Here is a 114224-nt window from a genome sequence, read left to right as displayed (position 1 = left end):
GCCGGGGGCGGCGACGCCGATGAAGTCGCCGGGCTGGGAGAAGGCGGCGCGTTCGTTGTTCCGGTCGGAGGCGGCCACGGCGAGGACCCCGGGGAAGGCGGCCGGGTACGTGCGTTCGCGTCCGGCCGGGCCGCCGTTGCCGGCCGAGGCGATGACCACTACGCCGGCGTCCAGGGCCCGGCGGACGGCCCGGGCGAGCTCGGAGTCGGGGGTGAGGCGGGCGTCGGTGTCCTGGGAGATGTTGATGACGTGGGCGCCCCGGGCGACGGCGTGGTCGACGGCCCGGGCGAGGGTGGCCGCGCTGCCGTTGCCCCGGCCGTCGTTCTGCCGGACGGGGATGACGGTGGCCTCGGGGGCGAGGCCGACGAAGCCGGTGCCCTCCTGGGGGCGGGCCGCGATCAGCCCGGCGACCCTGGTGCCGTGGCCGACGGTGTCGCGGGTGCCGTCGCCGCCGGCCGCGTCGATGAGGTCCAGGCCGGCGCCGGTGTCGAGGGCGCCGGCGAGCTGCGGGTTGGCGCGGTCCACGCCGGTGTCGATGACCGCGACGCGCACGCCCTTGCCCTTGGTGTCGGCCCACAGGGCGTCGAGGAGGATCCGCTGGAGGGCCCAGGGGCGGCCGGCGATCTGCTCCTGCACGGGGAAGGAGCACTCGCCGGCCCGGTCGAGCCCGAGCGCGTACGGGGCCCGCGGCGCGGGCGCGCCCGCCGCACCGCACACCGCGAGGAGGCCGAGGGCGGCGGCGAACCGGGCGGCGCGGCCGCGGGAACTCTGCGTCACGGGCGGTGTCCTCACGAACCCTGGGGCCGGCGGGCGGAGTCGGTGTCCAGGCGGGGGCCCTTGGCCAGGAACTCCGACCAGGCGATCGGCACCGGTGCGGGGACCACGTCGGCGTAGCCGAGCCGGGCCTGGGCCCGGCCCGGCTCGGGCCGGGCGCCGCCGGAGCCCGCCGCCCGCGGGTCGGGCGCCCCGGCCCCCGGGCCCTCGCCGTCGGCCCGCACGGCGTAGCGCAGGCCGGTGTCGGTGACCAGGAACAAGGAGCCCCCGGCGGCGCTCTGGCGGCCCTGGACCTGCCGGTAGAGGAGCCCGGATCCGGGCGTGACGTACGCGCCGGTGCCGCTCGCGGTGATGTCGACCGGAAAGCCGGTCCCGGCCCAGGTGCTCAGCGTTCCGCCGCCCCGCGCGTCGCCGGACCGCAGCACGCTGCAGACGGTGTCGCGCCGTTCGCCGCCCCGCGCGGGAGCCGGGTCGGCGGCGACCCGGTTGACCTGGACGCCCCGTCTGCGCGGCCATGCGGCCTGCGCCATGAAGGCGGTGGTGTCCGGGCGCAGGGACTGGAGGTCGACCGGGCGGGCCTCGCCGTGCAGGTCGAGGGCGTCGGTGGCGGGCGCGGAGATCAGCAGCCGGGCGACGAACTCCGAGACGGGCGCGACCCGGCCGGGCAGGACGACGTAGTGCTGGGTGCCGGAGCCGGTCTGGGCGCTCAGCACCGTGCCCACCCTGTCGTCGGCGGCCGCCAGGCCCCGGACGCGGGCGGGCGCGCCGGGGGTGCCGGGCAGCCGCGGGAAGCCGAGGCGGTCGCCGGAGCCAAGGGTGGCCAGCCACCGCTCGGTGACCGGCTGGGGGGTGGCGACGGCGCCGACCAGGGCGGTGGTCAGGGTGCCCGCTTCCGGCCCGCCCTCGGGGAACGCGTACTTGGTGCCCGCCGCGTCGACGAGGTACCGCTCCTTGCCGGGGCCGGTGCTCCGCACGTACAGCACCTGCGTGTCGGTGGTCCTGCGGGCGTCGTCGAGCAGGCGGGCCTCGCGGCCGGCTAGGACGAAGGCGGCGGTCCGCACGCCGGATCCGTCGCCGGCGGGCCGCTGGCAGACGGCCCAGCGCTTGGCCTTTCCCGCGTCCGCCGCGGCGGGCAGCCGGTCGGGGGCGTACGGGATGCCGATGATCGGGCCGCGCGGCGGCCGGCCCGCGTCCAGCAGCTCGTCCTCGACCTGCACGACCTTGAACTTCCCCGGGTCGAGGAGGAGCCGGGCCGACGCCAGGTTCAGCACGGGGTGCAGCCGCGTCCGCTGCCCGTCGCCCGACCCGGTCGTCAGGACCACGTAGCGGGTCGTCGACTGCTTGCCGACGATGACCATCACACCCGGCCGGTCCCAGCCCTTGGGGGCCTGCGGTCTGAACATGCCCCAGGCGCCGAAGCCGGCCAGGAGCAGCGCGCCGACGACCAGGGAGGGCAGGACGGCCTGTAACGGCCTGGGGGCGCCCTCTTCGGTACCGGTGGCCGAGGGCTGGAGGAACGCCGCCACCGTAAGCCGCTTCGCAAACGTGTACGCGTTGAGCTCATCACGCCGTGACGCCATGACCGCCTGTTCCTCGCCGCTCGGCCCGGCCGGCGCTTCCGGTACCCGGGCCCGGATGGTCGGACCGGGCCCCTACTATGCCCTGTGGCGGGCCGTGTTCGGGCCCGGCGAGGGGAGGAGGGGCATGTGGGGGTCAGCGTGACGGAGCCGTCGGCGGCCGTGCCCGGCGGGGTGGTGCCGCGTCCGGTTTCCAGCCCGGGACGTTTCGGACCTTTTCGATTGCAACAACTCGTCCTGCTCCAGCTGGCGGTCGCGGCTCCGCTGGTGGCGTGGGTCGTGGAACCGCTGCTGCTGGTGCCCGCCGGCGCGTCGGCCCTGGTCCTGCTGGCCCTCGCCGTCGTACGCCGGCACCGGCGCTCCCTCCCCGAGTGGCTCGGTGGGGTCCTCGCCCTGCGGGCGCGGCGGCGCCGGGCCGCCGGCTTCACCGTGCCCGCCGGAACCGAACCCGGGCTGGCGCCGCTGGTGGAGGCCGAACCGGCGCTGCGGACCCTGACGTTCGGCGGCAGCGCGCGCGACCGCGGGCCGGTCGGGATGGTCGGGGACGGAACCTTCCTGACGGCGGTCGTCCGGGTGGACGCGGACGCCACCGCGCTGCGGCCCGACCGGGCGGCGTGCCCGCTGCCGCTGTCCGCAGTACGGGACGTCCTCGAAGTGGACGGGATCCGGCTGGAGTCGGCGCAGGTGGTGCAGCACACCCAGCCCGCGCCGGCGCCCCACCTGCCCGCCGGGTCGACGGCGTCCCGCAACTACGCGCCGCTCCAGGCCCGGACGGGAGCCCCCGCGGTGCGCCTGACGTGGATCGCGCTCAAGCTCGATCCCCAGCGGTGCGCGGAGGCGGTCGCCGCGCGCGGGGGCGGCCTGCCGGGGGCCCAGCGCGCCCTGGTCCGGGTCGCCGACCAGCTGGCGAGCCGGCTGGCCGGGGCCGGTTTCCGGGCCACGGTGCTGACGGAGCGGGAGCTGACGGCCGCGCTGGCCACCTCGTCCTGCGCGAACCCGGCGGCGATCACCCGGGCCGGGCGGACGGCGGGCACGGGACGGCGTACGGAGGAGACCCCGCGGACCTGGCGGTGCGACGACCGGCGGCACACCACCTACTGGGTGGGCCGCTGGCCCCGGCTGGGCGGCGCGGGGGCGGGGCCGGCGCAGTTCGTGGCGCTGCTGACCTCGGTGCCCGCGCTGGCGACGAACTTCAGCCTCACGCTGGCCCCGGCCGGGCGGCACGGCGTGACGCTGACCGGGTACGTCCGGGTGACCGGGCGCAGCGACGGCGAACTGGTCCGCGCCCGCCGGGAACTGGAGCGGACCGCGCGCGGCGTGCGGGCCGGGCTGGTACGGCTCGACCGGGAGCAGGTGCCGGGACTGCTGGCCTCGCTGCCGTTGGGCGGAACCCGGTGAGGGGCGGCCCCCGGCGACGGGCGGTGCGGGGCGGCTTCGGGCTGGTGGGTCCGCGCCGGGAGCGGCACGTGGTCCCGGCGGGCGAACTGGACCGGCTGGCGCTGCCCGTCGGGGACGACGGGGTCGTCATCGGCGTGGACGCGGAGGGCCGTCCGGCGGTGCTGGGCGTCAACCGGCCCACCCCGTACGAGGTCACGCTGATCGGCGGTCTGTGGACGGCGCAGGTGCTGGCCCTGCGCACGGCCGCCACGGGCGCCCGGGTCGCGGTGGAGACCGGGCGCGGGCCGGTGTGGTCCGGGCTGGCCCGGGCGGCCGGCGACGGGCCGCAGTGCGTGACCCTGCACGAGGTGGGGCGGGTGCCGCCGCAGGGCGCTTCGGCGGGCAGTCCCGTCCTGGTGGTCCGGGACTGCGGGATGCGGCCGCCGCGCGGGCGGGTGGTCGCGGGGCCGTGGCAGTCGGTACTGACCCTGTTGCCGTACCTGAGCCCGGCGGCGCCCCGGCTGCTGCGGAACTCCGCTCTGGTGGGCGTGCAGCGGGTGTCGCCCGACGAGGCGGAGCGCATCGGCGCGTTGATGCGGCTGCCGGGGGCGGCGGTCGGGTCGCTGCCGACCCTGGGGGACGGTGTGACGCTGTGGTGCACGCTGCGGGACCGGAAGTTCGTACTGACGCAGGGCACGGAGGAGGAGGCGGGCCTGTTCGGCGCGGCCCGGCGCATCGACTGACCGCCGGCCTGGGGGCGGCCCCGGCCGTGGCCGTCCCGGTCGCGGCGTCCCGGTCGCGGCGTCTCGGTGGAGCCTGCGCGGGGCGGGTCAGGGGAGGCCGGGGAGGGGCGGCCCCGCCCGGTGTCCGGGGGTGCGGTGACGGTTGCTCAGGGCCCGGGTGGCCTGTAGGCAGGAGTACGGGCGCGACCTCGCGGGATTTTGCCGCCGGGGCGCGATTAGGCTGAGTGCGGGCGCGGCGTCGGGTAGGGCGCCCGACCGTGTTCGACAGACCAGGAGGACGAAGACCAGTGAGCGGCGATCGGAACGAGAGGCGCGGCGGGACGTGGGACGTCCCGACGGACGATCAGTCCGACGCGGAGCCCGATGTGACGGGCGAGTTCACCATCGACTACACCCCGCCGGCCTGGTACACGCAGGGCGCGCCCGCCCAGGACGTACCCGGCCTCCCGGAGGGCAGCGGCTTCGAACCGCACCGCCCCTCGGACGTGGTGTCGCCCCCGACGATGCGGATCTCACCGGCCGCCGTGCCGCCGCGGGCCGCGGCCCCGGATCCGGCGGAGGAGGTCGCGTTCGACCCGACTCCGATCGAGATCCCCCCGGCCTTCCCGAGCCCGGTGTTCCCGCCGGCCGCGGGGGTCACTCCGGCCACGGCGCCCGCCCCGGCTCCGGCTCCGCCGTTCCCGTCGGCTCAGGCTCCGGCCGAAGCCCCGGCCCCGGGTTCCGGCCCGGCGTTCCCGCCGGCGCCGGCTCCGGCCGACACCCCGGCGTTCCCGCCCGCCCCGGCCGACACTCCGGCTCCGGGCTCGGGCCCGGCGTTCCCGCCCGCTCCGGCCGACACCCCGGCCGCTGCCCAGGACGCGGCTCCGCTGCTCCCGGCGGCTTCGGCCCCGGTCGAGAGCCCGGCTTCGGATGCGGCTCCGGCCCCCGCTCCTGCGTTCCCCTCGGCCCCGGCCGAGGCCCCGGCCGAGGTTCCGGCTGCCGGTCCGACCCCGGCCGTGGGCGTGTCCACGAGCCCGGCTCCGGCAACTCCCCCCGCTTCGGGTCCCGTTCCTGCTCCCGAGGCCTCTCCGGTGGAGGTGCCCGTCGCGGACGCCCCGGCCGCGCCCCACGCGGCTCCCGTACCGGCGACCCCCTCGGCTCCCCCCGTCGACGCCCCGGCCCCCGCCGCAGAGGCGCCCGTCGCCGACGCCGCACCCGCCGCCTACGCGCACCCCGCGCCCGAGGCACCCCCGTCGGACGCGCCCGTCGCCGACGCCCCGCCCGCGCCCTACGCAGCCCCGGCGCACCCCTCGGCCCCGACCGCCGACGCACCCGCGCCGGTTCCGGGTCCCGTGGGTGACGCCGCCGCACCCGGTGCCGCGTGGCCGCCCGCTCCCGCCGAACAGGACCCGTACGCCGCGCCGGTCATCCCGACGGATGCCCAACACCCGCCCGTGGAGCACCCGTTCGGGGGGCCAGGTACCGAACTGCCCCAACTGCCGCCCACGTTCCCCACCTCGGGCACCCCGCAGGGCTACGGGTTCCCGCCCGCCGGGCAGCAGCAGCCTCCGCAGGGGTACGGCTTCCCGCCCGCACCGCCGCAGGCCCAGGCCCAGGCCCAGGCCCAGGCCCAGCCGCAACAGCCTCTGCAGGGCTACGGCTTCCCGCCCGCTCCGCCCCAAGCCCAGGCCCAGCCGCAGCCGCAGCCGCAGCCGCAGGCACAGTGGTCCCCCGCGGCCCAGCCGCAGCAGCCGCAGCAGCCGCAGGGCCCGTACCAGCAGCCCGCCCAGGGCCACGGCGGGGCGCCGCTCGGCTACACCGCCGCCGTGGAGCTGTCCTCGGACCGGCTGCTGCGCGGCAAGCAGAAGCCGAAGGCCACCCGGTCCGGCTTCCGCTTCGGCGGCAAGGCCGCGGAGGCGGACCGCCAGCGCAAGCTGGAGCTGATCCGCACTCCCGTGATGTCCTGCTACCGCATCGCCGTCATCAGCCTCAAGGGCGGCGTCGGCAAGACCACGACGACCACCGCCCTCGGCGCCACCCTCGCGACCGAGCGCCAGGACAAGATCCTGGCGATCGACGCCAACCCGGACGCCGGCACCCTCGGCCGCCGCGTGCGCCGCGAGACCGGTGCGACGATCCGTGACCTCGTGCAGGCGATCCCGTACCTGCACTCGTACATGGACATCCGGCGGTTCACCTCGCAGGCGCCGTCCGGCCTGGAGATCATCGCCAACGACGTGGACCCGGCCGTCTCGACGACGTTCAACGACGAGGACTACCGCCGCGTCATCGAGACCGTCGGCCGCCAGTACCCGATCGTCCTCACCGACTCGGGCACCGGTCTCCTCTACTCCGCCATGCGCGGCGTACTGGACCTCGCCGATCAGCTGATCATCATCTCGACCCCGTCCGTGGACGGCGCGAGCAGCGCCAGCACCACCCTCGACTGGCTCTCCGCGCACGGGTACGCCGATCTCGTCTCGCGCTCCCTCACCGTCATCTCCGGGGTCCGCGAGACCGCGAAGATGATCAAGGTCGAGGACATCGTGCAGCACTTCGAGACCCGCTGCCGCGGCGTCGTCGTGGTGCCGTTCGACGAGCACCTCGCGGCCGGTGCCGAGGTGGACCTCGACCTGATGCGGCCGAAGACCCGGGAGGCGTACTTCACCCTCTCCGCCCTGGTCGCCGAGGACTTCGCGCGAGCGCAGCAGCAGGCCGCGCAGGCCCACTGGGGCGCACCCCAGCAGCACCAGCAGCCCCACGCCCAGCCCCAGCACGCCCAGCCCCAGCAGCACCAGCCTCAGCCGCCGCACCCGCAGGGCCCGTACCAGCAGCCCCAGCCGCCGCAACAGCCGTACGGCCAGCCCTACCCGCAGCCCGGCCAGCCCTGGCAGCAGCCCCAGCCGCCCGCACCGCAGGCGCCTCATGCTCCGCAGGCGCCCCAGCAGCCCGGCCAGCCCCCGCGCGACCCGCGCCTCGGCTGACCGGCCCGGACACACGGAGGGCCCGTACCGTCCCCAGGACGGTACGGGCCCTCCGGCGCGTTCGGGCGCGGCGCGCGTTCAGCGTCCGGCGCGGTCGGCGTCGTAGGAGTCGGTCAGCACCCGGGAGCGCTTCACGTCGTCCGCGATGGCCTCCAGAAGCCCGTCCAGCGACTCGAACTTCGCCATGCCCCGCACGTACGCGAGGAAGTCCACGGCCACGTGCATCCCGTACAGGTCCAGGCCGACGCGGTCGATCGCGTACGCCTCCACGGTCCGCTCGGTGGCGTCGAACTGCACGTTCGTGCCGACCGAGATCGCCGCCGGCATCCGCTCGCCGTCCGCCGTCAGCCAGCCCGCGTACACCCCGTCCGCCGGGATCGCGGTGTGCGGCTGCGTCTCCACGTTCGCCGTCGGGTAGCCGAGTTCGCGCCCGCGCTGCGCGCCGCGCACCACCACGCCCTCGACGCGGTGCGGGCGGCCCAGGATCTCGCCGGCGCCCTCCACGTCCCCCTCGGAGACCAGCCTGCGCGCGAGGGTGGACGAGAACGGCACGCCGCCGCCCGCCTCGCCGCGCACGACCAGGTCCACGACCTCGACCTCGTAGTCGTAGGTCGCGCCCAGCTCGCGCAGGAAGTCGACGTTCCCGGCGGCGCGGTGGCCGAAGCGGAAGTTCGGTCCCTCGATGACGGCCTTCGCGTGCAGCTTGTCGGCGAGCACCTTGACGATGAAGTCGGCCGGGGACAGCTGCGAGAACTCCGCCGTGAAGGGCAGGATCAGCAGCGCGTCGACTCCGAGACCGGCCATCAGTTCGGCACGGCGGTCGTACGACGCCAGGATCGGCGGGTGGCTGCCGGGCCGCACGACCTCGCTGGGGTGCGGGCTGAAGGTGACGACGACCGAGGGGACGCCCAGCTCGCGGGCCCGGGCCACGGCCCGTCCGATGATCAGCTGATGTCCGCGGTGCACACCGTCGTAGGAGCCGATGGTGACGACGCTGCGTCCCCAGTCCTGGGGGATGTCCTCCAAGCCACGCCAGCGCTGCACTGTGACCGCTCCTCGCCCGAACCCGTGTAGTCCCTGTACTGATTGCCGATTGCAGGTCTAAGACTGCCATGCCGGTGGCCGGGGCCCCGCATCGGCGTCGGGGTCGGCCCATTGCCGCCTCACGTGACGTCCGGGGCGGTCCGCCTGAGGGTCTCCACCGTGCGCCGGGCGCCCGGTCCGAGCAGCGCCGCGGCCTCCGCCCCCGCCTGCGCGAGCCAGCGGGCGACGAGCGCCCCGAAGGCCGGGTCGGTCCGGGCCAGCTCCACCGTCCGGTGCTCGAACACCGCGGGGCCGCCGGGAAGGCGCAGCAGCTGCCGGCCGGCGCGCCGGAGCAGCTCGCGGGTGCGCTCCTCGGGCCGGGCCCGGGTCCCGGCGGCCAGGGCGTCCAGGAAGGCGCCGAGGACCGCCGGGTCGGGCTCCTCGCGCAGCAGTACGTCGGCCAGTTCGCCCCGCAGCCCGTACGGGGGTCCCCCGCCCGCCCCGCCGGGCGCGCCCAGTACACCGGCCAGCGCGGCCCGTACGGCCGGCGGGGCGGTCCGCAGCAGGTCCAGTACGAGGGGGCGCAGTACGGGCCCCGCGGCCGGCCCCTGGTCGAGGCGCCGGTCCACGAAGGCGGCGGCGTGCGGGGCGTCCTCGGGGCGGCACGCGAGGTGGTCCCGTACGAGGTCGCCCGCGCGGCGGGCCAGGCCCGGCGTGGTGAGCGCGGCCAGGGCGCGGAGCACCTCGCCGTCCGCCCGGGCCCGGAGGGCGGCGAACACCGAGTCCGGGTCGGGCAGCACCGGAAGAGCGGCGACCAGCGCCGACGCGGGCAGCCGGGAGCCGCGGTCGGGGTCGCGGAAGCAGTCGAGGGCGTCGGGCAGGTAGCGGGCCCGCACCTGGGGGTCGCGGAGCAGGATCCCGAGGGCGCTGCCGTGCAGGGCGGCGTCGGCGGGGCGGTCGAGCAGGGCCCGGGCCGCGCGGCGCAGCAGTTCACGGTCGGCGGGGGCGCGGACGTGGGGGGCCGTGACGAGCCCGTACGCGGCGGCTGCGACCCGTCGCCCGGGCCGTTCGTCGTGCGCCCAGCGGTCGACGGCGCGGGACAGGGCGGAGGGCTCGTCCTCGGCGAGCACGGCGAGCAGCTCGTCGGCGCGGTGGTGAGCGGCGCTCACCAGGGCCTCCGTGAGGTCGTCGGCGGCGAGTCCGCGGTGGGTGTGCAGGAGGGCCTGGGCCGCGGTGGCGACGGTGGCGCCCGGGCGGCCGCGCAGCCGGCGTTCGTCGGTGAACCAGGCGCAGAGGAGGGGCTGGACGAGTCGCGGGGCGCGGACGAGGCGGCGCCCGGCGGCTTCGAGGTAGCGGTGGTCGGCGGGCAGCAGGCGGCGGAGCAGGTCGAGGCGGTCGGACTCGGCGAGCCGGAGCCGGTTCCAGAACCAGCCGCCGAACTCCCCGGGGCCGGCCCGCGCCACGTGCTCGGCGAGGGCGTGCAGGACGGGCAGGTGCGGGGTGGCGTCGGAGGCCCGCAGCAGGGTCTCGCGCAGCAGCCGGGCGGCCCACCAGACCCGGTCGGGGTGGACCGGCGGGGACTCCGGGGGCTCCGGGGATTCCTCGGCGAAGGCGTTGAGAGCGCCGACCAGCCGGGTCAGCCGGCCGCGCACCTCGGGCGGCGGCAGCCGGCGCAGGGCCTCCAGGACGGGCCCGACACGGTGCCGGGGTACGGGCGGGCCCGACGTGGCGGGGCCCGAGTGGACCAGCACGTCGAGCGCGGTCGGCACGTCGAGGTGGCCGGCCTGGAGCCAGTCGGACAGCTCCTCGTGCGCGAAGCGGTAGCCGGGCCCGGCGGGGACGAACAGCCCCTCGGCGAGGACGGCGGAGGCCCAGCCGGTGCGCCGGGGGAAGAGCTCCTCGAAAACGGCCCGGTCCAACTGCCCCTGCCCCGGCCCCAGACACCACCGAGCCGCCTCGTGCACCCGCCCCGCCACCCGGGCCGCCAGCCGCCGCACGCCGGGGAGGTGGAGACCGGGGGCGTTCTCGTACGCGCCGGGGCGGGGGTACCCGGGGTCTACGGAGTCGGGGTTGTCGGGGCGGGGGCCGTGGGGGTGAGGGCCGTGGGGGCTGGGTTCGTGCATGCCGGGTTCGTGGGGGCTGGGTTCGTGGACGCCCCACCCCTCCACGCCGGGTCGGTCCGTACCGGGCCCGTCCACGCCTCGGTCCAGGGCTCCCGGGGCGTACGCGCCGGGCCCGTCCACGCCCGGCTCGTGGTCGGCGGGGCCGCCCGCCGCCGGGGAGCCGGGCATGCCGGGACCGTTCGCGCCGGGGTCCCGGACCGCGCCGGGCCCTTGAGGGGCGATGCCGTCCGGCGCGGGGTCGACGGCCCCGAGGTCCTGGGGGCCGGGGCCCGTCACACCGGGTCCGTGCGGGCCGTGGCCCGCGAGGCCGGGCCGGTACCCGCCGGGGCCGTGAACACCGGGTTCGCACGGGTCCGGCCGGCTCGTACCCGGGGTGTGGAGGCCGGGGTCGGATGATCCCGGGCGCTGAGATCCGGGATCCTGGGCAGCCGGCTCGCCCGGACCGCACGCGTCGGCGCCATGAACTGCGGGGCCGTGGGTACCGGTGCCGTGGTGGCCGGTTCCGTACGGGCCCGGGGTCCGGCCAACCGGGCCGCCCGCTTGGGGCCCGTGCAGGCCCGGGCCCCGCACGGCGGAGTCCTGGAGGCCGCAGTCGTTCCCACCCCGACCTTCACCGCCGAGGCCGTGCACCCCTGAGCCGTCCGATCGGGGCTCGTACGGAACCGGCCCCTCGGGGTCGTTCACGCCCGGTCCTCGGACACCCGGCCCGGTCACCCCGAGGCCGTACGGGCCCGCGCCGCACTCCCCCGGGTCCCGGACACCGGACTCATGGGCAGGCGTCCAGCTCGCAGCCGGACTCCGGACACCACGGCCGTCCGCCGCAGGAAGGTCGGCGCCGCTGGCGTCAGCGTCGTGCGCTTCGGGACCTTGCACGTTCGGAGTACGCGCGCGGGACCCGTACCTGCGCGCGGCCGGGATCCCGGGGCGTTCGTCCCACGGACCGTGTACGCCCTGGCCACGGGCTCCCGGCGCGGGGACGGCGGTGGGCGAGGTGGCCGGCTGCGGACCGGGGTGGGCAGCGGAGGGGCCGGTGGCGCCGGGACGGCTGCTCCCGCGACGGGGCGCGGGCACGGGCACGGGCGGGGCGTCAGCCGGTCCGCCGGGCGGCAGGGTCGCGCCCGTCGTGACGATGCGGACCGCCACCCGCAGGGCCACCAGGTCCAGGTGCGCCCCGAACACCTCGTCCCGGCCCGGGCGGCCTGCGGTGACCCCGGCGGCGCGGATCCCGGCGAGCAGGCCCAGGGTCAGCGGATGCCGCGCGTCCGCCTCCCGGATGCCGTCGGCGGGGATCCCGAGTCGGGCCCGGGCGGTCTCCGCCTCGGCAGGGTCCAGATCGCCGACGGGCAGCGCCGGCGGCAGCCGCCGGACGGGGCGGGCCGGAACGTGCAGCACCTCGGGCGGATACAGGGCGCCGGCCCGCTCCCAGTACTCCGGCCCGGCGGCGACGACGAGCCGGGCGCCGACCGACCGCAGCCACCGGGCGGTGGCTTCGGTCCAGGGCCCGAGGCGGTGTGCGAGCTGCGGCGGCATCTCCTCGGGCGCGTCCAGCACCACGAGCAGCGGCCGCCCGGCCGCCGCCGCGAGCCGGGCCACGCGTTCGACCGTTCCCTCCGGGGCAGCCGCCTCCCCCGGCACGCCGTCCCGTGCCCCCCGCTCGCCAGGCCCACCGAGTGGTCCGGTACCCGACTCGACGCCCGCGCCCACACCGGCACCCCGGCCGACCGCGCTCCCCGCCTCCGGACCCGCGTCCGCCCGGGCCGCCGGGCCGAACCAGGCATCCGGCCCCGGACCGGCCCCGTCCTCTTCCCCGGACGCCGCCCCGGCGAAGCCGCCGACCCCGTCGGCCCCGGCGCGCAGGGCCGTTCCCGCCGCCGTGACGGCGCGGGCCGCCGAGTCCAGGGCGCGGGCGGCCGCGGCGGCCAAGGAGGGGTCCTCGTCGCGCAGGTCCGCGCCGCGGAGCCACAGCGTCGGCGCGGGGCGGGGTCCCCCCGCGCGCTCGGCGGTCAGGGCCGCGAGGGCCGTGGTCCGGCCGGTGCCGGGGTTTCCGACCAGGCCGAGGACGGGACGGTCCCCGGCGGTGAAGGCGGCCAGCCCGGCGGCGAGGGCGGGGCGAGCCACCGGCTCCGGCTCCGGATCGGCCCCGGGCGCGAGCGGCAACGCCGCGCCGACGGTGGCTGCGGTCAGCTCCAGGACGCCCGCGAGGTTGAGGTCGGCACCGTACCCGGGCACGGTCGCGGAGTTGCGTTCCAGCAGGCGGGCGAGCGGCCCCGCGGGAGCGGCCGCCGCGGCCGCCCGGAGCGGCAGGGCGAAGACTCCGGAGCGGTGCTCTGCTTCCAGAGCGGTGCCCAGTACCGCGAGCACCGCCCCGGTGGCGACGTCCAGAACCGGGCCCCCGCCGGCCCCGCCGCCCGGTCCGAGGGCGTCCCGGCCGGCGGTGCCGATCGCCAGCTCCACCGTGACGGGCAGTACGTGGAAACGATCCGCCGCGCCGTAGGTGACCCCCGCCCGCGCCCCGAGCACCCGCGCCTGTCGCCAGCCCCGCGCGGGGAGCCGTACGTACGTCCCCGCGGGAACCTCCTGCCGCATCGCCACCGGCAGTGGCCGCAGCCCCAGCCCGTCGGTCCGCACGAGGGCCAGCGCCACCTCGGGCAGCGGGGTCACGTCCGCCGCCTCCGCGCGCCAGGTCCGCCCCCCGGGCGCGTGCAGCAACAGCCCGGTCAGGCCGTCGACGGCCTCGTGGCTGGTGATCACCGTGCCGCGGTCGTCCGCCACGAACCCGGTACCCCGCGGCAGGCCGGCCGGATCGCAGATCCTGACGAGCCCGTGACACCCGGGGAGCCCGTGCAGTGCATCGGTCCCCTGGAGTTCGGCGACGGCCGTCTCCCCGGCCGCGCCGAACGTCGCCGCCGCCACCGCCGCCGCCGCCGCCGAACCACCCGTGACCTCGTCCGTCATCGCCGCACCACTCCCCCGCCGCGAGCTCCGTGCTCACGACGGTAGGCAAGTGAAGATCAGCACGGAAAGCACGCGGGACGAAAGCGCCCCCTTACGCTCCCTCCATTCACTCCGAGCGCCTGCTCGGACGGGTGAACAAGGGGCTTCGCGTGGATAGACACTTAGCCGAGGGGGGTCGTGGAGCGGTGAGCAGCAGTCCTTGTGCGCTCACCGCTCCACGTCAACGCGCCAACGCACCAACGCGCCAACGCACCAACGCACGAGCACATCGGCGGCGACGCGCCAGCACACCGGCGCGCCGCCGCGTCGCGCTCAGACGAAGACCGCGAGCGACTTCGCCTTGCCGCCCTTGCTCTCGACGAGCCCGAGCAGCTGCCCCTTCGGCCCGTAGACGGCGACCGTCCGGCCGTCCTGGTACTCGTCCGGCATCTCGATCCGCACGCCGTTGGCGAGCAGCGAGGCCCGGCGGGCGTCCAGGTCCCAGCGCGGGAAGGCGGCGGCCGCGGCCTCGCCGATCGGCATGACGGTCAGCTCCTCCTGGAGCTGGTCCAGCGTGCGGGCCTTGTCGAGCTTGTACGGGCCCACCCGCGTGCGCCGCAGCGCCGTCAGGTGTCCGCCCACGCCGAGGTCCGCGCCGAGGTCGCGGGCGAGGGCACGGATGTACGTACCGCTGGAGCAGACGACGGAGACGACGAGGTCGACGACCTTCGTACCGTCCTCGGCCTCCGCCTCGCGCATGTCGTACACCTGGAACGACGAGATGGTCACCGGCCGGGCCGGGATCTCGAAGTCCTCGCCGTCGCGGGCGCGCTTGTAGGACCGCACGCCCTTGATCTTGATGGCGCTGACCTTGGACGGGACCTGCATGATCTCGCCGCTCAGCTTGGCGATGCCCGCGTCCACGGCCTCGCGGGTGACCCCGGAGGCATCGGTGGACGAGGTGATCTCGCCCTCGGCGTCGTCCGTGAGGGTGTACTGCCCGAGACGGATCGTCCCGAGGTACTCCTTCTCGGTCAGCGCGAGGTGGCCGAGGAGTTTCGTCGCCTTCTCGACACCGAGGACGAGGACGCCCGTCGCCATCGGGTCGAGGGTGCCGGCGTGGCCGACGCGCCGGGTCTTGGCGATCCCGCGCATCTTGGCGACCACGTCGTGCGAAGTGAAGCCGGACGGCTTGTCGACGATGACAAGGCCGTCCGGAGTCTTCCCTGCTTCGGTGCTCATTCCGCGGCTGCGTCCTCGTCGTCGTCCTCGTCGCCCGGCTTCTTGTACGGGTCGGCTTCGCCGGCGTACTTCGCGCCGGAGGACACCTCGCGCACCTGGGCGTCGGAGGCGCGCGCCTTGTCGAGGAGGTCCTCGATGGTCTTCGCGTTCTCCGGGAGGGCGTCCGCGACGAAGGTCAGGGTGGGCGTGAACTTGGTTCCCGCCGCCCGGCCGACCGCGGAGCGCAGTACGCCCTTGGCGCTCTCCAGACCGGCAGCCGCGCTGGCCCGGTCCTCGTCGTCACCGTAGACCGTGTAGAAGACCGTGGCCTCCCGCAGATCGCCGGTGACCCGGGTGTCCGTGATGGTCACGTGCGTACCGAGGCGGGGGTCCTTGACGCCGCGCTGCAGCTTCTCGGCCACCACCTCCCGGATGAGGTCCGCCAGCTTCTTCGCCCGCGCATTGTCGGCCACTGGTCCGTCTCCTTCTTTTCTTGCAGACAAGCAATCAGTCTTCATCACCGTGGAAGCGCCGTCGTACCGACAGCAGTTCCACTTCAGGACGCGCCGCGACCAGCCGCTCGCAGCGGTCCAGTACGTCCGACACGAACCCCGCGTCCCCGCTCACCAGCGCGACCCCTATGCGGGCCCTGCGGTGCAGGTCCTGGTCGCCCACCTCGGCCGCGCTCACGGAGAACTTGCGTTGGAGCTCGGCGACGATGGGCCGGACGACGGAGCGTTTCTCCTTCAGCGAGTGGACGTCGCCGAGGAGCAGATCGAAGGACAGAGTCCCCACGTACATGCAGTTCCGGATGTCCCGCCGGTTCGGGTTAGGTGGCCTGCCGGGCCGTCGTCCGGCAGGTTCACCCGGCCGTGGTGCGGCAGGATCACCGGACGTTCGGCAGGGTCACCAGAACCGTACACGCAACGGCCGGGGCCGATCGACGGATATTCCGCCGACCGGCCCCGGTGTTACGACACGGTGCGAACCGCCTCGCGCTTACGCGCGGGGCTTCTCGCGCATCTCGTACGTCGCGATGACGTCGTCGATCTTGATGTCGTTGAAGGAGCCGAGGTTGATACCGCCCTCGAAGCCTTCGCGGATCTCGGTGACGTCGTCCTTGAAGCGGCGCAGACCGGAGATGGTGAGGTTCTCGGCGACGACCTTGCCGTCGCGCAGGAGCCGCGCCTTGGTGTTGCGCTTGACCTCGCCGGACCGGATGAGGACACCGGCGATGTTGCCCAGCTTGGACGAGCGGAAGATCTCGCGGACCTCCGCCGTACCGAGCTCGACCTCTTCGTACTCCGGCTTGAGGAGACCCTTCAGGGCCGCCTCGATCTCCTCGATGGCCTGGTAGATCACCGAGTAGTAGCGGACGTCGACACCCTCGCGGTCCGCCATCTGCGCGGCACGGCCGGCCGCACGGACGTTGTAACCGATGACGATGGCGTCGGAGCCCATCGCCAGCGAGATGTCGGACTCGGTGACCGCACCCACACCGCGGTGCAGGACCCGGATGTCGACCTCTTCACCGACGTCGAGCTGGAGCAGCGAGGACTCGAGGGCCTCGACCGCACCGGACGCGTCGCCCTTGATGATGAGGTTGAGTTCCTGGACCAGACCGGCCTTGAGCACGGAGTCGAGGTCCTCGAGGGACACGCGACGGACGCGCTTGGCGAAGTTGGCGTTGCGCTCACGCGCAGCACGCTTCTCGGCGATCTGACGGGCCGTACGGTCCTCGTCGACGACGAGGAAGTTGTCGCCGGCGCCGGGGACGTTGGTGAGACCCAGGACCAGGACGGGGGTCGACGGACCCGCTTCCTCGACGTTGTTGCCCTTGTCGTCGAGCATGGCGCGCACTCGGCCGTAGGCGTCGCCCACGACCATCGTGTCGCCGACGCGGAGGGTACCGCGCTGGACGAGGACGGTGGCGACGGCACCGCGGCCGCGGTCGAGGTGGGACTCGATCGCAATACCCTGAGCGTCCTGCTCCGGGTTGGCGCGCAGGTCGAGCGAGGCGTCGGCGGTGAGGACGACGGCCTCCAGCAGGGAGTCGATGTGCAGACCCTGCTTGGCGGAGATGTCGACGAACATCGTGTCGCCGCCGTACTCCTCGGCGACCAGACCGAACTCGGTGAGCTGACCGCGCACCTTGACCGGGTCGGCACCCTCGACGTCGATCTTGTTGACCGCGACGACGATCGGGACGCCGGCGGCCTTGGCGTGGTTCAGCGCCTCGATCGTCTGCGGCATGACGCCGTCGTTGGCCGCGACCACGAGGATCGCGATGTCGGTCGACTTGGCACCACGGGCACGCATGGCGGTGAACGCCTCGTGACCCGGGGTGTCGATGAAGGTGATCTTGCGCTCTTCACCGTTGACCTCGGTGCCCACCTGGTAGGCACCGATGTGCTGGGTGATGCCACCGGCTTCGCCCGCGACGACGTTCGTCTTGCGGATGGCGTCGAGCAGTCGGGTCTTACCGTGGTCGACGTGACCCATGACGGTCACGACCGGCGGACGCGGCATGAGGTATTCCTCGCCGCCCTCGTCCTCGCCGAACTCGATGTCGAAGCCCTCGAGGAGCTCGCGGTCCTCTTCCTCCGGGCTGACGATCTGGACGACGTAGTTCATCTCGCCGGCCAGCATTTCGAGCGTCTCGTCGGAGACGGACTGCGTGGCAGTAACCATCTCGCCGAGGTTCATCATCACGGCGACGAGCGACGCCGGGTTGGCGTTGATCTTCTCCGCGAAGTCGGTGAGGGAGGCACCGCGCGACAGGCGCACGGTCTCGCCGCCACCGCGCGGCAGCATCACGCCGCCGACGGACGGGGCCTGCATGGCCTCGTACTCCTGGCGCCTCTGACGCTTGGACTTGCGACCACGACGGGCCGGACCGCCGGGACGGCCGAAGGCACCCTGCGTGCCACCACGGGCACCGGGACCACCGGGACGCCCGCCGAAGCCGGGACGACCGCCGCCACCGGCGCCGGCAGGACCGCCACCGAAGCCACCGCCGGGACGGGGACCGCCGAAGCCGCCACCGCCGCCGGGACGCGAGCCCGGACCGGCCGGACGGCCGGCGAAGCCGCCGCCCGCGGGACGACCGGCGCCACCGGGACGGGCACCGCCCGCACCGGGACCACGGCCACCGGGGCCGCCGCCGGGACGGGGACCGGGACCACCGGCAGCGGGACGCTGCGGCATCATGCCCGGGTTGGGACGGTTACCGCCGGGAGCACCACCGGGACGCGGGGCGCCGCCCTGCGGACGCGGCATGCCGCCCGGGGTCGGACGGGCGCCGCCGGGACCCTGCGGACGCGGGGCGCCGCCGGGGCCGCCCTGCGGGCGGGGAGCACCCTGGCCGCCGCCGGCGCCGGGGGCACCGGGACGGGGAGCGCCGGCCGGACGGGGCGCCTGGGGGCGCGCCATGCCGGTGGAGCCACCAGAGGTGAACGGGTTGTTGCCCGGACGGGGACCGGCCGGACGGGCACCCTGCGGGCGCGGGGCACCCTGGCCGGGGCCGCCGGCGGGACGCTGGCCCTGGGCACCGGGAGCGGAGCCCGCGGGGCGCGGGGCGCCGGGACGGGCGCCGGCCTGGCCACCCTGACCCTGCGCCGGACGCTGCTGCGCCGGACGGGGGCCGGGGGCGGCGGCAGCGGGACGCTCGGTGCGCGCCGGGGCGGCCGGGGCCGCCGGAGGCGCGGAGAACTCGGTCGCCACGGGCGCCGCCGGAGCGGGCTTCGGGGCGGCCGGAGCCTTCGGGCCGGGACGCGGGCCGGGGGCGGCCGGAGTCACCGGGGCGCTCGCGGCCGGAGCCTCGGCTGCGGCCGGCTTGGGGGCCGGTGCGCCGGGCTTCGGTGCGGCGGGACGTGCCGCAGCGGCCGGGGAGGGCGCTGCGGGCTTGGCGGGCGCGGCCTTGCGGGGCGCGCCGGGCTTTGCAGCGGACTTGCCGGCGTTGCCGCCGGGCCCCTGCAGTGCGTCAGTCAACTTGCGTACAACCGGCGCCTCGATCGTCGAGGACGCCGAACGGACGAATTCACCGAGTTCTTGGAGCTTGGCCATGACGACCTTGCTCTCCACCCCGAACTCCTTGGCGAGTTCGTATACCCGGACCTTAGCCACTTCGCTCCTTTTAGGTCCGGGTTACGCCGGACCGTCGCTACTTCATGGGCGTACTCATCGCGTACTCATCGAGTGCTCATCGCAATCTCGACCTACTTCCAACTCGCGAGGTACCTGACCGCACGGGGTATCCGTGCCGTACTACTTCTTACGGTGTCGCCTCGGCCTCGACGGCCACGGCTTCGCGCAGTGCCGCCGTGTCGAGCGTTCCGGCGGACCGGAGGGCCCGGGGGAACGCTCTGCGGCGGACCGCCTTGTCGAGGCAGACCACGTCGGGGTGCAGGTAGGCACCCCGGCCGGGCAGCGTACCGCGAGGATCAGGGACGCATTCGTCTCCGATCGCCACGATGCGCAGCAGATCGCTCTTGGCCGCTCGCTCCCGACACCCCACACAGGTGCGTTCGGGGCATGCGCGGGCTTGCGTCCGGCCAGACACGCCTAAGTCTACCTCCCCGCACCGACCTCACCCCTTCGGGCGAAAAATCGAACGGATGTTGTCGTGATCCACTCGGGACCCGGACTGCTCCGGGTCCCTGTCTACCGGCCGGAAACCTCCGGCCGGTAGTGGTTTATTCCCGGCCGCGGTCCCCGCCGCGGTCTCCACCGCGGCCCGAGTCACGGCCGCCGTCCCGGTCCGGGGCCCCGTCGGGGGTCTCGGTGTCCGGGCGGATGTCGATGCGCCAGCCGGTGAGCCGCGCGGCGAGGCGGGCGTTCTGGCCCTCCTTGCCGATGGCCAGCGACAGCTGGTAGTCGGGCACGGTCACCCGGGCGGAGCGGGAGTCCCAGTCGACGACCTCGACCTCGCTCACCCGAGCGGGTGACAGGGCGTTCGCGACCATCTCCGCCGGGTCGTCCGACCAGTCGACGATGTCGATCTTCTCGCCGTGCAGCTCGGCCATGACGTTGCGCACACGGCTGCCCATCGGGCCGATGCAGGCGCCCTTGGGGTTCAGGCCCGAGCGCGTCGACCGGACGGCGATCTTGGTGCGGTGACCGGCCTCACGGGCGATCGCCGAGATCTCGACGCTGCCGTCGGCGATCTCCGGGACCTCCAGCGAGAAGAGCTTCTTCACCAGGTTGGGGTGGGTGCGCGACAGGGTCACGGACGGACCGCGGACACCCTTCGCCACCCGCACGACGTACGCCTTGAGGCGGAGTCCGTGCGTGTACTCCTCGCCGGGAACCTGCTCCTGCACCGGCAGGATGGCCTCCAGCTTGCCGATGTCGACGAGGACGTTCTTGGGGTCCTTGCCCTGCTGGACGACGCCGGTGATGACGTCGCCCTCGCGGCCGGCGAACTCGCCGAAGGTCAGGTCGTCCTCGGCGTCGCGCAGACGCTGCAGGATCACCTGCTTGGCGGTCGTCGCGGCGATCCGCCCGAAGTCCGACGGCGTGTCGTCGAACTCCTTGGGCTCCTGGCCCTCTTCGAGGTCCCTCGGGTCCTCCGTCGCCCACACGACCACGTGACCGTTGGTGCGGTCGAGCACGACGCGGGCACGCCGGAAGCTGCCCTCGGTGCGGTGGTACGCGATGAGGAGGGCCGACTCGATCGCCTCGACGAGCAGGTCGAAGGAGATCTCCTTCTCCCGGACCAGACCCCGCAGGGCACTCATGTCGATGTCCACGACTACGCCTCCTCTTCCTTCTTGTCCTTGCGGTTGAACTCGATTTCGACACGCGCCTTGGCGATGTCGGCGAACGCGATGCGGCGGGTGGTCGCCTTGCGGCCCTTCACACCCGGAACTTCGAGGTCCATGCCCTCGTCGTCGACACCGAGGATGCGGGCGATCAGTTCCCCGCCGTCGGCGGTCTGGAACTTCACGAGACGGCCGGTCGCCCGAACGTAGTGACGGTGCTCGGTGAGCGGGCGGTCCGCGCCCGGAGAGCTGACTTCGAGGACGTACTCGTCCTCACCCATCGCGTCGGACTCGTCGAGCTTGTCGGAGACCTCACGGCTCAGCTCGGCACAGGCGTCGAGTTCCACACCCTCATCGGAATCCACGATGATCCGCAGCATCCGGCGCTTGCCCGCCTTGGACAGCTCGATCTCCTCGAGGTCCAGGCCCTTGGCGGCGACGAGCGGCTCCAGCAGTCCGCGCAGCCTGTCGCTCTGGGTGGTGCTCATCCGGGTGACTCCTCGGCCGCGTGTGCTGTTGTGGTTTTCCGTCGCGTGTCAGGTCAAAGGGTATCCGGTCGCGGGGGGTGTTGCCGTCCGCGCTGCGGACGGGACCCCCGGGTACCGTGATCACACCCTGTCCCGCCATCACCCCGAGGACGACGCCCGTGCCCTGGACCCTGACCTCCCGGCCCTCGCGTAGGCAGCTGCTGGCCGGTACCGCCGGCGCGGCCGGGGCCGCCCTGCTCACCGGGTGCACCGGCGGGGGCGGCCCGTCGGGCGCCGACACCGGCATTCCGCTCGAACGGCGCATCCGGGAGGGTGCCGTTCGTGACAGCGAGCGGCTGCTGGAACGTTACGACGCCACCACCGCCGCCCATCCGGCCCTGGCCGCCCGCCTCGCGCCGCTGCGCGGGGCCGTCGAGGCGCACACCGCCGCCCTCGCCTTCCCGGGTCCGGCCGCCTCCCGGCCGTCGTCCACCTCCCGGCCGCTGTCCGCCGGCGCCTCCGCCTCGCCCGCCGCGACGGGGTCGCCCTCCGTACGCCCCGATCCGGTCCCGCCGAAGGAGGCGGACGCCCTGACCGAGCTGGCGGACGCCGAGCGGAGCCTGTCCGAGGCCCGCACGGTCGCGCTGGCCGGCGCACCCGGGGAACTGGCCCGGCTACTGGCCTCGGTGGCCGCGTGCGGGGCCGTCCACGCCTACCTGCTGACCTCCACCCCGACCCCGGGAGCCGCGTCGTGAAGCCCGAACCCTCCCCCGCCGGACGCCCGCTGGAGGCGGCCCAGGCCGCGCTGGCCGCCGAGCACTCGGCGGCGTACGCCTACGGGGTGATCGGCGCCCGTGCCGCCGCCCGGGCGGCCGAGGCCCGCGAGGCCTACGGGGGCCACCTCGCGCGCCGCGACGCCCTGACCCGGACCGTGCGGGAGCTGGGCGGCTCGCCCCGGCCCTCGGAGGCGGCGTACGCCCTGCCGTTCGAACTGCGCACCCCGGCGGACGCCGAGCGGCTGGCCGCCGAGATCGAGGACCGGGTGGCGGGCGCGTACTCCGATCTGGTCCGGGCGGCGGACGGCCAGCTGCGCCGCGAGGCCGCCGACGCGCTGAGCGCCGCGGCGGTCCGCGCGGCACGCTGGCGCGGTGTCGGCGTAGCCTTCCCTGGGCTCACGGAAAAGCGCTGAGGAGGCGCGACGGGGCCCGGCACAGCTGAAAGGGACCACGCACGCATGGCTTTCGAACCGCCGCAGCGGCTTGTACGGGCGCTCGGCGAGATGCCCGAGACGGCGCAGAACACGGACTGGCTCGGGCAGTTGCCCCGGCTCGCCGAGGAGGCACTGGCCCGGCGGGACGTGGTGGCCCAGCGGGTGCAGGCCCCCGGCGGCCGCAGCAGCCTGGTGGTCCTCGTCCACTACTCCGACGGCACCCCGGCGGCCCTGAAGCTGGCGCCGCCTGCCGCCCGGCCCGGCCGGGAGCTCGCCGCGCTCGCGCACTGGGGCGGTTTCGGGGCGGTACGGGTCCTCGACTCGCGCCACCACGAGGACGACGGCGGGCTGCTCCTGGAGCGGCTCCACCCCGAGGTGTCGCTGCGTTCGCTGCCGGAGGCGAAGGCCCTGCTGGAAGCCTGCGGCACGCTGCGGCGGCTGTGGGTCGAGCCGCCGTCCGGGCACGCCTTCGAGACGGTGGCCGAGCGCACGGCCCGCCAGAGCGAGGACCTGCGCGCGGCCCCGCCGGAGGTCCGGGCGCTCGCGGACACCGCCGTGGACCTGCGGGGCGAACTGACGGCCCTGCCCGGCGAGGAGCTCCTGCTGCACGGCAACTTCCGGCAGGGCAAGGTGCTGGCCGGGGAGCGGGCGCCGTGGCTGACGGTGGGCCCGGACCCGCTGGTCGGCGAGCGGGCCTACGACCTGGCCCGGCTGGTCCGGGACCGGCTGGAGGACCAGATGGCCTCCTCGACGGGCGCGGCGGGTGCCCGGCGCCGGGTGAACAAGCTCGCGGATTCGCTGGAGGTGGACCGCGACCGGCTGCGGGGCTGGACGGTGTTCCGCGCGGTGGAGTCCGGGAACCGGGCGCTGGCCGCCGGGCGGCGCCGGGACGCGGAGCTGCTGCTGGAGTTCGCGGCCTGGTTGTAGGGCATACCGTAGGTAGGAAGGCATGTCCGGCAGGGGGCCGTCATGGTCGAGGAACTGCTGACAGCGGCGATCGCCGCGGGTGTGGGGGTGGCGGCCTACACGGTCGCCGCCGCCCGTGTGGTGAAGCAGTACGAGCGGGGCGTGGTGTTCCGCTTCGGCCGGCTGCGCCAGGGCGTCCGGGCGCCCGGGTTCACGCTGGTGGTGCCGGTGGTCGACCGGCTCCGCAAGGTGAACATGCAGATCGTGACGATGCCGGTGCCGGCCCAGGAGGGCATCACCCGGGACAACGTCACGGTGCGGGTGGACGCCGTCGTCTACTTCAGGGTCGTGGACCCGGCCGACGCGATCGTCGAGGTGGAGGACTACCGCTTCGCGGTCTCCCAGATGGCGCAGACCTCCCTGCGGTCGATCATCGGCAAATCGGACCTGGACGACCTGCTCTCGAACCGGGAGCAGCTGAACCAGGGTCTGGAGCTGATGATCGACAGTCCGGCGATCGGGTGGGGCGTGCAGATCGACCGGGTGGAGATCAAGGACGTGTCGCTGCCGGAGACGATGAAGCGGTCGATGGCCCGGCAGGCGGAGGCGGACCGCGAGCGGCGGGCCCGGGTGATCAACGCGGACGCGGAGCTCCAGGCGTCGAAGAAGCTGGCGGAGGCGGCCGAGGTGATGTCGGAGCAGCCGGCGGCGCTCCAGCTGCGCCTGCTGCAGACGGTGGTGGCGGTCGCGGCGGAGAAGAACTCGACGCTGGTGCTGCCGTTCCCGGTGGAGCTCCTGCGCTTCCTCGAACGCGCGGCGCCGCCGCCGGCGGCCCCGTCGGCCGCTCCCCCGCAGGTGGCGGCGGATCCCGGAGCCGGCGCACCGCCCGCCGACGCACCACCCACCGACGAACTCGCAGCCGACGAACCCGCAGCCGTTGAGCCCTCTGCCGTTGAGCCTTCTGCCGGTGAGCCCGAAGGCGCCGCGCCCGGGCGCCCCGCGATCGGGGCCCCGGACGCGGACGGGCCTTCGCCTACGGCTGGGTGAGACGGGCCAGGGCCTCTTCCAGGGGGAGTTCCTCACGGGTGCCCGTGGCCCGGTCCTGGAGTTCGACGATGCCCTCGGCGGAGCGGCGGCCCGCCACCAGGATCCGGGGGACGCCGATCAGTTCCGCGTCGGTGAGCTTCACGCCGGGGGACAGCCCGGCCCGGTCGTCGAGCAGGACCCGGCGGCCGGCTCCGGCCAGTGCGGCGGCCGCCTGCTCCGCCAGCGCGAGCGGGACGGCCTTGCCGGCGGCGACCACGTGCACGTCGGCCGGGGCGACGGAGGCGGGCCAGCACAGCCCGCGGTCGTCGGCGGTCTGCTCGGCCAGCGCGGCCACCGCCCGGGAGACGCCGATCCCGTAGGAACCCATCGTCACCCGGACCGGCTTGCCCTCGCGGCCGAGGACGTCCAGCCCGAAGGCGTCCGCGTACTTGCGGCCCAGCTGGAAGATGTGCCCGATCTCGATCGCCCGGCCCAGGCGCAGCCCGGCGCCGCAGGAGGGGCAGGGGTCGCCCGGCTCGACGACGACCACGTCGAGGTACCGGTCCACCTCGAAGTCCCGGCCGCAGACGACGTTCCGGGCGTGGGTGCCGGGCTTGTTGGCGCCGGTCACCCAGGAAGTGCCGGGCGCCACGCGGGGGTCGGCGAGGTAGCGGACCTTCTCCAGGCCCTGCGGGCCCACGTAGCCGCGTACCAGGTCGGGACGGCCGGCGAAGTCCTCGGCCGTAACCAGCTCCACGACGGCCGGGGCCAGGTGTTCGCCGAGCTTGCCGAGGTCGACCTCGCGGTCTCCGGGGACGCCCACGGCCACGATCTCGCCGTCGACCTTCACGAGGAGGTTCTTCAGGGTCGCCGAGGCGGGCACGCCGAGCAGGGCCGCGAGGGATTCGATGGTCGGGGTGTCGGGGGTGTCCAGCTCCTCGACGGGGCCGTGTTCGCCCGCGGCCGGGGTGAGGGCGAAGGTGACGGCCTCGGTGTTGGCCGCGTAGTCGCAGGAGGGGCAGTCCACGAAGGTGTCCTCGCCGGCGTCGGCGGGCGCGAGGAACTCCTCGGACGCGCTGCCGCCCATGGCGCCGGACACGGCCGACACGATGCGGTGGTCGAGGCCGAGGCGCCGGAAGATCCGTACGTACGCCTCGCGGTGGAGCCGGTAGGACTCGGCGAGGCCCTCGTCGGTGACGTCGAAGGAGTAGGAGTCCTTCATCTGGAACTCGCGGCCGCGCAGCACGCCCGAGCGGGGGCGGGCCTCGTCCCGGTACTTCGTCTGGATCTGGTAGAGCATGACCGGGAGGTCCTTGTACGAGGTGCACTGGTCCTTCACCACGAGGGTGAAGATCTCCTCGTGGGTGGGGCCGAGCAGGTAGTCGGCGCCCTTGCGGTCCTTGAGGCGGAACAGCAGGTCGCCGTACTCCGTCCAGCGGCCGCTGACCTCGTAGGGCTCCTTCGGCAGCAGCGCGGGGAGCAGCACCTCCTGGGCGCCGATGGCGTCCATCTCCTCGCGGACGACGCGTGCGACGTTGTCCAGGACCCGCTTGCCGAGCGGGAGCCAGGTCCACACGCCGGCGGAGCTGCGTCGGACGTAGCCGGCCCGTACCAGGAGGCGGTGGCTGAGGGTTTCGGCGTCCGCCGGGTCCTCGCGGAGGGTCTTGGCCATGAGGCGGGACATGCGCTGCACGTGTTGCGTTGACATGACGGGAGGCTACCGGGGCGGGCGGGGGCCCCGGCAAGCCGAATTCAGGGCCGCCCGCCGGGCCGGAGCAGCGGCAGGGTCGCGCCCATGACCGCGTACGGGAGGCTCGCGCTCGGGAACTGGACGCGGCGGGCGAGGTCCCGGTAGCCGAGGGCCGTGTAGAGGCCGCGGGCGGGGCTGTCGGTGTCGATGGCGGAGAGGATCGAGCGGGGCTCGTCGGCGCCGTCGGTGATCAGGGTGATCAGGGTGCGGCCGACGCCGCGGCCCTGGAAGCCGGGGTGGACGTGCAGTTCGGTGATCACGAAGGAGTCGTCGAGCCAGTCGTCGGCGCCGCCGGCCCTCAGGTGCGGTTCGACGATCGTGGACCACCAGTGGCCGCGGTCGTTGGGCATGCCGTAGACGAAGCCGGCGAGGGCGCCGTCGTCGGTGAAGGCGCCGAGTGCGCGGGCGCCGCGGGAGGTCATGTGGCGCTGGACGATGTAGCGCCGGATGCCGACCTCCTCCTCGCTGAGCCCGAAGGCCACGGCCTGCACGCGCAGGGCCTCGTCCACGCGGTCGGCGAGGTCGAGGGGGCCGATGCGGAGTCCGGCGGGCCGTGCGGGGTCGTCGCCCCCGGGGGTAGGCAGCATGCGGCGACCTTACTTCGGGGTAGGGCCGGTGCGGTACGGCCCGTACGGGGAAAGCGGCCACGGCCGGGGCGGTGGCGGCGGGCTCAGAACAGGACGCTCATGAAGGCGCCGGTCTCGCGGAAGCCGACCCGTCGGTAGGCGGCGCGGGCGGCGGTGTTGAAGTCGTTGACGTAGAGGCTGACCACGGGCGCCACGTCGCGCAGCGCGTAGGCGACGACGGCGGCCATCCCGGATTCCGAGTGGCCGCGGCCCCGGAAGCCGGGGTCGACCCAGACGCCCTGGATCTGGCAGGCGCGGGCGGTGGCGGCGCCGATCTCCGCCTTGAAGACGACCTTGCCGTCCTCGATGCGGGCGAAGGAGCGGCCGGCGGTGACGAGCTCGGCGACGCGGGCCTGGTAGAGAAGTCCGCCGTCGCCGGCCAGCGGGGAGATGCCGACCTCCTCGGTGAACATGGCGACGCAGGCGGGCATGATCAGGTCCATCTCGTCCTTGCGGACGCGGCGGACCTGCGGGTCGGGGGCGACCGTGGTGGAGGGCTGTTCCATGACCATGAGGGGCTGCCGGGACCGGACGTCGCGGGCGGGGCCCCAGCTGGGTTCGAGGAGCTGCCACAGCAGCCGGGTGGCCTCGGCGGGGCCGACGATGGAGGAGCAGCGGCGGCCGGTGCGGCGGGCGCGGTCGGCGAAGGCGCGTACGGCGTCGGGTCCGGCGCAGACGGGGACGAGGTTGGCTCCGGCGTAGCACAGGGACCGGAGCTCGCCGTCGGCGTACCAGCCCCACATCTCCCCGCCCAGGCGCCAGGGGTCGAGGCCGGCGACCTGGACCCGGGAGGTGACGAAGGCGTTCTGGACCGGCTCGCGCCCGAGGACTTCGAGCGCGGCGTCGAGATCACTGGGTTCAAGGACCCGGGTGGTGGTCTGCGTCAACACTGGGGCCTCACCATGCAAGTCTGCTGATCTCCGCACTGTACCCGGCGGTGCCCGGGGATGCCGCCTCCCACGGGTCACGAAAAGGCCCCGGCCCCGCCCCCGAACTGCGGGAACGGGGCCGGGGCCGGGGTCGGGCGCAGCGCGGTGCTACACGCCGATGGCGACGGTGGGCTCGCCGGAGGCGACGCCGTCCTTCTCCATCTGCTCGGCGATCTTCAGCGCCTCTTCGATCAGGGTCTCCACGATCTTCGACTCGGGGACGGTCTTGATGACCTCGCCCTTCACGAAGATCTGGCCCTTGCCGTTGCCGGAGGCGACGCCGAGGTCGGCCTCGCGGGCCTCGCCGGGGCCGTTGACGACGCAGCCCATGACGGCGACGCGCAGCGGGACCTCCATGCCCTCCAGGCCCGCCGTGACCTCCTCGGCCAGCTTGTAGACGTCGACCTGGGCGCGGCCGCAGGAGGGGCAGGAGACGATCTCCAGGCGGCGCGGCTTGAGGTTCAGCGATTCCAGGATCTGGTTGCCGACCTTGATCTCCTCGACCGGCGGGGCGGAGAGGGAGACGCGGATGGTGTCGCCGATGCCCTCGGAGAGCAGTGCGCCGAAGGCGACGGCGGACTTGATGGTGCCCTGGAAGGCGGGGCCGGCCTCGGTGACGCCGAGGTGCAGCGGGTAGTCGCAGGCGGCGGCCAGCTGGCGGTAGGCGTTGACCATGACGACCGGGTCGTTGTGCTTGACCGAGATCTTGATGTCGCCGAAGCCGTGCTCCTCGAAGAGGGAGGCCTCCCACAGCGCGGACTCGACCAGCGCCTCGGGGGTGGCCTTCCCGTACTTCTTCAGCAGCCGGGCGTCGAGGGACCCCGCGTTGACGCCGATCCGGATCGGGGTGCCCGCGGCCTTGGCGGCGTGCGCGATCTCCTTGACCTTGTCGTCGAACTGCTTGATGTTGCCCGGGTTCACGCGGACCGCGGCGCAGCCGGCGTCGATCGCGGCGAACACGTACTTGGGCTGGAAGTGGATGTCGGCGATGACCGGGATCTGCGACTTCTTCGCGATGACGGCGAGGGCGTCGGCGTCGTCCTGCGTGGGGCAGGCCACGCGGACGATGTTGCAGCCGGAGGCGGTCAGCTCGGCGATCTGCTGGAGCGTCGCGCCGATGTCGGACGTGCGGGTGGTGGTCATCGACTGCACCGAGATGGGCGCGTCGCCACCGACGGCCACGGAACCGACCTGGATCTTGCGGCTGACGCGTCGGTCGGCAAGCTTCGTCGGCACGGACGGCATTCCGAGAGAGATGGCAGTCATCTGCTGTGCAACCCCAAGGTGTGGATCAAGGTCCCGAGATCGGCGGGCTCCAGCCTTCGAGATTACGCCAATCAGCGCGTGCCCCCCGCATCCGAGGGGGTGCGCCACCCGAACGTAGGGAGCCGGGCACGATGCGTGCCCGGCTCCGTCCCGCGTTTGCTAGGCCGTTCGGCGACTAGGTGATCTTGATCGGGTTCACCACGTCCGCCACCAGCACCAGCAGCGTGAAGCAGACGAACAGCCCGGCCACCACGTACGCGGCGGGCATCAGCCGCGCCACGTCGAACGGGCCGGGGTCGGCGCGCCGCAGGAGCCTGGCCACGTTGCGCCGCAGCGACTCCCACAGGGCGCCCGCGATGTGTCCGCCGTCGAGCGGCAGCAGCGGCAGCATGTTGAACAGGAAGAGCGAGAGGTTGAACATCCCGAGGACGTTCAGCATGATCGACATCCGCTGCTCTCCGGGGATGTCGAGGGTCGCGATCTCACCGCTGATCCGGGCCGCGCCGACGATGCCCATCGGGGAGTCCGGCTCGCGCTCGGCGCCGCCGAAGGCCGCGTCCCACAGGGCGGGGATCTTGGCGGGGAGCTGGAGCAGGCCCTGCACGCTGCCCTCGACGATGCCGCCCATGTGGTCGACGGACTCGCCGAAGGTCAGGGCCGCGATCTCGCTCTTGGGGCTGAAGCCGAGCCAGCCCGCCGTGACGTACTCGCCCTTGACGTACCCGCCGTGGCCGTCGGTCTTGGCGACCTTGTTCTCGATCAGGTCCACCGGCAGGGTCAGCTCGCGTCCGTCCCGTACGACGGTGACGGTGGCGGGGCCGACCGTGTCGCGGATCTGCTTCTGGAGGGCGGACCAGTCGGCGACCGCGCGGCCGTCGAAGGCGACGATGCGGTCGCCGGACCGCAGGTCGGCCTTCTTGGCCGGGGCGACCGGGTCGCTGTCCTTGCAGACCTCCCGGTTCTCGCTCTGCTGGATCACGCAGGGCGAGACGGTGGCGATCTGGGTGGTGGTGCGGTTGATCCCGAAGGTCATCCAGACGCCGAAGAAGATCGCCAGGGCGAGCACCAGGTTCATGAAGGGGCCCGCGAACATCACGATCACGCGCTTCCACGGCTTGCGCGTGTAGAAGAGCCGCGTCTCGTCGCCGGGCTGGAGTTCCTCGTAGGCCGCCGAGCGGGCGTCCTCGATCATCGAGCGGAACGGCGACGTGGAACGGGCGGTGACCTTGCCGTCCTCGCCGGGCGGGAACATCCCGATCATGCGGATGTAGCCGCCCATCGGGATGGCCTTGATCCCGTACTCGGTCTCGCCCTTCTTGCGCGACCAGACGGTCCGGCCGAAGCCGACCATGTACTGGGGCACGCGGATGCCGAAGAGCTTGGCCGTGGAGAGGTGGCCGAGCTCGTGCCAGGCGATGGAGAAGAGCAGGCCGACCACGAACACGACCACACCGATCAAGGTCAGCAGTATCGTCATGCGCTCGCCTCCACGGCGGCGCGAGCCGCCATCTCCCGTGCCCGGGCCCTGGCCCAGGTCTCCGCTTCGAGGACGTCCGCGACGGTCAGCGGGGTTCCCGCTGCCGGCGTCCCGTGTTCGTCCACCACGGCAGTGACCGTATCCATGATTGCTGTGAACGGCAGCCGACCGGCCAGGAAGGCCTCGACGCACTCCTCGTTCGCCGCATTGAACACCGCGGGGGCGGTGCCGCCCAGGGTGCCGACGTGCCGGGCCAGGCCGACGGACGGGAAGGCCTCGGTGTCCAGGGGGAAGAACTCCCAGCTCGACGCCTTGGTCCAGTCGAAGGCCGGGGACGCGTCCGGGACCCGCTGGGGCCAGCCCAGGCCGATCGCGATGGGGCCGCGCATGTCCGGCGGGGTGGCCTGGGCGAGGGTGGAACCGTCCGTGAACTCGACCATCGAGTGGACGTAGGACTGCGGGTGGACCACGACCTCGATGCGGTCGAAGGGGATGTCGTAGAGCAGGTGCGCCTCGATGACCTCCAGCCCCTTGTTCACCAGGGTCGCCGAGTTGACGGTGATCACCGGGCCCATCGCCCAGGTCGGGTGCGCGAGCGCGTCCTGGACGGTGACCCCGGCCAGCTCCGCGCGGGTGCGGCCGCGGAAGGGGCCGCCGGAGGCGGTGACCACGAGCTTGCGGACCTCGGCGCGGGTACCGGCGGCCAGGGCCTGGAACAGCGCCGCGTGCTCGGAGTCCACGGGAATGATCTGGCCCGGCTTCGCGAGGGCCTTGACCAGCGGGCCGCCGACGATCAGCGATTCCTTGTTGGCCAGGGCCAGGGTCCGGCCGGCCCGCAGCGCGGCGAGCGTGGGCGCGAGGCCGATGGAGCCGGTGATGCCGTTGAGGACGGTGTGGCACGGGGAGGCGGCGAGCTCGGTCGCCGCGTCGGGCCCGGCCAGGATCTCGGGCAGCGGCTCGGACGGGCCGTACTGGGCGCCGAGCGCCTCCTTCAGTGCCGGTACGGCGTCCTCGCGGGCGACGCCCACCTTCTCGACGCGCAGCAGCCGGGCCTGCTCGGCGAGCAGCCCGACGCGCCCGCCGGCGGCGGACAGCGCCGTGACCCGGAAGCGGTCGGGATGGCGCAGCGCGAGGTCGATGGCCTGGGTGCCGACGGACCCGGTCGATCCGAGGATGACGATGTCCCGGCGGCCGGCCGCGGCGTCGAAGAGGAGGTGCGGGTCGGCGAGGGGGGCTGGACTGTCGCTCATGCCCCCCATTGTTGCCGCAACTCAGGAGCGCTTGGACACGGAGTCCCCGTCCGTGACCCGGGCGAGGAGTTCGGGCAGCGTGCCGGCGAAGTCGGGGAGGGCGCGGGCCGCCCGCCACCAGGCCCGCGGGTCGTCCCCGAGGGCCTCGTCGAACAGCCGGTCGGCCTCGGCCCGGGCGGCGAGCACCGCGGCGGGCCGGTCGTGCCGGTCCGGATGGCCGATGTCACCGAGCCACTGGTCCTCGTCCAGCGCCCAGCAGGCGGGCACCTTGTGCCGGACCACGTCGGCGCCGGTGAGCAGGCCCCGGTCCAGGCAGTCGCGGACCCAGCGGACGTCCTCGTCGACGGTCTCCATCGGGACGGCCAGGCTCACCAGCGCCAGCTCCCGCTCCCAGCCGCCCGTCGGCTCCGTGGCGGCCGTGTCGGAGGCGAGCCGGCGCACGGCCCGGCCCAGCGCCGGGTCGTGCCGTACGAGGCCCAGCGGGGGCAGGGTGCCCGCCGCGAGCGCCGTCGCCAGCTCGGGCAGGGTGCCCCGGTAGCCGGGGGCCCGGCGCGGCAGCTCGGCCCACAGGCGGGGGTCCTCCCCCAGCGCGGGCCGCAGCACCCGCTGCACCGCCGACTGCATCTCGGCCTGCTCGGGCAGGCTCCAGCGCAGCCCGCGCGAGACGGACAGGTGCCCGAGCAGCAGGGTCCGGGCCGCGGGGGCCACGTGGGCGACGAGCTCGTCGCAGGTCAGCAGGCCCGAGCGGACGGCCCGTACGGCGGGCCGGTACCAGTGGCGCCCGTACGGAGCGCCCGCGCGGGCGTCGAGCAGCGCCAGGCAGTCCGCCCGGGGCAGTCCGCCCACCAGCAGCAGGGCCTCCACGGCGCCCGCCGGCAGCGGCGCGCGGGCGTGCTCGCGCAGCAGCAGCTCCGGGTCGAGGTCGTGCGGCATGCCCAGCAGGGTCAGCGGGATCCGCGGCCGGCGGCCGTGCCGGCGCAGCAGGGCGATCAGCTCGGCGGGGCCGAAGGGCCCCGGGCCGCTCGCGCCGAGCAGTTCCGGGGAGGGCCCGGGCCGGGCGGCGTAGCGGACGGCCGAGGGCAGGCCGGGCAGCGGGCGGCCCACGACGTGCGGGTTGCGGGCGATGTAGTGCCGGTCCTCCTCGGTGCCCCCGCGCAGCAGCAGGGTCACGGCCGAGGCGGGCAGCCACTGGTCGCGGCACAGGTACTTCCGGGTGGTCCCGTCGAGCCGGCCGATCAGCTCGGCGACCACCTGCTGCGGTGCGTGGCGCAGCAGGTGCGCCACGCACCAGGCCAGCCGTCTGCTGACCCGGTCCTCCTCGGCCGTCGGCATCGTCCTCGCCCGTCTCGCGCTCGTACCCGTACCTGAGCCCGGACCCGTGCTCGCACTCGTACATCCGTCCGGACTACTGCCGATGATGGCAGGTCAGCGCAGGGGGCGGTGGACGTTTACGTGCTCCGAGGGGCCGGGGGCGGCCTCCGCGATCCAGGGGCCGTCGCCCGAGGGGTCGAGGACGCCCTCCTCCAGCCAGGTGTAGGCGCCGCCGAGGACCCCTTCGACGACCTTGCGGTCGAGGTCGTCGGTGTTGGACCACAGGCGGCCGAAGAGTTCCTCGACGCGGATCCGGGACTGCCGGCAGAAGGCGTCGGCGAGCTGGTAGGCCTCGCGGCCGTGGTCGCCGGTGGCCCGCAGGTGCTCGGCGCGCACGCAGGCCGCGCTCATCGCGAAGAGTTCGGCGCCGATGTCCACGATCCGGCCGAGGAAGCCCTGCTTGGTCTCCATGCGGCCCTGCCAGCGGGACATCGCGTAGAAGGTCGAGCGGGCGAGTTTGCGCGAGCCGCGTTCGACGTAGCGCAGGTGGGTGGCCAGGTCCGGGTGGCCGGCCGGGTGGAACTCCCGGTACGCGCCGGGGAGCTGGCCGGCTCCGGCGGCCAGCTGGGGCAGCCAGCGGGCGTAGAACCCGGCCGCGCGGGCTCCGGCCTTCGCCTTGTCGCCCAGGGCCTTGTCCGGGTCGATGATGTCGCCGGCGACCGCCAGGTGGGCGTCGACGGCCTCGCGGGCGATGAGCAGGTGCATGATCTCGGTCGAGCCCTCGAAGATCCGGTTGATCCGCAGGTCGCGGAGCATCTGCTCGGCGGGGACGGCCCGCTCCCCGCGCGCGGCCAGCGACTCGGCGGTCTCGAAGCCGCGGCCGCCGCGGATCTGGACGAGTTCGTCGGCCATCAGGCAGGCCATCTCGGAGCCGTAGAGCTTGGCCAGGGCCGCCTCGATGCGGATGTCGTTGCGGTCCTCGTCGGCCATCTGCGAGGCGAGGTCGACGACCGCTTCGAGGGCGAAGGTGGTGGCGGCGATGAAGGAGATCTTGGCGCCGACGGCCTCGTGCCTGGCGACCGGGCGGCCCCACTGCTCGCGGACCCCGGACCATTCCCGGGCGATCTTCAGGCACCACTTGCCGGCGCCGACGCACATGGCGGGCAGGGACAGCCGTCCGGTGTTCAGGGTGGTCAGCGCGATCTTGAGGCCGGCGCCCTCGGCTCCGATGCGCTGGGCGGCGGGCACGCGGACCCGGTGGAAGCGGGTGACGCCGTTCTCCAGGCCGCGCAGGCCCATGAAGGCGTTGCGGTGCTCGACCGTGATGCCCGGCGAGTCGGCCTCGACGACGAAGGCGGTGATCCCGCCGCGGTGGTTCTCGCCCTTCGGCACCCGGGCCATCACGACGAGCAGGTCCGCGACGACCCCGTTGGTGGTCCACAGCTTCACCCCGTCGAGGACGTACGCGTCCTCCCCGTCCGGGACGGCCGTGGTGGCCAGGCGCGCCGGGTCGGAGCCCACGTCCGGCTCGGTCAGGAGGAAGGCGCTGATGGCGGTGGTGGCGCAGCGCGGCAGGTAGGCGTCCTTCTGCTCCTGCGTCCCGAACATCTTCAGCGGCTGGGGCACGCCGATCGACTGGTGGGCGGAGAGCAGGGCCCCGATGGCCGGGCTGACCGAGCCGACCAGGGCGAGCGCCTTGTTGTAGTAGACCTGGGTGAGGCCGAGGCCGCCGTACTTGGGGTCGATCTTCATGCCGAGGGCGCCGAGCTCCTTGAGCCCGCGGACCGTCTCGTCGGGGATCTTCGCCTCCCGCTCGATGCGGGCGCCGTCGATCGAGGTTTCGCAGAACTCCCGCAGCCGGGCCAGGAAGGCCTCCCCGCGCCGGACGTCCTCGTCGGCGGGGAGCGGGTGGGGGTGGATCAGGTCGAGCCGGAAGCGGCCGAGGAAGAGCTCCTTGGCGAAACTGGGCTTGCGCCAGTCCTGCTCCCGCGCCGCTTCCGCGACCTGCCGCGCCTCGCGCTCGGTCACCTTGGGCTGTACGGGCTGTGCGGGCTGTGTTGCGGACATCCGGGTCCTCACCTCGCAGCATCGGGACACTACCGATCGGTGCTACCTGTGAGTCGTACCCGTTTCGGGGACCCGGGAAAAGGCCCGAGCGGGTGGCCCGGAAAAGGGGGACGGCCGGAGCCCCCGCACAGTAGGCTCCGGCCGTCGGTCTGGGACCGTACGAGGTCAGATGTCGAGGCCGGTGAGGACCAGGACGCGCTCGTAGGTGTAGTCGTCCATCGCGTAGCGGACGCCCTCGCGGCCCACGCCGGACTGCTTGACGCCGCCGTACGGCATCTGGTCGGCCCGGTAGGAGGGCGCGTCGCCGATGATGACGCCGCCGACCTCGAGCTCGCGGTGGGCGCGGAAGGCCACCTGGATGTCACGGGTGAAGACGCCGGTCTGGAGACCGAACTTCGAGTCGTTGACGGCGGCGAAGGCCTCGTCGGTGTTCTCGACCTTCTGCAGGGTCAGGACCGGCCCGAAGACCTCTTCGACGGCGAGCGTGACGCCGGCCGGGAGCTCCGCGACGACGGTGGGCTCGTACGAGGCGCCCTCGCGCTTGCCGCCGGTGAGCAGCTTGGCGCCGGCGGACACGGCCTCGTCGACCCAGGACTCGACGCGCTTGGCGGCGTCCTCGGAGACGAGGGGGCCGACGTCGGTGGCGGAGTCGGACGGGTCACCGGTGACCTGGGCCTGGACCTTCGCGACGACCTTCTCGACGAGGCGGTCGTAGACGGAGGCGTCGGCGATCACGCGCTGCACGGAGATGCAGGACTGGCCGGCCTGGTAGTTCGAGAAGGTCGCGATGCGGGTCGCGGCCCATTCGAGGTCGGCGTCGGAGGACCAGTCGGCGAGGACCACGGCCGCGGCGTTGCCGCCGAGCTCCAGGGTGCAGTGCTTGTGGGGCACCGACTGCTGGATGGCGTAGCCGACCTTGTCGGAGCCGGTGAAGGAGATGACGGGGAGGCGCTCGTCCTTGACGAGGGCGGGCATCTTCTCGTTGGCCACGGGCAGCACGGACCAGGAGCCGGCCGGCAGGTCGGTCTCGGCGAGCAGCTCGCCGAGGATCAGACCGGAGAGCGGGGTGGCCGGGGCCGGCTTCAGGATGATCGGCGCGCCGACGGCGATGGCGGGGGCCACCTTGTGGGCGCACAGGTTCAGCGGGAAGTTGAACGGCGCGATGCCGAGGACCGGGCCCTTGACGAAGCGGCGGGTCAGGGCCAGCCGGCCGACGCCGCCGGCGTCGGTGTCCAGGCGCTGGGCGTCTCCGCCGTTGAAGCGGCGGGCCTCTTCGGCGGCGAAGCGGAACACGGACACCGCGCGGCCGACCTCGCCGCGGGCCCACTTGACCGGCTTGCCGTTCTCGGCGGAGATCAGCTGGGCGATCTCCTCGGTGCGCTCGGCCAGGCGCTTGGACACGTGGTCCAGGGCGGCGGCGCGTACGTGGGCGGGGGTCGCGGAGAACTCCGCCGTCACGGCGTACGCGGCGGCCACGGCCTCTTCGACCTGGGCGTCGGTGGGCACGCTGACGGTGCCGACGAGCCGGCCGTCCCACGGGTTGTGGACGTCGAAGCTGTCCTCGCCGGTGGCCTGGCGGCCGGCGAGCCAGAAGGCGTGGGTGGAGGTCATGCGAATCCCGGCCCTTCGGATTGTGCTGGGGGTACCTCCCAGCGGCAGCTGGAGGCGGGTCCTGTCCCCACCACCGTAGGACCCCGGCGCGGTTTCGTTGTTTATCCGGCATGGAGCGGCGGCCTGCCGGGCTTCGCCGGTTTGTCAGTGTCGTGCTGTCAGTGTCGTGCGTGGCGGGCGCCCCGCCGCGGCGGGTCAGGGGGTGGGGGTGGCGGCCTTCAGGGCGAGCCAGAGCTCCATCCGGACGTCCGGGTCGTCCAGGGAACGGCCGAGGATCTCCTCGACCCGCTTCATCCGGTAGCGGAGCGTGTGCCGGTGGACGCCCAGGTCGGCCGCGGCGGCGTCCCACTGGCCGTGGCGGGAGAGCCACGCCTGGAGGGAGGCCACCAGGTCGCCGCGGCCGGTCGCGTCGTGCTCCCGCAGGGCCCTGAGGGTGCCGTCCGCGAAGGCCCGTACGGCGTCGTCCGCGAGCAGCGGCAGGACCGAGCCGGCGGCGAGGTCCTCGTGCTCCACCATCGGCCTGCCGCGGCGGCGGGCCACGGCGAGGGCCTGGTCCGCCTGCTTGAAGGCGGCCTTCACGCCGGTGGCGGCGGCCGGCGCCGACAGGCCCACCACCAGTTCGTCCGGCTCGGGGCCGGTCGCGTCCCGGCCGCGCCGGGCCTCCAGCACCTCCGCGTGCTCCGCGCACGCCTGCACGGCGGACCCCCCGTCGGCGGCCAGCACCACCAGGCGCCCGGCCTCCGGTACGACGAGCAGCGCCTCCCCGGTACGGGCCGCCGCGGACTCCACCGCGTCGGCGAGCCGCGCCAGCCCTTCCGGCTGGGCGGTGCCCGGCAGGGCCGGCTCGGCGACGGCGATCCGGAACGGCGCCTCCAGCAGGGCTCCGTACAGGTCCCCGGCCACCGCCCGGGCGTGCTCGGCCTGTCCCTCCAGCAGCATCCGCAGCACGGCGGCGCCCAGGCGGGACTCGGCGTCGTGCAGGGACCGCGACCGTTCCGTGGTCAGGGTCAGCAGGGCGACGGCCGAGTGCACGGCGTACCGCTCGGCGGTGCCCAGCGGGGCGCCCGTACCGACGGCGAGCGCGCCCCGGGCCCGGCGGCCGGTGCCCAGCGACTGGAGTTCCACCCGGTCCTCGGAGCCGCCCACCACGGCGCTCGCGGGCGCGGGCCGCTCGCGCAGGCGCTCCACGTCGGGGGTGAGCCGGGCGGCGCGGCGCGCGGCCCAGTCGGGGGCGGCGGCGACGACCGCGCCGGAGGTGTCGTACAGCGCGGCCCAGCCGTGCACGTGCGCGGCCAGCTTCGCGAGGAGGTCGGCGGGGCCGTCGGCGGACAGGGCGGCCCGGGTGAGTTCGCGCTGGGCCTCGAAGCCGGCGGTCACGGCCCGGTACTGGTCGGCGGCGAGGGCCGCGGAGACGGCCTTGCTGATGGCGAGGAACGGGGTCCGTCGCGGCACCTCCAGCAGCGGCAGGTCCTCCTCGCGGGCGGCCTCGACGAGCGCGTCGGGGACGGCGTCGTAGTTCACCCCGACGGCGAAGCCGATGCCGACGACGCCCGCGGCCGCGAGGCGGCGTACGTAGCGGCGCATCTCCTCCGGGTCGTCCGCGTCCAGCTTCATGGCGGTGACCAGCAGCAGCTCGCCGCCCTCCATGTAGGGGACGGGGTCCGCGAGCTCGCTGACGTGGGCCCAGCGCACGGGGGTGTCGAGGCGGGTCTCCCCGGCCCGGACGCTGAGTTTGAGCGCCGAGTGCTGGACGAGCGAGGCGAGGGTGAGCGGCATGGGGTACCAGGGGCCTTACGCGGGAGGGGAGAGGAAGGGGAGGGGACCCGCGGGGTGGGGCGGGCGTCGGGGTTTTTGCCGTGTCGTATGAACAACCCCTCTCGATTCTGCCACCCCGTACGGGTCCGCTCAGTCCGTACCGGCCAGCCGCAGGAGCAGCGGCGCGGCCCGCTCCCCGCGTACGGAGGTCAGGGACAGCACCGCGCAGCCGGGCGGTACGGCGTGCGCGAGGTCGGAGGCCGACCAGCGCTCCCGCTCCACCTGGCGGACGGTCACCGCGTCCGTGGTGACGGCCTTGCCGGTGACCAGCTTGCGGAAGGCGTGGACGGCCCGGGTCAGCGGCTGGTCGGCGAAGACGGTCCGGTGCGTCACGTCGCGGGTCTCGACCCACTCGGTGCCCCAGGCCTCGGCGAAGCGCTTGCCGTCCCAGGTGGTGACCCCGGAGAAGGCCATCCGGCAGCCGACCGCGCCGAGCAGCGGGGTGCGCAGGGCCTCCGGTACGTCGTCCAGGGTGCGCAGGGTCAGCAGCACCCCGGCGTTCGCGGAGCGCAGGCGCTGTACGCCGCGGACGGTCTCGGGGGTCAGGGTGTGCGAGGCGTCGTCGAGGGCGAGGAACGCGAACAGCGAGCGGTCGGCGCGGGCCGCGGCGGCGGCGTTGAACTGGGCGAGGAGCAGCCGGGTCAGGATCCGCGAGGCGTCGGCGTGCCCGCGCTCGGGGAGGTCGACCCGGACCCGGATCGGGTGTTCCAGGGCGCGCATGGAGAAGGGCCGGCCCTGGCCGCTGGTGTCGAAGAACCCGGCGAAGGCGGGCCGGTCGAGGAGGGCGACGCGGTCGGCGAGGGCCGGGCCGGGGTCGCCGGGGGCCCCGTGCTGGCGGATCCGGGCGTCGAGTTCGCGGAGCATGGGCTGCTGGCCGGCGCCCTCCAGGGCCTGGCGGAGCGTCGTGAGGGCGGGCGGCAGCTCGTCGAGCAGCTCGCGCAGCTCGGGCACGGCGGGGAAGCGGCCGTACGCCGCCCGGAACGGGCCGAGCAGCTGGGCGAGGGCGGTGGCGGCGCGGCGCACGTCGATGCCGGGGACGTCTCCGACGAAGGCCTCGGCGAGCAGCGTGGCGGCTTCGTCGGGGTCGGCGGCGCCGCCGTACAGGTCGAGGTCGTGCACGGATTCGGGGTCGCCGATCCGGACGACGATGTCGTAGGCGCCGTCGGGGCCGAGCCGTGCCCCGGCGGGGCCGACGGCGACGACGGCGGCCTGCCCGGCCAGGGCCTGGAGCGCGAGGGCCTCGACGACGGGGCGCACGAGGTGCCGGGTCTTGCCGGCCCCGGACGGGCCGACGGCGAGGAGGGACGTGCCGAGTACGCCGGGGTCGACGGCGAGGGGGGTGTCGCGGCGGGCGTAGGGGTTGCGGGGGCCGTCCTCGACGGTGCCGAGGAGCACCTGGCGGGCCAGCAGATCGTGCCGGGCCGTCCGGACGGGCAGGTCCCGCGCCCCGGACGGGTGCACGCAGGCTCCGGCGCCCTTGTCGCGCACGGCCTCCGCGAACGCCTGCCGGCGCGAGGGATCGGCCCGCACGGACTCCCACGCCCGCCGGATCCGCGCATAATCCACATCACTCATCCGCCCGGCGACCACCTCCGTCTCCAACCGGTCGGCAACACCCGCGAGCCCGGCCTCCCGCATCTTCTTCCACCGGGCTGGGTCGTCAGAGGCATCGGGCACGACAGGAAGCGGCTGCGAGGCCCGCCCCCGATTGGCATCCGCCGCAGAAGCGGGCGCAGGCCGACGAAGGCCCAGCCAGACGAAGAACAGAATGACGACCACGTAGACGGCGGTGTTGGCGTTGTCCACCAGGGAGAGCGCGCGTTCCCGGCCGACGCCTTCCACCGGCAGCAGGGAGTTTGCGAGACTCCGCAGCGGCACGGCATCCCGCGATACGAGCGTGACGGCGATCAGGGCCCCGACCGCCGCCGCCACCGCCTGGAACAGTGGGCCACGAGCCACGACGAGGCGCCGCCAGACGATCGGCCAAGCCCCCAGCCTGCCGAATCCGTAGAGCAGGCCGGCGACGACCACAGTTTCGTACACCCGCCTGGCGGCATCACCGGCCGTGCCGAGCATCGGATCCCGTCCCAGGGGCGGCCACCAGTCGTTCGGGGTGACCAACCGGGGAGGGACCCGCCAGAAGGGGATGTAGTTGTTGCTCAGGAGCGACCAGACCAACGCACAGGCGAGCAGCGAGATGGCGGCGCCGCTGAGCAGGGCGCGCGTGGGGGCGTCCGCCGGCGCTTCGTCACCACGGGGCACATGGCCGAACCTCCAGACCCCCGGCTCCGCCCGCGGTCGCGGGGTGCGGAGCCAGTCGGCGAACGGTGAGGCCGCGCCCGGCGTCCGGGTGGGCATCGGAGGTGGGGAGCTCGGCATCGGCGGCACCGCACCCGGACCCCCCGCCGGCCGGGGGACGTCCCCCCGGCGGGTCGCCTGGTCCTCGTACGCGCCCTCGGTGTCCATGAACCCCTGCCCCCTGCCCGTGCCGTGCGCTGCGCTGCGGCGCTCAATCTAGTGCCCGGCCCGGGCCCTGGGCCCGTACCCCGGCATGATCCACGAGTCACGCGCCGGTTCCTTCCTATGGCCGTCGCGGACAAGGACACGCGGGCACCACTCCCGAACGGAGCATGCCTTACCCCCTCCCCCGGGCCTAGCCTGCGGACAAAGACACAAGTGCGTCCGAAAACACCCCCCAGGAGCCCCCTATGACCGCTGTCCCGCAGGAGCGCCGCATCGTCACCGCGATCCCCGGCCCCAAGTCGCAGGAGCTGCAGGCCCGCCGCCTTTCGACGGTGGCCGGCGGCGTGGGCTCCGTGCTGCCCGTGTTCACGGCCCGCGCGGGCGGCGGCATCATCGAGGACGTCGACGGCAACCGTCTGATCGACTTCGGTTCCGGCATCGCCGTGACCTCGGTCGGCGCCTCCGCCGAGGCCGTCGTGCGCCGCGCGTCCGCGCAGCTCGCCGACTTCACCCACACCTGTTTCATGGTCACGCCGTACGAGGGCTACGTCGAGGTCTGCGAGGCCCTGGCCGAGCTGACCCCGGGTGACCACGCGAAGAAGTCGGCCCTGTTCAACTCGGGCGCCGAGGCCGTCGAGAACGCCGTCAAGATCGCCCGTTCGTACACCAAGCGCCAGGCCGTCGTCGTCTTCGACCACGGCTACCACGGCCGTACGAACCTCACGATGGCGCTGACCTCGAAGAACATGCCGTACAAGCAGGGCTTCGGTCCGTTCGCCCCCGAGGTCTACCGCGTCCCGGTCGCCTACGGCTACCGCTGGCCCACCGGCGCCGAGAACTGCGGCCCCGAGGCCGCCGCCCAGGCGATCGACCAGATCAGCAAGCAGATCGGCGCCGACAACGTCGCCGCGATCATCATCGAGCCGGTCCTCGGCGAGGGCGGCTTCATCGAGCCGGCCAAGGGCTTCCTCCCGGCGATCGTGAAGTTCGCCAACGACAACGGCATCGTCTTCGTCGCCGACGAGATCCAGTCCGGCTTCTGCCGCACCGGCCAGTGGTTCGCGTGCGAGGACGAGGGCATCGTCCCCGACCTGATCACCACCGCCAAGGGCATCGCGGGCGGTCTGCCGCTCGCCGCGGTGACGGGCCGCGCCGAGATGATGGACTCCGTGCACGGCGGCGGTCTGGGCGGCACCTACGGCGGCAACCCGGTGGCGTGCGCCGGTGCGCTCGGCTCCATCGAGACCATGAAGGAGCTCGACCTCAACGCCGCGGCGAAGAAGATCGAGTCCGTCATGAAGACCCGCCTGACGGCCATGCAGGAGAAGTACGACATCATCGGCGACATCCGCGGCCGCGGCGCCATGATCGCGATCGAGCTGGTCAAGGACCCCGCGTCCAAGACCCCGAACCCGGAGGCGGCCGGCGCGCTCGCGAAGGCCTGCCACGCCGAGGGCCTGCTCGTCCTCACCTGTGGCACCTACGGCAACGTGCTCCGCTTCCTGCCCCCGATCGTCATCGGCGAGGACCTGCTGAACGAGGGCCTGGACATCCTGGAGACCGCGTTCGCGGGCATCTGATCCGCGGATCCAGGACCGGATCCACGACCGGATCCACGGCCGGATCCACGGGCATCTGATCGAACGTCTAGAACGTCCGATCGCAGCGCCCCCGGCCCTACCCGCGGTAACCGTCGGGCGCTGTGAAGAAGCTGTGCGGGGCCGATGGCGGGAGCGCGTTCCCGCTGTCGGCCCCTCTTCCGTTGGCGTACGGTTTCTGCAGATGAGTGAGACAGACCGTTCCCGGGAAACCGGGGGCGACACCAGTACCGGGCTTCCCCAGCGCCGTACTGGGCATGCGTTCGCGCACACTCCTCACCGATCGGACAGCCGTCCGCCCCAAACCCCCCGGGGCGCGCGGGAACCCGATCCGGGCGGCCGTCCCGGAACCATCCCCCCTGTTCCGGGACGGCCGGCCACTCTCCTCCTCGCGGCCCTGTGCCCCCTCCTCTTCGCCCTGATCACCTGGCAGGTCCTGGTGGAGGGGCCGTTGCTGACCCCCGATCACGCGCTGAGCCGCGTGCTGGTGCGCACGGTCCCCGACGCGGTCACCGAGGGCCTCGCCGATCTCGGCAACGTTCCCGTCGCCCTGCCGGTCCTGCTCGTGGCCATGGCCTACGCCCTGCGCCGCGGGGACCGCCGCGGCCCGCTCGTGGCGGGCCTGGCGATGGCCCTGGTGCCGGCGCTGGTGATCCCCTTCAAGGAGTGGACCGCCCGGCCGGGCCCGCTGGAGCCCTGGGCCGCCGGCTACTACCCCTCGGGCCACACGGCCACCGCCCTGACGGCCTACGTCGGCGCCGCCCTGCTCGTCGCCCCGTACGCCCGCCGCCGCTGGCCCCTGCCCCTCGCGGCCGCCCTGACCGCCCTGACCGTGACGGGGCTGGTCCTGCGCGGCTTTCACTGGCCCCTGGACGTCCTGGCCAGCCTCCTGCTGTGCGCCCCGCTCCTCGTCTGCGTCCGCGTCAGCGTCGGCCGAAGTACGCGTCGAAGGTCCGGCTGAACTCCCAGCCGCCGAAGCGGTCCCAGTTGACGGACCAGGTCATCAGCCCGCGCAGGGCGGGCCAGGTGCCGTGGGTCTGGTAGGTGCCGCAGTTCTGCTTCTTCGTGAGGCAGTCCAGGGCCTTGGTGACCTCGGCCGGGGAGGTGTGGCCGTTGCCGGCGTTGGTGGTCGCGGGGAGGCCGATGGCGACCTGGTCGGGCCGCAGGGGCGGGAAGACGCGGGCGGAGTCGCCGGCCACGGGGAAGCCGGTGAGCAGCATGTCGTTCATGGCGATGTGGAAGTCGGCGCCGCCCATGGAGTGGTACTGGTTGTCGAGGCCCATGATCGGTCCGGAGTTGTAGTCCTGGACGTGGAGCAGGGTCAGGTCGTCGCGCAGGGCGTGGATGACGGGGAGGTAGGCGCCGGCGCGCGGGTCCTGGCCGCCCCAGGGGCCGGACCCGTAGAACTGGTGGCCGAGCTGGACGAAGAAGGTCTCGGGGGCCATGGTCAGGACGAAGCCGGGGCCGTACTTGGCCTTGAGGGTCTTGACGGCGGAGATCAGGTTGACGATCACCGGGGTGGTGGGGGCGCGGAAGTCGGTGTCGCCGGTGGCGAGGGAGAGGGAGTGGCCCTCGAAGTCGATGTCGAGGCCGTCGAGGCCGTACTCGTCGATGATCTTGCCGACGGAGGTGACGAAGGCGTCGCGGGCGGCGGTGGTGGCCAGCTGGACCTGGCCGTTCTGGCCGCCGATCGAGATCAGGACCTTCTTGCCGGCGGCCTGCCTGGCCTTGACGGCGGCCTTGAACTCGGCCGGTGACTCCACGTTGGGGCATTCGGCGACGGGGCACAGCCGGAAGCGGATGTCGCCCGAGGTGACGGAGGTCGGCTCGCCGAAGGCGAGGTTGACGACGTCCCAGGAGGCGGGGACGTCGGCCATCCGTACGTAGCCGGAGCCGTTGGCGAAGCTCGTGTGGAGGTAGCCGACGAGGGCGTGCGGGGGCAGGCCGGGGCCGCCCGGGCCGCCGCCGTCGGCCGGGGTGGTGGCGGAGGCCGGGGCGCTCTTCGGGGATTCGCCGGCCGCGTTGACGGCGCTGACCCGGAAGGTGTGGGTGGTGGACGCGGCGAGGCCGGTGACGGTGGCCGAGGTGCCGGTGGCGCTCTGGGGCGCGGCGCCCTCGCGGTGGATCCGGTAGGAGGTGGCTCCGGGGGCCGCGGCCCAGGTGAGGGCCACCGATCCGGCGGAGGTGGCGGTCGCGGTCAGGCCGGTGGGGGCGGCCGGGACCTGGGGCTGGCCCGGGCCGCCGGGGTCCGGTCCGATCAGGGTGACGCCGTCGGTGTGGTGGGCGCCCTGGCCGTACCAGCCGTGGGTGTAGACCGTCACGGAGGTCGTCGCGGGGCCGGTGCGGAAGCTCGTCGTGAGCTGCTTCCAGGCGCCCGGGCTCTGGGTCCAGACCGAGGTGTCGGTCGTGCCGGTTCCGGTCGCGCCGAGGTAGACGTAGGCGCCCTGGACCCAGGCGGCGAGCGTGTACGCCGAGTCCGGGGCGACGGTGACGGTCTGGGAGCAGCGGGCGTTGTCCTGGCCGGCCGGGGTGGCCCGGAGGGCGGAACCGCCGCTGTGGACGGGGGTGGTGACGGTGGCTCCGCTGCCGCCCGAGCAGGTCCAGCCGTCGAGGCCGGTCTCGAAGCCGCCGTTGCGTACGAGGTCGGCGTCCGCCGCCGCGGCCGGCGGGCCCGCTGCGAGGAAGCCGGCCGCCGCCAGGGCGGCGGCCGTAAGGAGGGACCGGGCTCTGCGCACAACTGCCTCCGGGGCGTGGGGGGATGGAGGGGGTCAGCGGCGCCCAAGATGGTCCAGACCAATGCGCTTGTCAAGGCTTCCGGCCCTCCCGCTCCCCCGGACCGCCGGCGGCGGCGGCCGCCGCCTCGTGCATGGCGAGTTCCAGGACCGCCGGGTCGGTGAGGGTTCCGCTGCCGTCGGGGACCACCAGCCAGCGGACGCCGCCCGTCGCCCGGCCCGGGTACGGGACCACGATCCAGCTGCCGCGCCCGGCACCGCGTACGCCCGTGCCGATCCAGCGCGAGGCCGTGCCCGGGGGTACGAAGAAGCCGACGCGGGAGTCCCCGAAGTCGGCCAGCACCGGGCCGGGCCCGCCGGGCAGCAGGCGCAGTACGTCCAGGGTGGCCTGCCCCAGCTCCCCCGGAAGGATCAGCACGTCCCAGCTCCGGCCGGCCGGGAGGAGGGCGACCCCGAGGGGGTGGCGCTCCCAGTCCCAGCGGCAGGCGTCGGGGTCCGGCGCCACCGATACCAGCCAGTCCACTGCCGTCTTGGTCGCCGCGAGCGTCATCGCCCGGCCTCCGTTCGTCTCGTGCGGTGAGGGGTTCTCACCGGGAGAGAGCGGGGCCGGGCGCGGGTATGACGCGGGTTCCGTTACTCCGTGGTAGTGAAGCGGGTCACACGGTGATCGCGGGTGCGCCCGGCGCACGGGGGTCGGCTGATCGGTTCATCGACCCGGCCGTACGCCGCCGGTCAGCTGTCGAAGCCGAGGCCGAGGCGGTCCATCGTCCGCAGCCACAGGTTGCGGTGCCCGCCCCGGGCGTCCGCGCGGGCCAGCGACCACTTCGTGAGCGCGATCCCGGTCCAGGCGAAGGGCTCGGGCGGGAACGGCATCGGCTTGGACCGCACCATCTCCAGCCGGGTGCGCTCGGTCGGGACCCCGTCGAGCAGGTCGAGCATCACGTCGGCGCCGAAGCGGGTGGCTCCCACCCCGAGCCCGGTGAAGCCTGCCGCGTAGGCGACCTTCCCGGAGTGCGCGGTGCCGAAGAAGGCGGAGAAGCGCGAGCAGGTGTCGATGGCCCCGCCCCAGGCGTGGCTGAATTTCAGCCCCTCCAGCTGCGGGAAGGCGGTGAAGAAGTGTTCCGCGAGCTTGAGGTAGGTCTCGGGGCGGTGGTCGTACTCGGAGTCGAGCTTGCCCCGGTAGGGGTAGATCGCGTCGTAGCCGCCCCACAGGATCCGGTGGTCGGGCGTGATCCGGAAGTAGTGGAACTGGTTGGCGCTGTCGCCCAGGCCCTGCCGGTTCTTCCAGCCGACGGCGGCGAGCTGCTCCTCCGTCAGGGGTTCGGTCATCAGCGCGTAGTCGTACACCGGGACGGTGAACGGGCGGATACGCTTGACCAGCGACGGGAAGATGTTGGTGCCGAGCGCGACCCGGCGCGCGAGGATCACCCCGTACGGGGTCTGCACGGTCATCCCGGCCCCGGCCGGGGCCAGCTTCAGGCCGCGGGTGTTCTCGTAGATCCGCACGCCCAGCTCCAGGCACGCCCGCTTGAGGCCCCAGGCCAGCTTCGCCGGGTTGAGCATGGCGACGCCGTCGCGGTCCCACAGGCCCGCGAGGAAGGTCGGCGAGTTGACCTCGGCCCGCAGGGCGTCGCCTTCCAGCCATTCGGAGCCGTCCCCGAGGCCGAGGCGGCGGGCCTCCTCGTGGAGCTCGCGCAGTTCCTCCACCTGGTGCGGTTCGGTGGCGACGTCGATCTCGCCGGTGCGCTCGAAGTCGCAGTCGATGCCGTACCGGGCGACGGCCTCCTCGATGGCGTCGAGGTTGCGGGCGCCCATCTCCTCCAGCCGGGCGAGGTCCTTCGGCCAGCGGGCCAGCCCGTTGGAGAAGCCGTGGGTGAGGGAGGCGGCACAGAAGCCTCCGTTGCGCCCGGAGGCGGCCCAGCCCGCCTCCTTGCTCTCGATCAGGACGACGTCCCGGCCGGGGTCGCGCTCCTTGGCGAGCAGCGCGGTCCACAGGCCGCTGTAGCCGCCGCCGATGACGAGCAGGTCGCACCGCTCGTCGGAGGTGAGGGCGGGCTGAGGGGCGGGCTTGCCGGGGTCGTCGAGCCAGTACGAGACGGGCTTGGCGTCCGAAAGGGATTTCGCAACACTACGCATGGCGACTGGGGCCATGGCTTCCAACTCCCTACAGGGGTCTACTTCGGTTGTGCCTTCTTGCGGCGGTTGCCGACCATCTGGCCGGCGAGGACCACCAGCACCGCGATGACGAACATCGCCGTGCCGATGACGTTGATCTGCACGGGCGTACCGCGCTGGGCCGATCCCCACACGAACATGGGGAAGGTGACGGTGTTGCCCGAGTTGAAGTTGGTGATGATGAAGTCGTCGAAGGAGAGCGCGAAGGACAGCAGCGCGCCCGCCGCGATACCGGGTGCCGCGATGGGCAGCGTGACCCGCAGGAAGGTCTGCACCGGACCCGCGTAGAGGTCGCGCGCGGCCTCCTCCAGGCGCGGGTCCATCGACAGCACGCGCGCCTTGACGGCGGCGACGACGAAGCTGAGGCAGAACATGACGTGGGCGATCAGGATCGTCCAGAAGCCCAGCTGGATGCCCATGTTCAGGAACAGCGCGAGCAGCGAGGCGGCCATCACGATCTCCGGCATCGCCATCGGCAGGAAGATCAGCGAGTTGACCGCACCGCGCGCCCGGAAGCGGTAGCGCACCAGCGCGAAGGCGATGGCGGTGCCGAGGACGGTCGCGCCGATGGTGGCCCACAGGGCGATCTGGAGGGAGAGCGAGAGGGAGCCGCAGAGGTCGGCGACCCCGCAGGGGTCCTTCCAGGCGTCGAGCGAGAACTCCTGCCAGGAGTAGTTGAAGCGGCCCGTCGGGTTGTTGAAGGAGAAGAGGGTGACGACGAGGTTCGGCAGGATCAGGTAGGCGAGCGTGCACAGGCCCGCGATGACGACGAGATGGCGGCGCAGCCAGGCCAGGGGCTTGTTCATCAGACCAGGTCCTCCGTTCCCGCTCGGCGGATGTAGACGGTGACCATGATCAGCACGATGGCCATGAGGATGAAGGACAGCGCGGCCGCGGTGGGGTAGTCGAGGATCCGCAGGTACTGCGACTGGATGACGTTGCCGATCATCCGGGTGTCGGTGGAACCGAGCAGTTCGGCGTTCACGTAGTCGCCGCTCGCCGGGATGAAGGTCAGCAGGGTCCCCGAGACCACGCCCGGCATCGACAGCGGGAAGGTCACCTTGCGGAACACCGTGGCGGGGCGGGCGTAGAGGTCTCCGGCGGCCTCGTGGAGGCGGGTGTCGATCCGCTCCAGGGAGGTGTAGAGCGGCAGGATCATGAAGGGGAGGAAGTTGTACGTGAGACCGCAGACGACCGCGAGCGGCGTGGCGAGGACCCGGTCCCCCTCCGTCATGCCGAGCCAGCTGGTCACGTCGAGGAAGCCGACGCCGTTCAGGACGGCGACCACCGGTCCGCCGTCGGCCAGGATCGTCTTCCACGCCAGGGTGCGGATCAGGAAGCTGGTGAAGAACGGGGCGATGACCAGCACCAGCAGGAGCCCCCGCCAGCGTCCGGCCTTGAAGGCGATCAGGTAGGCCAGCGGGTACCCGAACAGCAGGCACAGCGCGGTCGCGGTGCCCGCGTAGAGCAGGGAGCGCAGGAACTGCGGGTAGTACTCGGTGAAGGCGTCCCAGTACGTCTGGAAGTGCCAGGTGACCTCGAAGCCCTCTTCGAGCGAGCCGGTCTGCACCGAGGTGGAGGCCTGGTAGACCATCGGCAGGACGAAGAAGACCAGCAGCCACAGGATGCCGGGGAGCAGCAGCCAGTACGGGACGAGCCGCTTGCGCAGCGACGGCTTGTGCACCGGCGGTTCCACCGCGGCCGGGGCGGGCGCCTGGGGCGGCGCGGCGGTGGCGCTCACGCGCTCTCCTCGGCGGTCTCGACGCCGGCGTCGCCCATCGTCCCCGCGAGCATGGACTGGGCGGCGTCCAGTCCGAAGGTGTGCTCCGGGTTCCAGTGGAGGACGACCTCGGCGCCGGGGACCAGGCGGGCGTCGCGCTCGATGTTCTGCGCGTACACCTCCAGTTCCGGGCAGACCGGGCTGTCGATGACGTACTGGGTGGACACGCCGATGAAGGAGGTGTGCGCGATCCGCCCGGCTATCGTGTTGCGGCCCGCGGCGACGGTGTGTGCCTCTTCGGCGTGGACCAGGGAGATCTTCTCCGGGCGCACTCCGACCAGGAGCTTTCCGCCGGTGCGGGGCGCGGTCGAACATCGTGCGGCGGGCAGCCTCAGCCGGGTGCCGGCCGAGCTGACGGTGACGTCCGCGGACCCGGCTTCCAGTACCTCGGCCTCGATGAGGTTGGAGGTGCCGAGGAAGTTGGCGACGAACGTGGTCTTCGGGTTCTCGTAGAGCTCGGCGGGGGCGCCCAGCTGCTCGACGCGGCCGCCGTTCATCACGGCGACGGTGTCGGCCATGGTCATGGCCTCCTCCTGGTCGTGCGTGACGTGGACGAAGGTGATGCCGACCTCGGTCTGGATCCGCTTGAGCTCCAGCTGCATCTGGCGGCGCAGCTTGAGGTCGAGGGCGCCGAGCGGCTCGTCGAGCAGGAGCACCTGCGGGTGGTTGATGAGGGCCCGGCCGACGGCGACGCGCTGCTGCTGGCCGCCGGAGAGCTGGTGCGGCTTGCGCTGGGCGAACTGGCCGAGCTGGACCAGCTCCAGCATGTCGTCGACCTGCTTCTTGACGGACTTGATGCCCCGGCGGCGCAGTCCGAACGCGATGTTCTCGAAGATGTTCAGGTGCGGGAACAGCGCGTAGCTCTGGAAGACGGTGTTGACCGGACGCTTGTACGGCGGCAGGTGCGTGACCTCGCGCTCGCCGAGGCTGACCGTGCCGGTGGAGGGCTCCTCCAGCCCGGCGATCATGCGCAGGGTGGTGGTCTTCCCGCAGCCGGAAGCGCCGAGCAGGGCGAAGAAGGAGCCCTGGGGGATGGTGAGGTCCAGCGGGTGCACTGCGGTGAAGGAGCCGTAGTGCTTGCTGATCCCTGCGAGGCGGACGTCGCCGCTCGCGGTCTTGTCAGTCATGGGCCTGGGCCTTCGGTGGTGGTGTCGTGGAAGGGGGCGGAAGCACGGGTGCGCAGGCGTGTGCCGGGTGGCTCCGTCAGGCGCCGATGAGCTTGGCGAACTTCTCCTCGTACGCCGTCTCTTCCTCGCTGGTCAGGGAGCGGAAGGCGTGGGCCTTGGCGGCCATCGCCTTGTCCGGGACGATCAGCGGGTTGTCCGCGAGCGCGGGATCGATCTTGGCGAGCTCGTCCTTGACGCCCTCGACCGGGCAGACGTAGCTGATGAAGGCGGCCAGCTGGGCGGCGACCGCGGGCTCGTAGTAGTAGTCGACGAGCTTCTCGGCGTTGGCCTTGTGCCGGGCCTTGGCCGGGACCAGCAGGTTGTCGCTGGAGGTGATGTAACCGGGCGCGGGGATGGCGTACTTGATGTCCGGGTTGCCGGCTTGGAGCTGGATGACGTCGCCGGCCCAGGCGAGGCAGGCGGCGAGGTCGCCCTTGTCCAGGTCGGCCGTGTAGTCGTTGCCGGTGAAGCGGCGGATCTGCTTGGTGTCCACGCCCTTCTGGAGCCGGCCTATCGCCCCGTCGAAGTCCGCGGTGGTGAAGTTCGCCGGGTCCTTGCCCTGGTCGAGGAGGGTCATGCCGACGCTGTCGCGCATCTCCGTGAGGAAGCCGACCCGGCCCTTGAGGGTGGGGTCGTCCAGCATCTGCGTGACGGAGTCGACCGCCTTGCCGCCGGTGGCCTTGGAGTTGTAGGCGATGACGGTGTCGATGCCGGTCCACGGGTAGCTGTAGGAGCGGCCCGGGTCCCAGTCGGGGCTGCGGAACTGGGGGATCAGGTTGGCGTAGGCGTGCGGCAGGTTCGAGGGGTCCAGTTTCTGCGCCCAGCCGAGCCGGATGATGCGCGCGGCGAGCCAGTCGGTGACGACGATCAGGTCCCGACCGGTGTCCTGGCCCGCGGCGAGCTGCGGGCGGATCTTGCCGAAGAACTCGACGTTGTCGTTGATGTCCTCGGTGTACTTGACCTTGATCCCGGTGCGCTTGGTGAACTCCTCCAGGGTCGGACGGGTCTTCTCGTCGTCGCTGGTGTCCATGTACTCGGTCCAGTTGGAGAAGTTGACCTCCTTCTCCTGCGCCGAGTGGTCGTCGGAGGCCGCCGCCGCGTCGCCCTCCCGCCTGGCGGGCGGGATCCCGCAGGCGGTGAGGGCGGACAGGCCGCCGAGGGTGAGCGCGCCGACTCCGGACGCGCGCAGCAGGGAGCGGCGGGTGAGGGCGCCGCGCCCGCTGGTCAGACTGCGTCGCATCGCGGCGAGTTGCGCCGCCGAGAGACGGTCGGGCTCGAACTGCTCCATGCGCGTTGCCCTTTCGGGATGGGTGTGCCGCTGGTCAGGCGGTACTCGGCTATCGGTCCCCGAAGATCGTGCGGTGCCAGTCCTTCGCGGCGACCGCGGTGTTGTCGTACATCACGTGCTTGACCTGCGTGTACTCCTCGAAGGAGTACGAGCTCATGTCCTTGCCGAAGCCGCTCGCCTTGTAGCCTCCGTGGGGCATCTCGCTGATGATCGGGATGTGGTCGTTGACCCAGACGCAGCCCGCCTTCATCTCGCGGGTGGCCCGGTTCGCCCGGTACAGGTCGCGGGTCCAGGCGGAGGCGGCGAGCCCGTACGGGGTGTCGTTGGCCAGGTCGAGGCCCTCGTCGTCGGTGTCGAAGGGCAGCACGACCAGGACCGGGCCGAAGATCTCGGACTGGACGACCTCGCTGTCCTGCGCGGCCCCGGTGATCAGCGTCGGCCGGTAGTACGCGCCCGCGGCGAGCTCGCCCCCCGGGATCGCGCCGCCGGTGACGACGGTGGCGTACGCGCGGGCCCGCTCCACGAAGGCGGCGACCCGGTCGCGCTGGGCGTGCGAGACGAGCGGGCCGAGGTCGGTGCCGGGCGCGAAGGGGTCGCCCAGGCGGACGGTCTCCATCAGCTCGGCGACCCGGGCGACGAAGGCGTCGTGGAGGGGGCGCTGGACGTAGGCGCGGGTGGCCGCCGTGCAGTCCTGGCCGGTGTTGATCAGCGAGGCGGCGACCGCGCCGTGGGCGGCGGCCTCCAGGTCGGCGTCGTCGAAGACGAGGAAGGGGGCCTTCCCGCCGAGTTCCAGGTGGAGCCGCTTGACGGTGGCGGTGGCGATCTCCGCGACCCGCTTGCCGACGGCGGTGGAACCGGTGAAGGAGGTCATGACCACGTCGGGGTGGCCGACGAGGTGTTCGCCCGCGTCCCGGCCGGCCCCGGTGACGATGTTGATCACACCGTCGGGCAGGCCGGCCTCCTTGGCCGCCTGGGCGAACATCAGGGAGGTCAGCGGGGTCAGCTCGGCGGGCTTCAGGACGATCGTGTTGCCCGCGGCGACGGCCGGCAGGATCTTCCACGCGGCCATCTGGAGCGGATAGTTCCAGGGGGCGATGGAGCCCACGACGCCGATGGCCTCGCGGCGTACGTACGAGGTGTGGTCGCCCGAGTACTCGCCGGCCGCCTGGCCCTGGAGGTGGCGGGCGGCGCCGGCGAAGAAGGCGGTGTTGTCGATGGTCCCCGGTACGTCGAACTCCGTGGACAGCTTGACCGGCTTCCCGCACTGCAGGGACTCGGCGTGCGCGAAGTCCGCCGCCTGCGCGGCCAGTACGGCGGCCAGCCGGTGCAGCGCGTCCGAGCGCTCGCCCGGGGTGGCGCCGGACCACGCGGGGAAGGCGCGCTTGGCGGCGGCGACGGCCGCGTCCACGTCCGCCGTGCCCGCGAGTTCGTAGGTGAGGACGTCCTCACCGGTGGCGGGATCGACGATGGTGTGCGAACGGCCCGAGGTACCGGACCTGAGCTGCCCGTCGATGTACTGCGCGCCGTCTGCGAAGCGGTCCTTAACCTGGAAGCGGTTACCCATCACGCTCTCACGCTCTCCGTAGCTACAGCTCGAATTGAGTGCCGATCCTGGCAGAGGTGTTCCCCTCCGCCAAGGGATTCCGTTGTTGCCTTTTGATTACGCGACGGAATCGGTCGACCATGTGTCGAGGCACACCCGAAATCCCGTACGAAGTGTCCGTGGTGACTGCAAGACTCGCGTGCATGGAGATGGTCGACAAGTTGATCGAGCAGGTCAGGCGTGGTGAGAGGGTCAAGTACCTGCCCTTCTGGGGGCACCGTCCGCGGGCCGGCGGGCAGCTGGGGCCGAGCTGCCTGAGCCAGTGGTGGCCGTCCGCTTTCACTGTCGGTGAGGTCCGCTACGCCACGGCCGAGCACTGGATGATGGCCGGCAAGGCCCGGCTGTTCGAGGACCCCGAGGCCGAGCGGGCCGTGCTGGGGGCCGCGAGCCCGGCGGAGGCCAAGACGGCCGGGCGGCTGGTGCGCGGCTTCGACGACGCGGTCTGGGCGCGGGAGCGGTTCGCGCTGGTCGTGGAGGGCAGCGTGCACAAGTTCGGCTCGGACCCGGCGCTGCGCTCCTACCTCCTGGGCACCGGGTCGCGCGTGCTGGTCGAGGCGAGCCCCATGGACCGCGTCTGGGGCATCGGGCTGGCCGCCGACGACGAGCGCGCCCTGGATCCCGCCCGCTGGCGCGGGCTGAACCTGCTGGGCTTCGCGCTGATGGAGGCGCGGGAGCGGCTGCGCGAGGAAAGCGCGTGACCCGCCCCGGGCGGATGCGGGTGGCCGCCGTCATCGTCCGGGACGGCTGCGTCCTGATGGTGCGCGAGCGCGGGAAGGGGCCGTCCGGGCTGCACGACGGGCCCGAGTACTGGACCCTGCCGGGCGGCGGTGTGGAGCCCGGGGAGGACCCGGAGGAGGCCGTCCGGCGCGAGGTGGCCGAGGAGACGGGACTGCGCGCCCTGGAGGTCCGGTACGCGTACGAGGCGCCGTACCCCTCGGGGTGGACCTCCTGCTTCCGGGTCGAGGTGGCACCCGGGGAGCCCCGGCTGGGGGTCGACGGGGACCTGGCCTGCGCCTGCCCCCGGATGGTCGGGCTCCGCTGGGTGCCGCTCGCGCGGACCGGGCCGGACGGCCCCTACATGGTGCCGACCCTGCTGTCGGCGGTCCCGGAGTGAGCGTCCGGCGGTAGGAGCGGGCGCCCCGGGGTGCGGGCGGCCGCGCGGCCGGGGCCGGGCTGCGGCCGGGGGCCGCCCTGGTCAGACGCGTTCCCGGACCTCCGAGACCGAGGGGGTGTTCCCGTCGCGGTCGTCTTCGACGTAGTCGGCCGGGCTGAAGGCGACCAGCAGGCCCAGGACGACCCCCAGCACGATGCCCACGGCGCCCAGGATGATGCCGGCCAGGGCCATCCCGCCGCCGCCGGCCTGGCCGCGGTTCGCCTTGCCCCGGCCCACCACGCCGAAGACGACCGCCGCTATGCCGAGGGCTATCGACCCGATCACGGTCACGCAGGCGAGCACGGACAGGATGCCGAGCACCAGCGCGGTCACCGCGAGGCCGCTGCTCACGGGCGGGGCGTAGCCCGGGTACGCGTAACCGGGATAGCCCGGGTACGGCAGCCCGGCGGGCCCGGGAGCGGCGTACCCGGGATACCCGGAAGGCGCCCCCTGGTGCGCCGGACCGCCGGGATCCGGCTGCGCCGGGTACCCGTAGGTATCCGGCTGCGCCGGGTACCCGTAGGCGGGCGTCTGCCCGGTGCCGGGCGGGGAGGCCTGCGGCGCCCCGTACGGCGGGGTCGGGGCGTAGGGCGCGGGCTCCGGCGCGCCGGGCATCCCGGTGAGGGTCGGCTGGTCGTGCACCGGGGGAACGGCCCCCGCGGCCGCACCGCCCGGGGTCCCCCGCGTCTTGCCCAGGTCGACCGCCGGCTGCTCGGGCGGCGCCCACGGGTCCCTCGGCTGCGGGCTGTGGTCGGTCATACGGAGCCCCCCTTCTCGTACAGCCATGCTAGTGCCGTGGCCGGGAAGGTGTGCCGGGTCGCGGCGTCCGGTGCGGTGCATCTCAAGGCGGAGGGCCACGGCTCGTACTGGACGTACCTCCGTGGTCCGACAACGCGGAGAGGTGCCGTGCCGGGCGTCGCGACCCGGTGGACCTTTCCGGTCACGGCACTAGGCCGTCCCTTCCGGATCGTGCCGGGCCGGTGCCGCCCGGCACGATCCGGAAGGGACGACCTGGGCGCTGCCGCTGACAGGCTCCGGGGCTGCCTACGATGAAGCCGACCTGACCGCACCCGCGCGCCCACGGAGGCACACCCATGCCCGACCTGCACCCCTTCATCGCGGGGCTGCCCAAGGCCGAACTGCACGTCCACCACGTCGGTTCGGCCTCCCCGCGCATCGTGGCCGAACTCGCCTCCCGCCACCCCGACTCGAAGGTCCCCACCGACCCCGAGGCGCTGGCCGACTACTTCACCTTCACCGACTTCGCCCACTTCATCGAGGTCTACCTGTCGGTCGTCGACCTCGTGCGCACCCCCGAGGACGTCCGGCTGCTCACCTTCGAGGTGGCCCGCGACATGGCCCGGCAGAACATCCGCTACGCCGAGCTGACCATCACCCCGTACTCCTCGACCCGCCGCGGCATCGACGAGAAGGCCTTCATGGAGGCCATCGAGGACGCCCGCAAGGCCGCCGAGACCGAGCTCGGCGTCATCCTGCGCTGGTGCTTCGACATCCCCGGCGAGGCCGGCCTGGAGGCGGCCGAGGAGACCACCCGCCTCGCCGTCGACCTGCGCCCCGACGGCCTGGTGTCCTTCGGGCTCGGCGGCCCCGAGATCGGCGTACCGCGCCCGCAGTTCAAGCCGTACTTCGACCGGGCCCGCGCCGCCGGCCTGCACAGCGTGCCGCACTCCGGCGAGACCACCGGCCCCGAGAGCGTCTGGGACGCCGTCCGTGAGCTGGGCGCCGAGCGCATCGGCCACGGCACCAGCGCGGCGCAGGACCCGGAGCTGCTGGCGTACCTCGCCGAGCACCGCATCGCCCTGGAGGTCTGCCCGACCTCCAACATCGCCACCCGCGCCGTCGCGAACCTCGACGAGCACCCGGTGAAGCAGATGGTGGCCGCGGGCGTGCTCGTCACCATCAACAGCGACGACCCGCCGATGTTCGGATCCGACCTCAACAACGAGTACGCGGTCGCCGCCCGGCTGCTGGACCTCGACGAACTCGGGCTCGCGCGCCTGGCGAAGAACGCCGTCGAGGCCTCGTTCCTGGACGAGGGCGGCAAGGCGAAGCTGAGCGCGGAGATCGACGCCTACACGGCGGCCTGGCTGTCGCGCTGACCTTCCGTCGAGCGCTCCGGCCCCGAGAATGGGGCCATGAGCACTCTGACTGCCGTCGGCCACCGCGGCGATCCCTACCGGTTCCGTGAGAACACCCTCGCCTCCGTCCGCTCCGCCTTCGCACGGGGAGCGGACGCGGTGGAGGTCGACGTCCGCCTGACCCGCGACGGGGTACCGGTCCTGCTGCACGACGACACGCTCCAGCGGCTGTGGGGGCACGACGTGCGGCTCGACGCCGTGACGGCCCCGCAGCTCAAGGAACTGACGGAGGGCCGGGTCCCGACCCTCCGTCAGGCCCTGATGGAGGCCGGGGCCGGCCGGCTGATGCTCGACCTGCCCGGCGCGTCGTCCGAGGCCGTGCGGACCGTCGTCGGCCTGGTGCGGGAGTGCGGTGCGGGCGAGCGCACCTACTACTGCGCGGGCCCGAACACCATGCTGGCGGTGCGTGCCGCCGATCCGGCCGCGGAGATCGCCCTGACCTGGACGACGCTGTCGCCGCCGCGCCGGGTACTGATCGACGCGGTGCGCCCGCGCTGGCTCAACTACCGCTTCGGGCTGGTCGACCGGCCGCTGACGGACGCCCTGCACCGGGACGGGCTCCTGGTGTCGGCGTGGACCGCCGACACCAAGCGGTCGATGCGGGCGCTCGTGACGGCGGGCGTCGACGCGATCACCACGAACCGGGTGGACGTGCTGACGGCCGTGAGAGCCGGCCTCGGCCGGTGATACGCGCCTGGGGGGAGTGGGTGCGGCGGGCGGATCCGCGCCGGCAGGACCTGGGGCTGATGCTGCTGGTGCAGCTGGCCACCGCCATCCCGTTCGTCGTGCCCCGGGATCCGCGGGAGGATCCCGCGACCTGGACGGCGTACCTGGTCACGGTGCTGGGCAACCTTCCGCTGGTGTGGCGGCGGCGGGCGCCCGTGCTGATGCTGTTCGCGGTCGTGGCGGCCGGGTCGGTCTACCAGCTGGCCCTGGACGGTCCCGGGCAGCCGCTGCCATACACCGGGCTGATCTGCCTGTACACGATCGCGCTGCACTGCCCGGAGCGGGTGCGGCTCGTCATGGGCGGAGTGGCGGTGGTGATCATCGTGATCTCGGTGGCGCTCAACACGCGCACGGCCCGGGAACTGCTGTTCACGCTGTTCGTGTTCGCGGCGGCGTACGCCCTCGGGCGGCTCCAGGCCACCCGCCAGGCCTACACGGCCGCAGTCGAGGACCGGGCGGCCCAGCTGGAACGGGCGAACCGGATCGAGGCGGAGCAGGCGGCGGTGCGTGAACGCGCCCGGATCGCACGGGAGATGCACGACGTCCTCTCGCACGCGGTCAGCATCATGATCGTGCAGGCCGAGGCGGGCCCGGTCGCGGTGCGCAGTGCTCCGGCCCGGGCCGAGGCGGCCTTCGAGGCGATCGCCGAGACGGGCCGGGACGCGATGGCGCAGCTGCGCACGATGCTGGGCGTGCTGCGGACGCAGGAGGCGGCGCCGCGTGCGCCGCAGCCGGGGATCGGGGCGCTGCCCGCCCTGCTGGACCGGGTGCGGGCGAGCGGGCCGAGGGTGTCGTACGCGCGGACGGGCGAGGTGCGCGAGCTGCCCGCCGCGCTGGAGGCGACGGTGCACCGGGTGGTGCAGGAGGCGCTGACGAACGTGGTCAAGCACGCCGGGGCCGGTGCGGTGGACGTACGGCTGGACTACGGGCCGGCGGCGCTGACGGTGACGGTCGCCGACGACGGGCGGGGGCCCGGCGGGGTCCCGTCCGGGGCGCCGGCCGGCGGGCACGGGCTGATCGGCGTCCGCGAGCGGGCGGCCGCCCACGGCGGTACGGCCTGGACGGGACCGGGCTCGGACGGGACCGGGTTCGTGGTGCGGGTGGATCTTGTAACGTCCCCGCTGGAGGTGGGGACGTGACGATCCGTGTGGTGGTGGCCGACGACCAGGAGCTGGTGCGCAGCGGCTTCGCGATGATCCTGGACTTCCAGGAGGACATCGAGGTCGTGGCGGAGGTCGGGGACGGCGCGGCGGCGGTGGAGGCGGTGGCCCGGCTCGCTCCGGACGTGGCGCTGCTGGACATCCGGATGCCGGTGCTGGACGGGATCGAGGCCTGCCGGGCGATCTCGGCGCGCGGTGCGTGCCGGACGGTGATGCTGACGACCTTCGACTCGGACGCGTACGTGTACGAGGCGCTGCACGCGGGGGCCAGCGGTTTCCTGCTGAAGGACGTCCGGCGGGACGACCTGGTGCACGCGGTACGGGTGGTGGCGGCGGGCGAGTCCCTGCTGGCGCCCTCGGTGGCGCGGCGGCTGATCGAGGAGTACACGGCGGCGACGGCCCGGCCGGCGGCGCGGGAGCTGTCCGCGCACCGGCTGGAGGTGCTGACGGCCCGGGAGCGGGAGACGCTGCTGCACCTGGGGCGGGGGCTGTCGAACGCGGAGATCGCGGCGGCGCTGACGGTGAGCGAGCATACCGTGAAGTCGCATGTGGGGAACGTGCTGGCGAAGCTGGGGCTGCGGGACCGGATCCAGGCGGTGATCTGCGCGTACGAGACGGGGCTGATCGCGGCGGGGTCCACCGCTCCCGCGGGGGTGTCCGGGACGCGGGGTTCTCCCTCTGGGGAGTGAGGGGCGGCGTGTCGGCTCCCCCGCGCCGGTGAGTTGTCGTACTGCTGAAGACCCCTCTCGCTGGTGATCCGCAACCACCCCTGTGACCAGCAACATTGAGGTCGTCGGGGCAGCCGGTCCCGGGATCTCACAGGGGGAACCACCATGAACGCAACGACCCGTACGCTGATCGCCGCCGCTCTGGTCCTGGGCGTGGCCTGCGGTCCGGCGGTCGCGGCGCACGCCGCGCCGGATCCGGTTCCCGTGCCCGTTTCGGCGGGGGCCGTTCCGCCCGTCTTCTCGGCTCCGCCGAACGCGGCGGCGCTGGAGAAGGCCGTCGCGGGTCTCGGTGCGGACCACGAGGACGCGACGGCCGCGCTGGTCCGGGTGGGCGGTACGAGTGGCAGCTGGCGGGGCGCGTCCGGCGTCGCCGACGTCCGGACGGGGCGCCCGGCGGTCGAGGAGGGCCGCTTCCGGGCCGGGTCGGTGACGAAGACCTTCACCTCGGCGGTGGTGCTCCAGCTGGCCGCCGAGGGCCGGCTGCGCCTGGACGGGACGGTGCAGGAGTACTTGCCGGGGCTGCTGCCCGCGTCGTTCAAGCCGGTCACCGTGCGGCAGTTGCTGAACTACACCAGCGGAATCCGCCCGGCCGACAGTCCGGCCGACACGTTCGAGGAGGCCTACGCCCACCGGTTCGACCTCGACGACCCGCGCGCCCTGATCGCCAACGCGGTGGCGAAGGGGCCGGAGTTCGACCCGGGAACGAGGCAGCACTACCTGAACATCGACTACACGATCCTGGGTGTGCTGATCGAGAAGGTGACCGGAACGTCGTACGAGAAGGCCCTGACGAAGCGGATCTTCCAGCCGCTCGGCCTGCGCGGCACCTCACTGCCGGGCCCGCGGCAGACGCGCATACCCGGCCCGCACAACCGGGGTTACCAGGCGGTGCCGCTGCCCGACGGCGGCAGGAAGCTGGTCGACGTCACGGAGTGGGGCTCCTCGCGGGAGTGGGCCGCCGGGGACCTCATCTCGACCACAGCGGACCTGGAGCGCTTCACGAAGGCCCTGTTCGGCGGCCGGCTGGTGCCCGGGGCTCAGCTCGAGGAGATGTTCACGGTGCCGGACGTGCCGGACTTCACCACCGGGGCCCCGGCGGAACTGACGGCGGGGATGAAGCGGTTCGCCCTGCCGGGCGGCAAGGAGGCCTGGGGCAAGACGGGCGGGCGGCACGGCTACAACACCGTGATCGGCGGTACCCGCGACCTGTCGCGCACCCTCGTGTACTCGGTGAACTCCACGGACGCCAAGGGCCCGGACATGAACAGGGTGGCCCTCGGCATCGTGAACGCGGCCTTCGCCGGGTAGGGCGGGGCAGCGGCCCGCGCTCAGGCGCCGGCGGGCAGGTGCTCGGCGGGCCGGGCGTCCAGGGGCTGGTCCTCCACGGGCTGGTCGTCCAGGGGCTGGGGCTGGGGCAGGGCCTCCAGGCGCTTGATCATGCGGCGCAGGATCAGCAGGGGTATCACCCCGAAGACGCCGAAGGACATGTCGATGACCGACCACCAGAAGGGGATGCCGCGGATCGGGCCGCAGATCAGGGCCAGCGGGATGATCCCGGCGCAGGCCACCATGCCGGCCTCGACGATCCAGATGTTGCGGACGGGGTCGCGGTGGACGCCGTAGAAGAAGACGGCGATCACCAGGTGGGCGAAGGCCAGCCAGTCGGTGCCGTAGAGGAGGAAGGGGTACTCGGCGTCGGCCCGTGTGAGGCCGTCCCCGACCCGCTGGAGCCAGTCGTTGGAGACGAGGGCGTTCGCCCACTGGAGCTCCGTGACGAGGGGGAAGGCGGTGAGTCCGCTGAGGACCAGGCAGACGAGGAACAGGGCAAGCCAGGCACGGATCCGCCGCTCAAGGGCGCTTCTCTCGCTCATGGAAGACACCCTACTCCCGAAGTTGAACACGTTCAGCCAATTTCATGAACGTGTTCAACTCTTCGGGTCTCGTATGGCGCGGACGCGGCCGGCGGCGGTCAGAGCCCGACGATGGAGTTCCAGCGCCGGGCGAGGGAACGGCGTTCGGCCGAGGAGATGTCCCGGGCCACGGCCAGGCGTTGGCGCATGTCGGCGTCGGGGAAGATCAGCGGGTTCCCGGCCAGTTCGGCGGTCTCCTTGTCCGGGGAGCCGGCCAGCACCTCCCGGGCGGCGGGCACGGGGCAGACGTAGTTGACGGAGGCGGCGAGTTCCGCGGCCACCGCGGGGTCGTAGTAGTGGTCGACGAGGGCCTCCGCATTGGCCTTGTGCCGGGCCAGGTTGGGGATGAGCAGGCTCTCGGCCCAGAGCTCTGCCCCCTCTTCGGGGACCACGAACTCGATGTCGGGGTTGTCGGCCTGGAGCTGGATGGCGTCACCGGAGTAGGCCTGGCACGCGAGGACGTCCCCCTTGCTCAGATCGGAGGTGTAGTCGTTCCCGGTGAACCGGCGGACGTGCTTCTTGCGCACCAGCTCCTCGACCTGGTCGCACATCCGGTGGAAGTCCGCTTCGGTCCACCGGGTGACGTCGACGCCGTTGCCCTGCATCAGCAGGGCGAAGGACTCGTCGAGTCCGGAGAAGAGCGTCACCTTGCCCGCCAGGTCCGGCTGCCACAGGTCCTTGACGGACTTGATCTCGCGGCCCAGCGCCCTGCGGTTGTAGGCGATGCCCGTGATGCCCGACTGCCAGGGGACGGTGTGCAGCCGGCCCTCGTCGAAGGCGGGGGAACGCAGCTGCGGATCCAGGTACTTGGTGACGTTGCCCTGAGCCGCGCGGTCCATTTCCTGGGCCCAGCCCAGGTGGACGAAGCGGGCCGCCATCCAGTCGCTGACGACGACGAGGTCGTGGCCGGTGGCCTGGCGGTTCATCAGAGCCGGGCTGATCTTGCCGAAGAACTCGTCGTTGTCGTTGATCTCCTCGGTGTACCGGACCTCGATGCCGGTCCGCTCGGAGAAGGCGTCGAGCGTCGGGCGGCTCTCCTCGTCCTCCTCGTCGGTGTCGATGTAGAGCGGCCAGTTCGAGAAGGCGACGCTCCGGTCCCGGGCGGAGAGGTCCTCGCCCCGCCGCCGCTCCTGCGGGACGTAGGCGGCGGGAACACCGCAGCCGGCGAGGGCGGCCACCAGGCCCGCGGCACCGAGGCCGCGCAGCGCCGCGCGGCGGGAGAAGGCGAGTTCAGGCATGGGCACAGCCTCGGACACGCCGAAGGGGCGGGCAATAGACAAGGTGTCTACCGCCCGCCCCTTCAGAGTCCTGCGGTGATCAGTGTGATCACCGTGCGGGATCAGCCGTCGAGCGAGGTCATGACGTGCTTGATGCGGGTGTAGTCCTCGAAGCCGTAGGCGGAGAGGTCCTTGCCGTAGCCGGACTTCTTGAAGCCGCCGTGGGGCATCTCGGCGACGAGCGGGATGTGGGTGTTGATCCACACGCAGCCGAAGTCGAGGTTCTTGGACATCCGCATCGCGCGGCCGTGGTCCTTGGTCCACACGGAGGAGGCGAGGGCGAACTCGACGCCGTTCGCGTACTCCAGGGCCTGGGCCTCGTCCGTGAAGGACTGGACGGTGATGACGGGGCCGAAGACCTCGTTCTGGATGATCTCGTCGTCCTGCTTGAGGCCGGAGACGACGGTCGGGGCGTAGAAGTAGCCCTTGTCGCCGACCTGGTGGCCGCCCGCCTCGACCTTGGCGTGGGCCGGGAGGCGCTCGATGAAGCCCGCGACCTGCTTGAGCTGGTTCGGGTTGTTCAGCGGACCGTAGAGCACGTCCTCGTCGTCCGGCTGGCCGGTCTTGGTGTCCGAGGCGGCCTTGGCGAGCGCGGCCACGAACTCGTCGTGGACCGACTCGTGCACGAGCACGCGGGTGGCGGCGGTACAGTCCTGGCCCGCGTTGAAGTAACCCGCGACCGCGATGTCCTCGACGGCCTTGGCGATGTCGGCGTCCGGGAAGACCACGACCGGGGCCTTGCCGCCGAGCTCCAGGTGGACGCGCTTGACGTCCTTGGAGGCGCTCTCGGCGACCTGCATGCCCGCGCGCACCGAGCCGGTGATGGAGGCCATCGCCGGGGTGGAGTGCTCGACCATGGCCTTGCCGGTCTCGCGGTCGCCGCAGATGACGTTGAAGACGCCCTTGGGCAGGACCGAGTCGATGATCTCCGCCATGAGGACGGTGGAGGCCGGGGTGGTGTCCGAGGGCTTGAGCACCACGGTGTTGCCCGCGGCGATCGCCGGGGCGAACTTCCACACGGCCATCATCATCGGGTAGTTCCACGGCGCGACCTGGGCGCAGACGCCGACCGGCTCGCGGCGGATGATCGAGGTCATCCCGTCCATGTACTCGCCGGCCGAACGGCCCTCCAGCAGGCGGGCGGCACCGGCGAAGAAGCGGATCTGGTCCACCATCGGCGGCAGCTCCTCGCTGGCCGTCAGGCCCAGCGGCTTGCCGGTGTTCTCCGACTCGGCGGCGACCAGCTCGTCCGCGCGCGCCTCGAAGGCGTCCGCGATCTTGAGCAGGGCCTTCTGCCGCTCGGACGGGGTGGTGTCGCGCCAGCCCGGGAAGGCGGCCGCGGCGGCGGCCATGGCCGCGTCCACGTCGGCCTGGCCGGACAGGGGGGCCGTCGCGTACGCCTCGCCGGTGGCGGGATTGACCACCTCGGTGGTCCGCCCGTCGGCGGCGTCCTTGAACTCCCCGCCGATGTAGTTGCGCAGACGACGCAGTTCGGTGGTCACTACAGCCACTCTCCTGATCACATGTCCAATGATTGAGACGAATCCCCAGCCTAGCCCCTCGGGTGACGCTTTCGACAGAGCCAGACACAGCCAACTACGAAATCCGTGCAATCAGAGACTCCGCACAACGGATTTCATCGCTTACGGGTTGCGGAACAGACGACTCCTCGTGCACAGTGAGGTCGTGGTCAGTCGAAGCGCAGATTCCAGGAACAGACAACCGTCCCCTTCGGTCGATGCTGTGTCCCTGGCGATCATCGAGCAACTGCAAGAGGACGGCCGCCGTCCCTATGCATCGATCGGCAAGGCCGTCGGCCTGTCCGAAGCGGCCGTACGCCAGCGCGTGCAGAAGCTGCTCGACCAGGGAGTCATGCAGATCGTCGCCGTCACCGACCCGCTCACCGTGGGCCTGCGACGGCAGGCCATGGTCGGCATCAACGTCGAGGGAGACCTCGACCCGGTGGCCGACGCGCTGACCGACATGGCCGAGTGCGAGTACGTGGTGATGACCGCGGGGTCGTTCGACCTGATGGTGGAAATCGTCTGCGAGGACGACGACCACCTACTCGAAACGATCAACAAGAAGATCCGCACGCTCCCCGGCGTGCGATCAACCGAAAGCTTCGTTTACCTGAAGCTGAAGAAGCAGACCTACATGTGGGGAACCCGATAACCGTGAGCCAGGACCTCTCCAAGACCGCGTACGACCACCTGTGGATGCACTTCACCCGCATGTCGTCCTACGAGAACTCCCCCGTCCCCACCATCGTCCGGGGCGAGGGCACCTACATCTGGGACGACAAGGGCAAGCGCTACCTGGACGGCCTCGCCGGCCTGTTCGTGGTCAACGCCGGTCACGGCCGCAAGGAACTGGCCGAGGTCGCCTACAAGCAGGCGCAGGAACTCGCGTTCTTCCCCATCTGGTCGTACGCGCACCCCAAGGCCGTGGAGCTCGCCGAGCGCCTCGCCCACTACGCCCCCGGTGACCTGAACAAGGTCTTCTTCACCACCGGTGGCGGCGAGGCCGTCGAGACCGCCTGGAAGCTCGCCAAGCAGTACTTCAAGCTGCAGGGCAAGCACACCAAGTACAAGGTCATCTCGCGTGCGGTCGCCTACCACGGCACCCCGCAGGGCGCCCTGTCCATCACCGGCCTGCCGGCCCTCAAGGCCCCCTTCGAGCCGCTGGTCCCCGGCGCGCATAAGGTGCCGAACACCAACATCTACCGCGCCCCGATCTTCGGCGACGACCCCGAGGCCTACGGCCGCTGGTGCGCCGACCAGATCGAGCAGGAGATCCTGTTCGAGGGCGCCGACACCGTCGCCGCCGTCTTCCTGGAGCCGGTGCAGAACGCCGGCGGCTGCTTCCCGCCGCCGCCCGGGTACTTCCAGCGGGTCCGCGAGATCTGCGACGAGTACGACGTGCTCCTCGTCTCCGACGAGACGATCTGCGCGTTCGGCCGTCTGGGCACGATGTTCGCCTGTGACAAGTTCGACTACGTGCCGGACATGATCACCTGCGCCAAGGGCATGACCTCGGGCTACTCCCCGATCGGTGCCTGCATCATCTCGGACCGCCTCGCGGAGCCCTTCTACAAGGGCGACAACACCTTCCTGCACGGCTACACCTTCGGCGGACACCCGGTGTCCTCCGCGGTGGCCCTCGCCAACCTCGACATCTTCGACAAGGAAGGCCTGAACCAGCACGTGCTGGACCAGGAGGGCAACTTCTTCAACACCCTGAAGAAGCTGCACGACCTTCCGATCGTCGGCGACGTCCGCGGCAACGGCTTCTTCTACGGCATCGAGCTCGTGAAGGACAAGGTCACCAAGGAGTCCTTCACGGACGAGGAGACGGAGCGCGTGCTCTACGGCTTCCTCTCCAAGGCGCTCTTCGAGAACGGCCTGTACTGCCGCGCCGACGACCGTGGGGACCCGGTCATCCAGCTGGCCCCGCCGCTGATCGCGGACCAGGGCACCTTCGACGAGATCGAAGGCATCCTGCGCTCGGTGCTCACCGAGGCGTGGACCAAGCTCTGACAGGCGCGGACCGGACCCGAATCGTCCGGCCACACGGCCCGGACCCTCCGTTCGAGTGAGAACGGAGGGTCCGGGCCGTGTGCTGTCACCATCCAAGCGGTTCATCTCTTTACATCTCAGTGCGGCGCCAGTGACCGAAAGGGCGCCGCTTCGTTCCCCCGGACGGAGGTGTACGCCATGGTGGCTCCACCGGACACTGCCCCGCCAGACGATGACGTCCTGTGGGCGCGGTCCCTTCACTACTCCCACAGCGGTTCCCCCGGCCTGATCGGGGTCTCCGCCGGCGTGCGGCAGGGCGAGATCCTGGCCGTGACCGGCCCCCGCGGCAGCGGGAAGACCACCCTGCTGCGCTGTCTGGCCGGGCAGCTGGTCCCGGAACAGGGCGAGGTCTGGTTCGACGGCGTCCCCGTCCACACCCTGGGAGCCCTGGCCCGCGAGCGCCTGCGCCGCGACCGGTTCGCCTGGATCGGCCCCGAGCCGCAACTGCTGCCCGAGCTCAAGGTGTGGGAGAACACGGCCCTGCCGCTGCTGCTCGCCGGCGTCGCGCACCGCGCCGCCAAGCACGCCGCCTGCGAGTGGCTGGACCGCCTGGACATCGGCGCCTTCGCCCGCAAACGCCCCGGCGCCCTGACCCGGTCCGAGTCCCAGCGGGTCGCGCTGGCCCGTGCCCTGGTCGGCGAGCCGGCCGTGCTCTTCGCCGACGAGCCGACGGCCCCCCTGCACCGCGCCGAGCGGGCCCTGCTCCTGCGCACGCTCACCACCGCCGCCCGCTCGCACGGGATCACCGTGCTGCTCGCCACCCACGACGAGGAGAGCGCCGCCGCGGCCGACCGCGGCCTGGCCCTCCTCGACGGCCGCCCGGCCACCGCCGAGGACGGCTCCCCCCGGACGACGGAGGACCAGGCCGCGTGCTCGCTCTCCGCCTAGCCCGCGGCTCCCGGCCCCTCGTACAGCTGCGGCGGCTGCTCGTCGCCGCGGCCTCGGCCGGCACCGGATTCCTGCTGCTGTACGTCCTCGCCGGGGCGACCGCCCGACCTGCCGGATCGTTCCCGCGCCTGTTGTGGGCCCTGGTGCCGCTGGCCGCGACCGTCCAGTTCGCCGTGGCCGTGGCCCGGACCGACCCGGCGACCCGGCCCCGCGAGGGGCTGGACGCCGTCGGACTCGGACCCGTACGGCTCGCCCTGGCCGCAGCGGTCTCCACCGCCGTCGCGTGCGCCCTCGGCAGCGCCCTGGCCCTGGCCGCGTTCCTGCACCTGCGGGGCGAGCTGACCGGGCTGCCGTTCGACGGTACGGGCGCCCGGCTGCTGCACGCCGAACAGCCGCTGCCCGTCGCGGCCGCCCTCACCCTGCTGACCCTGGTCCCGCTGACCGCCTCGGCCGCCACGGCCCTCGCCCTGCGCCCCCGCCCCCTGCCGCGCGGGGCCATCGCCCCGGCCCCGGCGCCGTCCCCCCTGACCGGGGTGCCGTGGGGGGTGGCGCTCACCGCGTGCGGACTGACCGTCGAGGCCTACACCGGCCCGGACGGGGCGGCGATGCCGGCCGGCTGGGCCCTCATCGCCGCCGGGCTCGCCCTCGCCGGGCCGGGGCTCGCCTACACCTGCGGAACCCTCGTACAGGCCGCCCGCCCGGGCGCGCTCCGGCTGCTGGCCGGCCGGGCCCTCCAGGAGGAGGCCCCCCGGCTGGGCCGGCCCCTCGGGGTGCTGTGCGCGGTCGGCGCGGCCGCCCTGACGGCCGTCGCCCTGCGCGGCCGGGCCGGACCGATCGACCCGCTGGGCCCGCTCACCGGACCCGCCGCCCTGCTCGTGGCCCTGTGCGCGGCCGCGACCCTTCTCACATCGGCGGTCGAATCGAGGCAGTCCCGGTCCGCCGCCCGGGCCGCCCTCCTCGACCTCGGAACCCCCGGAACGGTGCTGCGTACGGCGGCTACGGTGCGGGCCGGAGCACTGCTCGCGGTGTGCCTTCCGCTGTGCTGGGGTGTGGCGCAGCTGACGTCCCTGGCGTTGACCCGCTGACGGAAACGGCCCTTAGGGTGGGCCGAATGGTCAACGCAGACATCGAGATCGAGACGCTCGCCGAATTCGACCGTGTCGTCGCCCGGGGTTCCCTGAGCGGCTACCGCGTCCAGTCGGTCAACCTGCTGGAGCGGACCTTCGCGCTGCTGTCCGCCGACACCTCCGCCGCGGTGTTCCTGGGCTGCCCGATGGAGCCCGACGCCTCGGTGAAGGTCCGCGCCGACGGCGCGCTCGTCTTCCCTCCGGTGCCGGACCTGCCGTTCAACCCGTACCGGGGCCTGCTCTACACGGCCGAGGAGCTCTTCACCGGCCTGGCCGAGGGCTACGAGGCCACCCCGGACGCCCAGGCCTACTCCTGGTTCCAGGAGACCGGGACCGACGGCGACGTCTTCTCCTCGATGCTCCGCTCGGTGCACGACGACGCGATCTCCGACGCCCTCGACGAGCACCTGGCGGGCGCCCGCGTGGTGGGCGTCATGGGCGGGCACGCCATGGCCCGCGGCGGTGCGGACTACCGCGGGGCGGCCGAGCTCGGCCGCGCCCTGAGCCGCTCCGGGTTCACGGTCGCCACGGGCGGCGGCCCCGGCGCCATGGAGGCCGCCAACCTCGGCGCCTACCTGGCCCCCGCCCCGGACGGGGCCCTCGGCGAAGCGCTGGAGCTGCTCGCCGAGGTCCCCTCCTTCACCCCGTCGGTCTCCGACTGGGCCCGCGCGGCCTTCGCCGTACGGGAGCGCTGGCCCGACGGCGGCGATTCGACGGGGATCCCGACCTGGTTCTACGGTCACGAGCCGCCGAACGCCTTCGCGGGCCACATCGCCAAGTACTTCGCGAACGCCACCCGCGAGGACGGGCTGCTGGCCCGCTCGAACGCGGGCGTCGTGTTCCTGCCCGGCGCGGCCGGAACCGTCCAGGAGGTCTTCGACAACGCGACGCCGAACTACTACGCGTCGCGGGGCGAGCCGACCCCGATGGTCCTGGTGGACCGTGCCCACTGGACCGAACACCTGCCGGTGTGGCCCCTGCTCAGGGCGCTGGCCCGGGACCGCGCGATGGAGTCCCGGATCGCGCTGGTGGACTCCGTGGACGAGGTCCCGGACGTCCTCGCCTCAATGCGCTGACCCCCCGAGGCAACTTCTCATCCGTTTCTCACGTCTGGCAGAGGTAACGCGAAACCTGCCAGACGTGAACGGAGCCCTCTGTGCTCATAGGCCTGCTGACCGCTGTCGCGGCGTCCATCTGCTACGGCACGGGATCCGTCCTGCAAGCCGTGGGCTCGCGGCGGGCGGCCCGGATGTCCCCGGCCGCCGCCGGGGTGACCGCGCACGGCGGACCCAACCTGACCTCCACCGCCAAAGCCGCGATGACGTGGGAGTTCATCGTCGGCACCATCCTCGACTTCGTGGGCTTCGGGCTCGGCGCGCTGGCGGCCCGGATGCTGCCGCTGTTCCTCTCCCAGACCGTGATCAGCGCCAACCTCGTGATCACGGCCGTGCTGAGCGTGAAGATGCTGGGCATCCGCCTCACCCGCAAGGAGTGGACGTCGATCGGCGTCGTCTGCGCGGCGCTGGTGCTGCTCGCCACGGCGGCGGGCCACGAGGGCGGCCACCACGCCCCGATGGCCACCCACTGGTGGCTGCTGGGCATCACCCTGTTCCTGATGGTCGGCGGCACCGTCGCCGTGCGCCTCCTCGGCGGCAACGCGGCGATCCTGGCGGGTCTGCTGTCCGGTCTGGGCTTCGGCGCGCTGGGGGTCGGCGTCCGCATCCTGAACGGGGTCGACCCGTTCGACCTCGGCTCCTTCCTCGGCGACCCCGCCCTGTACGCCATCCTGGCGGCGGGCTTCGGCGGCATGTACCTGCACACCGTCGCCCTGCAGATCGGCTCGGTGAACGGCGCGACCGCCGCCCTCGTCGTCGGCGAGACCGTGCTCCCCGGTGCCATCGGCGTGATCTGGCTCGGCGACGCCTCGCGGCCCGGCCTGGCCTGGCTGGCCGTCCTCGGCTTCGTGCTGGCCGTGGCCGGTGCGGTCGCCGTCGCCTGGTACGGCAAGCACGAGGCCGAGGAGGAAACGGGGGCGGGGGCGACCGAGGCCCCGGTCCCGGTACCCGTCCGGTAGCCCGGTCCCGCGCGGCTCCCCCGCCCGGCTCACCCGCCCGGCGGCCCCCTGGTGGCGGCCCTGCGGTCGCTGCCGCTTGCTGGACGGGGGAGAGAGCGAGAGGTCCATGGAGGAGTCCACGAGCGAGCGGCTGCGCACGCCCCGGGCCGCCGGGACGGCCGGGATCGTCTTCGCCCTGCTGCTCGGTACGGCGATCGTGCTGATGCGGATCGCCGTCCCGGCCGGCAGCGCCGCCGACGCGGTGGTCGACCCCGGTGAGCGGTGGGCGGTACGGCTGGCCCTGGAGATCGTCCCGTTCGCCGGGATCTTCTTCCTGTGGTTCATGGGCGCCCTGCGTGCCCACGCCGGCGAGGCCGAGGACCGGTTCGTGTCCACCGTCTTCCTCGGCAGCGGCTTCGTCTTCGTCGCCACCCTGTTCGTCGCCGCCGGTTCCGCGGGCACCGTGCTCGCGGAGGGCACGGACACCGTCTTCGGCCGCGACTACGCGTACACGATCCTGACGACGTACGCGATGCGCATGGCGGCCGTCTTCGTCTTCGCGACCTCCACCATCGGGCGCCGCCTGGGGATCTTCCCGCGCCCGATCGCCCTGCTGGGGTACGCGACCGGGCTGATCCTGATCGTCATCGGGTCCGGGGTGCCGTGGTCCGAGCTGATCCTCCCGGCCTGGGCCCTGGTCGTGGGCGCCCACATCGTGCGGGCCGCCAGGCGCCCCGGCCGCCCGGCGGGCGGACCCCGGCCCTCCCGTGCATCCTGAGTGAAGGGAGGGGCTCGGGGACGACGGGGATCGCAAGGGCCACGGAAAGGCTGATGCCCCATGAGGCTTGTCGTCGACCTCAACCGCTGCCAGGGATACGCGCAGTGCGCGTTCCTCGCTCCGGACGTGTTCGCCATGCACGGCGACGAATCGCTGCTGTACAACCCCGAGGCGGATCCGGAGCAGCGCGAGAACGTCCTGCGCGCCGTCGCCGCCTGTCCCGTCGGGGCCATCCTCCTCGAACTGGAGGACTCGGACCTGACGGCGCTCACCACCACGGAGGCGCACGGTGCACGCTGACGGCAACCTGGAACGGCTCAAGCGCGACGGCCGGATCGTGGTCGTCGGCGCTTCCCTGGCCGGTCTGCGGGCCGCCGAGACCATGCGGGACAAGGGCTTCACCGGTTCGCTGACCATGATCGGCGACGAGCCGTACGAGCCCTACGACCGGCCCCCGCTGTCGAAACAGGTCCTCCTCGGCAAAGCGGCCGCGGACCACACCGCCCTCCCCCGCCGCCGGGACATCGGCGCCGAGTGGCGCCTCGGGGTCCCGGCCAACGGACTGGACATGGCGGAACGGCGGGTCCGGCTCGCGGACGGCGAAGAGGTGGAGTACGACCGGCTGCTCATCGCGACGGGCGTGCGGGCCAGGCCCTGGCCCAACGCGGAGGAGGGCGCGCTCGACGGCGTCTTCGTGCTCCGCACCCGGGACGACGCCGTCGGCCTGGAACGCGCCCTCGCCGCCGGTCCCCGACGGGTGCTGGTGATCGGCGCCGGGTTCACCGGCTCCGAGATCGCCTCGGCCTGCCGGGAACGCGGGCTGCCCGTCACCGTCGCCGAACGCGGCGCGGCGCCCCTGGTCGGCGCGCTCGGCGGGGTCATCGGCGAGGTCGCCGCCGAGATGCACCGCGAGAACGGCGTCGACCTGCGCACCGGGGTCATGGTGACGGCCCTGGAGGGGGACCCGGCGGGGCGGTTCCGTGCCGCCCACCTGTCGGACGGGACCTCCGTCGAGGCGGACGTCGTGGTCGTCTCCCTCGGCGCCCAGCGCAACACCGAATGGCTGGCCGGGTCCGGGCTGGGCGCGGGACCCCGCGGCATCGCCTGCGACGCGGGCTGCCGGGCCTTCGACGTCCGGGGCATCGTCACGGACGACATCTACGTGGCGGGTGACGTGGCACGCTCCCCGCACGCCCTCTTCGGGTACCAGTTCCTGTCGCTGGAGCACTGGGGCAACGCCGTGGCCCAGGCCGAGACGGCGGCGCACAACATGCTCAGCGAGAGCACGGACCGCCGCCCCCACCTGTGGGTGCCGGCGTTCTGGTCCTCCCAGTTCGGTGTGAACATCAAGTCGGTCGGGGTTCCGCCGATGGGCACCGAGATCATGATCACCCAGGGTTCGCGCGACGAGCGGCACTTCGCCGGCGTCTACGGCTACCAGGGCCGGGTGATCGCGGCGGTGACCTTCGACAACTGCCGCTGGCTGCCCTTCTACCAGCAGATGATCGAGGCGAACACCGCGTTCCCGCCGCCGTTCCCGACCGTGGACCGCAGGCCCGAAGGGCACAAGCCGATGCCCGCGGACTTCCCGGACCCCTCGGTGCCGACGCACGGCCCGACCATCTCCCTCACCGGGTACTCGCCGGCCGACCGGAAGATGACGTTCACCCCGGGGCACCCCTGAACCGCGCGCCCGTCCCCCGCCCCGTCCCGAGGACCCCCGAGGAGCACGAGGACCTGCCATGACACAAGCCATCCTGCGGGAGATCCTGGACCCCGCGAACCGCGCGAACCCGTACCCGCTGTACGAGGAACTCCGCAAGACGCCCGTGTCCCACGACGGGGACGGCCCGTACGTGATCAGCACGTACTACGAGATCCAGAGCCTCCTGCACGACCCGCGCATCAGCTCCGACTCCCGCAACCTGACGTCGACGGCGGACGACCCGCTCGCCGAGGGCGGGGAGGAGGGGACGCCCGCCCTGCCGCCGTCCTTCCTCAAGCTCGACCCACCGGACCACGACCGGCTGCGCCGGATGACGAACCGGCCGTTCGGCCCGCCGCACTCCCCGCACCGCGTGCACGACATGCGCGGCGAGCTCAGCGGCATCGTGTCCGGGCTGTTCGACGACATCGTGGCGGCCGACGGGCTGGACCGGATCGACCTCGTCGACCAGTTCGCCTACCCGTTCCCGGTCACGGTGATCTGCCGCCTGCTCGGGATCCCGCCCGAGGACGAACCGCGCTTCCACGTATGGGCCGACACCCTCGCCGCCAGCCTCGACCCCGACCCGGACGCCGACCCGGCGCAGCACGGCAAGAAGGCCATGGACGCCCGGATGGAACTCGGCATGTACCTGGCCGGGCTGATCGAGGAGCGGCGCAAGAGCCCCGGCGACGACATGCTGTCGCACCTGGCGACCGCGGACGGGCCCGACGGCGCCATGACCACCATGGAGGCGCTCAGCACCTCGGCGCTGCTGCTGATCGCGGGCCACGAGACCACGGTCAACCTGATCACCAACGGGATGCTCACCCTGCTGCGCCACCCGGACGTCCTGGAGCGGCTGCGCCGGGACCCGGAGCTGGCGGTGCCCATCGTCGAGGAGCTGCTGCGGTACGAGCCGCCGGTGCAGCTGCTGCCCCAGCGCACCACGCTCGGCGAGATCGAGGTGGGCGGCGTCACCATCCCGAAGGGCGCCTCGCTCTGGCTGATCCTGGCGTCCGGCAACCGGGACCCCCAGCGCTTCGAGCACCCGGACCGCTTCGACCCCGACCGCGGGGACATCCAGCACCTGGGCCTCGGCAGCGGGATCCACAGCTGCTTCGGGGCTCCGCTGGCCCGGCTGGAGGCCCAGCTCGCGCTGAGCGAGCTGGCCCGCAGGCTGGAGAACCCGAGGCTGCTGGAGGACCCGCCCCCGTACCGCCAGAACGCGGTGCTGCGCGGCCCCCGCCACCTGACGATCGCGTGTGACGGCATCGCCGCCTGAGGCCTGACGCCCCCGTCCGTCGGGCGGGGGCGTCAGGCGGACCCCGGTCCCGTCGGCAGGACGACGACCTCGCCCGGGGCGAAGGCCACCGACACCCGGTCGCCCACGGCCGGCGCCCCGGCCAGTTCGCACTCGGCCTCCAGGACCGGTCCCGCCCCGGGCCGCAGCAGCAGCGCCACGTGCGTGCCGCGGAAGGTGCGGGACAGCACCTCGCAGCGCAGGCCCTCCTCGGCCAGGAGCACTCCGGCGGGCCTGATCAGCAGCTGCCGTTCGCCCTCCGCCGCCCCGGCCGGTACCGGGACCTTCCCCCACGGGGTCGCGGCGGACCCCGCCGACACCGTCGCGGGGACCACGTTCTCGAAGCCGAGGAACCGGGCGACGAACTCCGACGCCGGCCGCTGCCACACCTCCAGCGGGGTGCCCGCCTGCGCGATCCGCCCGTCCCGCATCACCACGACCCGGTCGGCCAGCGCGAAGGCCTCCCCCTGGTCGTGGGTGACGGCCAGCACGGTCGTACCGAGCCGGGAGAAGAGCCCCTGGAGCTCGACGACGAGCCGTTCGCGCAGCCCCCGGTCCAGCTGGCCGAGCGGTTCGTCCAGCATCAGCAGCCGCGGTGAGGGGGCGAGCGCCCGGGCCAGCGCGACCCGCTGCTGCTCGCCGCCCGACAGGGAGGCCACCGCCCGGCCCTGCGCCCCGGGGAGCCCGACCAGCTCCAGGAGCTCCGCGACCTGGGCCCCGTAGGCCGCCTTCGAAGAGCCCCGCATCCGCAGGCCGAAGGCGACGTTCCCGCCGACGTCCCGGTGCGGGAACAGCTGGTGGTCCTGGAACATCAGCCCGACGCCCCGCCGGTGCACGGGCACCGCGGCCTGGTCGGCGCCGCCCAGCAGGACCCGCCCGCCCGAGACCGGCTGGAGTCCGGCCACCACCCGCAGCAGGGTGGACTTGCCGCTGCCGCTCGGTCCCAGCACGCAGACGGTCTCGTGCTCGGCGACCTCCAGGTCGACGGCGTCCACGACCGCGCGCTCGCCGAAGCGGACCGTCACCCCTTCCAGACGGAGCAGGGTCATCAGAACTCTCCCGAGGTCTTGTCGGGTCGCAGCCGCTCCAGCACCAGCAGGGACACCGCGCACACCAGCATCAGAATCGTGCTCAGGGCCATGGCCTGCCCGTAGTTCACCTCGCCGGCCCGGCCCAGCAGCCGGGCGACGGCCACGGGCAGCGTCGGGCTGTCCGCGCGGGCGATGAACACGGTCGCTCCGAACTCGCCGAGCGACACCGCGAAGGCGAACCCCGCCGCGATCAGCAGCGCCCGCCGTACCAGCGGCAGGTCCACCTCGCGCCAGGCCCGCAGCGGGGACGCGCCCAGCACGGCGGCCGCCTCCCGCAGCCGCCCGTCCACCGCCCGCAGGACCGGCAGCATGGTCCGTACGACGAACGGCACCCCGACCAGTGCCTGCGCCAGCGGCACCAGGATCCACGAGGTCCGCAGGTCCAGCGGCGGCTCGTCCATGGTGATCAGGAAGCCGAAGCCCACCGTCACGGCGGACACGCCGAGCGGGAGCATCAGCAGCGCGTCGAAGCCGCGCACGAAGCGGCCCGCGCGCCGGGTCAGCGCGGCGGCGGCCAGACCGCCGACGAACAGGGCGATGGCGGTGGCGGCCAGCGCGTACCGCAGGGAGTTCCAGATCGCCTCCAGCGGCGGCACCAGGAACGTTCCGCCGCCGGCCCCCTCGTCCTGCAAGGCCCGGTAGAAGCCGAACCCGTACCCGCCGGGCGCGTCGAAGGACCGCTCGACCAGCACGCCCAGCGGCAGCACGATCAGCAGCGCCACCGTCAGCAGCACCCCGCCCAGCAGCGCCCGCTGGGCCCAGCCGCGCGGCCGGTGCGCGGTGCGCGCCGGGTCGACCAGCCGCAGCGCGGTCTCCCGCCGGCGCACCGTCCAGGCGTGCAGGGCGAGGATCGCGCCGACCGCGGCGAACTGCACGAGCGTCAGCACGGCGGCCGTCGGCAGGTCCAGCAGCTGCGCGGTCTGCCGGTAGACCTCCACCTCCAGGGTGGAGTACGAGGGACCGCCCAGGATCTGCACGACGCCGAAGGAGGTGAAGGTGAACAGGAACACCATCAGCGAGGCGGCCGCCACGGCGGGCCCGAGCGCGGGCAGCGTCACCCGCCGCCAGGCCCGCAGGCGCCCCGCGCCGAGGACCCGGGCCGCTTCCTCCTGGCGGGGGTCCAGCTGGGCCCACAGCCCGCCGACGGTACGGATGACGACGGCGTAGTTGAAGAAGACGTGCGCCAGCAGGATCGCCCAGACGGTGGTGTCGAGGCGGACGCCCCACAGCTCGTCCAGCAGCCCGCCCCGGCCGACCAGCGCGAGGAAGGCGGTGCCGACCACCACGGTCGGCAGCACGAACGGGACGGTCACCACGGCGCGCAGCAGCTGCTTGCCGGGGAACTCCAAGCGCGCGAAGACATAAGCGCCGGGGAGCGCGATCAGGAGGGTGAGCACGGTGGAGGCGAGCGCCTGCCAGGTGGTGAACCACAGCACGTCGGCGATGTCGGGCTGGGCCAGCACCTCGCCGATCCGTCCGAACTGCCAGCCCTCGTCCGTCTTGAGCCCGCGGCCGACGATCGCCGCCACGGGATAGGCGAAGAACAGCCCGAAGAAGACGAGCGGCACCGCCATCAGGCCCAGCCTGACGGCGGTGGCCCGCCCGCCCTCCTTCGGGGAGCTCTCGCGTGCTACTTCACGACGAGCGAGGACCATGCCTTGACCCACTGCTCACGGTTCTTGGCGATGGCGTCCGGGGTGACGTTCTCCGGCTTCTCGATCACCACACCGTGCTTCGTGAAGATCTCCGGCAGCTGCGCGTCCTTGACCACCGGGTTCACGAACATCTGGAGCGGCATGTCCTCCTGGAACTTCTTGCTCACCAGGAAGTCGAGGAGCGCCTTGCCGCCCTCGGGGTTCTTCGCGCCGTTCAGCAGGCCCGCGAACTCGGTCTGGCGGAAGCAGGTGCCGGTGGAGACGCCCGTGGGGGCCTCCGCCGGCTGCGGCTCGCCGTAGAGGACCTCGACCGGCGGGCTGGAGGCGTACGAGACGACCAGCGGGCGGTCGCCCTTGGCCTTCTTGCCGCCCGCGGAGCCCGAGAAGCGCTCGTTGTAGGCCTGCTCCCAGCCGTCGACGACCTCGACGCCGTTGGCCTTGAGCTTGCTCCAGTAGTCCTTCCAGCCGTCCTCGCCGTACTTGCCGACGGAGGCGAGGAGGAAGCCGAGGCCGGGCGAGGAGGTCGCCGCGTTCTCGGTGACCAGCAGGTTCTTGTATTCCGGCTTGATCAGGTCGTCCAGCGTCTGCGGCGGGGCGATCTTCTTGTCGGCGAAGTACTGCTTGTCGTAGTTGACGCAGATGTCGCCGGAGTCGACCGGCGTGACCCGGTGCTGCTGGTCGAGCATGAACTCGGGCTTGATCCCGTCCATGCCCTTGACCTCGTACGGGGTGAAGATCCCGTTGTCGAGGGCGCGCGAGAGCAGCGTGTTGTCGACCCCGAAGAAGACGTCGCCGCGCGGGGAGCCCTTGGTGAGGATCTCCTGGTTGAGGGCCGCGCCCGCGTCTCCGGCCTTCAGGCGCTTGACGGTGTAGCCGCTCTGCTGCTCGAACTCCTTGAGGACCGAGTCGGTCACGTTGAAGGAGTCGTGCGAGACGAGCGTGACGGTCTTGGACTTCGGGGCGTCGCTCGCGCCCGCCGGGGTGTCCTTGGCGTCGCCGCCGCACGCGCTGAGCGTGGTCACGCCGAGCGCGGCCGCGAGCGCGGCGCCCGCGATCTTCTTGGTGGTGCTCACTTGATTCCTCCTGGGATGACCAGGAGAAGACGCGGCCCTGCCCGGCGCTCTTGCGAGCGGACGCCGGGCAGGGCGCAACAGCATGAGTGGTGACCGAACTTCCTACCCCGAATGACCGGGGCGAGGTTCAGAGGGTCTGCGGATGACGGATACCGCACTCTCAGCGCTGTGGCGCTCCCCTGTCGGAATATGAAATTGGTTCGGCCACAGGGTACCCCGTGGCCGAATCTGATCGATCAGGGCCGAAAACGGCCCTTCCTAGCGCTCCGAGGCGGCCAGCTGGCCGCACGCGCCGTCGATCTCCTGACCGCGGGTGTCGCGCACGGTCACGGGGACGCCGTGGCGGGCGATCGCCTCGACGAAGGCCTTCTCGTCCTCGGGCCGCGAGGCGGTCCACTTCGAGCCGGGCGTCGGGTTCAGCGGGATCAGGTTGACGTGGACCCGCTTGCCCTTGAGCAGCTTGCCGAGCAGGTCACCGCGCCAGGCCTGGTCGTTGATGTCGCGGATCAGGGCGTACTCGATGGAGATGCGCCGGCCGGACTTCTCGGCGTACTCCCAGGCCGCGTCCAGGACCTCGCGGACGTTCCAGCGGGTGTTCACCGGGACCAGGGTGTCGCGCAGCTCGTCGTCGGGGGCGTGCAGCGAGACGGCGAGGCGGCACTTGAAGCCCTCGTCGGCGAAGCGCAGCATGGCCGGGACCAGCCCGACGGTGGAGACGGTGATGCCGCGCTGCGACAGGCCCAGGCCGTCGGGCTCGGGGTCGGTGAGGCGGCGGATGGCGCCGACGACGCGGTTGTAGTTGGCGAGCGGCTCGCCCATGCCCATGAAGACGATGTTCGACAGCCGCGCCGGGCCGCCGGGGACCTCGCCGTCGCGCAGGGCGCGCATGCCGTCGACGATCTGGTGCACGATCTCGGCGGTGGAGAGGTTGCGGTCGAGGCCGGCCTGGCCGGTGGCGCAGAACGGGCAGTTCATGCCGCAGCCGGCCTGCGAGGAGATGCACATGGTGACCCGGTCGGGGTAGCGCATCAGCACGGACTCGACGAGCGTGCCGTCGTGCAGCTTCCACAGGGTCTTGCGGGTGGTGTCGTTGTCGCAGCTGATGTGCCGGATGACGTTCATCAGGTCGGGCAGCAGCTCCTGCTGGAGCTTCTCCCGGGAGGCCGCGGGGATGTCGGTCCACTCGGCCGGGTCGTGCGCGTACCGGGCGAAGTAGTGCTGGGAGAGCTGCTTGGCCCGGAACGGCTTCTCACCGATCGCGGCCACCGCCTCGCGGCGCTCGGCCGGCGTGAGGTCGGCGAGGTGCCGGGGCGGCTTCTTGGCCCCGCGAGGGGCGACGAAGGTGAGCTCTCCCGGAACGGGGCGGGCCATGGCAGGTACTCCTTGTAAGACGAAAGGCGCGCCGCAGAAGCAGCGCGCCCTTCAAGGGTAACCGCCCGGCCCGGCCGGAGCTTTTCCTCCGGCACCGTCCCGGGCCGGCCGCGGACCGGCCGGTGGATCAGCTGGTAGACCGGCCGGTGGATCAGCCGGTGCCGACGAAGGCCGCCAGGAGCAGCCAGACCACCGGGGCGGTCGGCAGGAGCGAGTCGAGCCGGTCCATGATGCCGCCGTGCCCCGGCAGCAGGGTGCCCATGTCCTTGATGCCCAGGTCGCGCTTGATCATCGATTCGCCCAGGTCGCCCAGGGTCGCGCTGACCGCGACGGCCAGGCCGAGGACCAGGCCCTGCCACCAGGAGCCCCCCTCGATCAGGAACTCCATGCACAGCGCGCCGGCGGCCATCGCGAAGGCCACCGCGCCGAACAGTCCCTCCCGGGTCTTTCCGGGGCTGATGCGCGGCGCGAGCTTCGTCTTGCCGAAGCGCCAGCCCACGGCGTAGGCCCCCGTGTCGCTGACCACGGTGAGGACCAGGAAGGTGACGACCCGCTGGGGGCCGTCGTCCGCGGTGAGCAGCATCGCGACGAAGGTGGCCAGGAAGGGCACGTAGAACGCCGCGAAGACGCCTGCCGTGACGTCCTTGAGGTAGTCCTCGGGCGGTTCCGTCATCCGCCACACCAGGACCGCGAGGGCGGTCAGGGCCATCGCGACCCAGGCGCCCTCGGCCCCGCGGACGTAGCCGGCGATGACCATGGCCGCGCCACCGACCGCGAGCGGGACCAGCGGGGCCTTGATGCCCTTCTTCTCCTGCAGCCGGGAGGTGAGCTCCCACAGGCCCACCACGACCGCGACGACGACGACACCGACGAAGACGGCCTTGACGATGAACAGCGAGGCGAAGATCACCGCTCCGAGGCCGACCCCGACCCCTATGGCGGCCCGCAGATCCCGCCCCGCGCGCTTCTTCTGCGGCGGCGGGGAGGCGTCCTGCGGTGCCTGCGAAGGCGGAGGCGGAGGGCTGGGCATGGGCTCCTGCAACGGCGTCTCGGCGCGGAACGGGGGGCCGCCGACGAAGGCGGCCCCCCGATCGCGTGCTTCCCGGTCGTCGAAGGCACGGCCGGCGGCATCGGGCACGATGGGCATGGGCCGAGTCTGCGGGCCCACCAGCGCATCGTATGCGGGACCCGCCGGAACCGGCTCCGCGGCCCAGGGAGAGTCGTTCATCAGACCTCGAGGAGCTCGGCTTCCTTGTGCTTGAGCAGCTCGTCCACCTGCGCGACGTACTTCGCGGTGGTGTCGTCGAGCTCCTTCTCCGCGCGGCGCACCTCGTCCTCGCCGGCCTCCTTGTCCTTGACGAGCTTGTCAAGGGCGTCCTTGGCCTTGCGGCGGACGGAGCGGATGGAGACCTTGGAGTCCTCGGCCTTGTTCTTGGCGACCTTGATGTACTCCTTGCGGCGGTCCTGCGTCAGCTCGGGGAAGGTCACCCGGATGATGCGGCCGTCGTTGCTCGGGTTGACGCCGAGGTCGGAGTCGCGGATGGCCTGCTCGATGTTGCGCAGCGCCGACGCGTCGAACGGCGTCACGATGGCCATGCGCGGCTCGGGCACCGCGAAGGAGGCCAGCTGGTTGATGGGCGTGATGGCACCGTAGTAGTCCGCCACGATCTTGTTGAACATCGCCGGGTGCGCACGGCCCGTGCGAATCGCGGCGAAGTCTTCCTTGGCGACGACGACGGCCTTCTCCATCTTCTCCTCGGCCTCGAGGAGGATTTCTTCGATCACCACGTGCTCCTGCATGTCAGATATGGATGGTTCAGGCGGGCGGGGGCGGGACGGGCCGCCCGGGACCGGGCCGGAAGGGCCCGGTCCGCGGAACGCTCAGGCCCGGGTGCCCTGGTCGCTCACGAGCGTGCCGATCTTCTCACCCTTGACGGCGCGGGCGATATTGCCCTCGGCGAGGAGTTCGAAGACCAGGATCGGGAGCCGGTTGTCGCGGCACAGCGTGATGGCGGTGGCATCGGCGACCTTGAGGTCCCGGGACAGCACCTCGCTGTACTCCAGCGCGTCGAACTTCACCGCGTCCGGGTTGGTCTTCGGGTCGGAGTCGTAGACCCCGTCGACACCGTTCTTGCCCATGAGCAGGGCCTCGGCGTCGATCTCCAGGGCGCGCTGGGCGGCCGTGGTGTCGGTGGAGAAGTACGGCATGCCCATGCCGGCGCCGAAGATGACGACGCGGCCCTTCTCCAGGTGCCGGACGGCACGGAGCGGGATGTACGGCTCCGCGACCTGGCCCATGGTGATGGCGGTCTGGACCCGGCTGTCGATGCCTTCCTTCTCCAGGAAGTCCTGGAGGGCGAGGCAGTTCATGACGGTGCCGAGCATGCCCATGTAGTCGGACCGCGCGCGGTCCATGCCGCGCTGCTGCAGCTCGGCGCCGCGGAAGAAGTTGCCGCCGCCGATGACGATCGCGATCTCCGCGCCGTCACGGACCACGGCCGCGATCTCACGGGCGATGGCGTGCACGACGTCAGGGTCGACACCCAGTCCGCCGCCGCCTGAGAAGGCTTCGCCGGACAGCTTCAGCATGAAGCGGCGACCCTTCTTGCCGTGGTCGCTCTTGTCGTCGGAAGCGGTGTGGGGGTCCACGCCCTGATTCATGGAGATCTCCTCGTGCACATACGAAGAAGGCCATTGCCGGTGGGTCCTCGCGGTTCCCTCTTCGGCAATGGCCTCCTCGTCAGATCTGCGGTCGCCTCGCGCGTGCGCGGACGACTGCTTCAGACCCTACCGGGGTCCGGTGTCCGTCGCGTACGGACGGACTCAGATGCCGACCTTGATGCGGGCGAAGCGCTTCAGGGTGACACCGGCCTCGTCCAGAACCTTCTGGACGGACTTCTTGTTGTCCAGCGCGTACGGCTGGCCCAGCAGCGTGACGTCCTTGAAGAAGCCGTTGACGCGACCCTCGACGATCTTGGCGATCGCGGCCTCGGGCTTGCCCTCGGCGCGGGTGACCTCTTCGGCGACGCGGCGCTCGGACTCGACGACCTCGGCCGGAACGTCCTCGGCGGTCAGGTACTTCGGCGCGAACGCGGCGATGTGCTGGGCGATGCCCTTGGCCAGGTCGGCGTCGGCCTTGTCCAGCTCGACCAGGACACCGATCTGCGGGGGCAGGTCGGGCATGGTGCGGTGCATGTAGGAAGCCACGAAGGCACCCTGGTACTGCGCGAAGCGGTCCAGGACGATCTTCTCGCCGAGGTTGGCGTTGGCCTCGTCCACGAACGCCTGGACGGTCTTGCCGGCCTCGATCTCGGACGCCAGCAGCGCCTCGATGTCCGCCGGGTTGGTGGCGGCGACGTGGGCGGCGAGCTGGTCGGCGACGACCAGGAACTTCTCGCTCTTGGCGACGAAGTCGGTCTCGCACTTGAGCTCGAGCAGCACACCGGAGGTGGCGTCGGCGGCGATCAGGGAGGTGACGGCACCGTTCTCGGCGGAACGGCCCTCGCGCTTGGCGACACCCTTCAGGCCCTTGACGCGCAGGATCTCGTTGGCCTTGGTGACGTCACCGTCGGCCTCGACGAGCGCGTTCTTGCAGTCCAGCATGCCGGCGCCGGTGAGCTCGCGGAGCTTCTTGACGTCAGCGGCGGTGTAGTTCGCCATGAGTCTGTGATTCTCTCTCGAAGTCGTAGATCTACGGGTGAACGGCGGAGGAGTCGCGCTCGTGGCGCGGCTCCCCCGCCGTCATCGTCCGTGCTGCGAGTGCCCGACGGATGAACGCCGGGCTCTCTCAGAGGGTCAGGCCTGCTCGGCGTCGGCGGCCGGGGCCTCGACGACGGGCTCGGCGACGGCCTCGGCGGCCGGAGCCTCGACGGCCGGGGCCTCGACAGCGGCGTCGGCCGCGGGGGCCTCGGCGTCGTCGGCCTTCTTCTCGCCCTCGAGCAGGTCGCGCTCCCACTCGGCGAGCGGCTCGGCGGCGGCCTTCTCGCCCGGCTTCGAGTCACCGGTCGCAGCGCCGGAGCGGGCGATGAGGCCCTCGGCGACGGCGTCGGCGATCACGCGGGTGAGCAGGGTGACGGAGCGGATCGCGTCGTCGTTGCCCGGGATCTTGTAGTCGACCTCGTCGGGGTCGCAGTTGGTGTCGAGGATCGCGACGACCGGGATGTGGAGCTTGCGCGCCTCACCGACGGCGATGTGCTCCTTCTTGGTGTCGACGATCCAGACGGCGCTGGGGACCTTCGACATCTCGCGGATACCACCGAGGGTCTTCTCCAGCTTGATCTTCTCGCGGGAGAGGACCAGGAGCTCCTTCTTGGTGAGACCCGAGGCGGCGACGTCCTCGAAGTCGATCGCCTCAAGCTCCTTCAGACGCTGGAGGCGCTTGTAGACGGTCGAGAAGTTGGTGAGCATGCCACCGAGCCAGCGCTGGTTGACGTACGGCATGCCAACGCGGGTCGCCTGCTCGGCGATGGCCTCCTGGGCCTGCTTCTTCGTACCGACGAACATGATGGAGCCACCGTGCGCGACGGTCTCCTTCACGAACTCGTAGGCGCGGTCGATGTACGACAGCGACTGGAGCAGGTCGATGATGTAGATGCCGTTGCGCTCGGTGAAGATGAAGCGCTTCATCTTCGGGTTCCAGCGACGGGTCTGGTGACCGAAGTGGACGCCGCTTTCCAGCAGCTCCCGCATCGTTACGACGGCCATGGCCATCTCCTTGGTTTCTCGGTTTGGTTCCTGACGCCCCGCCGCGCCCTGCCCCGCAGAGGGACCGAGAGACGCTTTCACCAGGCCGTTCCGGGCTGGTGCTGGGGCGTGCGAAGTCGACCCGGTGACCCGGATCGCCACAAGAAGTGTACGGGACCCACCGGTATGCCGGGTGACGCCGTTGTCCACACCCGCGCGGCCGTCCACAGGCCCGGACCCGCCCGGCCACCCTCCCGGCACGCTGAGCGGTATGACGACGCTGCTGCTCACCGTGCTCCTGGCCCTGGCCCAGACCCTCGTCCCGGGGGTCCGCCCGCTGCCCCCGCCGCTGTCCGTGGCGCGCTGGTGGGACCCGCCGCCAACCCCGTACGCGGCCGGGCACCGGGGCGTCGACCTGTCCGCCCCGGTGGGCGCCGAGCTGCGGGCCGTCGGCCCGGGGCGGGTCCACCACGCCGGGCCGGTGGCCGGCCGCGGGGTGCTCTCGCTCACCCTCCCGGGCGGCCTGCGCACCACGTACGAGCCGGTCCGGCCGCTGGTCGCGGAGGGTGAGACGGTCGAGGCGGGCCAGGTCGTGGCCGTCCTCGCGGCGGGCTCGCACTGCGCGGCCCCCTGCCTGCACTGGGGCCTGCTCGCGGGCAAGGACGTCTATCTCAACCCGCTGACCCTGCTCCCGCGCCCGACACCCCGACTGCTCCCCGGGGCCGCGGGCACCGCGACGGACACGGGAGGCTCGGCGACGGGCACGGATCCGCCGTGATCCCGCCCCGCGTGACCCGGCCCGCCGGGGGCGGCGGGGACAGCGGGCCGGCGGGCCGGCGGGCCGGCGGGCCGGCGGGCCGGCGGGCCGGCGGGCTCCGGCAGTGTCAGCCGCGCACGCCGCGCAGGGCCATCGCCACGGCCGCGTCGGTGACGACGGCCGGGTCCTCGGCGGCGCCGAGCTCGATCCGGCGGACGGCCGCGTCGACGACGCCCTGCAGCAGCATCGCGGCCAGGCGGGGCTCCGCCTGCCCCAGCGCGGCCAGGGCCTCGACGATCATCGCCACCAGGCCGCCGTGCGCGGCGCGGATCTTCTCCCGCGCGCCCGCGTCCAGCTCGCTCGCGGAGATCGCCACCACCGCCCGGTGGCGCCGGTCCCCGACCAGCCCCAGCTGGCTGCGCACGTACGCCTCGATCTTCTCCTCGGGCGCCTCGGCGGCCTCCATGGCCGCCTCGATCTCGGCGGCCCAGACGGGGAAGTCCACGGCGCACAGCTCTTCGACGACGGCCGCGCGCGACCGGAAGTACTCGTACACGGACGACCGGGCGAGCCCGGTGCGCTCCGCGAGGGCGGGGAAGGTCAGCGCCTCCGTCCCGCCCTCGGACAGCAGGGAGCGCGCGGCGTCCAACAGGGCGCCGCGCTGCATCGACCGGTGCTCGGCCACGGAGGCCGCTCGAATCCTGGGCACGTGACCACTGTACGGAGGTTCCGCAAGGTCATCGCGGGCTCAGCGGCTCAGCGGCCGACATCCGCCAGCTTCGCGCGCAGCTGGAGGACCGATTTGGTGTGGATCTGGCTGACCCGGCTCTCGGTGACGCCCAGGACGTTGCCGATCTCGGCGAGCGTGAGCCCCTCGTAGTAGTAGAGGGTCACCACCGTCTTCTCGCGCTCGGGCAGGGTGTTGATGGCCCGCGCGAGCAGTCGGCGCAGTTCCCGGTCCTCGGCGACTTCCACCGGGTTGTCGGCGGCGTGGTCCTCCAGGGTGTCCATCAGCGAGAGCCGGTCGCCGCCTTCACCCCCGACGTGCAGCAGCTCTTCCAGGGCCACCACGTTGGCCAGCGACAACTGGCTGAAGACCGTGTGGAGTTCCTCCACCGCGATCCCCATCTCGCCGGCGACCTCGCCCTCGGTGGGGGTGCGCCGCAGCTGGGCCTCCAGCGTCGCGTAGGCGCGCTCCACCGCGCGGGCCTTCTGCCGCACGGAGCGCGGGATCCAGTCCAGCGCCCGCAGTTCGTCGATCATCGCGCCGCGGATCCGGGTGATCGCGTACGTCTCGAACTTGATGGAGCGCTCGATGTCGAACTTCTCGATCGCGTCGATCAGACCGAAGACCCCGGACGACACGAAGTCGGCCTGCTCCACGTTGGGCGGAAGCCCCACGCTGACGCGGCCGGCCACGTACTTCACCAGCGGCGAGTAGTGCAGGATCAGCTGCTCCCGCAGCCGCTCGTCACCCGAGTCCTTGTATGAGCGCCAGAGGACCTCCAGGGACGAGGGCGCGGTGGACCGCACGCTGCCACGGGCAGCGGGGGGCACCGCGGCGCGGTCGGACCCTGAGGTGTGCTGGGGCATGCTTCGCCTTTGCCGGAGCCGGATTCCTTGGGAGCGTAGCGTGACGGAAGTGTCGCGGTGCGCGAAGAGTACGGGATGGCGCGGGGGCACAGGGGCGCCCGGACTCGCACGGGCGGCCCGGGACCGGCGCCTGGCGCTCGGCCCCGGCGGATGCCACCGGGAAGACAGCGTCTCTCATCGCCGTCACTCTTTCACCGGAACGCCCCAGGTCAGCGAACGCCTCGCCGGGCAGCTCCCGATTGCGCCCCCTCTCCTGGCTGCCGCCTGGTCAACTGCCATGCGTCGCCCTGCCGTTCGACGAACCCCAGGGAGTGAAGTTCGTACAGTCTGCCGATGACTTCATCGGTACCGGTGCCCGCGGCGAGGGAGATCTCGTCGAGTTCCGCGGGCCGGCCGAGGGGAAGGGCTTCGAGCACCCGCGCGCTGTCCCGGTCCAGGAGGTCGCGGGCGAGCACCGGGCCGCGCCGCTCGGGTGCCAGCTCGCCCATGTCGCCGACCAGCTCGACGACCTCGGCGGCGTCCGTCACCAGCACCGCCTCGCCCCGCAGGAGTTCGTGCACGCCGCCCGACAGCCCGCTGGTCGCGGGCCCGGGAACGCCCATCGTGAGGCGGCCGAGCCGCTGGGCCCGCCGGGCGGTGACCAGGGAGCCGCTGCGGTGCGCCGCTTCGACCACGACGGTTCCCCGGGTGAGGGCGGCGATGACCCGGTTGCGCAGTACGAACCGGCTCGGTGTGGGGTGGCTGCCGGGCGGCAGTTCGCCGAGGACCAGCCCCTGGCCCGCGATCCGGCGGAGCAGTCCGGCGTGGCCGCGCGGGTAGGCCACGTCGACCCCGCAGGCCAGTACCGCCGCCGTGGCGCCGCCCGAGGCGAGGGCGCCGCGGTGGGCCGCGGCGTCGATCCCGTACGCCGCTCCGGAGACGACCACCCAGCCGCGCTCGGCGAGCCCGGCGGCCAGGGTCTGCGCCATGTGCGCCCCGTACGGGGTACAGGCGCGCGCCCCGACGACGGCGACCGAACGCAGGGCCCAGGTACGGAGGTTGGGACTGCCCCGCAGCCACAGTCCGACGGGCCGGGTGTCGCCGAGGTCGTCGAGCTGGGTCGGCCACTCCGGGGAACCGGGGCAGACGAACCGGCAGCCCGCCTCCGCGGCCAGCGCGAGGTCCCGCCGGGGGTCGGCGGCCGCGGCCCGTCTGCGATACCCCGAGAGCCGCTCGGGCCCGACCCCGGTCAGGGCCGCGGCCTCCGGCTCCGGGCCGGTCAGCAGGCGCATCAGCCCGACGGCGCCCCGGGCGCGGAGCCAGCGCCCCCCGTGCTCGTCCCCGGGCTCCAGCACCCGGGTCAGCGCGGCCCGCGCCAGCAGCTCCGCACCGCCCCCGGCGGCCCCGGACCGCGACTCCCCCTCAGACCCGGCGGTGCCGGCGGCCCCGGCGGGTGCGGCCATCCGCTCCGCGGCGCCCCCGACGCCCCCGGGCGGCAGCCCGCCCCCGGACCAGCCGGCCCTGCCGGCCGGGGCGTCAACCGCGTCCGCCGGCTCCGGGCCGGCGGCCCCGGCGGACCGGTCGGCGGTCATGACGGCGCCCCCGCGGCCAGCGTCGCCCCGCGGGCGATCCCGGTGCGCAGCTCCAGCGCGACGGCCGCGTCCAGCGCGTCCGGGCGGTCCCGTCCCCGCAGATCGGCCACCGTCCAGGCGACCCGCAGCACCCGGTCCAGTCCCCGGGCGGTGAGCAGCCCGCGCTCCATGTCCCGCTCGGCCTGGGCCAGGGCGCCGGGACCCGCGGGCCAGCGGGTGCGCAGCTCGTGCCCCGGCACCTCGCTGTTGAGCCGCCAGGGCGTGTCGGCGAGCCGGGCGGCGGCGCGGTCGCGGGCTTCCAGGACCCGGGCGGCGACGGTCTCGGTGCTCTCGCCCCGGCCGCCGCGGCCGAGCAGGTCGGAGCGGGTGACCGGCTCCACCCCGACGCGCAGGTCCACCCGGTCGAGCAGGGGCCCGGACAGCCGGGCCTGGTAGCGGCGGACCACCGAGGCGGGACATTCACAGCCCGCTCCGAGCAGGGTGTGCCGGCCACAGGGGCAGGGGTTGGCCGCGAGGACCATCAGGAACCTGGCCGGGAGCCGCACCACTCCGGCGGCCCTGGCGATGACCACGTGGCCCGCCTCCAGGGGCTGGCGCAGCGCGTCCAGGGCCTTGCCGCTGAACTCGGCGGCCTCGTCGAGGAACAGCACGCCCCGGTGGGCCAGGGACACCGCCCCGGGCCGGGGGATCCCGGCCCCACCGCCGACGAGCGACTGCATGGTCGCGGAGTGGTGCGGGGCGCAGTACGGGGCCCTGCCGACGAGGGGTTCGCCGGGCGGCAAGATTCCGGCGACGGAGTGGACGGCGGTCACCTCCAGCGAGTCCTGCCGGGTCAGCGGCGGCAGGATCCAGGGGATTCGCTCGGCCATCATCGTCTTGCCGGCGCCCGGGGGCCCGCTCAGGAACAGGTGGTGGCCTCCGGCGGCCGCCACCTCCAGGGCCCGGCGGGCCGCCTGTTGTCCGGCGACGTCGGCGAGGTCGGGGAAGTCCGGGCCGTCACCCGTGCCGCGGGACAGGCCCGTGCCGAGCCCGGCACCCGGGACGGTGAGGCCCGCGAGCATGGAGTCGGGGCGTCCCGCACGCTCGGGCGGCTCCTCCTCGGGCAGTTCCCCGTCGGTCAGCACCGCGATCAGCTGCCGCAGGCTGCGCACCGCGAGCACCGAGACGTCCGGGACGAGCCCGGCCTCCGCGGCGCACTGCTGCGGCACCACCACCTGCCGGTATCCGGCCTCGGCGGCGGCGAGCACCGCGGGGAGGATCCCCCGGACGGGGCGGACCCGGCCGTCGAGGCCGAGCTCCCCGATGAGGACGAGGTCGGCAATCACGGCGGGGTCGACGACCTCGGCGGCGCCGAGCACGGCCGCGGCGACGGCGAGGTCGAAATGGGCTCCCGATTTCGGCACGGACGCCGGGCTGAGCCCGACCGTGAGCTTCTTCTGCGGCCACTGGGCGCCGGAGTTCACCACCGCGGCCCGGACCCGGTCCCGGCTCTCAACCAGGGTCTTGTCGGGCAGCCCCACGAGCGTGAAGGCCGCGACCCCCGGCTCCAGGTCGGCCTGGACCTCCACGAGCACGCCCTCGACGCCCACCAGGGCCACCGAGCAGGCCCGGGCGAACCCCATCAGGCCACCCCCCGGACGTGCTCCACCACGGGCGCGCCGCGCCGTGGCAGCAGGACCGCGACCAGGTCGATCCGTACTCCGCCGGGCGGCGGGCCCCCGTGATCGGCCAGCCAGCGTTCGGCGAGCCGGCGCAGCCGCGCCGCCTTGGCGGCCCGGACGGCCGCCAAGGGGTGCTCGAAGTCCCCCACGCGACGCGTCTTGACCTCGCACACGACGAGGGCGTCCCCGTCCCGCGCGACGATGTCGATCTCACCGCCCCGGCAGCGCCAGTTCCGCGCGATCACCGTCAACCCCGACCGGGTCAGCCTCCGCGCGGCGAGCTCCTCGCCGTACCGCCCCAATGCCTGCTGTGCCACGCCCTTCGCGTTCATCCGGCACCACCTCCGGCACCGACGATCCCGCGTCCCCGCCCACCCTGTGGATCTTGGTGGACAACCAGGCGGTTGTGGACAACCCGCTCACTCCCCGGAGGGAACCGCCCCTCGAAGGAACCGGCCCCGAGGAAACCGGCCGGCCCCCCTTGAGGCAACCCACCCCGGCACGTCAGCCCCCGCACGCAAGCCCCCACCGGATCAGCCCCACCGGATCGGTCCCGCCGGATCAGCCCCAGCGCATCAGGCCCCCGGCAGTTCGAGGTCGGTCTTGTTGAGCTCCTCGATGTTCACGTCCTTGAAGGTCAGCACCCTGACCTGCTTGACGAAGCGGGCCGGCCGGTACATGTCCCAGACCCAGGCGTCCGCCATCGAGACCTCGAAGAAGACCTCTCCCTGGACCGAGTGCACCTGCATCTCGTAGTCGTTCGTGAGATAGAACCGACGTTCGGTCTCGATCACGTACTTGAACAGCCCGACGACGTCGCGGTACTCCCGATAGAGCTTCAGCTCCATCTCGGTCTCGTACTTCTCGAGGTCCTCGGCGCTCATGGCATGTTCCCCTTCAGCCGTGCGTCCCCCTATTGTGCGCCAGCGCCCCTGGCCCCTAAACGATTTCCGGGGCCAGGACCACCGGAGCGTCCGGGGGACCGTCGTCGAGCAGCGTACGGAGCAGCTCGGCGAGTCTGGTCGGGTACACCGTCTCACGCGCCGCCGACAGTTCCTCGGAGGTCCACCACCGCGCTCCCGTGACGCTGCGGCGCTCCAGCTCGGTGAGCCCGTCCATCGCGGTCTCGGTCCGGTCGGTCCGGGCGAGGAAGTACCACTCGTCCTGCTCCCAGCGCCGCCCGTCGAAGGGGAAGGCGCAGTACCGGTGCCACAGCACCGGCCCGAGGTCCACCCCGGTGATGCCGGTCTCCTCGGCGAGTTCCCGCAGTGCGGCCTGTTCCCGGGTCTCGGTCCCCTCCAGCCCGCCTCCGGGGGTGAACCACCAGCTGTCCGCCGGGTCCCCCGGTTCGAAGCCGTGGAGCAGCAGGATCCGGTCCGCGGGGTCCAGCAGGATCACCCGGGACACCTTCCTGGGCTCCGACCGCGACCCCGATTCCGAGCCCGGATCGGACCCCGCCTCCGACCCCGACTCCGAGCCCGGCCCCGGCCCGGTCTCCGGCCCAGTCTCCGGCCCGGTCTCCGGCCCCGTGCCGGCCCGGTCAGCGGGCACCGGAGCGCTCCCGTCGCCCGCGCCCCAGGAGCCGGGCGAGGGGCCCGTACGCGGCTCCCAGCACCACCAGCACCGCTCCGGCGGCCACCGCCGCCACCTGGAGGCGCAGCGGCCCGGGCTGGGAGATGCCTCCGGGCAGGTCGGCGTAGGTCCGGGCCGGGTCCAGCATCTTCATCGACGGCCACGCCAGCGCGTCGACCCGCGCCGTCACCGCCGACCGGGGCACGGTCCCCTGCCCGGCCTCCGTCAGGTGGGCCCGGGAGTCCAGCGAGGCCCCGCGCCGGTCGCCCAGCAGGAAGAGGTTGCCCTCGGGGACCTTGACCTCGAACGGCGTCCCGGAAGCCGTACCGGCCGCCACGGCCGCCGCGTCGTTCTGCGCGGGGGCGAGGTAGGGCTCGTCCAGCTCCTTGCCGTTCACGGTCAGCCGGCCGCCCTTGCCGCAGCAGGACACGGTGTCGCCGCCGACCGCGACGACCCGCTTCACCATGGGCGAATCGCTCCACACGGCATCAGTGAAGACGACGACGTCCCCGCGCCGCACCTCGGCGCCGTCGATCCGCTGGGCGAGCACCCGGTTGCCGGGATTGACCGTCGGGACCATCGAGTCCGTCGGCACCGTGTACGGCTGGTACACGAGCGCGCCCCAGACGAAGCCGCCGAGGAAGAGCAGGAAGCCGATGGCCACGGCCAGCCCCGACAGAGTGTTGCCGAGGCCGCCGCGGCCGTCCTTGCCACCACGTATACGTGTACCGCTCGCCTGCGTTCCGCCCATTGCAGCGCCCCCACACCTCGGAGATCGTCGACCTGGGCGGCACCCTACCGGGCGGTACGCCCCTTGGTCAGCCTCCGCCTGCGCCACAGGACGAGCGGAACCGCACCCGCGAGCCCGAGGGCGGCCGGGCCGAGCCCGACCGGCGCCAGTCCGGCGGCCCCGAGGCCGAGCGCGGTCGCCGCGGCCTGGTTGCCGATGCCCGGCTGGTCGAAGGTGTCCGGGATCGGCAGGGTGGACCAGCGGGTGAGCGGCCACGCGACGACCACGGCGCGCCCGACGACCTTGTCGACCGGCACGAAGCCCTGCGTGGAGTCCTGCATGTGCCAGCGGGAGTCCCGGGAGTTCTGCCGGTGGTCGCCCATCACCCAGATCTTGCCCTTGGGCACGGTGATCGGGCCGAACGGGGCGTCGTCGCAGGGGGTGTTGCCGGGGAAGATGTACGGCTCGTCGAGCTCCTTGCCGTTGACGACGACCGGTCCGCCCTTCTTGCACGAGACCGTGTCCCCGCCGATGGCGATGGTCCGCTTGATCAGGTCCTTCTCGTCCGCGGACGGCATCAGACCGATCTTGCTGAGGATCTGCTGTGCGAGGTTCGGCTCCGGTGCGGGCTGGTCGGACAGCCAGTCGGCGGGGTCGTGGAAGACGACGACCTCGCCGCGCTCCGGCTCCGATCCGAACCACGGGGTCAGCTTGTCCACGAGGACCCTGTCACCGCGCTGCAGCGTGTTCTGCATCGAGTCGGACGGGATCGAGAACGCCTGGACCAGGAAGGTCTTGATCAGCAGGGCCAGCAGCAGGGCGATACCGATCAGGAGCGGCAGCTCCTTCCAGAAGGAACGCTGCGGGCGCTCTTCGGCCGCGTCCTCCTCGGCCTCGCGCTTGACGGCGTCGTCCGGCCGCTCCTCGCCCTCGTCGCGTCCGGATCGTGCGCCTACCGCCACATCCCCCACATCCACTCCTCAATCGAGAATCGCCGCCCGCTCCAAAGGGGAAAACGGGCCCTCCCCTCCCTTAACGAGCGGGAGTTCCCTAAGGCGCGGGAGACCAAGGACACACTATGCGAACGCCGTGCCCCCACGGCGCCCGCCGGGTCCGCGCCGCCGCCCGCGCCGGGCCTGATCGGGCACGTTGAGAAAGGTCGCGGGCTGCTCCAGCCGGCGCCAGTGGTCGAAGGGCCAGGCGATCACCACGGCCTCCCCCACCACCTCCTCCTCGTCGATCGTCCCCTCGAACGCCTCGTCCAGGTGGAAGCGGGAATCGGCCGAGTTCGCCCGGTGGTCGCCCATCACGAACAGCCGCCCGGCGGGGACCCGCACCTCGAAGCGGATCTCCGAGGGGGCGTTGCCGGGAGACACGTACGGCTCATCGAGCGGCGCGCCGTTGACGGTCACCCGGCCCCGGTCGTCGCAGCACTTCACGGTGTCCCCGCCCACGCCGATGACCCGCTTGATCAGGTCCTGTTCGTCGGCGGAGGGCAACAGGCCGATGAAGGTCAGGGCCTCTTTGATCTGCTTGATCCCGGCCGGGTCCCGGGCCGGCCGGGCCGCCTCGCCCTGGAGCCAGCCCCCCGGGTCCTCGAAGACGACGACGTCGCCGCGCTCGACCTTCGAGCCGAACCACGGGGTCAGCTTGTCCACGAGCACGCGGTCGCCGATCCGGATCGTCTGCTCCATCGAGCCGGACGGGATGAAGAAGGCCTGTACCAGGAAGGTCTTGAGCACCAGGGCAATGCACAGCGCCACCACCACCAGCAGCGGCAGCTCGCCCGCCCGCCGGGTACGCCTGCGCCGACGGACCCGGCGCGCCATCCGGCGCCGCTCCGCCCGGCTCGCGCCCTCCCCCGGCCTGGGCCCGGAATCCGGCTTCCGCCCGGATCCCGCCGCCGCCCCGGCACCCGCGTCCGTACCCGCACCCGTGCCCGCCCGGGCGTCCGGCCGCACACCGGCGTCGGCCTCCATGCCGATGCCGGGCCACGCGCCGAAGTCCGGCTTGCCCTTGCGCGCGGCCCGCCCGGAAGGCGCCGCAGCGGGAGCCTTCGACCCGGATCGGGGCGTACGTCCGCCCTTCGGGCGCCCCCGGCTACCCATGCGGGCCACCGGCCCCGCCGCCGGGCCCCGTCACGGAGCCCCAGCGCGACACCGGCCAGCCGATCCAGTCGGCCCGCCCGATCACCTTCTCCACCGGCACCATCCCCCCGCCCGGCTCCCCCAGGTGGTCGCGCGAGTCCCGGGACTGGGACCGGTGGTCACCCATCACCCACAGGGTGCCCAGCGGCACGACGATCCGGAAGGGGACCTTCGAGGGGGTGTCCCCGGGAAAGAGGTACGGCTCGTCGACCCGGACCCCGTTGACCTGGATCCGGCCGACCGCGTCGCAGCACACCACGTCGTCGCCGCCGACGCCCACGACCCGCTTCACGAAGTCGGTGTCGGGCGGCTCCGCCAGCCCCAGCGCCGATCCCGCGCCCCGCAGCAACTCCCCGACCGGGTTGCCCGCGGCCGGCTCGCGCACGAAGGAGCCGGTCCCGTCGAAGACCACCACGTCCCCCCGCTCCGGCTGGTCGCCGAAACGGTACGCCAGCTTGTTCACCAGGATCCGGTCGCCGACCCGCAGCGTCGGTTCCATCGAGTGGCTCGGGATCCGGAAGGGCTGTACGACGAAGTTCCCGAGCAGCAGCAGGAACACGGCACAGGCCACACCGAGCACCCCGGCCCGCCGCCAGGACGGAAACGCAGAACGCGACCGCTCCGACCCCTGATCGGGGGCGGAGTGGCCGCGTTCTGTGAGCTCTGCTTCGGTGTCCATCGGGAACGAGCCTATCCGGCCGCCCCCTGGATCCGGAGAGGAGATCAGCGGTCGCGCTTCTCCTTGATCTTCGCGGCCTTGCCGCGGAGCTCACGGAGGAAGTACAGCTTGGCGCGACGCACGTCACCGCGGGTGACGAGCTCGATCTTCTCGAAGATCGGGGAGTGGACCGGGAAGGTGCGCTCCACGCCGACGCTGAAGGAGACCTTGCGGACGGTGAAGGTCTCGGAGACGCCAGAGCCCTGGCGACGGATGACAACGCCCTTGAACTGCTGGATACGGGAGCGGTTGCCCTCGATCACGCGGACGTGCACGTTGATCGTGTCACCCGGGCGGAAGGCCGGGACGTCGGTGCGCAGCGAGGCGGCGTTGACGCCATCGAGCAGGTGAGACATGTTGTTCGTCTGCTTTCTTCGCACGACGCCACAGGTCGCCGGTGCGGATTTCCGTAGAGAATTCGGGAGTCGTGTCACGTCGCGGACGACGGTCCCCCTGTGGCAGGGGCGCCCGCGAGCACACAACAGCCGCCTATTCTTCCACGGCGGCGGGCCTGCGCCAAAATCGGCCGTCAGCGGTCGGCTTCCAGCCCAGGATGCTGAGGATCTCCCGGTCCTTCTTGTCGAAGGCGGAGGCCTCGCAGCGTTCGATCAGATCGGGGCGGTTCCGCGCGGTGCGGCGGAAGGCCTCGTCCCGGCGCCAGCGGGCGATCTTTCCGTGGTGGCCGCTCAGCAGCACCTCGGGGATGCCGCGCCCGCGCCACTCCGGGGGCTTCGTGTAGACGGGGCCTTCCAGCAGGTTGGCCATCTCGCCGGGCGCGAAGGAGTCGTCGCGGTGCGATTCGGCGTTGCCCAGCACACCGGGCAGCAGCCGGGCGACGGCCTCGGTGACGACCAGGACGGCGGCCTCGCCGCCGGCCAGCACGTAGTCGCCGATGGAGACCTCGTAGACCGGCATGCGCGTCGCGTACTCGTCCATGACCCGGCGGTCGATGCCCTCGTACCGGGCCGGCGTGAAGATCAGCCAGGGGCGCTCGGACAGTTCGACGGCCAGTTCCTGGGTGAAGGGCCGGCCGCTGGGGGTGGGGACGACGAGGACCGGGCCGTGCGCGCCGGACTCGTACCCGTCGGCCAGCGCCGCGTCGAGGGCCTCGCCCCACGGGTCGGTCTTCATGACCATGCCGGGGCCGCCGCCGTACGGGGTGTCGTCGACGGTGTTGTGCCGGTCGTACGTCCAGTCCCGCAGGTCGTGGACGTGTACGTCGAGCTGTCCGCGGGCGCGCGCCTTGCCCACGAGGGAGACGTTCAGCGGTTCCAGGTACTCGGGGAAGATCGTGACGACGTCCAGCCGCATCAGGCGTCGCCCTCGTCACCCGCGTCGCGCGCGGAGGCGATCTCGGCGCGGTCGTCGATCAGCCCGGGCGGCGGCGTGATGACGCAGCGCTGCTCCTCCAGGTCGATCTCGGCGACGATCTCCTCGACGAAGGGGATCATCACCTCGCTGCCGTCGGGACGCTCGACGATGAAGAGGTCCTGCGAGGGCAGGTGGGAGATCTCCGTGATGCGGCCGATCGCGGTGCCGTCGGCGAGCACGACGTCCAGGTCCATCAGCTGGTGGTCGTAGTACTCGTCGGGCTCCTCCGGGAGCTCCGCCGGGTCCACCTCGGCGATGAGGAGGATGTTGCGCAGCGCCTCGGCGCCGGTGCGGTCCTTGACCCCGGCGAAGCGGAGCATGAGCCGGCCGCTGTGCACGCGGCCCGTCTCGATGGTCAGGGGACCCGCCGAAGCCGGTTCGGTCTTGAGGACGGCGCCCGGTCCGAGCCGCAGCTCGGGCTCGTCGGTCCGTACCTCGACGGTGACCTCACCCTTGATCCCGTGGGCGCGGCCGATCCGCGCGACTACCAGCTCCACTGTGTGTCCCTCTCCATTTCGCGGCCGACCCGCCGCCCTCGCGGAGGCGGCACCTCTCCGTCGCGGTCTCTCAGGTCAATGGTGGCTCCGCCCGGGGGCGGAAACGACTCGGGCCGGGGTGGGCGACGAACGCCCTCCCCGGCCCGTGCCGGTGTTTCAGCTGTTCAGCGGACCTGGTCCACGTCGACGAGGTCGACGCGGATCCCCCGGCCGCCGATGGCACCCACGACGGTACGCAGAGCACGTGCGGTGCGGCCGTTGCGGCCGATCACCTTTCCGAGGTCATCCGGGTGGACCCGGACCTCGAGCACCTGTCCGCGGCGCAGGTTGCGCGAGGCGACCTGCACTTCGTCGGGGTTGTCCACAATGCCCTTCACGAGGTGCTCAAGAGCCTCCTCGAGCATGCTCAGGCCTCGGTCGACTCGGCGGCGGCCTCAGCCTCGTCCGCCTTCTTGTCGGCCTTCTTCGCCTTCTGCGTGATGGCCTCGCCCTTGGTCTCGCCGATGCCCTCGAGGGCCTTGGCGAACTCGTCGAAGGAGCGACGCTTGCTCTCCTTCGTCTCCGGCTGCAGCAGCGGCGCGGGGGCCGGGAGGCCCTTGTGCGCCTGCCAGTCACCGGTCAGCTTCAGGATGGCGAGCACAGCCTCGGTGGGCTGGGCGCCGACCGACAGCCAGTACTGCGCACGCTCGGCGTTGACCTCGATGCGCGACGGGTTGTAGGTCGGGTGGTAGATACCGATCTCTTCGATCGCGCGACCGTCCCGACGGGTACGGGCGTCGGCGACGACGATGCGGTAGTGCGGCTGGCGAATCTTGCCGAGGCGCTTGAGCTTGATCTTGACTGCCACTGGAGTGGTGTCTCCTGAACTTGACGTGGTTGGGCACATGAGATGCCACGTGGGGTTGCGGTACTCGGGTGCCCGATGGACGCGTCAGCCGGAGGAGAGAGGGGTCCTATGCGACTGTCGAGTACAGCTAGCCATTGTGCCATACGCCTGCGGCGCGCTCGGCCGGGAGAGGCGCGCCGGCCTCACCCGGCGCCCGCTCCGGGCAGGCGGACGCCCCGCGTCCCACCGCGTGCGGCCCGGCCGGGGGACGCCCTGCCGCTCCGGGCCTTCAGGAGGCGGCCGCGCTGACGGCCACGTCCGGGATCCGGAAGGGCTTCATGCAGCCGCCGCACACGATCGGCGCCTGGGCCAGTACGGAGGGGACGACGCGCACGTTGCGCCCGCAGTCGCAGACCGCCTTGACCCGGACGCCGCCGCCGGAGGAGCCGTGACGGGCGGCGGGTCCGCGGAAGCTGCGCTTGGTGTCGGCCGCGGTGGCGGCCGTGTGCGCCTTGAGGGCGCGCTGGAGCCGCTCGATGGTGGGGCGGTAGCGCTTCTTCGCCTCGGGGTTGAGGGAGACCAGCGAGAAGCCGCTGCTGGCGTGCGGCTCTTCGGAGTGGTCCAGCCCCATCTCCTCGGCGATCGCGAGGAATCTGCGGTTGTGGTAGCGGCCTGCCCGGGAGGTGTCTCGGACTCCGCGGGCGGCTGCGATGCCGTGGACTGCCTCGTGCAGCAGTCGCTCGAAGGAGAGCTCGGCGCCGCAGGCGGACGAGGACTCTCCGATCAGGGACTCGGGCGCGGCAAGGTCAGGCAGCTCGGGGTGGTACCGCTGAATGTCGGCCCACGCCTGCGCCAGCTCTGCGGCGAGAACAGGTGGTGTCGTGCTCACGTCGTGACAACGAGCCGGGGTGCCCCGGTGTTCCGATTCCGGGCCATTCCAAATTTTTTGCACGTACCAGTCAGTTCAGTCTCATGCGTCCGGAGGAGGACGGGTGCGTAGAACTCAGGAGGAGTCGGTACGTAACGAGGGCTAACGACGGCCACGCCCCCGGCGCGCGGCCGAAGCCGCACGCCGGGGGCGTGATCCTGGAACCCAGTGATCCTGGAACCCAAGGGTCCTTGAACCCAGCGGTCCTGGAACTCAGTAGGAGCGCGCGACGATGGCGAGCGTACCCGGGGCGTCGTCCGTCTCCGGAACCGACCCGTCCGGGGCGATCAGGCAGCGTACGGAGACGGCCTGCTCGGCCAGCTTGGCCTCGCCCTCGGGGCCCAGGTCGGCCCACGGGATGCGCGCCCAGCCGCCGGCGATGGCGGCCTCGGCGGCCTCCTCGATGGTCGCGACGTCCGACGTACGGGCCTCGCGGCGCTCGCGGGACTCGCGCAGCAGCTGGGCCTGGTCCTCGTCGAGGACCTTGGGCAGCAGGTCGGCGAGCGCGTCGATCTGCACCGGGGTCTTCCCGCCCGGGATCCGGCGGGCCAGCATCGCGGTGCCGGCCTCCAGGTCGCGGGGGCCGATCTCGATGCGGACGGGTACGCCCTTGAGCTCCCAGTCCACGGCGCGGCGGCCGAAGGGGGTGTCGACGCGGTCGTCCACGTGCACGCGCAGGCCGGCGGCCTTCAGCTGGGCGCCCAGCTCGCGGACCTTGGTCACGGCCTCGTCGCCCTTGATCGCCATGACGACGACCTGGACGTGCGCGAGGCGCGGCGGGACCCGCAGGCCGTTGTCGTCGCCGTGGGACATGATCAGGCCGCCGACCATGCGGGTCGAGACGCCCCACGAGGTCTGCCAGACGAGCTCCTGCTTGCCTTCCTTCGACAGGTACTGGGTGTTGAAGGCCTTGGCGAAGTTGGTGCCGAGTTCGTGGCTCGTGCCCAGCTGGAGGGCCTTGCCGTCGCCCATCATGCCCTCGAGGGTGAGGGTGTTGATGGCGCCGGCGAAGCGCTCCTTGGCGGTCTTGCGGCCGAGGACGACGTCGATGGCGAGGACGTTCTTCATGAAGTCGCCGTAGACGTCCGTGTGGATGCGCGCCGCGTACTCGCGGGCGTCCTCGTAGGTGGCGTGGGCGGTGTGGCCCTCCTGCCAGAGGAACTCGCTCGTACGGAGGAACACGCGGGGGCGCATCTCCCAGCGGACCACGTTGGCCCACTGGTTGATCAGCAGGGGCAGGTCGCGGTAGCTCTGGACCCACTTGGAGAAGTAGTCGTTGATGATCGTCTCGGAGGTGGGCCGGACGACGACCGGCTCCTCCAGCTCCTTGCCGCCGCCGTGCGTGACGACCGCGAGCTCGGGGGCGAAGCCCTCGACGTGCTCCGCTTCCTTCGTCAGGTAGGACTGCGGGATGAACAGCGGGAAGTACGCGTTCTGGGCGCCCGCGTCCTTGATCCGCGCGTCCATCTCCTGCTGCATCCGCTCCCACAGGCCGTAGCCGTACGGTCGGATGACCATGGTGCCGCGGACCGGACCGTTGTCGGCCAGCTCGGCCTTGTTGATCAGATCCTGGTACCAGCGGGGGAAATCCTCCGCCTGCGGGGTGAGAACGGGTGCCTTTGCCATGGCGCGAATGGTACGGCGCCTCGTGCGCCGAGCGTGAATCGGGTGGCGCGCTCCTCTGGACGCGGGGGCGAATGGGGAGTTCCCTGGCAACGGGGGCAAGGGGGCGACACGGAATCAGGAGCGCTCTTTCGATGACACCGACGCCGACGGCGACGCTCGTCGCCCGGGACTGGGCTGAGATCCAGGAACGGATGCTGGTACCGCTCTACGAGGCGGTCTACGAACGGCTGGAGGTCGGGCCGGGCGACCGGCTGCTGGGCCTCGACTGCGGGGCCGGGCTGGCCCTGCTGCTGGCTTCAGGGCGGGGAGCCGCCGCCACGGGCGTGGAGGCGGATCCGGCGCGCCGGGCGCTGGCCCGCGAACGGCTGCTGGAGGTGGTGGCGGGCCCTCCGGTGCCCGCGGCGCGGCCCTACGACGTCCTGCTGGCCTTCTCGCCGGCTCCGGGCGCGCTGGCCGCGGCCCTGCCCGCCGTGCGGCGGGGCGGGGCCGTGGTGCTGGCCGACTGGGGGCCGGTGGAGCGGTGCACGGTGCCGGCGGTGCTGGGCGGCGGGCCGGTGGCGCGGGACCTGGACGCGATGGTGGCGCGGGCGGGGCTGGTGCCGGACGGTTCGGGGCGGGTGTTCTGCCCCTTCGGGTACGCGGACGTGGACAGCGCCGTGCGCGGCCTGCTGTCGACGGGGCTCTACGACGGCGCGGCCGATCCCGCGCTGGCGGAGAAGGAGCTGTCGGAGGCGCTTCACCCGTACGAGCGGGGCGACGGCGCCGTCTGGCTGCCGAACATCTTCCGCTACGTCGTCGCCCGGGTGGCGTAACGGGACCGGTCCGGCTCCTCGCGGAGGGGCCGGAACCGGTCAGCCCGCGCCGTGGTCCTTGGTGAGGCGCGTGATGCCCGCTGCCGCGTACGCCGCCGCCTCGTCCAGGGTTTCGGCGGCGAGCAGGGCCTCGGCGAGCGCGTCGAGCTGCGGACGGTGCTCGCGCAGCAGGCGGCAGGCCTCCTCGTAGCACTCGTCGACGATCCGGCGCATCTCGTGGTCGACCGTGTCGAGGGTGGCGGGGGCGGCCGCGAGGCCGTACGGGCTCTGGCCGTCGGACGGGATGGCGGTGAGGCGGCCGACGCGCTCGCTCATGCCCCAGCGTCCGGCCATGCCGCGGGCGATGCTCGTGACCTGTTCGAGGTCGCTCTCGGAGCCCGTGGTGATCACCTCGTAGACGACGTGTTCGGCGGCCATGCCGCCGAGGGCTCCGATGATGCGGCCCCGGAGGTACTCCTCGGTGTAGGCGTAGCGGTCGGCGTCCGGGGTGGAGAGGGTGACGCCGAGGGCCCGGCCGCGGGGAACGATGGTGATCTTGCGGACGGGGTCGGCGCCCGGCTGGAGCATGCCCAGGAGGGCGTGTCCGCTCTCGTGGTAGGCCGTGCGGCGGCGCTCCTCCTCCGGCATGACCAGGGACCTCTCGGCGCCGAGCTGGACCTTTTCCAGCGCGTCGGACAGGTCGGCCTGGGTGACCGCCTGCTGTCCGCGCTTGACGGCGAGCAGCGCGCCCTCGTTGGCGAGGTTGGCCAGTTCGGCGCCGGTCATGCCGGGGGTGCTGCGGGCCACCTGGGCGAGGTCCACGTCGCCGGCGAGGGGGATGTCGCGGGTGTGGATGCGCAGGATGGCCTCGCGGCCCCGGCGGTCGGGCGGGGAGACGACCACGGTCCGGTCGAAGCGTCCGGGGCGGGTGAGCGCGGGGTCGAGGACGTCGGCCCGGTTGGTGGCGGCGAGGACGACGACGCCCTCCGAGCCGGAGAACCCGTCCATCTCGGTGAGGATCTGGTTGAGGGTCTGTTCGCGTTCGTCGTGGCCGCCCATGCCGGCGCCGGCGCCCCGGGCGCGGCCGATGGTGTCGATCTCGTCGATGAAGATGATCGCGGGGGCCACCTTGCGGGCCTCGGTGAAGAGTTCGCGGACCCGGGAGGCGCCGACGCCGACGATCATCTCGATGAACTCGGAGGCGGAGGCGGAGAAGAAGGGCACTCCGGCCTCGCCGGCGACGGCCCGGGCCAGCAGGGTCTTGCCGGTGCCGGGAGGGCCGGAGAGCAGGACGCCTCCGGGCATGCGGGCGCCCATCTTCCGGTACCGCTGGGGGTTCTTGAGGAAGTCGACGACGTCGTTGAGCTCGCCCGCGACCTCGTCGATGCCCGCCACGTCCTCGAAGCTGGTGCGGTGGACGCCCTCCAGTTCCACCGGCCTGGGCGGGGCCTTGCGGCCGAGTCCGCCCATGCCGCCGCCCATCGCCGAGCCCATGCGGCGGGCGATGACCACCCACAGCAGGACCAGAAGGAGCATCGGGGCGAGGGAGATCAGGAGGTTGGCGAGGAAGCTGCGCTGGACGACGACCGGGGAGGCGGTCACGGTCACGTTCTGCCGGGTGAGTTCGGCCCACAGGGCGTCGTCGGCGAAGGCGGGGCGCTGGGTGACGAACTTGGTGTAGTCGCCCTTGTCCCCGTCGGGCAGCGGCTTCTTGGCCTTGAGTTCACCCTGGATGGCGTCGCCCTTGGAGTAGATCTTCGAGACGTTGCCGTCGGCGACCTGCTTGCTGAACTCCGTGTAGGAGATGACGGGCTCGTCGCCCTCGTTGAAGAACGACAGGACGACGTTGGTGATCAGGTAGACGATCAGGGCGGCGAGGACGAGCGCCCGCCAGCCCCCGGGCATCTTCTTGCGGGGCGGCGGGGAGGGCGGTGCGCCTTCCGAGCGCCAGGGCGTGTCGGCCCGGTCGCGCGGCGGTACGGGGGTGGGGCTGGGCACGGGGCCTCCTTATGCCGTCCTCCCGGCCGACGATAAGGGACAAACCTGATCATTGCCCCCGCAGGAGTCGGCGCGTGGAACGAGCGCGCGGAAACGTGGAAACCAGGAAGGGCCCCGGCCGCGCGACCTGGTGCGGTCACGTCGGCCGGGGCCCTCCCCCGCTCGCGGCGTACGTCCTACTTCATGAACTTCTTGAACTCGTCCGGCAGGTCGAAGTCCTGGCCGGGCTGGCCGCCGCCGGCCGGGAGGCCGAACGGGTTGCCGCCCGCGGCGGGCTCCGCCGCCTGCGGACCCTGCTCGCGCCGGGCCGCGGCCGCGGCCTCCTCTTCCTTGCGCTTCATCGGGTTGCCGCTCTTGCGCTTGCCCTTGGCCTGCTTGATCTGCTTCTTCTGCCGGCCGGGGCCGCCACCCATGCCCGGCAGGCCCGGCATCCCCGGCATGCCGCCGCCCTGGGCCATGCGGGACATCATCTTGCGGGCCTCGAAGAAGCGCTCCACGAGCGCCTTGACGGCGCTGACCTCGGTGCCGGAGCCCTTGGCGATGCGGGCGCGGCGGGAGCCGTTGATGAGGTGCGGGTCCTGGCGCTCGGCCGGGGTCATCGACTTGATGATCGCGGCCGTGCGGTCGACGTCGCGCTCGTCGATGTTGTTGATCTGGTCCTTGATCTGGCCCATGCCCGGCAGCATGCCGAGGAGCTTGGAGATGGAGCCCATCTTGCGGACCTGCTCCATCTGGGCCAGGAAGTCGTCGAGCGTGAACTCCTTCGGCCCCTTCGCCAGCTTGGCCGCCATCTTCTCGGCCTCGGCCTGGCTGAAGGTCTTCTCGGCCTGCTCGATGAGGGTGAGCATGTCACCCATGTCGAGGATCCGGCCCGCCATGCGGTCCGGGTGGAAGGCGTCGAACTCGTCGAGCTTCTCGCCGTTCGAGGCGAACATGATCTGCTTGCCGGTGACGTGCGCGATGGAGAGCGCGGCACCGCCACGGGCGTCGCCGTCGAGCTTGGAGAGCACCACGCCGTCGAAGCCGACGCCGTCGCGGAAGGCCTCGGCGGTGTTGACCGCGTCCTGGCCGATCATCGCGTCGACGACGAAGAGGATCTCGTCCGGGCTGACGGCGTCGCGGATGTCCGCGGCCTGCTGCATCAGCTCGGCGTCGATGCCCAGGCGGCCGGCGGTGTCGACGATCACGATGTCGAACTGCTTGGTGCGGGCGTACTCGACGGAGTCCTTCGCGACCTGGACCGGGTCGCCGACGCCGTTGCCGGGCTGGGGCGCGTACACCGCGACGCCCGCGCGCTCGGCGACGACGGAGAGCTGGTTGACGGCGTTGGGGCGCTGGAGGTCGCACGCCACCAGGAGCGGGGCGTGGCCCTGCCCCTTCAGCCAGAGGCCGAGCTTTCCGGCGAGGGTGGTCTTACCGGCACCCTGGAGACCCGCGAGCATGATCACGGTGGGCGCGGTCTTGGCGAAGCGCAGCCGGCGGGTCTCGCCGCCGAGGATCGAGACCAGCTCGTCGTTGACGATCTTGAGGACCTGCTGGCCGGGGTTCAGCGCCTTGCTGACCTCCTCGCCACGGGCCCTTTCCTTGACGTTCGCGATGAAGGAGCGGACGACGGGGAGCGCGACGTCGGCCTCGAGGAGGGCGATACGGATTTCCCGCGCCGCAGCGTCGATGTCCTGCTCGGAGAGGCGGCCTTTGCCCCGGAGGGACTTGAAGGTCGCGCTGAGGCGGTCGGAAAGCGTATCGAACACGGTGGTCGCGATTCCTCGGGTCGGGGGCGTGGTGGTCGTCCCCCAGGGTATCGGGCCGCGCCGCCTGCCCGGCCCTGCGGGCGGCATTCCCTTCGCCCGCCCCTCCCCGTCCGCCGTCCCGGGGCGGACGGGCGTACGGGGAGCGGCGGCGGGGACGCCCCCGGGGCGCGTGGTGAAAGTGGCGCCGGGCGCCCGGAGGGCCGGGCGCCACTTTCACCGCACGCCCTACGCCAGGGCGGCCTGCACCGACGCGGCCAGGGCGGCCGCGTCCGGGGCGCCCAGGGGTTTGCCGTCGGCGTCGACGACGTAGACGGTGTCCACGGCGTTGGCGCCCAGGGTGGACACGTGCGCGCTGCGCACCCGGACCCCGGCGCCCTCCAGGGCCCGGCCGATGCGGTGCAGCAGTCCCACCGCGTCGGGGGCGCGCACCTCCAGGACGGTGGCCAGCGAGGAGACGTCCGGGACCACGCCCACCCGGGGCGGCGGCGGTACGACGCCCCGCCTCCTCGGGTAGGCCGCCTCGCGGTCCGCCAGCTTCGCCGGGACGTCCAGGGAGCCGTCGAGCGCCCGGATCAGGTCGGTCCGCAGCCGGGCCGCCTGGGGCAGGGCCCCGTATTCGGCGGCGACCCGCCAGCGCAGTACGAGGACCTCGCCGGGCAGGTCCGGGAGCTCCAGGGAGCGCAGGTCCGCCGCCCGGACGGTCAGCCGGTGCAGGGCCAGCACCCCGGCGGCCGCCGGGAGCACGCCGGGCTGGTCGGGAACGGCGAGGACCAGCTCCACGCCGACCGCCTCGTCCTCCTCCTCGCGGGCGTGCAGGGCCAGCACCGGCTCCCCGGTGCGCAGCGCCTCCACCGCCAGGCGCTCCAGTTCGGTGCCGGGGATCTCCGGCTCCGTGGCGGCGGGCGGCGCGCCCCGCAGGACGGCGGCGACCCGTTCCACGAGGTCGGCGACGAGGGAGCCCCGCCAGGTGCTCCAGGCGGCGGGGCCGGTCGCGAGGGCGTCGGCCTCGGTCAGGGCGTGCAGGATCTCCAGCGTGCCGAGCGAGCCCAGGACGCGCGCGACCGAGCGGACGGTGGCCGGGTCGTCCAGGTCGCGCCGGGTCGCGGTGTCGATGAGCAGCAGGTGGTGGCGTACGAGGACGGCGAGCACGGCGGCGTCCTCGGCGTCGAAGCCGACCCGGACGGCCATGTCCCGGGCGATGGTCTCGCCGGCCACCGAGTGGTCCCCGGGCCAGCCCTTGCCAATGTCGTGCAGCAGGGCCGCCATGAGCAGCAGGTCGGGGCGGCTCACCCGGCGGGTCAGGGCCGAGGCCCGTACCGCCGTCTCGATCAGGTGCCGGTCCACCGTCCAGGTGTGCACCGGGTTGCGCTGCGGCCTGCACCGCACCCGCTCCCAGTCGGGGAGCAGCCGGGTGATCAGCCCCTCGGCCTCCAGCGCCTCCCACACCCCGACCGTCGGCTCGCCCGCGCCCAGCAGGGTCACCAGCTGTTCCCGGGCCTCGGCCGGCCAGGGCACCGGCAGCGGCTTGGCCTGCGCCGCGAGGCGTCGTACGGAGTGCAGGGACACGGGCAGTCCGGCCTGTGCGGCCGCCGCCCCGAACCGCAGGGGCAGTACGGGGTCCCGGTCGGGCCGTGCGGCCAGTGCCAGTACGGCCTCCCCGTCGGACTCCACGACCCCCTCGGCCAGCGGTGCGCGCTCGGCTGCCGGAGCCCCCCGTGTCCCCAGCAGCCCGCGCAGCCTCGGCCGGGCGGCCCGCGCCCGCAGCACCCGGCCGACCTCGCGCCAGGTGACGTCGCCCGCGTACGCGATGACCCGCGCGGCCTCGTACACCTCGCGCAGCAGGGCGTCCGAGTCCATCAGGCCCAGCCGGGCGGCGACCTGGTCCTGCTCCTGGAGGGCGAGCCGGTCGGTCGCCCGGCCCGTCACCAGGTGCAGCGCGTCCCGCGCGTCCAGCAGCCGCCGCCGGGCCTCGGCGAGTCCCTCGCGCGGGGCGTCGGCCAGCCAGGACGCCGCCACGGCCCGCAGCGCGGTGGCGTCGCGCAGTCCCCCGCGGGCCTCCTTCAGGTCGGGTTCCAGCAGGAAGCGCAGCTCCCCCGCCCGGTCGGCCCGGTCGCGGCACAGGGCGTGGAGCTGCGGGAGCCGTTTGGCGGCCTGGTTGCGCCAGTCGGCCAGGACCGAGGTGCGCAGTCCGGCGAGCAGTCCGGCGTCCCCGGCGACGGGCCGGGCGTCGAGCAGCCCGAGGTGCACCTTGAGGTCCTCGGCGGCGGTCTTGCGGGCCTCGGCCGGGGTCCGCACCGAGTGGTCCAGGGCCAGGCCGAGGTCCCACACGGGGTACCAGAGCCGGTCCGCGAGGGCGGCGAGCGCCCGCGGCTGCGCCTTGCCGTCGTGGAGCAGCAGCAGGTCGAGGTCGCTGCGCGGGGACAGTTCCCCCCGCCCGTAGCCGCCGACGGCGACGAGGGCGGCGCCCCGGACGCCCGTCTCCCGTACGGCCGTGGCGAACAGGGCGTTCAGCCAGTCGTCGGTGAGCCCGGACAGGGCGGAACGCCGGGAGGGCCCGGACCGCGACTCCTCCTGGAGGAGTCGCAGCCGGGCCGCGGCGTAGCCGCTGGGTCCCGGGTCGCGGGGATCGTTGTCCGGACCGTTCGTGGTCTCTTCGACGCTCGTCACCCAGGAGCTCCCGTCGGCTAGAGCGCGTCTGCGCCGCGCTCGGAGGTGCGGACCCGGACGACCGAGTCCACGGTGACGCTCCACACCTTGCCGTCGCCGATCTTGCCGGTGCTGGCGACGCGCACGATGAGGTCGATCAGCTCCTCGGCGTCGCCGTCCTCGACGAGGACCTCGATGCGGATCTTCGGTACGAGGTCGACGGTGTACTCGGCGCCCCGGTAGACCTCGGTGTGGCCGCGCTGGCGCCCGTAGCCGCTGGCCTCGGAGACGGTGAGCCCCTGGACCCCGAACGCCTGGAGGGCTTCCTTGATCTCGTCCAGCTTGTACGGCTTGACGATCGCGGTGATCAGCTTCATGCGTCTACCTTCTTGCTCGCGGCGGGGGCGGGTGCCGTGACGGTGCGCGAGGCCGCTCCGCCGCCGGCCCCGCTGAAGTCGTAGGCCGTCTCGGCGTGCTCGACCTGGTCGATGCCGGAGACCTCGACGTCCTCGGTGACGCGCATTCCGATCGTCTTGTCGAGGAGGAGGGCGAGGATCGCCGACGCGACGAGAGAGTAGGCGAGGACGGCGAAGACGCCCACGGCCTGCTTGCCGAGCTGCTCCAGGCCGCCGCCGTAGAAGAGGCCGGCCGCGTCGGACTGCACGCCTCCGGTGGCGAAGAAGCCGACGAGGAGGGAGCCGGCGATGCCGCCGACGAGGTGGACGCCGACCACGTCGAGGGAGTCGTCGTAGCCGAACTTGTACTTGAGGCCGACGGCCATGGCGCACAGGACACCGGCGATGGCACCGACGGCGATCGCGCCGAGGGGGCTGACGGATCCGCCGGCGGGGGTGATGGCGACGAGGCCGGCGACCGCGCCGGAGGCGGCGCCGAGGGTGGTGAAGGAGCCGTGGCGCAGCTTCTCGTAGGCGAGCCAGGCGAGCATGGCGGCGGCGGTGGCGACCTGGGTGTTGACGAACATGACGGCGCCGACGCCGTCGTCGTTGCCGAGCCAGGAGCCGGCGTTGAAGCCGAACCAGCCGAACCACAGCAGGCCCGCGCCGAGCATCACGAGGGGGAGGCTGTGCGGGCGCATCGGGTCCTTCTTGAAGCCGACGCGCTTGCCGATGACCAGGATGACGCCGAGGGCCGCGGCGCCGGCGTTGATGTGGACGGCGGTGCCGCCCGCGAAGTCGATGACGCCGAGCTCGAAGAGCCAGCCGCCCGCGCCCCACACCCAGTGGGCGACGGGGAAGTAGACGACGGTGACCCACAGGGCGGTGAACAGCACCCAGGCGCTGAACTTGACGCGGTCGGCGAGGGCGCCGCTGATGAGGGCCGGGGTGATGACGGCGAACATCAGCTGGAAGACGGCGAAGACGTATACCGGGATGGTGTAGCCGTCCCAGAGCTCGGTGATCCCGATGCCGCTGAGGCCGACGTAGTCGGAGTTCCAGCCGATGAGGGAGCCGGAGTCGGTGCCGAAGGCGAGGCTGAAGCCGTAGAGGACCCACAGGATCGTGACGATCCCGAGGCTGATGAAGCTCATCATCAGCATGTTGAGGCTGCTCTTGACGCGGACCATGCCTCCGTAGAAGAAGGCGAGTCCCGGGGTCATCAGCATGACCAGGGCGGAGCAGATGAGCATGAACCCGGTGTTCGCGGCAGACAGCGTCGGGGCGTCTGCCGCGAGGGTCGTGATGGCTGATGCCATCGGCGTCTCCTCGTCGTCGGTACGTTCGCGTGCGGGCGATCGTGAAAACCTGAGCGGCGTTAAGGGGTCCGGCCGGCTGGGGGACTGGCCGGTTAATGGCCTTGAGATTCGCGCAGGCCGGTTTCCGGCGGCGCCGCTGGGTGTTTCGCCGCGATGACGAAGAGGTCGTGCGTGTTACGCGTCCATGAACGGATCATGCGGAGAGCCCGGCCGCGGCGGTGACCCGGGTGACCTGGCTGGGGGAGCCTGATCGGGCTTCACGGGGTGACTGCCGCGGCCGGGGCCTTGGGGGCGGCCGGGAGGGCCGTCAGACGGCCTCGGCGGCCTCGGGGAGGCGGGATGCGAGGAGGTCGGTCAGCCGGACCACCTCGGCGACGTCTCCGTACTCACGGGCGGCGGTGTCCACGGTCTTGCGCAGCCGCGTGTTCACCCGTTCGGAGCGCACCTTTCGCGCCACGTCGAGGGCCTGGTCGACGAGGACGGTGGCCTGCTCGGGCTCACGCTGGAGCAGGTGGACGGTGGCCATGCCGATGAGGTTCAGGGCGTACGAGCGCTGGTGTTCCTCGTCCTTGGCGAACAGCTCGACGGCGCGTTCCATGACCGGTTCGGCGAGGGAGGCGTAGGTGGGGCTGCGGCCGGCGACGTAGGCCAGGTCGCGGTACGAGTGGGAGTTCTCGCCGTTGAGTTCCGCCTCGGAGAAGAAGCGGATCCAGTCGGGCTCGGGCTCGCCGCCGAAGCCGACGTCGGAGAAGGTGTCCTCGGCCATCCGGACGGCCCGCTTGCAGCGGCTGGGCTGGCCCATGTTGGCGTAGGCGCGGGCCTCCATCGCATACAGCATGGCCTGGGTGCGCGGGCCGGCGCAGTCGCGGCTGCCGTACTGCGCGAGGTGGATGAGTTCCAGGGCGTCCTCGGGGCGGCCCAGGTGGATCATCTGGCGGCTCATGCTGGACAGGATGTACGAGCCGAGCGGCTTGTCCCCGCCCTCCTTGGCGGCGTGCAGCGCGAGGACGAAGTACTTCTGGGCGGTGGGGTGCAGGCCGATGTCGTAGCTCATCCAGCCGGCGAGCTCGGCGAGTTCGGCGGCCACCTTGAAGAGCCGCTTCATGACCGGGGCCGGGTGGTTCTCCTGGAGCAGGTCGGTGACCTCGTGCAGCTGGCCCACGACGGCCTTGCGGCGCAGTCCGCCGCCGCACTGGGCGTCCCACTGGCGGAACATCACGGTGGTGGCTTCGAGGAGGTCGAGTTCCGGTTCCGAGAGCCGGGGCGGCCGGTGGCCGCCGGCCTGGCCCGCCGGCCCGCCCTCGGCGCGCGGTCCGGGGTCGGCGGCCGGGACCGGGACGAGCCAGCGCTGCATGGGCTCGATGAGGGCGGGGCCGGCGGAGAGCGCGAGCGAGGTCCCGAGGAAGCCGCGGCGGGCGAGCATGAGGTCGCTGCGGGAGAACTCGCTGAGCAGCTCGACGGTCTGCGGACCGGCCCAGGGCAGGTCCACGCCGGAGACCGAGGGCGTCTGGTGGGCGGTGCGCAGGCCGAGCTGTTCGATGGCGACGACGGAACCGAAGCGTTCGGAGAACAGCTCCGAGAGGATGCGCGGCACGGGTTCGCGGGGCTGTTCGCCGTCCAGCCAGCGGCGGACCCGGGAGGTGTCGGTGCTGATGTGGTGGGCGCCCATCTGGCGGGCCCGGCGGTTGACCTGGCGGGCCAGTTCGCCCTTGGACCAGCCGCTGCGGACGAACCACGAGGTCAGCTGAACATTGCGGTCAGCGGATTCCTCGATCGTTCCGCTTGCGCCGTTGCCGCTCACTGGAACGCCCCCATCCGCATCGCCTCTTCACACGGAACCCTGGCCGTGGCGGCCGTTGCCGCCGGGGACCTTCACAGGTCCTCCACGGATTGCCTCCGGCATACCCACGGTCGGGTCCGCCTTCGGGGTTCGTGCACCGAAAGTAATCCTACGATCACCCCTGCGGCGAGGTCGATTCCAGAAACGCCACCATTCGCCACCCCTTCGAATGAACTCGCCACCGGCCAGGCGCGATTCACTTGACATGAAGGCGGAACGGAACGGTTGGACGGGAGTGCGCACGGGGCGCGCGCGGCGAGGAGTGCGCCGGGCGGGCCCCGCCGGAGAACGTGCCGCACCCGGCCGCCGACAGGTCCCGCCGACGTCGTAACCACCGGCGCGTCCGACCCGTTGGAGGGGGCATGGGCATGGGCTTCACGATCGGCGGCAGCCGCGGCACCAAGGAGTTCCGTTCCGGCGTCCGGCGCCGGGGCAGGACCTCGGAGTGCACGACGGTGGCGGAGTACACGGGGCTGTGGGGCTGGGATACGGTGCCCGGCGCCCGGGCCGCCGCCCCCGCCCGGGACTGCTCCTGCGGTCATACGAAATGCGGTGCGCCGGGGGCGCATCCGCTGGACTTCGCTCCCACCGTCCCCGCGGGCGCCACCCTCGACGAGGTCACCGAGGTCTGGGGCGAGTACCCGGGCGCGGCGATCCTCCTCCCGGTCGGCCGGACCTTCGACGTCATCGAGGTGTCCGAGGAAGCGGGGCGCCGGGCCCTGGTCCGGATGGAGCGGATGGGGCTGCCGCTCGGCCCGGTGACGGTGACCCCGGACGGCCGGTCCCAGTTCTTCGTCGCCCCGGGCGCGGCCGCCGAGCTGCCGCAGCTGCTGTACCGGATGGGCTGGGACGACGCCGATCTGGACCTGCGCGCCCTGGGCCACGGCGCCTTCCTGACCGCCCCGCCCTCCGACCACGCGGGCCTCGGCCCGGCCGGCTGGCTGCGCCGCCCCGCGCTGGACTGCGCGGGCGGGCCCCCGCAGGCCCGGCTGCTGCTCGGCACCCTGGCCTACATCTGTCACCGCTTCCGGCACTGAGGCCCCGCACGGCGGCGGACGGCCCCGCACGCGCCGGTGCCCCCGGGTCCGTGGGGACCCGGGGGCACCGGTGTGCGGAGCGGAGCGCGGTCGGCGCGTGGGGCGGGCTCAGTCGCCGATCAGGGCGTCCACGAACGCCTCCGGCTCGAAGGGGGCCAGGTCGTCCGGGCCCTCGCCGAGGCCGACGAGCTTGACCGGGACGCCCAGCTCGCGCTGGACGGCGACGACGATGCCGCCCTTGGCGGTGCCGTCGAGCTTGGTGAGCACGATGCCGGTGATGTCGACGACCTCGGCGAAGACGCGGGCCTGCGTCAGACCGTTCTGGCCGGTGGTGGCGTCGAGGACGAGCAGGACCTCGTCCAGCGGGCCGTGCTTCTCCACGACGCGCTTGACCTTGCCGAGCTCGTCCATGAGGCCGGTCTTGGTGTGGAGGCGGCCGGCGGTGTCGATGAGCACCACGTCGGCCCCCTCGGAGATGCCCTCCTTGACCGCGTCGTAGGCGATCGAGGCGGGGTCGCCGCCTTCGGGACCGCGCACGGTGCGCGCCCCGACCCGGTCGCCCCAGGTCTGGAGCTGGTCGGCGGCGGCCGCGCGGAAGGTGTCGGCCGCGCCGAGGACCACGCTGCGGCCGTCGGCCACGAGGACGCGGGCGAGCTTGCCGGTGGTGGTGGTCTTGCCGGTGCCGTTGACGCCGACGACCATCACGACGGCCGGGGTGTCGACGCCGGACTCGGTCTTCACGGCACGGTCGAAGTCGGTGCCGACCAGCGTCAGCAGCTCCTCCTTGAGCAGGGCGCGCAGGTCGGCGGGGGTGCGGGTGCCGAGCACCTTGACCCGCTCGCGGAGCCGGTCCACCAGCTCCTGGGTCGGCGCGACGCCCACGTCGGCGATGAGGAGGGTCTCCTCGATCTCCTCCCAGGTGTCCTCGTCGAGGTGCTCGCGCGAGAGGAGCGTGAGCAGCCCCTTGCCGAGGGAGTTCTGCGAACGGGCGAGCCGCGCGCGCAGCCGGACCAGGCGGCCGGCGGTGGGCTCGGGCACCTCGATCTCGGGCGCGGCCGGGGCCTCGACGACCGGATCCTCGACCGCGACCGGCGATTCGAGGGCGGCCCCGGCGTCGGGGAGGGTGACCTCCTCGATCGTGCGGCGCGGCTCTTCCGCCGTCGGTGCGGCGTCCTCCCCCACCTGCGGTTCGGCGGGCGGGGCAGTGATGGTCGGCGTGCTCGGCGGCGCCGTGGGGGGCAGCTGCTTCTTCTTGCGGCTGCTGACCACGAGCCCGCTGATCGCGCCGACCGCGACCAGGGCGATGACTACAGCAAGGATGAGGATTTCCATAACAGGGCCAGTATGCGCGACCGCGCGCACGGCACTCCGTCGGTGCGGCCCGGGCGTCCCCGCCGGTTCCCCCAGAGCACTAAGCCTCTATTTGTCTTCTTCGCCGCGAATCTACGATGATGGGCGACTCCCCCACCCTGCCCCCACGGAGTAGCGCATGCCTGCCGAGACCGCCGACGGCGCGATAGCCGCCCCGGCCGAGACCGCCGTCGAGACCCGCGGGCTGGAGCCCGTACCCGACGGCGAGCGCACCGGACGCGTCCGCGAGCTCGTTCCCACCTGGGTCGCCGCGAACATCAGCGTGCTGCTGCTCACCATGGGCGCGGGGCTGGTGATCCTCAACGGGCTGAACATCTGGCAGGTGCTCGTCGTGGCGGTCGCCGCGCCCGTGATCTCGTACGGGATCGTGGGCCTGATCTCCATCGCCGGCAAGCGCGGCGGGGCGCCCGGCATGGCCCTGTCCCGGGCCGTCTTCGGGCAGCGCGGCAACCTGTTCCCGGGCGCGCTGATCTGGGTGGCCCGGTGGGGCTGGGAGACCATCAACGCGGTCAGCGGGGCCTACGCCGTCCTGACCGTCCTGGACCTCCTCTTCGGGATCGAGAGCAGCACCCCGCTCATCGTCGTGACCCTGCTGTTCTTCGTGGGCTGCACCTTCGTGGTCTCCGGGCTCGGCATCAACGCGCTGCGCGTCTGCTCCACCTGGTCGACGTACCTCTTCGGCGGCTTCAGCGTGCTCGTGCTGGGCTACCTGCTCTTCAACACCGACTGGTCGGCCGTCTTCGACAAGCCGGCCGGCTCCACGGCGATGATGATCGCGGGCATCGGCACCATCGCCGCGGGCGGCATCTCCTGGGTGCCCTCCGGCCCGGACTTCACCCGGTACCTGCCCCGCACCGCCTCGTCCCGCGGCATGGTCGGCGCGACGATCGGCGGCGCGGGGGTCGTGGTGCTGCCGATGGTGCTGATGGGCGCCGTGATGGCCGTCGGCACCCCCGACCTGGCCACGGCCCAGGATCCGGTCTCCTTCATCGGGGAGCTGCTACCCACCTGGCTCGCGGTGCCGTACCTGCTCATCGCGCTCATCGGCATGCTGCTGATCAACTCGATGTCCATGTACTCGGCCGGCTTCACCGCGCAGACCCTCGGCATCAAGGTCCCGCGGGCCTGGGCGGTCAGCGTCAACGCGATCATCAGCCTGGTCTTCGGCTTCCTGCTCATGGTCGTCGCGACGAGCTTCTTCGGCTCGTTCATCTCCTTCCTGACGCTGCTGGCCGTGGCCTTCTCCGCGTGGATCGGCGTGTTCGGCGTCGACATGCTGCGCCGCAGGACGTACGACGGCCCCGCGCTGCTGGACACCACCCGGACCAGCGCCTACTGGTACCGGGGCGGCTTCGCCTGGCAGGCCATGACGGCCTGGGCGCTCGCCCTGGTGACGGGCCTGCTGTTCACCAAGGTGGACTGGTTCAGCGGGCCGCTCGCCTCCACCTGGATCGGGCAGAACGGCCTGGGCTGGGTGACCGGCATCGTCACCTCCGGCGTGCTGTACGCCGTACTGCCGCGCACGGCGCCGGCGGAGCCCGCCCGCGGGGCCGCCGAGGAGCGCGAGCCCGCCGGGACCCTGTCCAACTGACGCCTCGTCAGCTAACGTCCCCCTTCGCCCGCCCACCCACATCCGGCGAAGGGGGAC

Annotated in this window: 98 protein-coding genes (1 of these 98 running past the window's edge); 30 read left to right on the top strand and 68 right to left on the bottom strand. The window is 72.9% G+C overall.

Going from position 1 to position 114224, the window contains the following annotated elements; translation table 11 throughout:
- A protein-coding gene (mycP, locus tag AC07B0_RS20565) for a type VII secretion-associated serine protease mycosin (RefSeq protein ID WP_478898679.1) crosses the window boundary here: on the bottom strand, window positions 1-777 show its 5' portion. The gene continues 444 nt to the left of window position 1, outside the view; the window shows 777 of its 1221 coding nt (coding positions 1-777); its start codon is at window positions 775-777; the stop codon falls past the left edge of the window.
- A gap of 11 nt (window positions 778-788) precedes the next feature.
- Window positions 789-2354, bottom strand: coding sequence for a type VII secretion protein EccB (eccB, locus tag AC07B0_RS20560; RefSeq protein ID WP_478898678.1), 1566 nt, complete (start codon window positions 2352-2354; stop codon window positions 789-791).
- 219 nt (window positions 2355-2573) lie between these two features.
- Here eccB and eccE point away from each other — a divergent pair, with 219 nt between their 5' ends.
- The 3 genes from eccE to AC07B0_RS20545 all read left to right on the top strand — a co-directional run bounded on the left by eccE (window position 2574) and on the right by AC07B0_RS20545 (window position 7434).
- The gene (eccE, locus tag AC07B0_RS20555) at window positions 2574-3749 is read left to right on the top strand and encodes a type VII secretion protein EccE (RefSeq protein ID WP_478865961.1); all 1176 of its coding nucleotides are present in this window, start codon (window positions 2574-2576) and stop codon (window positions 3747-3749) included.
- Window positions 3746-4471 carry a hypothetical protein gene (locus AC07B0_RS20550; RefSeq protein WP_356879353.1) on the top strand — a complete coding sequence of 242 codons (726 nt, stop codon included), beginning with the start codon at window positions 3746-3748 and terminating at the stop codon, window positions 4469-4471. The genes eccE and AC07B0_RS20550 overlap by 4 nt, the downstream gene beginning before the upstream one ends.
- A 287-nt stretch (window positions 4472-4758) precedes the next feature.
- Complete coding sequence (locus AC07B0_RS20545) at window positions 4759-7434, top strand: SCO5717 family growth-regulating ATPase (RefSeq protein WP_469381134.1); 2676 nt, start codon at window positions 4759-4761, stop codon at window positions 7432-7434.
- 78 nt (window positions 7435-7512) lie between these two features.
- On the opposite strand, the gene AC07B0_RS20540 is transcribed toward AC07B0_RS20545, so the two are convergent.
- From AC07B0_RS20540 to rimP, 9 genes are all read right to left on the bottom strand, one after another.
- Window positions 7513-8478, bottom strand: coding sequence for a bifunctional riboflavin kinase/FAD synthetase (locus AC07B0_RS20540; protein ID WP_469381132.1), 966 nt, complete (start codon window positions 8476-8478; stop codon window positions 7513-7515).
- Window positions 8479-8597: 119 nt separating this feature from the next.
- Entirely contained in the window at window positions 8598-13535 is a 4938-nt protein-coding gene (locus tag AC07B0_RS20535; RefSeq protein ID WP_478898677.1) for a trypsin-like peptidase domain-containing protein, read from the bottom strand.
- A gap of 312 nt (window positions 13536-13847) precedes the next feature.
- Window positions 13848-14756: a tRNA pseudouridine(55) synthase TruB gene (truB, locus tag AC07B0_RS20530; protein WP_356879345.1), complete on the bottom strand. Its 909-nt coding sequence runs from the start codon at window positions 14754-14756 to the stop codon at window positions 13848-13850.
- Entirely contained in the window at window positions 14753-15208 is a 456-nt protein-coding gene (gene rbfA / locus AC07B0_RS20525) for a 30S ribosome-binding factor RbfA (RefSeq protein ID WP_356879343.1), read from the bottom strand. The genes truB and rbfA overlap by 4 nt, the downstream gene beginning before the upstream one ends.
- Window positions 15209-15242: 34 nt before the next feature.
- Complete coding sequence (locus AC07B0_RS20520; protein ID WP_030227569.1) at window positions 15243-15536, bottom strand: DUF503 domain-containing protein; 294 nt, start codon at window positions 15534-15536, stop codon at window positions 15243-15245.
- Window positions 15537-15734: 198 nt separating this feature from the next.
- A complete protein-coding gene (infB, locus tag AC07B0_RS20515; protein WP_356879341.1) occupies window positions 15735-18860 on the bottom strand; it encodes a translation initiation factor IF-2 in 3126 nt (1041 codons plus the stop codon).
- A 148-nt stretch (window positions 18861-19008) separates the two neighbouring features.
- Complete coding sequence (locus AC07B0_RS20510) at window positions 19009-19296, bottom strand: YlxR family protein (protein ID WP_356879339.1); 288 nt, start codon at window positions 19294-19296, stop codon at window positions 19009-19011.
- 133 nt (window positions 19297-19429) lie between these two features.
- Window positions 19430-20485 carry a transcription termination factor NusA gene (nusA, locus tag AC07B0_RS20505; RefSeq protein WP_356879337.1) on the bottom strand — a complete coding sequence of 352 codons (1056 nt, stop codon included), beginning with the start codon at window positions 20483-20485 and terminating at the stop codon, window positions 19430-19432.
- 2 nt (window positions 20486-20487) lie between these two features.
- On the bottom strand, window positions 20488-20985 hold the full coding sequence (rimP, locus tag AC07B0_RS20500) for a ribosome maturation factor RimP (RefSeq protein ID WP_467297865.1): 498 nt from the start codon (window positions 20983-20985) through the stop codon (window positions 20488-20490).
- Window positions 20986-21143: 158 nt separating this feature from the next.
- Here rimP and AC07B0_RS20495 point away from each other — a divergent pair, with 158 nt between their 5' ends.
- From AC07B0_RS20495 to AC07B0_RS20480, 4 genes are read left to right on the top strand one after another with little or no spacing between them, the layout of a single operon-like run.
- Window positions 21144-21719 (top strand): hypothetical protein, encoded by a 576-nt coding sequence (locus AC07B0_RS20495; RefSeq protein WP_478865956.1) that lies wholly within the window; start codon window positions 21144-21146, stop codon window positions 21717-21719.
- Window positions 21716-22153 carry a ferritin-like domain-containing protein gene (locus tag AC07B0_RS20490; RefSeq protein WP_478898676.1) on the top strand — a complete coding sequence of 146 codons (438 nt, stop codon included), beginning with the start codon at window positions 21716-21718 and terminating at the stop codon, window positions 22151-22153. The genes AC07B0_RS20495 and AC07B0_RS20490 overlap by 4 nt, the downstream gene beginning before the upstream one ends.
- Before the next feature lie 45 nt (window positions 22154-22198).
- The gene (locus AC07B0_RS20485; protein ID WP_356879329.1) at window positions 22199-23101 is read left to right on the top strand and encodes an aminoglycoside phosphotransferase family protein; all 903 of its coding nucleotides are present in this window, start codon (window positions 22199-22201) and stop codon (window positions 23099-23101) included.
- 42 nt (window positions 23102-23143) lie between these two features.
- A complete protein-coding gene (locus AC07B0_RS20480; protein ID WP_478898675.1) occupies window positions 23144-24127 on the top strand; it encodes a slipin family protein in 984 nt (327 codons plus the stop codon).
- Here the strand turns inward: AC07B0_RS20480 and AC07B0_RS20475 are convergent.
- From AC07B0_RS20475 to AC07B0_RS20425, 11 genes are all read right to left on the bottom strand, one after another.
- On the bottom strand, window positions 24114-25814 hold the full coding sequence (locus AC07B0_RS20475; RefSeq protein WP_478865954.1) for a proline--tRNA ligase: 1701 nt from the start codon (window positions 25812-25814) through the stop codon (window positions 24114-24116). The genes AC07B0_RS20480 and AC07B0_RS20475 overlap by 14 nt on opposite strands.
- 44 nt (window positions 25815-25858) lie before the next feature.
- Window positions 25859-26443, bottom strand: a complete 585-nt coding sequence (locus AC07B0_RS20470) for a GNAT family N-acetyltransferase (protein ID WP_356879323.1) — start codon at window positions 26441-26443, stop codon at window positions 25859-25861.
- A gap of 83 nt (window positions 26444-26526) precedes the next feature.
- Window positions 26527-27372, bottom strand: coding sequence for a GNAT family N-acetyltransferase (locus tag AC07B0_RS20465; protein ID WP_356879321.1), 846 nt, complete (start codon window positions 27370-27372; stop codon window positions 26527-26529).
- Window positions 27373-27519: 147 nt separating this feature from the next.
- Window positions 27520-28677 (bottom strand): flavodoxin-dependent (E)-4-hydroxy-3-methylbut-2-enyl-diphosphate synthase, encoded by a 1158-nt coding sequence (gene ispG, locus AC07B0_RS20460; protein WP_356879319.1) that lies wholly within the window; start codon window positions 28675-28677, stop codon window positions 27520-27522.
- 175 nt (window positions 28678-28852) lie between these two features.
- Window positions 28853-30154, bottom strand: coding sequence for a M50 family metallopeptidase (locus AC07B0_RS20455; RefSeq protein WP_356879317.1), 1302 nt, complete (start codon window positions 30152-30154; stop codon window positions 28853-28855).
- A complete protein-coding gene (gene dxr, locus AC07B0_RS20450) occupies window positions 30151-31404 on the bottom strand; it encodes a 1-deoxy-D-xylulose-5-phosphate reductoisomerase (RefSeq protein WP_356879315.1) in 1254 nt (417 codons plus the stop codon). The genes AC07B0_RS20455 and dxr overlap by 4 nt, the downstream gene beginning before the upstream one ends.
- Window positions 31405-31425: 21 nt before the next feature.
- Complete coding sequence (locus AC07B0_RS20445) at window positions 31426-32736, bottom strand: hypothetical protein (RefSeq protein WP_478898674.1); 1311 nt, start codon at window positions 32734-32736, stop codon at window positions 31426-31428.
- 93 nt (window positions 32737-32829) lie between these two features.
- Window positions 32830-34782 carry an acyl-CoA dehydrogenase family protein gene (locus tag AC07B0_RS20440; protein ID WP_356879311.1) on the bottom strand — a complete coding sequence of 651 codons (1953 nt, stop codon included), beginning with the start codon at window positions 34780-34782 and terminating at the stop codon, window positions 32830-32832.
- A gap of 165 nt (window positions 34783-34947) precedes the next feature.
- Window positions 34948-36393 carry an aldehyde dehydrogenase family protein gene (locus AC07B0_RS20435; RefSeq protein WP_356879309.1) on the bottom strand — a complete coding sequence of 482 codons (1446 nt, stop codon included), beginning with the start codon at window positions 36391-36393 and terminating at the stop codon, window positions 34948-34950.
- A gap of 195 nt (window positions 36394-36588) precedes the next feature.
- Window positions 36589-38169 (bottom strand): PucR family transcriptional regulator, encoded by a 1581-nt coding sequence (locus tag AC07B0_RS20430; protein WP_356879307.1) that lies wholly within the window; start codon window positions 38167-38169, stop codon window positions 36589-36591.
- Window positions 38170-38298: 129 nt separating this feature from the next.
- Window positions 38299-40674 carry an ATP/GTP-binding protein gene (locus tag AC07B0_RS20425; protein ID WP_478898673.1) on the bottom strand — a complete coding sequence of 792 codons (2376 nt, stop codon included), beginning with the start codon at window positions 40672-40674 and terminating at the stop codon, window positions 38299-38301.
- Between the two features lie 242 nt (window positions 40675-40916).
- On the opposite strand from AC07B0_RS20425, the gene gabT reads away from it, so the two are divergent.
- Together gabT and AC07B0_RS20415 are read left to right on the top strand one after the other, a co-directional pair.
- Complete coding sequence (gene gabT / locus AC07B0_RS20420) at window positions 40917-42251, top strand: 4-aminobutyrate--2-oxoglutarate transaminase (protein WP_356879303.1); 1335 nt, start codon at window positions 40917-40919, stop codon at window positions 42249-42251.
- Between the two features lie 469 nt (window positions 42252-42720).
- Window positions 42721-43230, top strand: a complete 510-nt coding sequence (locus tag AC07B0_RS20415) for a phosphatase PAP2 family protein (protein WP_478898672.1) — start codon at window positions 42721-42723, stop codon at window positions 43228-43230.
- Here AC07B0_RS20415 and AC07B0_RS20410 read toward each other — a convergent pair.
- The 8 genes from AC07B0_RS20410 to AC07B0_RS20375 all read right to left on the bottom strand — a co-directional run bounded on the left by AC07B0_RS20410 (window position 43193) and on the right by AC07B0_RS20375 (window position 52974).
- The gene (locus AC07B0_RS20410; RefSeq protein WP_478898671.1) at window positions 43193-45004 is read right to left on the bottom strand and encodes a chitinase; all 1812 of its coding nucleotides are present in this window, start codon (window positions 45002-45004) and stop codon (window positions 43193-43195) included. The genes AC07B0_RS20415 and AC07B0_RS20410 overlap by 38 nt on opposite strands.
- A 70-nt stretch (window positions 45005-45074) precedes the next feature.
- Complete coding sequence (locus AC07B0_RS20405; RefSeq protein ID WP_356879297.1) at window positions 45075-45551, bottom strand: hypothetical protein; 477 nt, start codon at window positions 45549-45551, stop codon at window positions 45075-45077.
- A 182-nt stretch (window positions 45552-45733) separates the two neighbouring features.
- Window positions 45734-47152: an NAD(P)/FAD-dependent oxidoreductase gene (locus tag AC07B0_RS20400; RefSeq protein WP_467297834.1), complete on the bottom strand. Its 1419-nt coding sequence runs from the start codon at window positions 47150-47152 to the stop codon at window positions 45734-45736.
- A gap of 23 nt (window positions 47153-47175) precedes the next feature.
- Window positions 47176-47982 carry an ABC transporter permease gene (locus AC07B0_RS20395; protein ID WP_356879293.1) on the bottom strand — a complete coding sequence of 269 codons (807 nt, stop codon included), beginning with the start codon at window positions 47980-47982 and terminating at the stop codon, window positions 47176-47178.
- Window positions 47982-48917 carry an ABC transporter permease gene (locus tag AC07B0_RS20390; RefSeq protein ID WP_467297831.1) on the bottom strand — a complete coding sequence of 312 codons (936 nt, stop codon included), beginning with the start codon at window positions 48915-48917 and terminating at the stop codon, window positions 47982-47984. The genes AC07B0_RS20395 and AC07B0_RS20390 overlap by 1 nt, the downstream gene beginning before the upstream one ends.
- A complete protein-coding gene (locus AC07B0_RS20385; protein ID WP_356879289.1) occupies window positions 48914-50083 on the bottom strand; it encodes an ABC transporter ATP-binding protein in 1170 nt (389 codons plus the stop codon). The genes AC07B0_RS20390 and AC07B0_RS20385 overlap by 4 nt, the downstream gene beginning before the upstream one ends.
- A gap of 76 nt (window positions 50084-50159) precedes the next feature.
- The gene (locus AC07B0_RS20380) at window positions 50160-51410 is read right to left on the bottom strand and encodes a polyamine ABC transporter substrate-binding protein (RefSeq protein ID WP_469381113.1); all 1251 of its coding nucleotides are present in this window, start codon (window positions 51408-51410) and stop codon (window positions 50160-50162) included.
- Window positions 51411-51459: 49 nt separating this feature from the next.
- Window positions 51460-52974: a gamma-aminobutyraldehyde dehydrogenase gene (locus tag AC07B0_RS20375; protein ID WP_478865968.1), complete on the bottom strand. Its 1515-nt coding sequence runs from the start codon at window positions 52972-52974 to the stop codon at window positions 51460-51462.
- Between the two features lie 152 nt (window positions 52975-53126).
- Between AC07B0_RS20375 and AC07B0_RS20370 the strand changes: the two genes are divergently transcribed.
- Together AC07B0_RS20370 and AC07B0_RS20365 are read left to right on the top strand one after the other, a co-directional pair.
- Window positions 53127-53711, top strand: a complete 585-nt coding sequence (locus AC07B0_RS20370) for an NADAR family protein (RefSeq protein ID WP_469381112.1) — start codon at window positions 53127-53129, stop codon at window positions 53709-53711.
- On the top strand, window positions 53708-54127 hold the full coding sequence (locus AC07B0_RS20365) for an NUDIX hydrolase (protein ID WP_469381111.1): 420 nt from the start codon (window positions 53708-53710) through the stop codon (window positions 54125-54127). The genes AC07B0_RS20370 and AC07B0_RS20365 overlap by 4 nt, the downstream gene beginning before the upstream one ends.
- Window positions 54128-54208: 81 nt before the next feature.
- Here the strand turns inward: AC07B0_RS20365 and AC07B0_RS20360 are convergent, their stop codons facing one another.
- The gene (locus AC07B0_RS20360) at window positions 54209-54925 is read right to left on the bottom strand and encodes a DUF4190 domain-containing protein (protein ID WP_478898670.1); all 717 of its coding nucleotides are present in this window, start codon (window positions 54923-54925) and stop codon (window positions 54209-54211) included.
- A 335-nt stretch (window positions 54926-55260) separates the two neighbouring features.
- Between AC07B0_RS20360 and AC07B0_RS20355 the strand changes: the two genes are divergently transcribed.
- The 5 genes from AC07B0_RS20355 to AC07B0_RS20335 all read left to right on the top strand — a co-directional run bounded on the left by AC07B0_RS20355 (window position 55261) and on the right by AC07B0_RS20335 (window position 60247).
- A complete protein-coding gene (locus tag AC07B0_RS20355; protein ID WP_356877843.1) occupies window positions 55261-56286 on the top strand; it encodes an adenosine deaminase in 1026 nt (341 codons plus the stop codon).
- Between the two features lie 36 nt (window positions 56287-56322).
- A complete protein-coding gene (locus tag AC07B0_RS20350; protein WP_478898669.1) occupies window positions 56323-57012 on the top strand; it encodes a glycerophosphodiester phosphodiesterase in 690 nt (229 codons plus the stop codon).
- A complete protein-coding gene (locus tag AC07B0_RS20345) occupies window positions 57009-58190 on the top strand; it encodes a sensor histidine kinase (RefSeq protein ID WP_478898668.1) in 1182 nt (393 codons plus the stop codon). Before AC07B0_RS20350 ends, AC07B0_RS20345 begins: the two co-directional genes overlap by 4 nt.
- Window positions 58187-58900 carry a response regulator transcription factor gene (locus AC07B0_RS20340; protein WP_478898667.1) on the top strand — a complete coding sequence of 238 codons (714 nt, stop codon included), beginning with the start codon at window positions 58187-58189 and terminating at the stop codon, window positions 58898-58900. Before AC07B0_RS20345 ends, AC07B0_RS20340 begins: the two co-directional genes overlap by 4 nt.
- Before the next feature lie 144 nt (window positions 58901-59044).
- Window positions 59045-60247, top strand: coding sequence for a serine hydrolase domain-containing protein (locus AC07B0_RS20335; RefSeq protein ID WP_356877846.1), 1203 nt, complete (start codon window positions 59045-59047; stop codon window positions 60245-60247).
- 20 nt (window positions 60248-60267) lie between these two features.
- On the opposite strand, the gene AC07B0_RS20330 is transcribed toward AC07B0_RS20335, so the two are convergent.
- The 3 genes from AC07B0_RS20330 to AC07B0_RS20320 all read right to left on the bottom strand — a co-directional run bounded on the left by AC07B0_RS20330 (window position 60268) and on the right by AC07B0_RS20320 (window position 63628).
- Entirely contained in the window at window positions 60268-60810 is a 543-nt protein-coding gene (locus AC07B0_RS20330) for a hypothetical protein (protein WP_478898666.1), read from the bottom strand.
- Between the two features lie 98 nt (window positions 60811-60908).
- The gene (locus AC07B0_RS20325) at window positions 60909-62087 is read right to left on the bottom strand and encodes a polyamine ABC transporter substrate-binding protein (protein ID WP_478898665.1); all 1179 of its coding nucleotides are present in this window, start codon (window positions 62085-62087) and stop codon (window positions 60909-60911) included.
- Window positions 62088-62188: 101 nt separating this feature from the next.
- Window positions 62189-63628 carry a gamma-aminobutyraldehyde dehydrogenase gene (locus AC07B0_RS20320; protein ID WP_469381103.1) on the bottom strand — a complete coding sequence of 480 codons (1440 nt, stop codon included), beginning with the start codon at window positions 63626-63628 and terminating at the stop codon, window positions 62189-62191.
- Window positions 63629-63797: 169 nt separating this feature from the next.
- On the opposite strand from AC07B0_RS20320, the gene AC07B0_RS20315 reads away from it, so the two are divergent.
- The 10 genes from AC07B0_RS20315 to AC07B0_RS20270 all read left to right on the top strand — a co-directional run bounded on the left by AC07B0_RS20315 (window position 63798) and on the right by AC07B0_RS20270 (window position 73540).
- Window positions 63798-64301, top strand: coding sequence for an Lrp/AsnC family transcriptional regulator (locus tag AC07B0_RS20315; protein WP_281207348.1), 504 nt, complete (start codon window positions 63798-63800; stop codon window positions 64299-64301).
- Window positions 64286-65665: an aspartate aminotransferase family protein gene (locus AC07B0_RS20310; protein ID WP_031144108.1), complete on the top strand. Its 1380-nt coding sequence runs from the start codon at window positions 64286-64288 to the stop codon at window positions 65663-65665. The genes AC07B0_RS20315 and AC07B0_RS20310 overlap by 16 nt, the downstream gene beginning before the upstream one ends.
- 177 nt (window positions 65666-65842) lie before the next feature.
- Complete coding sequence (locus AC07B0_RS20305) at window positions 65843-66592, top strand: ABC transporter ATP-binding protein (protein WP_356877851.1); 750 nt, start codon at window positions 65843-65845, stop codon at window positions 66590-66592.
- Window positions 66574-67677: a hypothetical protein gene (locus tag AC07B0_RS20300; protein ID WP_356877852.1), complete on the top strand. Its 1104-nt coding sequence runs from the start codon at window positions 66574-66576 to the stop codon at window positions 67675-67677. The genes AC07B0_RS20305 and AC07B0_RS20300 overlap by 19 nt, the downstream gene beginning before the upstream one ends.
- 26 nt (window positions 67678-67703) lie before the next feature.
- On the top strand, window positions 67704-68795 hold the full coding sequence (locus tag AC07B0_RS20295) for an LOG family protein (RefSeq protein WP_478898664.1): 1092 nt from the start codon (window positions 67704-67706) through the stop codon (window positions 68793-68795).
- An 80-nt stretch (window positions 68796-68875) separates the two neighbouring features.
- Window positions 68876-69793: a DMT family protein gene (locus AC07B0_RS20290; RefSeq protein ID WP_356877854.1), complete on the top strand. Its 918-nt coding sequence runs from the start codon at window positions 68876-68878 to the stop codon at window positions 69791-69793.
- 106 nt (window positions 69794-69899) lie between these two features.
- Window positions 69900-70550, top strand: a complete 651-nt coding sequence (locus AC07B0_RS20285; protein ID WP_356877855.1) for a hypothetical protein — start codon at window positions 69900-69902, stop codon at window positions 70548-70550.
- Between the two features lie 60 nt (window positions 70551-70610).
- Window positions 70611-70850, top strand: coding sequence for a ferredoxin (locus AC07B0_RS20280; RefSeq protein WP_356877856.1), 240 nt, complete (start codon window positions 70611-70613; stop codon window positions 70848-70850).
- Entirely contained in the window at window positions 70840-72234 is a 1395-nt protein-coding gene (locus AC07B0_RS20275; RefSeq protein ID WP_356877857.1) for an NAD(P)/FAD-dependent oxidoreductase, read from the top strand. The genes AC07B0_RS20280 and AC07B0_RS20275 overlap by 11 nt, the downstream gene beginning before the upstream one ends.
- Window positions 72235-72292: 58 nt before the next feature.
- Complete coding sequence (locus AC07B0_RS20270; RefSeq protein ID WP_478898663.1) at window positions 72293-73540, top strand: cytochrome P450; 1248 nt, start codon at window positions 72293-72295, stop codon at window positions 73538-73540.
- Window positions 73541-73572: 32 nt separating this feature from the next.
- Here the strand turns inward: AC07B0_RS20270 and AC07B0_RS20265 are convergent, their stop codons facing one another.
- The 9 genes from AC07B0_RS20265 to rpsB all read right to left on the bottom strand — a co-directional run bounded on the left by AC07B0_RS20265 (window position 73573) and on the right by rpsB (window position 83452).
- Window positions 73573-74607 (bottom strand): ABC transporter ATP-binding protein, encoded by a 1035-nt coding sequence (locus tag AC07B0_RS20265; RefSeq protein WP_478898662.1) that lies wholly within the window; start codon window positions 74605-74607, stop codon window positions 73573-73575.
- On the bottom strand, window positions 74607-76223 hold the full coding sequence (locus tag AC07B0_RS20260; RefSeq protein WP_356877860.1) for an ABC transporter permease: 1617 nt from the start codon (window positions 76221-76223) through the stop codon (window positions 74607-74609). Before AC07B0_RS20260 ends, AC07B0_RS20265 begins: the two co-directional genes overlap by 1 nt.
- Window positions 76224-76279: 56 nt before the next feature.
- Window positions 76280-77377, bottom strand: coding sequence for a thiamine ABC transporter substrate-binding protein (locus AC07B0_RS20255; protein ID WP_356877861.1), 1098 nt, complete (start codon window positions 77375-77377; stop codon window positions 76280-76282).
- A gap of 258 nt (window positions 77378-77635) precedes the next feature.
- On the bottom strand, window positions 77636-78748 hold the full coding sequence (gene rlmN, locus AC07B0_RS20250) for a dual-specificity RNA methyltransferase RlmN (protein WP_356877862.1): 1113 nt from the start codon (window positions 78746-78748) through the stop codon (window positions 77636-77638).
- 151 nt (window positions 78749-78899) lie between these two features.
- The gene (locus AC07B0_RS20245) at window positions 78900-79976 is read right to left on the bottom strand and encodes a phosphatidate cytidylyltransferase (RefSeq protein WP_356877863.1); all 1077 of its coding nucleotides are present in this window, start codon (window positions 79974-79976) and stop codon (window positions 78900-78902) included.
- Window positions 79976-80533, bottom strand: coding sequence for a ribosome recycling factor (frr, locus tag AC07B0_RS20240; protein WP_243630638.1), 558 nt, complete (start codon window positions 80531-80533; stop codon window positions 79976-79978). The genes AC07B0_RS20245 and frr overlap by 1 nt, the downstream gene beginning before the upstream one ends.
- Before the next feature lie 96 nt (window positions 80534-80629).
- On the bottom strand, window positions 80630-81409 hold the full coding sequence (gene pyrH / locus AC07B0_RS20235; protein WP_281207363.1) for a UMP kinase: 780 nt from the start codon (window positions 81407-81409) through the stop codon (window positions 80630-80632).
- A 162-nt stretch (window positions 81410-81571) separates the two neighbouring features.
- Window positions 81572-82408, bottom strand: a complete 837-nt coding sequence (gene tsf / locus AC07B0_RS20230; RefSeq protein ID WP_356877864.1) for a translation elongation factor Ts — start codon at window positions 82406-82408, stop codon at window positions 81572-81574.
- Between the two features lie 135 nt (window positions 82409-82543).
- A complete protein-coding gene (gene rpsB / locus AC07B0_RS20225) occupies window positions 82544-83452 on the bottom strand; it encodes a 30S ribosomal protein S2 (protein WP_467297791.1) in 909 nt (302 codons plus the stop codon).
- Window positions 83453-83702: 250 nt separating this feature from the next.
- On the opposite strand from rpsB, the gene AC07B0_RS20220 reads away from it, so the two are divergent.
- Window positions 83703-84209: a M23 family metallopeptidase gene (locus tag AC07B0_RS20220; protein WP_478898661.1), complete on the top strand. Its 507-nt coding sequence runs from the start codon at window positions 83703-83705 to the stop codon at window positions 84207-84209.
- A 106-nt stretch (window positions 84210-84315) separates the two neighbouring features.
- On the opposite strand, the gene AC07B0_RS20215 is transcribed toward AC07B0_RS20220, so the two are convergent.
- From AC07B0_RS20215 to proS, 18 genes are all read right to left on the bottom strand, one after another.
- Window positions 84316-84873 carry a TetR/AcrR family transcriptional regulator gene (locus AC07B0_RS20215; protein WP_469381162.1) on the bottom strand — a complete coding sequence of 186 codons (558 nt, stop codon included), beginning with the start codon at window positions 84871-84873 and terminating at the stop codon, window positions 84316-84318.
- Window positions 84874-84944: 71 nt separating this feature from the next.
- On the bottom strand, window positions 84945-85781 hold the full coding sequence (gene whiG / locus AC07B0_RS20210; RefSeq protein WP_356877867.1) for an RNA polymerase sigma factor WhiG: 837 nt from the start codon (window positions 85779-85781) through the stop codon (window positions 84945-84947).
- Window positions 85782-85990: 209 nt separating this feature from the next.
- Entirely contained in the window at window positions 85991-87223 is a 1233-nt protein-coding gene (gene dprA / locus AC07B0_RS20205; RefSeq protein ID WP_478898682.1) for a DNA-processing protein DprA, read from the bottom strand.
- A 125-nt stretch (window positions 87224-87348) separates the two neighbouring features.
- Window positions 87349-88974: a YifB family Mg chelatase-like AAA ATPase gene (locus tag AC07B0_RS20200; protein ID WP_478898660.1), complete on the bottom strand. Its 1626-nt coding sequence runs from the start codon at window positions 88972-88974 to the stop codon at window positions 87349-87351.
- Entirely contained in the window at window positions 88974-89345 is a 372-nt protein-coding gene (locus AC07B0_RS20195; RefSeq protein WP_356877870.1) for a YraN family protein, read from the bottom strand. The genes AC07B0_RS20200 and AC07B0_RS20195 overlap by 1 nt, the downstream gene beginning before the upstream one ends.
- Before the next feature lie 243 nt (window positions 89346-89588).
- Window positions 89589-89897, bottom strand: coding sequence for a DUF2469 domain-containing protein (locus AC07B0_RS20190; RefSeq protein ID WP_281206306.1), 309 nt, complete (start codon window positions 89895-89897; stop codon window positions 89589-89591).
- Window positions 89898-89952: 55 nt separating this feature from the next.
- Complete coding sequence (locus AC07B0_RS20185; RefSeq protein WP_356877871.1) at window positions 89953-90420, bottom strand: NUDIX hydrolase; 468 nt, start codon at window positions 90418-90420, stop codon at window positions 89953-89955.
- Window positions 90421-90553: 133 nt separating this feature from the next.
- Window positions 90554-91336 carry a signal peptidase I gene (gene lepB, locus AC07B0_RS20180; RefSeq protein ID WP_478865938.1) on the bottom strand — a complete coding sequence of 261 codons (783 nt, stop codon included), beginning with the start codon at window positions 91334-91336 and terminating at the stop codon, window positions 90554-90556.
- A 44-nt stretch (window positions 91337-91380) separates the two neighbouring features.
- Window positions 91381-92277, bottom strand: a complete 897-nt coding sequence (lepB, locus tag AC07B0_RS20175) for a signal peptidase I (protein ID WP_356877925.1) — start codon at window positions 92275-92277, stop codon at window positions 91381-91383.
- 114 nt (window positions 92278-92391) lie between these two features.
- Complete coding sequence (gene lepB / locus AC07B0_RS20170) at window positions 92392-93423, bottom strand: signal peptidase I (RefSeq protein ID WP_478898659.1); 1032 nt, start codon at window positions 93421-93423, stop codon at window positions 92392-92394.
- Complete coding sequence (gene lepB / locus AC07B0_RS20165) at window positions 93416-94141, bottom strand: signal peptidase I (RefSeq protein WP_478898658.1); 726 nt, start codon at window positions 94139-94141, stop codon at window positions 93416-93418. Before lepB (AC07B0_RS20165) ends, lepB (AC07B0_RS20170) begins: the two co-directional genes overlap by 8 nt.
- 44 nt (window positions 94142-94185) lie before the next feature.
- Window positions 94186-94536: a 50S ribosomal protein L19 gene (gene rplS / locus AC07B0_RS20160; RefSeq protein ID WP_030227407.1), complete on the bottom strand. Its 351-nt coding sequence runs from the start codon at window positions 94534-94536 to the stop codon at window positions 94186-94188.
- 133 nt (window positions 94537-94669) lie between these two features.
- A complete protein-coding gene (trmD, locus tag AC07B0_RS20155) occupies window positions 94670-95491 on the bottom strand; it encodes a tRNA (guanosine(37)-N1)-methyltransferase TrmD (RefSeq protein ID WP_356877875.1) in 822 nt (273 codons plus the stop codon).
- Window positions 95491-96048, bottom strand: coding sequence for a ribosome maturation factor RimM (gene rimM, locus AC07B0_RS20150; RefSeq protein ID WP_356877876.1), 558 nt, complete (start codon window positions 96046-96048; stop codon window positions 95491-95493). The genes trmD and rimM overlap by 1 nt, the downstream gene beginning before the upstream one ends.
- Before the next feature lie 164 nt (window positions 96049-96212).
- On the bottom strand, window positions 96213-96452 hold the full coding sequence (locus AC07B0_RS20145) for an RNA-binding protein (RefSeq protein WP_030011889.1): 240 nt from the start codon (window positions 96450-96452) through the stop codon (window positions 96213-96215).
- Window positions 96453-96454: 2 nt separating this feature from the next.
- Window positions 96455-96895, bottom strand: a complete 441-nt coding sequence (rpsP, locus tag AC07B0_RS20140) for a 30S ribosomal protein S16 (RefSeq protein ID WP_030162461.1) — start codon at window positions 96893-96895, stop codon at window positions 96455-96457.
- A 268-nt stretch (window positions 96896-97163) separates the two neighbouring features.
- Complete coding sequence (locus AC07B0_RS20135) at window positions 97164-97763, bottom strand: hypothetical protein (protein WP_356877877.1); 600 nt, start codon at window positions 97761-97763, stop codon at window positions 97164-97166.
- A 252-nt stretch (window positions 97764-98015) separates the two neighbouring features.
- A complete protein-coding gene (gene proS, locus AC07B0_RS20130) occupies window positions 98016-99428 on the bottom strand; it encodes a proline--tRNA ligase (protein ID WP_356877878.1) in 1413 nt (470 codons plus the stop codon).
- A gap of 131 nt (window positions 99429-99559) precedes the next feature.
- Between proS and AC07B0_RS20125 the strand changes: the two genes are divergently transcribed.
- Complete coding sequence (locus AC07B0_RS20125) at window positions 99560-100240, top strand: methyltransferase type 11 (protein WP_467297774.1); 681 nt, start codon at window positions 99560-99562, stop codon at window positions 100238-100240.
- Between the two features lie 39 nt (window positions 100241-100279).
- Here the strand turns inward: AC07B0_RS20125 and ftsH are convergent, their stop codons facing one another.
- The 6 genes from ftsH to nsdA all read right to left on the bottom strand — a co-directional run bounded on the left by ftsH (window position 100280) and on the right by nsdA (window position 110129).
- On the bottom strand, window positions 100280-102217 hold the full coding sequence (gene ftsH / locus AC07B0_RS20120; protein WP_478865936.1) for an ATP-dependent zinc metalloprotease FtsH: 1938 nt from the start codon (window positions 102215-102217) through the stop codon (window positions 100280-100282).
- 176 nt (window positions 102218-102393) lie between these two features.
- Window positions 102394-103968 (bottom strand): signal recognition particle protein, encoded by a 1575-nt coding sequence (ffh, locus tag AC07B0_RS20115; protein ID WP_356877881.1) that lies wholly within the window; start codon window positions 103966-103968, stop codon window positions 102394-102396.
- A gap of 225 nt (window positions 103969-104193) precedes the next feature.
- Window positions 104194-106635, bottom strand: coding sequence for a [protein-PII] uridylyltransferase (locus tag AC07B0_RS20110; protein WP_467297772.1), 2442 nt, complete (start codon window positions 106633-106635; stop codon window positions 104194-104196).
- 17 nt (window positions 106636-106652) lie between these two features.
- Entirely contained in the window at window positions 106653-106991 is a 339-nt protein-coding gene (locus AC07B0_RS20105) for a P-II family nitrogen regulator (RefSeq protein ID WP_356877883.1), read from the bottom strand.
- A complete protein-coding gene (locus AC07B0_RS20100; RefSeq protein WP_356877884.1) occupies window positions 106988-108328 on the bottom strand; it encodes an ammonium transporter in 1341 nt (446 codons plus the stop codon). Before AC07B0_RS20100 ends, AC07B0_RS20105 begins: the two co-directional genes overlap by 4 nt.
- A gap of 307 nt (window positions 108329-108635) precedes the next feature.
- Window positions 108636-110129, bottom strand: a complete 1494-nt coding sequence (nsdA, locus tag AC07B0_RS20095; RefSeq protein ID WP_356877885.1) for a transcriptional repressor NsdA — start codon at window positions 110127-110129, stop codon at window positions 108636-108638.
- Window positions 110130-110536: 407 nt separating this feature from the next.
- Between nsdA and AC07B0_RS20090 the strand changes: the two genes are divergently transcribed.
- Window positions 110537-111205 (top strand): bifunctional DNA primase/polymerase, encoded by a 669-nt coding sequence (locus AC07B0_RS20090; protein ID WP_469381073.1) that lies wholly within the window; start codon window positions 110537-110539, stop codon window positions 111203-111205.
- A 108-nt stretch (window positions 111206-111313) separates the two neighbouring features.
- Here AC07B0_RS20090 and ftsY read toward each other — a convergent pair whose 3' ends face one another.
- Window positions 111314-112537, bottom strand: coding sequence for a signal recognition particle-docking protein FtsY (ftsY, locus tag AC07B0_RS20085; protein WP_356877887.1), 1224 nt, complete (start codon window positions 112535-112537; stop codon window positions 111314-111316).
- A 157-nt stretch (window positions 112538-112694) separates the two neighbouring features.
- On the opposite strand from ftsY, the gene AC07B0_RS20080 reads away from it, so the two are divergent.
- Window positions 112695-114167 (top strand): cytosine permease, encoded by a 1473-nt coding sequence (locus AC07B0_RS20080; protein ID WP_469381070.1) that lies wholly within the window; start codon window positions 112695-112697, stop codon window positions 114165-114167.
- Window positions 114168-114224: the final 57 nt, after the last annotated feature.

This window comes from Streptomyces sp. NPDC044704 (assembly GCF_056433525.1).
Note: the sequence above shows the minus strand (reverse complement) of the source record. Positions and strands in the feature narration are given on the sequence as shown.

What these genes read in the sequence shown, in the direction of transcription:
- AC07B0_RS20330 (WP_478898666.1), bottom strand. Translation starts at nt 60,810, where the DNA reads ATGAGCGAGAGAAGCGCCCTTGAGCGGCGGATCCGTGCCTGGCTTGCC.
- AC07B0_RS20455 (WP_356879317.1), bottom strand. Translation starts at nt 30,154, where the DNA reads ATGACGATACTGCTGACCTTGATCGGTGTGGTCGTGTTCGTGGTCGGC.
- AC07B0_RS20080 (WP_469381070.1), top strand. Translation starts at nt 112,695, where the DNA reads ATGCCTGCCGAGACCGCCGACGGCGCGATAGCCGCCCCGGCCGAGACC.
- AC07B0_RS20125 (WP_467297774.1), top strand. Translation starts at nt 99,560, where the DNA reads ATGACACCGACGCCGACGGCGACGCTCGTCGCCCGGGACTGGGCTGAG.
- lepB (WP_478898658.1), bottom strand. Translation starts at nt 94,141, where the DNA reads ATGGACACCGAAGCAGAGCTCACAGAACGCGGCCACTCCGCCCCCGAT.
- AC07B0_RS20190 (WP_281206306.1), bottom strand. Translation starts at nt 89,897, where the DNA reads ATGAGCGCCGAGGACCTCGAGAAGTACGAGACCGAGATGGAGCTGAAG.
- AC07B0_RS20395 (WP_356879293.1), bottom strand. Translation starts at nt 47,982, where the DNA reads ATGAACAAGCCCCTGGCCTGGCTGCGCCGCCATCTCGTCGTCATCGCG.
- dxr (WP_356879315.1), bottom strand. Translation starts at nt 31,404, where the DNA reads ATGAGCGACAGTCCAGCCCCCCTCGCCGACCCGCACCTCCTCTTCGAC.
- lepB (WP_478898659.1), bottom strand. Translation starts at nt 93,423, where the DNA reads ATGGGTAGCCGGGGGCGCCCGAAGGGCGGACGTACGCCCCGATCCGGG.
- AC07B0_RS20405 (WP_356879297.1), bottom strand. Translation starts at nt 45,551, where the DNA reads ATGACGCTCGCGGCGACCAAGACGGCAGTGGACTGGCTGGTATCGGTG.
- AC07B0_RS20435 (WP_356879309.1), bottom strand. Translation starts at nt 36,393, where the DNA reads ATGACCTCCACCCACGCCTTCTGGCTCGCCGGCCGCCAGGCCACCGGC.
- AC07B0_RS20200 (WP_478898660.1), bottom strand. Translation starts at nt 88,974, where the DNA reads ATGGGGTTCGCCCGGGCCTGCTCGGTGGCCCTGGTGGGCGTCGAGGGC.
- AC07B0_RS20430 (WP_356879307.1), bottom strand. Translation starts at nt 38,169, where the DNA reads ATGCCGCTCACCCTCGCCTCGCTCGTCCAGCACTCGGCGCTCAAACTC.
- AC07B0_RS20355 (WP_356877843.1), top strand. Translation starts at nt 55,261, where the DNA reads ATGCCCGACCTGCACCCCTTCATCGCGGGGCTGCCCAAGGCCGAACTG.
- gabT (WP_356879303.1), top strand. Translation starts at nt 40,917, where the DNA reads ATGACCGCTGTCCCGCAGGAGCGCCGCATCGTCACCGCGATCCCCGGC.
- AC07B0_RS20440 (WP_356879311.1), bottom strand. Translation starts at nt 34,782, where the DNA reads ATGTCCGCAACACAGCCCGCACAGCCCGTACAGCCCAAGGTGACCGAG.
- AC07B0_RS20335 (WP_356877846.1), top strand. Translation starts at nt 59,045, where the DNA reads ATGAACGCAACGACCCGTACGCTGATCGCCGCCGCTCTGGTCCTGGGC.
- AC07B0_RS20100 (WP_356877884.1), bottom strand. Translation starts at nt 108,328, where the DNA reads ATGGCATCAGCCATCACGACCCTCGCGGCAGACGCCCCGACGCTGTCT.
- AC07B0_RS20265 (WP_478898662.1), bottom strand. Translation starts at nt 74,607, where the DNA reads ATGACCCTGCTCCGTCTGGAAGGGGTGACGGTCCGCTTCGGCGAGCGC.
- AC07B0_RS20195 (WP_356877870.1), bottom strand. Translation starts at nt 89,345, where the DNA reads ATGAACGCGAAGGGCGTGGCACAGCAGGCATTGGGGCGGTACGGCGAG.
- AC07B0_RS20090 (WP_469381073.1), top strand. Translation starts at nt 110,537, where the DNA reads ATGGGCTTCACGATCGGCGGCAGCCGCGGCACCAAGGAGTTCCGTTCC.
- dprA (WP_478898682.1), bottom strand. Translation starts at nt 87,223, where the DNA reads ATGGCCGCACCCGCCGGGGCCGCCGGCACCGCCGGGTCTGAGGGGGAG.
- AC07B0_RS20145 (WP_030011889.1), bottom strand. Translation starts at nt 96,452, where the DNA reads ATGCTCGAGGAGGCTCTTGAGCACCTCGTGAAGGGCATTGTGGACAAC.
- AC07B0_RS20350 (WP_478898669.1), top strand. Translation starts at nt 56,323, where the DNA reads ATGAGCACTCTGACTGCCGTCGGCCACCGCGGCGATCCCTACCGGTTC.
- AC07B0_RS20385 (WP_356879289.1), bottom strand. Translation starts at nt 50,083, where the DNA reads ATGACTGACAAGACCGCGAGCGGCGACGTCCGCCTCGCAGGGATCAGC.
- AC07B0_RS20535 (WP_478898677.1), bottom strand. Translation starts at nt 13,535, where the DNA reads ATGACGGACGAGGTCACGGGTGGTTCGGCGGCGGCGGCGGCGGTGGCG.
- AC07B0_RS20260 (WP_356877860.1), bottom strand. Translation starts at nt 76,223, where the DNA reads ATGGCGGTGCCGCTCGTCTTCTTCGGGCTGTTCTTCGCCTATCCCGTG.
- eccB (WP_478898678.1), bottom strand. Translation starts at nt 2,354, where the DNA reads ATGGCGTCACGGCGTGATGAGCTCAACGCGTACACGTTTGCGAAGCGG.
- AC07B0_RS20285 (WP_356877855.1), top strand. Translation starts at nt 69,900, where the DNA reads ATGGAGGAGTCCACGAGCGAGCGGCTGCGCACGCCCCGGGCCGCCGGG.
- ispG (WP_356879319.1), bottom strand. Translation starts at nt 28,677, where the DNA reads ATGACTGCCATCTCTCTCGGAATGCCGTCCGTGCCGACGAAGCTTGCC.
- AC07B0_RS20295 (WP_478898664.1), top strand. Translation starts at nt 67,704, where the DNA reads ATGGTCAACGCAGACATCGAGATCGAGACGCTCGCCGAATTCGACCGT.
- AC07B0_RS20375 (WP_478865968.1), bottom strand. Translation starts at nt 52,974, where the DNA reads ATGGGTAACCGCTTCCAGGTTAAGGACCGCTTCGCAGACGGCGCGCAG.
- rimP (WP_467297865.1), bottom strand. Translation starts at nt 20,985, where the DNA reads ATGAGCACCACCCAGAGCGACAGGCTGCGCGGACTGCTGGAGCCGCTC.
- rplS (WP_030227407.1), bottom strand. Translation starts at nt 94,536, where the DNA reads ATGTCTCACCTGCTCGATGGCGTCAACGCCGCCTCGCTGCGCACCGAC.
- rpsB (WP_467297791.1), bottom strand. Translation starts at nt 83,452, where the DNA reads ATGGCCGTCGTAACGATGCGGGAGCTGCTGGAAAGCGGCGTCCACTTC.
- trmD (WP_356877875.1), bottom strand. Translation starts at nt 95,491, where the DNA reads ATGCGGCTGGACGTCGTCACGATCTTCCCCGAGTACCTGGAACCGCTG.
- AC07B0_RS20400 (WP_467297834.1), bottom strand. Translation starts at nt 47,152, where the DNA reads ATGGCCCCAGTCGCCATGCGTAGTGTTGCGAAATCCCTTTCGGACGCC.
- AC07B0_RS20105 (WP_356877883.1), bottom strand. Translation starts at nt 106,991, where the DNA reads ATGAAGCTGATCACCGCGATCGTCAAGCCGTACAAGCTGGACGAGATC.
- rlmN (WP_356877862.1), bottom strand. Translation starts at nt 78,748, where the DNA reads ATGGCCCGCCCCGTTCCGGGAGAGCTCACCTTCGTCGCCCCTCGCGGG.
- AC07B0_RS20445 (WP_478898674.1), bottom strand. Translation starts at nt 32,736, where the DNA reads ATGCCGACGGCCGAGGAGGACCGGGTCAGCAGACGGCTGGCCTGGTGC.
- AC07B0_RS20280 (WP_356877856.1), top strand. Translation starts at nt 70,611, where the DNA reads ATGAGGCTTGTCGTCGACCTCAACCGCTGCCAGGGATACGCGCAGTGC.
- truB (WP_356879345.1), bottom strand. Translation starts at nt 14,756, where the DNA reads ATGAGCACCGAAGCAGGGAAGACTCCGGACGGCCTTGTCATCGTCGAC.
- AC07B0_RS20485 (WP_356879329.1), top strand. Translation starts at nt 22,199, where the DNA reads ATGGCTTTCGAACCGCCGCAGCGGCTTGTACGGGCGCTCGGCGAGATG.
- AC07B0_RS20325 (WP_478898665.1), bottom strand. Translation starts at nt 62,087, where the DNA reads ATGCCTGAACTCGCCTTCTCCCGCCGCGCGGCGCTGCGCGGCCTCGGT.
- proS (WP_356877878.1), bottom strand. Translation starts at nt 99,428, where the DNA reads ATGGCAAAGGCACCCGTTCTCACCCCGCAGGCGGAGGATTTCCCCCGC.
- AC07B0_RS20220 (WP_478898661.1), top strand. Translation starts at nt 83,703, where the DNA reads ATGACGACGCTGCTGCTCACCGTGCTCCTGGCCCTGGCCCAGACCCTC.
- AC07B0_RS20480 (WP_478898675.1), top strand. Translation starts at nt 23,144, where the DNA reads ATGGTCGAGGAACTGCTGACAGCGGCGATCGCCGCGGGTGTGGGGGTG.
- AC07B0_RS20475 (WP_478865954.1), bottom strand. Translation starts at nt 25,814, where the DNA reads ATGTCAACGCAACACGTGCAGCGCATGTCCCGCCTCATGGCCAAGACC.
- AC07B0_RS20245 (WP_356877863.1), bottom strand. Translation starts at nt 79,976, where the DNA reads ATGAACGACTCTCCCTGGGCCGCGGAGCCGGTTCCGGCGGGTCCCGCA.
- AC07B0_RS20425 (WP_478898673.1), bottom strand. Translation starts at nt 40,674, where the DNA reads ATGGACACCGAGGGCGCGTACGAGGACCAGGCGACCCGCCGGGGGGAC.
- AC07B0_RS20470 (WP_356879323.1), bottom strand. Translation starts at nt 26,443, where the DNA reads ATGCTGCCTACCCCCGGGGGCGACGACCCCGCACGGCCCGCCGGACTC.
- pyrH (WP_281207363.1), bottom strand. Translation starts at nt 81,409, where the DNA reads ATGAATCAGGGCGTGGACCCCCACACCGCTTCCGACGACAAGAGCGAC.
- whiG (WP_356877867.1), bottom strand. Translation starts at nt 85,781, where the DNA reads ATGCCCCAGCACACCTCAGGGTCCGACCGCGCCGCGGTGCCCCCCGCT.
- AC07B0_RS20360 (WP_478898670.1), bottom strand. Translation starts at nt 54,925, where the DNA reads ATGACCGACCACAGCCCGCAGCCGAGGGACCCGTGGGCGCCGCCCGAG.
- lepB (WP_478865938.1), bottom strand. Translation starts at nt 91,336, where the DNA reads ATGGGCGGAACGCAGGCGAGCGGTACACGTATACGTGGTGGCAAGGAC.
- AC07B0_RS20380 (WP_469381113.1), bottom strand. Translation starts at nt 51,410, where the DNA reads ATGGAGCAGTTCGAGCCCGACCGTCTCTCGGCGGCGCAACTCGCCGCG.
- AC07B0_RS20305 (WP_356877851.1), top strand. Translation starts at nt 65,843, where the DNA reads ATGGTGGCTCCACCGGACACTGCCCCGCCAGACGATGACGTCCTGTGG.
- AC07B0_RS20270 (WP_478898663.1), top strand. Translation starts at nt 72,293, where the DNA reads ATGACACAAGCCATCCTGCGGGAGATCCTGGACCCCGCGAACCGCGCG.
- tsf (WP_356877864.1), bottom strand. Translation starts at nt 82,408, where the DNA reads ATGGCGAACTACACCGCCGCTGACGTCAAGAAGCTCCGCGAGCTCACC.
- AC07B0_RS20520 (WP_030227569.1), bottom strand. Translation starts at nt 15,536, where the DNA reads ATGTACGTGGGGACTCTGTCCTTCGATCTGCTCCTCGGCGACGTCCAC.
- ftsY (WP_356877887.1), bottom strand. Translation starts at nt 112,537, where the DNA reads ATGGAAATCCTCATCCTTGCTGTAGTCATCGCCCTGGTCGCGGTCGGC.